The 115,343-nt window shown below is 40.5% G+C and carries 103 protein-coding genes and 1 other RNA gene (2 of these 104 cut by a window edge); 50 read left to right on the forward strand and 54 right to left on the reverse strand.

Annotated elements, in window-relative coordinates; translation table 11 throughout:
* From OU683_RS10875 to OU683_RS10910, 8 genes are all read left to right on the forward strand, one after another.
* Positions 1-21: the end of a SatD family protein gene (locus OU683_RS10875; RefSeq protein ID WP_268138140.1), read on the forward strand. 579 nt of this gene lie to the left of the window's left edge; 21 of the gene's 600 nt are visible here — the last part of the coding sequence; its start codon lies off the left edge, out of view; the stop codon is at positions 19-21.
* Entirely contained in the window at positions 18-734 is a 717-nt protein-coding gene (locus OU683_RS10880) for a DUF3307 domain-containing protein (RefSeq protein WP_268138142.1), read from the forward strand. Before OU683_RS10875 ends, OU683_RS10880 begins: the two co-directional genes overlap by 4 nt.
* Before the next feature lie 24 nt (positions 735-758).
* Positions 759-911, forward strand: coding sequence for a hypothetical protein (locus tag OU683_RS10885; protein WP_268138144.1), 153 nt, complete (start codon positions 759-761; stop codon positions 909-911).
* 169 nt (positions 912-1,080) lie between these two features.
* Entirely contained in the window at positions 1,081-2,571 is a 1,491-nt protein-coding gene (locus OU683_RS10890; protein WP_268138146.1) for a GFO_1087 family putative carboxy terminal peptidase, read from the forward strand.
* Positions 2,572-3,255: 684 nt separating this feature from the next.
* Complete coding sequence (locus OU683_RS10895) at positions 3,256-3,420, forward strand: hypothetical protein (RefSeq protein WP_268138148.1); 165 nt, start codon at positions 3,256-3,258, stop codon at positions 3,418-3,420.
* A gap of 97 nt (positions 3,421-3,517) precedes the next feature.
* Positions 3,518-3,865, forward strand: coding sequence for a carboxypeptidase-like regulatory domain-containing protein (locus tag OU683_RS10900; protein ID WP_268138150.1), 348 nt, complete (start codon positions 3,518-3,520; stop codon positions 3,863-3,865).
* Positions 3,866-4,238: 373 nt separating this feature from the next.
* The gene (locus OU683_RS10905) at positions 4,239-5,639 is read left to right on the forward strand and encodes an APC family permease (RefSeq protein ID WP_268138152.1); all 1,401 of its coding nucleotides are present in this window, start codon (positions 4,239-4,241) and stop codon (positions 5,637-5,639) included.
* A gap of 16 nt (positions 5,640-5,655) precedes the next feature.
* Positions 5,656-6,171 (forward strand): SAM-dependent methyltransferase, encoded by a 516-nt coding sequence (locus tag OU683_RS10910; RefSeq protein WP_268138154.1) that lies wholly within the window; start codon positions 5,656-5,658, stop codon positions 6,169-6,171.
* 87 nt (positions 6,172-6,258) lie between these two features.
* On the opposite strand, the gene OU683_RS10915 is transcribed toward OU683_RS10910, so the two are convergent.
* From OU683_RS10915 to OU683_RS10935, 5 genes are all read right to left on the reverse strand, one after another.
* On the reverse strand, positions 6,259-6,678 hold the full coding sequence (locus tag OU683_RS10915) for an SRPBCC family protein (RefSeq protein WP_268138156.1): 420 nt from the start codon (positions 6,676-6,678) through the stop codon (positions 6,259-6,261).
* 226 nt (positions 6,679-6,904) lie between these two features.
* Complete coding sequence (locus tag OU683_RS10920) at positions 6,905-7,999, reverse strand: sensor histidine kinase (RefSeq protein ID WP_268138158.1); 1,095 nt, start codon at positions 7,997-7,999, stop codon at positions 6,905-6,907.
* 4 nt (positions 8,000-8,003) lie between these two features.
* Entirely contained in the window at positions 8,004-8,768 is a 765-nt protein-coding gene (locus tag OU683_RS10925) for a LytR/AlgR family response regulator transcription factor (protein ID WP_268138160.1), read from the reverse strand.
* A gap of 119 nt (positions 8,769-8,887) precedes the next feature.
* Complete coding sequence (locus OU683_RS10930; protein WP_268138162.1) at positions 8,888-9,436, reverse strand: hypothetical protein; 549 nt, start codon at positions 9,434-9,436, stop codon at positions 8,888-8,890.
* A 308-nt stretch (positions 9,437-9,744) separates the two neighbouring features.
* A complete protein-coding gene (locus OU683_RS10935; RefSeq protein ID WP_268138164.1) occupies positions 9,745-10,410 on the reverse strand; it encodes a response regulator in 666 nt (221 codons plus the stop codon).
* Between the two features lie 188 nt (positions 10,411-10,598).
* Here OU683_RS10935 and OU683_RS10940 point away from each other — a divergent pair, with 188 nt between their 5' ends.
* On the forward strand, positions 10,599-11,735 hold the full coding sequence (locus OU683_RS10940; protein ID WP_268138166.1) for an endonuclease/exonuclease/phosphatase family protein: 1,137 nt from the start codon (positions 10,599-10,601) through the stop codon (positions 11,733-11,735).
* A gap of 96 nt (positions 11,736-11,831) precedes the next feature.
* Here OU683_RS10940 and OU683_RS10945 read toward each other — a convergent pair whose 3' ends face one another.
* Positions 11,832-12,527 carry an arylesterase gene (locus OU683_RS10945; protein WP_268138168.1) on the reverse strand — a complete coding sequence of 232 codons (696 nt, stop codon included), beginning with the start codon at positions 12,525-12,527 and terminating at the stop codon, positions 11,832-11,834.
* A 61-nt stretch (positions 12,528-12,588) separates the two neighbouring features.
* Here OU683_RS10945 and OU683_RS10950 point away from each other — a divergent pair, with 61 nt between their 5' ends.
* The 4 genes from OU683_RS10950 to OU683_RS10965 all read left to right on the forward strand — a co-directional run bounded on the left by OU683_RS10950 (position 12,589) and on the right by OU683_RS10965 (position 17,808).
* Positions 12,589-13,272: an ABC transporter ATP-binding protein gene (locus OU683_RS10950; protein ID WP_268138170.1), complete on the forward strand. Its 684-nt coding sequence runs from the start codon at positions 12,589-12,591 to the stop codon at positions 13,270-13,272.
* Positions 13,259-15,805 (forward strand): ABC transporter permease, encoded by a 2,547-nt coding sequence (locus tag OU683_RS10955; protein WP_268138172.1) that lies wholly within the window; start codon positions 13,259-13,261, stop codon positions 15,803-15,805. Before OU683_RS10950 ends, OU683_RS10955 begins: the two co-directional genes overlap by 14 nt.
* A gap of 170 nt (positions 15,806-15,975) precedes the next feature.
* Positions 15,976-16,989 carry an LLM class flavin-dependent oxidoreductase gene (locus OU683_RS10960; protein WP_268138174.1) on the forward strand — a complete coding sequence of 338 codons (1,014 nt, stop codon included), beginning with the start codon at positions 15,976-15,978 and terminating at the stop codon, positions 16,987-16,989.
* 30 nt (positions 16,990-17,019) lie between these two features.
* Entirely contained in the window at positions 17,020-17,808 is a 789-nt protein-coding gene (locus OU683_RS10965; protein ID WP_268138176.1) for a PhzF family phenazine biosynthesis protein, read from the forward strand.
* Positions 17,809-17,891: 83 nt separating this feature from the next.
* Here OU683_RS10965 and OU683_RS10970 read toward each other — a convergent pair whose 3' ends face one another.
* The 3 genes from OU683_RS10970 to OU683_RS10980 all read right to left on the reverse strand — a co-directional run bounded on the left by OU683_RS10970 (position 17,892) and on the right by OU683_RS10980 (position 21,038).
* Entirely contained in the window at positions 17,892-18,683 is a 792-nt protein-coding gene (locus tag OU683_RS10970) for a hypothetical protein (RefSeq protein ID WP_268138178.1), read from the reverse strand.
* Between the two features lie 76 nt (positions 18,684-18,759).
* A complete protein-coding gene (locus OU683_RS10975; RefSeq protein WP_268138180.1) occupies positions 18,760-20,577 on the reverse strand; it encodes an adenylate/guanylate cyclase domain-containing protein in 1,818 nt (605 codons plus the stop codon).
* Positions 20,574-21,038 carry a hypothetical protein gene (locus tag OU683_RS10980; RefSeq protein ID WP_268138182.1) on the reverse strand — a complete coding sequence of 155 codons (465 nt, stop codon included), beginning with the start codon at positions 21,036-21,038 and terminating at the stop codon, positions 20,574-20,576. Before OU683_RS10980 ends, OU683_RS10975 begins: the two co-directional genes overlap by 4 nt.
* A 235-nt stretch (positions 21,039-21,273) precedes the next feature.
* Here OU683_RS10980 and OU683_RS10985 point away from each other — a divergent pair, with 235 nt between their 5' ends.
* Entirely contained in the window at positions 21,274-22,215 is a 942-nt protein-coding gene (locus OU683_RS10985) for a YitT family protein (RefSeq protein ID WP_268138184.1), read from the forward strand.
* Positions 22,169-22,747: an HD domain-containing protein gene (locus tag OU683_RS10990; protein WP_268138186.1), complete on the forward strand. Its 579-nt coding sequence runs from the start codon at positions 22,169-22,171 to the stop codon at positions 22,745-22,747. The genes OU683_RS10985 and OU683_RS10990 overlap by 47 nt, the downstream gene beginning before the upstream one ends.
* Here OU683_RS10990 and OU683_RS10995 read toward each other — a convergent pair.
* The 6 genes from OU683_RS10995 to OU683_RS11020 all read right to left on the reverse strand — a co-directional run bounded on the left by OU683_RS10995 (position 22,744) and on the right by OU683_RS11020 (position 32,104).
* Positions 22,744-25,239 carry a glycogen/starch/alpha-glucan phosphorylase gene (locus OU683_RS10995; protein ID WP_268138188.1) on the reverse strand — a complete coding sequence of 832 codons (2,496 nt, stop codon included), beginning with the start codon at positions 25,237-25,239 and terminating at the stop codon, positions 22,744-22,746. The two genes, OU683_RS10990 and OU683_RS10995, sit on opposite strands and share 4 nt — an antisense overlap.
* 196 nt (positions 25,240-25,435) lie before the next feature.
* Positions 25,436-26,878: a TonB-dependent receptor gene (locus OU683_RS11000; RefSeq protein WP_268138190.1), complete on the reverse strand. Its 1,443-nt coding sequence runs from the start codon at positions 26,876-26,878 to the stop codon at positions 25,436-25,438.
* Positions 26,879-27,111: 233 nt separating this feature from the next.
* Entirely contained in the window at positions 27,112-27,738 is a 627-nt protein-coding gene (locus tag OU683_RS11005; protein WP_268138192.1) for a class I SAM-dependent methyltransferase, read from the reverse strand.
* Between the two features lie 115 nt (positions 27,739-27,853).
* Positions 27,854-29,392 (reverse strand): SulP family inorganic anion transporter, encoded by a 1,539-nt coding sequence (locus OU683_RS11010; protein WP_268138194.1) that lies wholly within the window; start codon positions 29,390-29,392, stop codon positions 27,854-27,856.
* A 442-nt stretch (positions 29,393-29,834) separates the two neighbouring features.
* Entirely contained in the window at positions 29,835-31,394 is a 1,560-nt protein-coding gene (locus OU683_RS11015; RefSeq protein WP_268138195.1) for a glycogen synthase, read from the reverse strand.
* A 203-nt stretch (positions 31,395-31,597) separates the two neighbouring features.
* Entirely contained in the window at positions 31,598-32,104 is a 507-nt protein-coding gene (locus OU683_RS11020; protein ID WP_268138197.1) for a cupin domain-containing protein, read from the reverse strand.
* 215 nt (positions 32,105-32,319) lie between these two features.
* Between OU683_RS11020 and OU683_RS11025 the strand changes: the two genes are divergently transcribed.
* Positions 32,320-35,004: a phosphoenolpyruvate carboxylase gene (locus OU683_RS11025; protein WP_268138199.1), complete on the forward strand. Its 2,685-nt coding sequence runs from the start codon at positions 32,320-32,322 to the stop codon at positions 35,002-35,004.
* 209 nt (positions 35,005-35,213) lie between these two features.
* Here the strand turns inward: OU683_RS11025 and OU683_RS11030 are convergent, their stop codons facing one another.
* On the reverse strand, positions 35,214-35,444 hold the full coding sequence (locus tag OU683_RS11030; protein ID WP_268138201.1) for a ferredoxin: 231 nt from the start codon (positions 35,442-35,444) through the stop codon (positions 35,214-35,216).
* Complete coding sequence (locus OU683_RS11035) at positions 35,444-36,688, reverse strand: peptidase U32 family protein (RefSeq protein WP_268138355.1); 1,245 nt, start codon at positions 36,686-36,688, stop codon at positions 35,444-35,446. Before OU683_RS11035 ends, OU683_RS11030 begins: the two co-directional genes overlap by 1 nt.
* Positions 36,689-37,236: 548 nt before the next feature.
* Between OU683_RS11035 and OU683_RS11040 the strand changes: the two genes are divergently transcribed.
* The 4 genes from OU683_RS11040 (at position 37,237) to OU683_RS11055 (ending at position 39,872) form a co-directional block, all read left to right on the forward strand.
* Complete coding sequence (locus tag OU683_RS11040; protein ID WP_268138203.1) at positions 37,237-37,713, forward strand: glutathione peroxidase; 477 nt, start codon at positions 37,237-37,239, stop codon at positions 37,711-37,713.
* Positions 37,714-37,941: 228 nt separating this feature from the next.
* Positions 37,942-38,913 carry a DUF438 domain-containing protein gene (locus OU683_RS11045; protein ID WP_268138205.1) on the forward strand — a complete coding sequence of 324 codons (972 nt, stop codon included), beginning with the start codon at positions 37,942-37,944 and terminating at the stop codon, positions 38,911-38,913.
* Between the two features lie 85 nt (positions 38,914-38,998).
* Positions 38,999-39,157: a hypothetical protein gene (locus OU683_RS11050; RefSeq protein ID WP_268138207.1), complete on the forward strand. Its 159-nt coding sequence runs from the start codon at positions 38,999-39,001 to the stop codon at positions 39,155-39,157.
* Positions 39,158-39,284: 127 nt separating this feature from the next.
* Complete coding sequence (locus OU683_RS11055) at positions 39,285-39,872, forward strand: hypothetical protein (protein ID WP_268138209.1); 588 nt, start codon at positions 39,285-39,287, stop codon at positions 39,870-39,872.
* An 81-nt stretch (positions 39,873-39,953) separates the two neighbouring features.
* On the opposite strand, the gene OU683_RS11060 is transcribed toward OU683_RS11055, so the two are convergent.
* A complete protein-coding gene (locus OU683_RS11060; protein WP_268138211.1) occupies positions 39,954-41,987 on the reverse strand; it encodes a M1 family metallopeptidase in 2,034 nt (677 codons plus the stop codon).
* A 75-nt stretch (positions 41,988-42,062) separates the two neighbouring features.
* On the opposite strand from OU683_RS11060, the gene recG reads away from it, so the two are divergent.
* Both recG and pheT read left to right on the forward strand, forming a co-directional pair.
* The gene (gene recG, locus OU683_RS11065) at positions 42,063-44,168 is read left to right on the forward strand and encodes an ATP-dependent DNA helicase RecG (RefSeq protein ID WP_268138213.1); all 2,106 of its coding nucleotides are present in this window, start codon (positions 42,063-42,065) and stop codon (positions 44,166-44,168) included.
* Between the two features lie 253 nt (positions 44,169-44,421).
* Positions 44,422-46,848 carry a phenylalanine--tRNA ligase subunit beta gene (gene pheT, locus OU683_RS11070; protein ID WP_268138215.1) on the forward strand — a complete coding sequence of 809 codons (2,427 nt, stop codon included), beginning with the start codon at positions 44,422-44,424 and terminating at the stop codon, positions 46,846-46,848.
* 85 nt (positions 46,849-46,933) lie between these two features.
* On the opposite strand, the gene OU683_RS11075 is transcribed toward pheT, so the two are convergent.
* Positions 46,934-47,485, reverse strand: coding sequence for a DUF4136 domain-containing protein (locus OU683_RS11075; RefSeq protein WP_268138217.1), 552 nt, complete (start codon positions 47,483-47,485; stop codon positions 46,934-46,936).
* Positions 47,486-47,719: 234 nt separating this feature from the next.
* On the opposite strand from OU683_RS11075, the gene OU683_RS11080 reads away from it, so the two are divergent.
* From OU683_RS11080 to OU683_RS11090, 3 genes are all read left to right on the forward strand, one after another.
* The gene (locus tag OU683_RS11080) at positions 47,720-48,445 is read left to right on the forward strand and encodes a hypothetical protein (protein ID WP_268138219.1); all 726 of its coding nucleotides are present in this window, start codon (positions 47,720-47,722) and stop codon (positions 48,443-48,445) included.
* A gap of 77 nt (positions 48,446-48,522) precedes the next feature.
* The gene (locus OU683_RS11085; protein WP_268138221.1) at positions 48,523-48,759 is read left to right on the forward strand and encodes a putative signal transducing protein; all 237 of its coding nucleotides are present in this window, start codon (positions 48,523-48,525) and stop codon (positions 48,757-48,759) included.
* Positions 48,760-48,798: 39 nt separating this feature from the next.
* Positions 48,799-48,951, forward strand: a complete 153-nt coding sequence (locus tag OU683_RS11090) for a hypothetical protein (protein WP_268138223.1) — start codon at positions 48,799-48,801, stop codon at positions 48,949-48,951.
* A gap of 62 nt (positions 48,952-49,013) precedes the next feature.
* Here OU683_RS11090 and OU683_RS11095 read toward each other — a convergent pair whose 3' ends face one another.
* Complete coding sequence (locus OU683_RS11095; RefSeq protein WP_268138225.1) at positions 49,014-50,639, reverse strand: ABC-F family ATP-binding cassette domain-containing protein; 1,626 nt, start codon at positions 50,637-50,639, stop codon at positions 49,014-49,016.
* Positions 50,640-50,789: 150 nt separating this feature from the next.
* Here OU683_RS11095 and OU683_RS11100 point away from each other — a divergent pair, with 150 nt between their 5' ends.
* The gene (locus tag OU683_RS11100; RefSeq protein WP_268138227.1) at positions 50,790-52,235 is read left to right on the forward strand and encodes a TlpA family protein disulfide reductase; all 1,446 of its coding nucleotides are present in this window, start codon (positions 50,790-50,792) and stop codon (positions 52,233-52,235) included.
* A 52-nt stretch (positions 52,236-52,287) separates the two neighbouring features.
* Here OU683_RS11100 and fsa read toward each other — a convergent pair whose 3' ends face one another.
* The 3 genes from fsa to ffs all read right to left on the reverse strand — a co-directional run bounded on the left by fsa (position 52,288) and on the right by ffs (position 53,952).
* Positions 52,288-52,941 (reverse strand): fructose-6-phosphate aldolase, encoded by a 654-nt coding sequence (fsa, locus tag OU683_RS11105; RefSeq protein WP_228916484.1) that lies wholly within the window; start codon positions 52,939-52,941, stop codon positions 52,288-52,290.
* A gap of 61 nt (positions 52,942-53,002) precedes the next feature.
* Positions 53,003-53,815 (reverse strand): SDR family oxidoreductase, encoded by an 813-nt coding sequence (locus OU683_RS11110; RefSeq protein WP_268138231.1) that lies wholly within the window; start codon positions 53,813-53,815, stop codon positions 53,003-53,005.
* 38 nt (positions 53,816-53,853) lie between these two features.
* Positions 53,854-53,952: signal recognition particle sRNA small type (ffs, locus tag OU683_RS11115), an RNA gene on the reverse strand.
* Positions 53,953-54,039: 87 nt separating this feature from the next.
* Between ffs and OU683_RS11120 the strand changes: the two genes are divergently transcribed.
* From OU683_RS11120 to OU683_RS11130, 3 genes are read left to right on the forward strand one after another with little or no spacing between them, the layout of a single operon-like run.
* On the forward strand, positions 54,040-55,101 hold the full coding sequence (locus tag OU683_RS11120; protein ID WP_268138233.1) for a glutaminyl-peptide cyclotransferase: 1,062 nt from the start codon (positions 54,040-54,042) through the stop codon (positions 55,099-55,101).
* Positions 55,102-55,509, forward strand: a complete 408-nt coding sequence (locus tag OU683_RS11125; RefSeq protein WP_268138235.1) for an acyl-CoA thioesterase — start codon at positions 55,102-55,104, stop codon at positions 55,507-55,509.
* Positions 55,506-57,014: a choice-of-anchor Q domain-containing protein gene (locus tag OU683_RS11130; protein WP_268138237.1), complete on the forward strand. Its 1,509-nt coding sequence runs from the start codon at positions 55,506-55,508 to the stop codon at positions 57,012-57,014. Before OU683_RS11125 ends, OU683_RS11130 begins: the two co-directional genes overlap by 4 nt.
* A 94-nt stretch (positions 57,015-57,108) precedes the next feature.
* Here the strand turns inward: OU683_RS11130 and glyA are convergent, their stop codons facing one another.
* Entirely contained in the window at positions 57,109-58,383 is a 1,275-nt protein-coding gene (gene glyA / locus OU683_RS11135; RefSeq protein ID WP_268138239.1) for a serine hydroxymethyltransferase, read from the reverse strand.
* 110 nt (positions 58,384-58,493) lie between these two features.
* Between glyA and fahA the strand changes: the two genes are divergently transcribed.
* Positions 58,494-59,780, forward strand: coding sequence for a fumarylacetoacetase (gene fahA / locus OU683_RS11140; protein ID WP_228916490.1), 1,287 nt, complete (start codon positions 58,494-58,496; stop codon positions 59,778-59,780).
* Positions 59,781-59,844: 64 nt separating this feature from the next.
* Here the strand turns inward: fahA and OU683_RS11145 are convergent, their stop codons facing one another.
* Together OU683_RS11145 and ytxJ are read right to left on the reverse strand one after the other, a co-directional pair.
* Positions 59,845-60,045, reverse strand: coding sequence for a hypothetical protein (locus OU683_RS11145; protein ID WP_268138241.1), 201 nt, complete (start codon positions 60,043-60,045; stop codon positions 59,845-59,847).
* A 124-nt stretch (positions 60,046-60,169) separates the two neighbouring features.
* Positions 60,170-60,568, reverse strand: a complete 399-nt coding sequence (gene ytxJ / locus OU683_RS11150) for a bacillithiol system redox-active protein YtxJ (protein WP_268138243.1) — start codon at positions 60,566-60,568, stop codon at positions 60,170-60,172.
* Positions 60,569-60,771: 203 nt separating this feature from the next.
* Between ytxJ and clpB the strand changes: the two genes are divergently transcribed.
* A complete protein-coding gene (clpB, locus tag OU683_RS11155) occupies positions 60,772-63,372 on the forward strand; it encodes an ATP-dependent chaperone ClpB (protein WP_228916493.1) in 2,601 nt (866 codons plus the stop codon).
* 142 nt (positions 63,373-63,514) lie between these two features.
* Here clpB and OU683_RS11160 read toward each other — a convergent pair whose 3' ends face one another.
* Positions 63,515-63,700 (reverse strand): CsbD family protein, encoded by a 186-nt coding sequence (locus tag OU683_RS11160; protein ID WP_268138246.1) that lies wholly within the window; start codon positions 63,698-63,700, stop codon positions 63,515-63,517.
* A 102-nt stretch (positions 63,701-63,802) separates the two neighbouring features.
* Between OU683_RS11160 and OU683_RS11165 the strand changes: the two genes are divergently transcribed.
* Both OU683_RS11165 and OU683_RS11170 read left to right on the forward strand, forming a co-directional pair.
* The gene (locus OU683_RS11165) at positions 63,803-64,903 is read left to right on the forward strand and encodes an esterase-like activity of phytase family protein (protein WP_268138248.1); all 1,101 of its coding nucleotides are present in this window, start codon (positions 63,803-63,805) and stop codon (positions 64,901-64,903) included.
* Positions 64,904-64,907: 4 nt separating this feature from the next.
* The gene (locus tag OU683_RS11170) at positions 64,908-65,429 is read left to right on the forward strand and encodes a phosphoglycerate mutase family protein (protein WP_268138250.1); all 522 of its coding nucleotides are present in this window, start codon (positions 64,908-64,910) and stop codon (positions 65,427-65,429) included.
* Here the strand turns inward: OU683_RS11170 and OU683_RS11175 are convergent.
* On the reverse strand, positions 65,426-66,172 hold the full coding sequence (locus OU683_RS11175; protein WP_268138252.1) for a DUF6503 family protein: 747 nt from the start codon (positions 66,170-66,172) through the stop codon (positions 65,426-65,428). The two genes, OU683_RS11170 and OU683_RS11175, sit on opposite strands and share 4 nt — an antisense overlap.
* Positions 66,173-66,293: 121 nt before the next feature.
* On the opposite strand from OU683_RS11175, the gene smpB reads away from it, so the two are divergent.
* Together smpB and OU683_RS11185 are read left to right on the forward strand one after the other, a co-directional pair.
* Entirely contained in the window at positions 66,294-66,749 is a 456-nt protein-coding gene (smpB, locus tag OU683_RS11180) for an SsrA-binding protein SmpB (RefSeq protein ID WP_228916498.1), read from the forward strand.
* Between the two features lie 15 nt (positions 66,750-66,764).
* Positions 66,765-69,248 (forward strand): DUF5686 and carboxypeptidase regulatory-like domain-containing protein, encoded by a 2,484-nt coding sequence (locus OU683_RS11185; RefSeq protein WP_268138253.1) that lies wholly within the window; start codon positions 66,765-66,767, stop codon positions 69,246-69,248.
* Between the two features lie 110 nt (positions 69,249-69,358).
* Here the strand turns inward: OU683_RS11185 and OU683_RS11190 are convergent, their stop codons facing one another.
* Positions 69,359-70,003, reverse strand: a complete 645-nt coding sequence (locus OU683_RS11190) for a protein-L-isoaspartate(D-aspartate) O-methyltransferase (protein WP_268138255.1) — start codon at positions 70,001-70,003, stop codon at positions 69,359-69,361.
* 139 nt (positions 70,004-70,142) lie between these two features.
* Between OU683_RS11190 and OU683_RS11195 the strand changes: the two genes are divergently transcribed.
* The 7 genes from OU683_RS11195 (at position 70,143) to miaA (ending at position 77,128) form a co-directional block, all read left to right on the forward strand.
* Entirely contained in the window at positions 70,143-71,105 is a 963-nt protein-coding gene (locus OU683_RS11195; protein WP_268138257.1) for a Gfo/Idh/MocA family protein, read from the forward strand.
* 8 nt (positions 71,106-71,113) lie between these two features.
* The gene (locus OU683_RS11200) at positions 71,114-72,004 is read left to right on the forward strand and encodes a 3-hydroxyacyl-CoA dehydrogenase family protein (protein WP_268138259.1); all 891 of its coding nucleotides are present in this window, start codon (positions 71,114-71,116) and stop codon (positions 72,002-72,004) included.
* Positions 72,005-72,041: 37 nt separating this feature from the next.
* Positions 72,042-73,277, forward strand: coding sequence for a DUF1015 domain-containing protein (locus OU683_RS11205; protein WP_268138261.1), 1,236 nt, complete (start codon positions 72,042-72,044; stop codon positions 73,275-73,277).
* 6 nt (positions 73,278-73,283) lie between these two features.
* Complete coding sequence (locus OU683_RS11210) at positions 73,284-73,943, forward strand: YggS family pyridoxal phosphate-dependent enzyme (protein WP_268138263.1); 660 nt, start codon at positions 73,284-73,286, stop codon at positions 73,941-73,943.
* A gap of 16 nt (positions 73,944-73,959) precedes the next feature.
* A complete protein-coding gene (locus OU683_RS11215) occupies positions 73,960-75,333 on the forward strand; it encodes an exonuclease domain-containing protein (RefSeq protein ID WP_268138265.1) in 1,374 nt (457 codons plus the stop codon).
* A 66-nt stretch (positions 75,334-75,399) separates the two neighbouring features.
* Positions 75,400-76,227, forward strand: coding sequence for an ion transporter (locus OU683_RS11220; RefSeq protein ID WP_268138267.1), 828 nt, complete (start codon positions 75,400-75,402; stop codon positions 76,225-76,227).
* Complete coding sequence (gene miaA, locus OU683_RS11225) at positions 76,220-77,128, forward strand: tRNA (adenosine(37)-N6)-dimethylallyltransferase MiaA (protein WP_268138269.1); 909 nt, start codon at positions 76,220-76,222, stop codon at positions 77,126-77,128. Before OU683_RS11220 ends, miaA begins: the two co-directional genes overlap by 8 nt.
* On the opposite strand, the gene OU683_RS11230 is transcribed toward miaA, so the two are convergent.
* The 16 genes from OU683_RS11230 to OU683_RS11305 all read right to left on the reverse strand — a co-directional run bounded on the left by OU683_RS11230 (position 77,121) and on the right by OU683_RS11305 (position 96,803).
* The gene (locus OU683_RS11230; RefSeq protein WP_268138271.1) at positions 77,121-82,454 is read right to left on the reverse strand and encodes an HYR domain-containing protein; all 5,334 of its coding nucleotides are present in this window, start codon (positions 82,452-82,454) and stop codon (positions 77,121-77,123) included. The two genes, miaA and OU683_RS11230, sit on opposite strands and share 8 nt — an antisense overlap.
* Positions 82,455-82,584: 130 nt before the next feature.
* Complete coding sequence (locus OU683_RS11235; protein ID WP_228916513.1) at positions 82,585-83,307, reverse strand: response regulator transcription factor; 723 nt, start codon at positions 83,305-83,307, stop codon at positions 82,585-82,587.
* A gap of 3 nt (positions 83,308-83,310) precedes the next feature.
* Positions 83,311-84,882: a sensor histidine kinase gene (locus OU683_RS11240; protein ID WP_268138273.1), complete on the reverse strand. Its 1,572-nt coding sequence runs from the start codon at positions 84,880-84,882 to the stop codon at positions 83,311-83,313.
* A 73-nt stretch (positions 84,883-84,955) separates the two neighbouring features.
* Complete coding sequence (gene coaE, locus OU683_RS11245) at positions 84,956-85,540, reverse strand: dephospho-CoA kinase (RefSeq protein ID WP_268138275.1); 585 nt, start codon at positions 85,538-85,540, stop codon at positions 84,956-84,958.
* Positions 85,537-86,496: a YbbR-like domain-containing protein gene (locus OU683_RS11250; protein WP_268138277.1), complete on the reverse strand. Its 960-nt coding sequence runs from the start codon at positions 86,494-86,496 to the stop codon at positions 85,537-85,539. Before OU683_RS11250 ends, coaE begins: the two co-directional genes overlap by 4 nt.
* Positions 86,489-87,496, reverse strand: a complete 1,008-nt coding sequence (locus tag OU683_RS11255; protein ID WP_268138279.1) for a glycosyltransferase family 2 protein — start codon at positions 87,494-87,496, stop codon at positions 86,489-86,491. The genes OU683_RS11250 and OU683_RS11255 overlap by 8 nt, the downstream gene beginning before the upstream one ends.
* A gap of 98 nt (positions 87,497-87,594) precedes the next feature.
* A complete protein-coding gene (locus OU683_RS11260; protein WP_268138283.1) occupies positions 87,595-88,419 on the reverse strand; it encodes an enoyl-ACP reductase FabI in 825 nt (274 codons plus the stop codon).
* A gap of 49 nt (positions 88,420-88,468) precedes the next feature.
* Complete coding sequence (gene recN / locus OU683_RS11265) at positions 88,469-90,121, reverse strand: DNA repair protein RecN (RefSeq protein ID WP_268138286.1); 1,653 nt, start codon at positions 90,119-90,121, stop codon at positions 88,469-88,471.
* Between the two features lie 383 nt (positions 90,122-90,504).
* Complete coding sequence (gene porD, locus OU683_RS11270; RefSeq protein ID WP_268138289.1) at positions 90,505-91,395, reverse strand: type IX secretion system protein PorD; 891 nt, start codon at positions 91,393-91,395, stop codon at positions 90,505-90,507.
* Positions 91,388-92,599, reverse strand: a complete 1,212-nt coding sequence (coaBC, locus tag OU683_RS11275; protein WP_268138291.1) for a bifunctional phosphopantothenoylcysteine decarboxylase/phosphopantothenate--cysteine ligase CoaBC — start codon at positions 92,597-92,599, stop codon at positions 91,388-91,390. The genes porD and coaBC overlap by 8 nt, the downstream gene beginning before the upstream one ends.
* A gap of 5 nt (positions 92,600-92,604) precedes the next feature.
* Complete coding sequence (locus OU683_RS11280) at positions 92,605-92,931, reverse strand: DNA-directed RNA polymerase subunit omega (protein ID WP_442800851.1); 327 nt, start codon at positions 92,929-92,931, stop codon at positions 92,605-92,607.
* Complete coding sequence (locus tag OU683_RS11285; protein ID WP_268138293.1) at positions 92,928-93,761, reverse strand: outer membrane protein assembly factor BamD; 834 nt, start codon at positions 93,759-93,761, stop codon at positions 92,928-92,930. Before OU683_RS11285 ends, OU683_RS11280 begins: the two co-directional genes overlap by 4 nt.
* Positions 93,762-93,867: 106 nt before the next feature.
* Positions 93,868-94,740 carry a 4-hydroxy-tetrahydrodipicolinate synthase gene (dapA, locus tag OU683_RS11290; protein WP_268138295.1) on the reverse strand — a complete coding sequence of 291 codons (873 nt, stop codon included), beginning with the start codon at positions 94,738-94,740 and terminating at the stop codon, positions 93,868-93,870.
* Positions 94,740-95,252, reverse strand: a complete 513-nt coding sequence (locus OU683_RS11295; protein ID WP_268138297.1) for a DUF6913 domain-containing protein — start codon at positions 95,250-95,252, stop codon at positions 94,740-94,742. The genes dapA and OU683_RS11295 overlap by 1 nt, the downstream gene beginning before the upstream one ends.
* Before the next feature lie 57 nt (positions 95,253-95,309).
* Positions 95,310-96,008, reverse strand: a complete 699-nt coding sequence (locus tag OU683_RS11300; RefSeq protein WP_268138299.1) for a hypothetical protein — start codon at positions 96,006-96,008, stop codon at positions 95,310-95,312.
* 108 nt (positions 96,009-96,116) lie between these two features.
* Positions 96,117-96,803 (reverse strand): hypothetical protein, encoded by a 687-nt coding sequence (locus tag OU683_RS11305; RefSeq protein WP_268138301.1) that lies wholly within the window; start codon positions 96,801-96,803, stop codon positions 96,117-96,119.
* A gap of 177 nt (positions 96,804-96,980) precedes the next feature.
* Between OU683_RS11305 and OU683_RS11310 the strand changes: the two genes are divergently transcribed.
* Both OU683_RS11310 and OU683_RS11315 read left to right on the forward strand, forming a co-directional pair.
* The gene (locus OU683_RS11310) at positions 96,981-97,733 is read left to right on the forward strand and encodes a 5'-nucleotidase C-terminal domain-containing protein (RefSeq protein ID WP_268138303.1); all 753 of its coding nucleotides are present in this window, start codon (positions 96,981-96,983) and stop codon (positions 97,731-97,733) included.
* On the forward strand, positions 97,733-98,644 hold the full coding sequence (locus OU683_RS11315) for a bifunctional metallophosphatase/5'-nucleotidase (protein ID WP_268138305.1): 912 nt from the start codon (positions 97,733-97,735) through the stop codon (positions 98,642-98,644). The genes OU683_RS11310 and OU683_RS11315 overlap by 1 nt, the downstream gene beginning before the upstream one ends.
* A 307-nt stretch (positions 98,645-98,951) precedes the next feature.
* Here the strand turns inward: OU683_RS11315 and OU683_RS11320 are convergent, their stop codons facing one another.
* The 8 genes from OU683_RS11320 to OU683_RS11355 all read right to left on the reverse strand — a co-directional run bounded on the left by OU683_RS11320 (position 98,952) and on the right by OU683_RS11355 (position 110,122).
* Positions 98,952-99,383 carry a response regulator gene (locus tag OU683_RS11320; protein WP_268138307.1) on the reverse strand — a complete coding sequence of 144 codons (432 nt, stop codon included), beginning with the start codon at positions 99,381-99,383 and terminating at the stop codon, positions 98,952-98,954.
* Positions 99,352-103,563 (reverse strand): PAS domain S-box protein, encoded by a 4,212-nt coding sequence (locus OU683_RS11325; RefSeq protein WP_268138309.1) that lies wholly within the window; start codon positions 103,561-103,563, stop codon positions 99,352-99,354. The genes OU683_RS11320 and OU683_RS11325 overlap by 32 nt, the downstream gene beginning before the upstream one ends.
* Before the next feature lie 47 nt (positions 103,564-103,610).
* On the reverse strand, positions 103,611-104,054 hold the full coding sequence (locus OU683_RS11330; protein WP_268138311.1) for a response regulator: 444 nt from the start codon (positions 104,052-104,054) through the stop codon (positions 103,611-103,613).
* 15 nt (positions 104,055-104,069) lie between these two features.
* Entirely contained in the window at positions 104,070-105,002 is a 933-nt protein-coding gene (locus OU683_RS11335) for a sensor histidine kinase (protein WP_268138313.1), read from the reverse strand.
* A gap of 1,012 nt (positions 105,003-106,014) precedes the next feature.
* Entirely contained in the window at positions 106,015-108,006 is a 1,992-nt protein-coding gene (gene ligA / locus OU683_RS11340; protein ID WP_268138315.1) for an NAD-dependent DNA ligase LigA, read from the reverse strand.
* Positions 108,003-108,668: a VOC family protein gene (locus OU683_RS11345; RefSeq protein ID WP_268138318.1), complete on the reverse strand. Its 666-nt coding sequence runs from the start codon at positions 108,666-108,668 to the stop codon at positions 108,003-108,005. Before OU683_RS11345 ends, ligA begins: the two co-directional genes overlap by 4 nt.
* Positions 108,665-109,510 (reverse strand): peptide chain release factor N(5)-glutamine methyltransferase, encoded by an 846-nt coding sequence (gene prmC, locus OU683_RS11350; RefSeq protein ID WP_268138320.1) that lies wholly within the window; start codon positions 109,508-109,510, stop codon positions 108,665-108,667. The genes OU683_RS11345 and prmC overlap by 4 nt, the downstream gene beginning before the upstream one ends.
* A 126-nt stretch (positions 109,511-109,636) precedes the next feature.
* A complete protein-coding gene (locus OU683_RS11355) occupies positions 109,637-110,122 on the reverse strand; it encodes a GNAT family N-acetyltransferase (RefSeq protein WP_268138322.1) in 486 nt (161 codons plus the stop codon).
* A 29-nt stretch (positions 110,123-110,151) separates the two neighbouring features.
* Between OU683_RS11355 and ribD the strand changes: the two genes are divergently transcribed.
* From ribD to OU683_RS11375, 4 genes are read left to right on the forward strand one after another with little or no spacing between them, the layout of a single operon-like run.
* Positions 110,152-111,201: a bifunctional diaminohydroxyphosphoribosylaminopyrimidine deaminase/5-amino-6-(5-phosphoribosylamino)uracil reductase RibD gene (ribD, locus tag OU683_RS11360; RefSeq protein WP_268138360.1), complete on the forward strand. Its 1,050-nt coding sequence runs from the start codon at positions 110,152-110,154 to the stop codon at positions 111,199-111,201.
* The gene (locus OU683_RS11365; protein ID WP_268138324.1) at positions 111,194-111,802 is read left to right on the forward strand and encodes an HAD family hydrolase; all 609 of its coding nucleotides are present in this window, start codon (positions 111,194-111,196) and stop codon (positions 111,800-111,802) included. The genes ribD and OU683_RS11365 overlap by 8 nt, the downstream gene beginning before the upstream one ends.
* On the forward strand, positions 111,799-112,677 hold the full coding sequence (locus OU683_RS11370) for an EamA family transporter (RefSeq protein WP_268138326.1): 879 nt from the start codon (positions 111,799-111,801) through the stop codon (positions 112,675-112,677). The genes OU683_RS11365 and OU683_RS11370 overlap by 4 nt, the downstream gene beginning before the upstream one ends.
* A complete protein-coding gene (locus tag OU683_RS11375; RefSeq protein WP_268138328.1) occupies positions 112,668-113,285 on the forward strand; it encodes an IMPACT family protein in 618 nt (205 codons plus the stop codon). Before OU683_RS11370 ends, OU683_RS11375 begins: the two co-directional genes overlap by 10 nt.
* Here the strand turns inward: OU683_RS11375 and OU683_RS11380 are convergent.
* Positions 113,279-113,677, reverse strand: a complete 399-nt coding sequence (locus tag OU683_RS11380; protein WP_268138330.1) for an acyl-CoA thioesterase — start codon at positions 113,675-113,677, stop codon at positions 113,279-113,281. The two genes, OU683_RS11375 and OU683_RS11380, sit on opposite strands and share 7 nt — an antisense overlap.
* A 212-nt stretch (positions 113,678-113,889) precedes the next feature.
* Between OU683_RS11380 and dnaA the strand changes: the two genes are divergently transcribed.
* Both dnaA and OU683_RS11390 read left to right on the forward strand, forming a co-directional pair.
* On the forward strand, positions 113,890-115,317 hold the full coding sequence (gene dnaA / locus OU683_RS11385; RefSeq protein ID WP_228916564.1) for a chromosomal replication initiator protein DnaA: 1,428 nt from the start codon (positions 113,890-113,892) through the stop codon (positions 115,315-115,317).
* 2 nt (positions 115,318-115,319) lie between these two features.
* On the forward strand, positions 115,320-115,343 hold the 5' portion of the coding sequence (locus OU683_RS11390) for a low molecular weight protein-tyrosine-phosphatase (protein ID WP_268138332.1). Its footprint extends 432 nt past the window's final position; the window shows 24 of its 456 coding nt (coding positions 1-24); it begins with the start codon at positions 115,320-115,322; the stop codon falls past the right edge of the window.

Here is a 115,343-nt window from a genome sequence, read left to right on the forward strand (position 1 = left end):
AACCAAATTCATAACTTATGACAGCACTTGCCCTAAAATTATTGCTGGCCCACATGTTAGGAGATTTCCTGTTGCAACCAGATGGCTGGGTGGCCCAGAAAAGGCATAAAAAATATAGATCTCCCCTGCTCTACCTGCATATCTTTGTTCATGCTGCTGCAATGTTATTGTTGCTAAATTTTGATCTAAACTTCTGGATAGGAATAGTGGTTATATTAGTAACACATTATTTAATAGACCTTCTAAAGTTAACTCTGGAAACAAATGCTAACAGAGGTAAATTATTTGTTCTTGATCAATTGGCACATCTACTGGTCATTATGGGAGTTGTCTACAGTTACTATCCTTTTCAAATTCAATGGACAGGATTTTTTGTCTCTGCTATTGTACTTTTCCTCATTTGCCTTGTGTTTTTAGGACCGGTCTCGGCGATTATTATGAGATTATTAATGAACCGCTGGGAATTACCCGAAGACAGCGAAGAAGATTCCTTGCCCCAGGCAGGAAAATACATTGGGATGCTCGAGCGCTTTTTGGTGTTTGGTTTCATAGTTCTTCAGCAATGGCAAGCCATAGGATGGCTCATAGCCGCGAAATCAATTCTGCGGTTTAGTGATCTCTCCCGGGCGAAGGACAGGAAACTCACCGAATACGTCCTTATAGGAACCCTCCTTAGCTTTCTTATGGCGATTATCACCGGAATGTTATATCTCTACATCAATCAGAAAATTTGATTAAAAATCCCTATTTTAGAAGGGATGGAATTTTTCATGTCAAATACTGCCCTGGGCTACGCACTAATAATGGGTGCCGTCCTCATAGCCGTGATTATATACACGGTTATTAAGCTTAGAAAACAGGCAGGAGAAGCTGAAAAGAAGGAAAAAGAGAAGAAAGACCATCATCATTAGCAATTAACACAATTAGCTAAAAACCACTTATAATCTCCAGATAACATTCCATATTAAAATTCCCAATTAACTAATAACCTGCTGATTCTGGCACAGTTGCTGCGGATATATCTGAAAAAATTACGGAAAACATTTAGACACTTCCTTTCCGGTTTAAAAAAATCTGCTTATGAAAATGAAGAACTTCCCCCTGTTGTTAGTTTTATTTGCTTTTATTTTTACTTCCTGTTCTAAAGACGATGAGGCTCTGGAAGAAAATAATAGCACTACTAATCCGGAGGAAACTACCCAGGAAAGTGAGCTTGAGATTGAGGAGTTTATTTATGCAGGTATGAACGAAATTTACCTGTATAAAGCCAATGTTCCTGTTCTTGCCGATACATATTTTGATACAGAGGAGGATAAACTGGATTATTTGGCAGGTTTTAGTTCACCTGAATCTCTTTTCAAAAACCTTAAATTGTCCAGCGATCGCTTCAGTTTTATGACAGATGATTACGAAGCCCTGGAAGAAAGTTTTAACGGCGTGAGCAGCAGTACCGCAGGAATGAATTTTGGCCTTGGCCAAATTAGCGGTACAAATAATTTATTTGGTTTCCTCCAATACGTTATTCCCAATACACCTGCAGCCGATGCCGGCCTTACCCGCGGAACTGTTTTTACTGAAATTAATGGGCAAAAGATCACCCTAAATAACCTCGAGTCTCTACTGGATACCGATTCCTTTACAATTAATATCGGAAAAGTTGAAGGTGGCACTATTGTGCTTACAGATGAGACTGTTACTCTAAATTACGCGACCTATACTGCAAATCCTGTTCATTTGGTAAAAACCTTTGATGTAGATGGAACCAAAGTGGGTTACCTCATGTATAACAGCTTTATAGGAAACTTTGATGATGAACTGAATATGGCTTTTGGAGAACTTAAGTCTGAAGGAGTTGAGGAACTCGTTCTTGACCTTAGATATAATGGAGGTGGCGATGTAGATTCGGCCGTAGATCTAGCGAGCATGATCACGGGGCAGTTTGAAGGAGAAGTTTTTATGCAGGAAATTTGGAATGAAACTTACCAAACCTATTTTGAAGAAAATGCCCCCGAACGTTTATTAAATCTATTTGACAGTAAAATTAGAACAGGAGAGAGTATCAACAGCCTTAAACTTTCCAAAGTTTATGTATTGTCCACTGCAAGTACAGCTTCGGCCAGTGAACTTATAATTAATGGACTTGAACCATATATTAATGTAATACAGATAGGGGAAACTACCACAGGTAAATTCCAGGCTTCAGTAACATTATACGATAGCGAAGATTTTTTAAAAGATTCCGATATTAATAAAAACCATACCTATGCCTTACAACCTCTTGTACTGAAGTCGGCTAATGCCAACGGAAAAACCGACTATTTCAACGGACTGGATCCTGATGTTGAACTGGTAGAAAACATCAACAACTTAGGTGTTTTAGGAGATCTCAATGAGCCTTTTTTACAGGCAGCCGTAAATCATATCAAAGGAATTTCTCAAATTGGAGCCGATGCAGCTCAGCAAAAAAGACCTGAAAGCAACCTGAAGATCATAGGAGACGGGGAAATGTTTGAACCAACTTATCAACGAATGTATCTAAACAGGGTTCCCGAAATTTTTAGAAGAAAATAATAATGGTTAAACGATTTTGAAAAAACCTCCCAATCCGGGAGGTTTTCTTGTTAAATTAAAATTCATTTTTCAAGAAATTTTCTCATCTGGAAATTCAATTTCCCCACTTTTATGTGGAAAGATTCATCAACTTCCTGTTAACCTAAAAAGGGAATAAAAGAATTTTCCGATTAAAAAATTGCCAAAATTATAAGCAAATTTCAATGCAAGAAATTACCTACAAACCCCAAAACTTCAGGAAATACGCAGCATCATCAAAATAATTTTATTTCCATTTATAATTCTGAATTTGGTTTCCATCAGGGAGTTCTAATCGCACTTTTAAAAATTGGAACTGCAATTGCTTCTATAACTATAACTAAAAACCACACTTATGAAAGGAAGAGAAAAGCGTGTAGACAAAAAGTTGCTTTTAGAAACATATCTTTCCCAAATAAACTGGGACTGGCTTTTCCTTAAAGGGCAATTGATCTTTACGGCAATTATTTGCCTTGGAACACTCGGATTTATTATATGGTTTTTGAGATGAGGTCACGATTTCTACGTTGTGGGTTCAGATATCTTTTTCTGAGTTTAATTCCCCTGTAAAACAATTGTTAAATTTTATATTTAACTGAAACAAAGCCCTTTAGTTTTCGTCAATTAAATACAAGCTGCCCCAGTCTGGATTTTAATCGACAGGTCATGAAAACGAAGGGAACTTTTTGGGAACGAGATGAGTTTCATACTTATCGCAAATTTATCAACCGGGACTCCTGGTTTTTAAAATTACAGCTAATCTTTAGCTTACTTGTGCTTCTGGGCGTGGTCCTTTATTCAGTTTTTGTTCATCAACCTGTTTGGCTTTAGACCTCAAAACACACCTCATCCACATAATATTACAGTTCAGCAATATATAATTCTGTAACAGCTGTACGCTGCTCATCTTTATTAAAATTTTAAAAAGATGAAGCAGATATTCTTTCTCCTGATTTTCTGGAGCCTCTCCTCTCTCCATGCCCAGCATCAAATTTCCGGAAAAGTAACCGACAAAAACGGGCAGCCCATTGTGGGTGCGAATGTTTATCTGGAAGAAAGTTATGACGGGGCCACCACCAATTCAATAGGGGAATTCACTTTTCATACGTCGCTTGAGGGGGAGCAGACCCTTATTATTTTTATAGCCATGAGTGCTATCTCAGATATTCTAACCTATTCAAATATGCGACTGGAAGTAAAACTCAATGGTTATACCGGGGAACAAATTATTGTGAGCAGGGAGCGGGTAAAAGATTTTAAAGAGTGGCTGGGTTAACATAAGACAAATAGAGGCCTGCCCCTCTACACCTGATTTCTTTTTAACCTTCCACAGATATAAAGGCACAATGGAAACAGGCAAATAGCCGTCTTTAAACAATAAAGTTCCTTACCGGTTTCAGTGCTTCCCCTGTTCTATGGAAAGCCTGAAGAAATCATCCACCAGCCGCCGACAAACAAAGTATAAGAAATGATCATGAATTAACCTTCTCCAGGTTTTAATCATTATCTATTAGCCTCCCCCTTTTTGATTGCAGGAAAAGCATCCTAAACTTTTCCCAATCCGCTTTATACTAAAACTTAATTAGCTTAGCTTAAATAAGTTAAGCTATAATGCGCCCCCCGATAATAACAATCCCAAAAAGGAAGTAATGTCAATAACTAAAAAAGAATTTGGATCCTCTGCCCAAAAGCCAGATATGAATAAGGCCGTGATCCCAAGACCTGTTCTTAGTACATTGGATGCTTTTGCCCTTATTGTTGGAATTGTAATTGGAGCGGGAATCTTTCGTACTCCGTCCCTAGTCGCAAACAATGTTGCATCTGGCGAAATGATGTTATTAGTTTGGCTTTTGGGAGGCGCAGTATCTATAATCGGAGCCCTCTGTTATGCCGAACTTACCACCACCTTCCCCAATACCGGTGGTGATTACCATTTCTTAAAAGAAGCATTTGGTAAACGCACAGCTTTCCTTTTTGCATGGGCAAGGATGAGCGTGATTCAAACCGGCTCAATAGCCCTACTGGCTTTTATCTTTGGGGATTACGCCTCACAGATCTATAAGTTAGGCGAACACTCTGCGGTAATCTACGCAGCTGTACTTGTTATTGGCCTCACAATGATAAATATTGCAGGTATAAAAATGGGCGCAGGAACTCAAAAGGTCCTCACCACATTTGAATTGCTGGGTATCTTAATGATCGTTGTGGTAGGATTATTTTTGGTTCCTGAAGCTTCAGCAACTTCCTATACTTTTAATCCGGATTCCGGTAATAATAATTCGTTTGGACTGGCCATGGTTTTTGTACTGCTTACTTTCGGAGGATGGAATGAGGCCGCATATATTTCTGCTGAATTAGGTAAAGGAAAAAGAAGAATCGCCATTGCATTAATTGCCGGTATCCTGGTCATCACTTTAATTTATTTCCTTGTAAATATATCATTTTTGAGAGGTCTGGGACTGGAAGGTATGGCCGACTCCAACGCAGTAGCGGGAGATCTTTTAGGAGTGGCATTTGGACAAATGGGAATAGTTATAATTTCCCTGCTAGTGGCTATTGCTGCCCTTACTTCGGCAAATGCCACAATCTTCACCGGAGCACGATCAAATTATGCCCTGGGCAGGGACTTTAGGGTTTTTTCTTTCCTCGGAAAGTGGAAGAGCCGGTTGGCAGGTCCTGTTAATGCATTTTTACTCCAGGGTGCCATCGCTCTTGCACTCGTGAGTTTTGGCCTCTTCTCCCGAAGCGGGTTTGAAACCATGATAGAATATACTGCCTCTGTTTTCTGGTTTTTCCTGTTGCTCACAGGAATTTCTTTATTCATACTTCGTAAAAAAAGACCTCTCAAAAAAAGACCTTTTAAAGTACCTCTCTACCCCGTCCTGCCCATTATCTTTTGTATTAGCAGCGCCTATCTCCTCTACTCCAGTGTTGTATACACCGGTTGGGGAGCACTGGCAGGAATTGGAGTTTTAATCGCAGGAGCCATCATCTTGCTACTCAAGCCAACTGTTGCCGAAAAGAAAAATCGTGATAAGAAGAAGATCTAACCTAAAACGTCATCCTATGAAAAATTTAATAACAATCATAGTATTTCTAATCCTTCCCTTTGGAACTATAGCTCAGGATGTGATTTATGTGCCCACACGCGATACTGTTGTCAACGCAATGCTGAAGCTCGCAAAAGTAGAACCTGATGATGTGGTATATGACCTGGGAAGCGGTGACGGCCGAATCGTAATTGCAGCAGCGAAGAATTTTGGCGCCCGCGGAATTGGAATAGACATTGATCCACAAAGAATTTCGGAATCCAAGGTGAATGCAAAAAATGCTGAAGTGACAGGCAAAGTAGAGTTTATTGAAGCCGATCTATTTGAATCAGATTTTAGAGAAGCTACTGTGGTGACCCTTTACCTGCTTAGTCATTTAAATGAGAGACTTAAACCTATTTTGCTCGAACAATTAAAGCCCGGCACCCGCATTGTTTCTCATGCCTTTGATATGGGCGACTGGAAACCTGACCGGGTTGAGTTTGTTGACGGCACTACCATTTACTTATGGACCATCCCTAAAAAGAAATAAGTACAGGAAAGAAGCTTTGTGAAAAACAATGCGAATCCTTCCCGATAATCTATGCAATAGAGCTAAGGATGAGTATTCTGATTTTACTTAATCATTTGATTCGGCATATTTCCTGAAGTTTTCAAGGATTGCCTGCCACCCGTCCCGCTGCTGTTGTATGCTGTTTTCCTGTTCGGGATCAAAAGTTTCCTCTATGAAAGTAGCATTTTCAACAGGCTTGAAGTGAATGCTCACCTCCCGGCCGTCATCCATCCTGTATCTTATTAATCTGTGAGGCTCCACCTCCTGGTATTCTCCCGAAAAATCAAAGCCCTGGCTTCCATCTTTGGCTTCCATTCTATAATTGAACTTTCCGCTTTCTTTTAAATCATTCTCTGCAGAAGGGGTATGCCATTCGGGCGTGGCAAAATTCCACTTTTTGATATGCTCCGTTCCGGTCCACAGCTGCCAGACTTTTTCCACCGGCAGCGGCACCAGGGTTTCTACTGTGATTTTTTTGGTTTTCATAGTTCTGGTAAATTTATATAATACTGATAATAAGCACCTTAAATTTACAATAATTAGTTTTTGTCAACTGGGAATTCCCTCCTTTTTTTCGAAGAATTCAAAACTATTCAAAAGCCCCTCTTAAGAGCTTTTCTGATCTGGAAACATCATTTTTGAAGCCTTAAATCTCTCCTTGTTCAAAAAGGTTCTTCCGTTTCATGACAAATTCAGGTGAAGGTCAATACCTTCAGGTGAGCGGGAGCTTTATTGTAGTTTCCACTCCGGTGCCTGTACTTCGATTTTTAATTTCGAAGCTGTAGTTATTTCCGTAGAGATTTGAAAGCCGGGCATCAATATTGTCCAGGCCTTTGCCCTTCTTCAAAAGCTCTTCTTTGCCTGCACTAAGACCGGCACCATCATTAATAACCTTAATGATGAGTTCATTTGCTTCCGCATAAATCCTGATGATTACTTCAAGATGAGTATGTTCATAGGAATAGCCGTGTTTTATTGAATTCTCCAGAATAGGCTGCAACAGCAATGCAGGAACCTTTTTTGACATTAGGCTCTGGTCCACTTCTTTGGTGATAGTGAGATGATCTGAAAATCTTACATTTAAAATATTCTGGTAATATTCTAAAGTGCGTAATTCCTTTTCCAGCGGAATAACATTTTCGTCGCCGCTGTAAAGGATCTCCCTTAGAAAGTCACTGAGATCTGCAATAGTATCCTTGGCTTTTTCCTTATCAAGATCGGCCAGAACGGCAATACTATTAAGGGTATTGAACAGGAAGTGCGGCTGTAATTGAGAAGAAAGCATCTTCATTCGTGTATTTACCAGCTGAGTCTCCAGTTGAGCCCGGTGATGCTCCGCCTCCTTTACCTGTTTCACATAGTAATAGGTGTAAATAATGAAGGTCATGGCAAAGTAGATGAGAAAATTGAGATCCACCACTATCATGAACCGGGTAAAACTTTCTTTAACCTGATATTCTTCAATGGTAAATAATCCCGTTAAAATGCTATAGAGATCAAAAATAAGTCTGATTATAAAACCTATGAGAATAGAGCAAACTATATGGATGGAAATGATCTTCACCCAGGAAAAATTCCTGTGGAGGAAACGTTTAGTGCTAATTGCAATAATGGTCATGTAGAATACCACGACCAACCAGTCAATAAGGATATTATTCACAAGGAAATCGTACCAGGGCTCATGCCTCATTTCGGGGAAAGTCACCCGCAGGTAAGCCGATTTAGTGATATAAATAATATTAAACAGGCCGTAAAACCCGGCCAGTAATAGGATCAATTTGAAATCGATATATTTCTTGAGTTTCATATTCTTAGATTCCCAGTCTTTCTAGAAATTCCTTTTTATTTGATTTGCTTATATGAAGAAGCTTGCCATCATTCATGCGGGCATCCACTTCAGAATATTCTGAATGTACGATCTCCTTTACCTGGTCAATATTGACAATGGTAGAACGGTGAATTCTAAAGAAGCTTTCCTTCTCCAGTTGCTCTTCAAGATTACTTAGAGATTCCCGCAGCACATACTTTCCTGAAGTTGTATATATCTCTGCGTAATATCCAGATGCTATAATGTAAAGTACATTCGCGGGGTCGATAAGGACAGTTTTGTTGCCTTGCTTAACCGGGATCTTACTGGCAATTTTTTCTGTTTTGCCTTCTAAGGAAAAGATCCTGAACATCTCCCTTATCCTTTTTTCAAAAAGCTCATCGGCTTCTTTTCCACCGGTTTTCAATACTCTTTCTATGGTTTTAAAGAATCGTTGGTCTTTAAAAGGTTTTAGAAGAAAATCAAAGGCTTCCACATCAAATGCACGGGTAGCATAATTATCATATGCAGTAACGAAAACTACAATGGGTTTTGGCTTAATTTCCACTTTTTGCAGCACTTCAAAGCCATTCATATCTTTCATGCTGATGTCGAGAAAAATAAGATCCGGATGTTCACTATTGATCCTTTTTATTGCAGTTTGCCCGTTAGAACACTCCCCAATAATTTCAATATCGGGAACATCCTCCAGAAGATTAAGAATCCTTCTGCGGGCCAATTCCTCATCATCTATAACGAGTGCTCTCATAACTGCGGAATTTATTATTCCAATTTAATACATATTTGTTTTGATTTCTTCTACTTACATGTAAAAACCATCAGGCCAAAAAGGGCGCCTGATGGTATGGTGTCATATCCTCACCTTTTTTAATTGCTCGCAATATCTGTTACGCTCAATGGTGCTTGTAAAACTATCCTTTTGCGGTCTTTGCCGTTTTCAAGGTTGACCTTGTAGTAATCTTTGGTCACTTCGCCTTTTTCACCCCGGGTAATACGAATATTCTTGGTCATTGCCCAGCCTTTATGGTCGCGATATAGATCTTTTCTTAAATTATAAGGTAAAAGTGTATTCTTAAACCTGGAGTTGGTTTGAAGCAAAGTTCCATCTTTATCAAAATCGGCTATTAATTGACCTTTTTGACTAACAAAACTTACTTCATATCTATCGTACTGTTCGGGCTTTAATTCTGCAATAAAATCATCAATACTAAAGTAGTTCTCCATAAAAGCCAATGGATCTTTTTCAAATTCCCCGACTACAGCTTCTTTAACATTAAATGAAAAACTATTGCCGTTGCGTTCCACACTTGAAGCCATTGGGGCAAATCCCACTTTTGCTTCCTTGAGTTCAGTAAATTCCTGTGCATGGCTTGTTCCTAATGCCAGCAGTACCAAATAAAAAATTACAGTTTTCATAGCTTTAAGTTTTAGAGTTATTATACCCCCGAAATTAAGACGCTAATCCCTTATAAATCAGTAAAAAGATGTGAATAACTAAAGAGAAGTAATTATGAAGGCGATATATGATAACACACTAACAATTAACCTGTTGTACATAAATAATGCTATTCACATCAGGTAAACAGGTGTTAATATGGCATTTTTGGAGATTCACCGCAAAAAGAATAGAAAAAGAAGAAGCCGCCTCTTCTACAAACAACCCGGTTACCCTACATTCCCGAGTATATTTAAGAAAAAAGCGGCCTTTCTAAACTGCTAACTAACTATATTAATTTAAGATCTTTTAAAATTCCAACTAAATGTGGGGTTGTATTAGCCCCAAAATCTTCCCGAAGTTCCTTTAGCCTTTTCTCTATTGAACTCCTGCTATTGGGTGCTATCCTGCGACCTTTAAAATCTTCCTGGATTTCTTCCTGTGTATGACCTGTAGCAATGGCTTTAAGAAGTTCCATTTCCCAGTCTCCAAGGATCAACAAATTGTTTTCCTTTAGGAGGTTTTCAATGCGCACAGAATTATATTTCCCACTATTTCTTACAGTTTCGATGGCTTCCTTAAGATCCCTCATTCCATGTCTGTCCTTAGATACAAAACCATCTATATTTCCCGAATCCCAAAGATTACGCACAATTTGTGGGTGATCTTCAATGGTATTTACCAAAACTTTCAAACTAGGATCTTCTTTTTTAAGTGCAGATATTAATTCTCTGCCTGAAGATAACTTTTCTGTGCGGTGATCATTCTTAAAGGAAAGGTCACAGATGAGAAGATCAAAAGGTTCCCCCATTGTAAGAGCCTTTTTGGCAAGGAGCCAGGCTTCATCACAATACTGCGCATGTTCCACCTTTGGCACACCAAGATCCCTGAGCAATCCCGCGACGGCGAGATTAATGCTGTCCATATCTTCTGCTACCAGAACTTTTTGAAACATCGCTATTTTTCGGGGTATTCCCACCTTATCAATTTCTTTGAATCAAAAATAAAACAAAGAATCCGGGTTAAATTACGGTTTTCCGTAATTTGCTAAAATAAATGTAAATCCTCCAAAAATTTCGGCTCAAGAAAAAGCTAATTCTTATCTTGTAAGCTGGCGTAGGAAAAAAATCTGCAAGAAAGCATGTGCAGGTTTTAAAAGGTTATCCTCAAAAATGTATCTTTGAACAGCCTATTTTAACCAACTATATGAATATTGCCGAAATAGCTGCTTACCTCCTGAGTATTTTAATCCTGGTTCCTACTGCAGCATCGATAAGCAGATTTGATCAATGGTGGATCAGAGATTTTGATTTTCCCCGATTACAGATTAGCATCCTCATTCTTGCTGTTCTTATATATAGTGCCGTGGCTTTTGATTTTAGTTCCATATGGGAGATCATAATGATTGTTCTGCTGGCACTGAGTTTCCTTTACCAATCGGTAAAAATTTATCCCTATACATTTTTTTCTTCCAAACAGGTGAAAATGTACCATGGTCAAGACGTGGAAAGACAGATTTCTATCCTGGTGAGCAATGTGCTTACTACCAACACCCGTTACGACAAACTTATCCAGATAATAATTCGTGAAAATCCCGATTTGGTGCTTACCCTGGAAAGTGACAAGACCTGGGAAAAGGAGCTACAAGCCATTGAAGAGGAATATCCCTATACGGTTAAAATTCCTCTCAAAAATCTCTACGGAATGCACCTCTACTCAAAACTTGAACTTGAGGATATCGACATCAAATACCTTATTTCAAAAGAGATCCCTTCCATTCATGGGAAGGTGAAGCTGCGTACAGGAGAGAAGATCAATATCCATTGCTTACATCCTAAACCTCCTAGTCCATCTGAAGATGATACTTCTACCAACAGGGATGCAGAACTTTTGCTGGTTGGAAAATCAATAGACGGGGACAATTCCACTCTTGTCTTTGGAGATCTTAACGATGTGGCCTGGTCAAGAACTACGAAGCTCTTTTTACAATTGAGTGGCTTACTGGACCCGCGTATTGGACGTGGCTTCTATAATACCTTCCACGCAGAATATCCAATATTTCGCTGGCCCCTGGACCATGTCTTTCACAGCAGCGATTTTATGCTTCTGAAGTTAAAAAGGCTGGAGAAGATGGGATCTGACCATTTTCCTATGTTCATAAAGCTGGTTTACCAACCGGAAAATGAAAATGCCAACAAAGAATTCGAAGAACCTGAAGCCGAAGAAGAAGAGTGGGTAGAAGAAAAAATTGAAAAAGGCAAAAATTCTGAAGCACATTGAAAAATGCCATTTTAGGCAACTCTGTCCAATCTGGTTATTCAGTTTAACAGAGAACCTTGAAATACTCCCCCTCTAAAAGGTCATTTTTGACGCCTCTTATTTTGTGGTAATTACAGGTTCCAGCACCTCCCAAACATTTTGGGCTACAATGTCATAACCCTCTGCGGTTGGATGAATCCCGTCCTGTTGATTTAAGTTGGGATCTCCGGCTACGCCCTCTAATAAAAACGGGATAAGGTAGATATCATTTTCTTCTGCCAGTTGAGGGAAAATCTCACGAAAATCTGTAGTGTATTCCGGTCCCATATTGGGTGGGATCTGCATTCCGGCAAGGACGATCTCCACATCGGGGTTTTTCTCTCGTACTGCATCAATTATTGCCTGCAGGTTTTTGCGGGTCTCCTCCACCGGAATTCCGCGTAGCCCATCATTAGCTCCAAGGGCCAGAACAAACACGTCTACATCCTGGTTAAGCACCCAATCGATCCTATTTTTACCGGCAGCAGTAGTCTCTCCACTAAGTCCAGCATTCACCACTTCATATTTGAGCCCCAGGGAATCTATTATCTTCTCAATTTCGGCCGGGTAACCTTCAGCTGGATCCAAACCCATGGCAGCGGTTAAACTGTCCCCAAAGAATAAAATCGTGTTGCTGTCTTCTTTAGAATTTTCAGCTTCATTTTCAATTTCCGAAGTAATTTCGGCTTCAGCCTCTTTTTCCTCTTTGGCAGTTTCTCCACAGGAAGTTAAAAACAGGAGTGTCAAAAATGGCAAATACAACAGGTTTCTCATAGCTACTGGCTTGAAGTGGAAATCATTTCTTATTTTGCTTTTTTTGAAAGCAGATTTAAAGATGACAAAAATATTAAACGTGCGCAACCTGGAAAAAAGTTATACCAGCGGTTCCAAACAGCTCACTGTACTCCATGATATAAGTTTTAATGTTGAAGAAAAGGAAACTTTTGCCATTGTAGGTCCTTCGGGCAGTGGAAAAACGACTCTTTTGGGCCTTTGCGCAGGTCTTGATCGTCCAGATACCGGCAGCATTGAGCTCTGTGGCACCGAACTAAGTTCCCTTTCTGAAGATGAACGGGCAGTGCTGCGTAATCAAAAGGTAGGTTTTGTATTTCAGGATTTTCAACTGCTTCCAACTTTGACTGCATTGGAAAATGTTGCTGTTCCCTTAGAATTGCAGGGCGCTAAAAATGCTTCGGATGTTGCAAAAGGTTTGCTTGAAAAAGTAGGTCTTGGCGGCAGATTTGAACATTATCCTTCCCAACTTTCGGGCGGGGAACAACAGCGGGTGGCTGTAGCAAGGGCCTTTTCAAACCGGCCTTCCATTCTCTTTGCCGATGAGCCCACAGGAAACCTGGATGCCGAAACGGGAGAGAAGGTAATTGAATTGCTCTTCGACCTCAACAGGGAAGCAGGAACCACTCTTGTCATAGTAACACACGACCTTGATCTTGCAAAAATGACACAGCAAATCCTGCGTCTCAAAGGCGGAAAAATAATAGAGACCCATGAGCAGCACTAAAACAAATACCTCCTTCATGTGGTTATTGAAAATGGCGTGGCGCGACGGCAAAGCAAGTGGGCGTAAGCTTATCCTGTTCATGGCTTCGATCGTATTGGGAATAGCTGCCGTGGTTTCAATTCAATCTTTTGGAGAAAACCTGAAGGATAATATCGCCCTGCAGTCAAAAGCCATGATGGGAGCCGATTATAAGATCGACCTGGACAAGGCCCCCACAGAAGAAGTTCTCTCTATTATAGATTCCCTGGGTGGCGCCCGGGCAAGGGAAATAGGCTTCACTTCAATGGCTGCCTTTCCAGGAAATGACGGCACCAGGCTGGTGCAGGTACGGGGAATCGAGGGCGAATTTCCCTTTTATGGGGAACTGGAGACTGTGCCCCGGGAGGCAGCACAAACCTATCAACAGGAAGGGAAAGCTTTGGTCGATGCCACATTAATGCGGCAGCTGGGACTTAACCCGGGTGACAGCATCAAAATTGGAGAAGTTACCTTACCTATTGCCGGGGCCTTGCGTTCCATTCCCGGCAGTAATTCGTTTTTTAGCTCTGTTGCGCCACCTACGGTCCTACCCTACAGTTTTATTGAAGAAACAGGGCTCATACAAACGGGAAGCCGCATTTCCTATGATTATTACTTCACTACACAACCGGGAACAGACCTGGAGCAACTGGACGAGGTTCTTGATCCCCGGCTGGATAATCTTGAAGCCGATCTTGACACACACACCTCCACCAGTGAACGGTTGGGGCGGCGTTATGATAACTTCGGAAAGTTTCTGAACCTGGTAGCTTTTGTCGCATTGCTACTGGGTTGTGTGGGAATTGCAAGTGCAATAAATATCTACATCAAAGGCAAACTAAAGGCTGTTGCTGTTCTTAAATGCCTTGGGGCGACCAGGAAACAAACTTTTATGATCTATCTCCTCCAAATTGCCGGCATGGGATTACTTGGTGGAATTATAGGTACCATTGCAGGCTTATTTTTACAGCAACTCTTCCCATTACTACTCGGGGATCTGTTACCTGTAGATATTGAAATGACCTTTAAAATCCAGATCATTTTATTAGGAATTTTACTTGGGGTTTTCATGGCGGTGTTATTTGCCCTTGTACCACTTATAGGGACTTTATACGTCTCCCCTTTACAGGCTCTAAGGGTGCAAACGGGAATCAATAAGAAAAAAGGGAAAGCAGAATTAGCAGTTCTTGGCGGCATTTTTCTATTCATCCTTCTCTTCTCCTATTGGCTTCTGCAGGACTGGAGATACTCTTTGGCCTTTGTACTGGGAATTGTAGTAACCTTTGCTATACTTGCAGGGATCGCCAGATTGTTCATGAAAGTGATTCGGGAAAATTTTCCAACCGGCTGGGGATTTCCCGCAAGGCAAAGTCTGCAGAATTTATTTCGTCCACAAAATCAAACGCTCACTTTGGTGCTGGCCATTGGAGTAGGTACTTTTCTAATTAGCACCCTCTACTTTACAAAAGATGTTTTACTGGCCGAAGCCTCCATTGACGCACAAACCGATAGTCCAAATATGATCCTTCTTGATGTGCAGGCCGGGCAGGAAAAAGAGGTGGAACAAGTAATTAAGAACAGTGGAAATCCTGTTCTGGATGACATTCCAATTGTTACCATGCGGGTTCAGAATATAAACGGAAGAACCGTAAACCAGATGAGAGAGGATTCAACATCGGGGATTAATCGCTGGGTTCTCAATCATGAATTCAGGGTGACTTATCGTGATTCGCTTACAAATTCTGAAGTACTTTCCTCGGGGGATTGGATATCTCAAGTGGATAACACAAACCTCATCCCTATCTCTGTAAGTGACAATTTTGCTGAAGATGCGTTGGTGAGCGTGGGAGATCGCATCTCTTTTAATGTTCAGGGGGTGGTAATGAATACCGAAGTCCGCAGTATAAGAACTGTTGACTGGAGCCAGATGCAGCCAAATTTTTCCATTGTTTTTCCAAAAGGTGTTTTGGAGAATGCTCCCCAGTTTAGGGTGATCACTACAAAAGTTCCCGGGGAGGCTGCAAGTGCCGCCCTCCAACAGGAATTGGTAAGGCTTTTCCCCAATGTTTCGATTCTTGACCTGCGGCAAATAATTACTGTTATTGAAGACCTTCTTAATAAAATTGCCTGGCTTATTAACTTTATGGCCTTCTTTAGCATACTCACAGGAATAATTGTTCTTCTCGGTGCTGTTCGCACCAGTAAGTTTCAGCGGATCAAGGAGAGTGTTTTACTGCGAACTATAGGCGCTCGCAGCAACCAAATTTTAAAAATCCTTGCACTGGAATATTTTTACCTGGGTGCACTTGGAACCTTATCGGGAATCCTGCTTTCTTTACTAAGCAGCCAATTACTCGCATGGCTTTTGTTTGATACTGCTTTTGTACCTTCTATTTTTCCATTCCTGGTAATCTTTCCTGCTATTACTATACTGGTAATGTTTATTGGCCTTACTAACAGCATAAGCGTAATTAAAAGTCCGCCGTTGGAGGTTTTAAGGAAGGAGAGCTATTAAGCCTGCTACCAAAGGTGTGGAAAATGGCAAAATTTTGCTTCCTTTCCCCACCTTTGGTAAAATCAATATAAGAAAGTCTGGATCATATAATCCCGTTATTACCAAAAGCTATCTCTTTTCTTATTTTCCTTCTTTTGAAATCCCGAACTTTGAAAAAACCTGAAATTTCTATGTCTCAGAACAAAAAAAATACTTCTTATTCAATATTAGAACTCGCCAGTGTTGGCTTGGACTCCTCTATTCACCAAACCTTTAAGAACAGCCTGGATCTCGCGCAGAAAGCTGAAGAAATGGGATATCACCGGTTTTGGCTGGCAGAGCATCATAATATGGTTAGCATAGCCAGTTCAGCTACTTCAGTTTTAATAAGCTATATAGCCGGAGGCACTAAAAAAATAAGAGTGGGTTCCGGAGGAATCATGCTACCTAATCATTCCCCGCTCATAGTTTCAGAACAATTTGGAACTCTGGGTTCACTTTATCCCAACAGAATAGATCTTGGACTTGGCAGGGCCCCCGGAACAGATCAGGTCACTGCACATGCTATAAGAAGTGACCGTATGCAGGCAGTGTATAAATTTCCGGAGGAAATAAGCCAGATCCAGCAATATTTTTCTGCAGAAAACAAAAGATCCAAGGTGCGGGCTACTGTAGCTGAAGGCGTTGATGTCCCAATTTATATTCTTGGTTCCAGTACCGACAGCGCACATGTGGCTGCCGAAAAAGGTTTGCCTTATGCGTTTGCAAGTCATTTTGCACCAGCCCAACTTTTTGAGGCGCTAAACATCTATTACAACAAATTCCAGCCTTCAAAATACCTTGATAAGCCTTATACCATTGGGTGTATAAATGTAATTGCTGCCGATACCGATGAGGAAGCTGAAGATATTTCGACCACCCTCATAAGAATGATGTATGGGGTAATGACAAATAACATGGATTATATGCAGCCTCCAATTAAAATGACTGAAGAGTTACGGGAGCTGGCAGCAAATCCTGCTTTTCAAAGAATGCTTAAATATGCATTTATTGGCAGCAAGGAAACTGTAAGGGAGCAAACTTCAAAATTCCTGAAAGAAACCGGGGTGAATGAAGTTATGGTAGCTTCTCATATTTATAATCATAAGGACAGGTTAAAATCGTACAGGATCTTTTCAGAAATAATGAAAGATCATAATATGTAGTAGGTCTCTTTTTACTTTAAAGTGTCAAATATGCAATTACACCTTTACCAGATAAACGCCTTTACAGATCACCTCTTTAGTGGTAATCCTGCCTGTGTGGTACCGCTTTCAGAATGGCTTCCCGATGATCTACTTCTAAAAATTGCCAGGGAAAATGCTGTTGCCGAAACCGCATTTTTTGTCGATAAAGATCATAGTTTTCACTTAAGATGGTTCACTCCGGAGATGGAGATGGACCTGTGTGGACATGCTACTCTGGCAGCTGCTCATGCACTTAGGGATATTAGAAAACATCAGGGCAAAAACATCATTTTTGACACCCTAAGCGGCGAGTTAGTGGTAACTGCCGAAAATGGGAGCTACACTTTAAACCTGCCTGCAAGAAATCCTGGTCCAACCGTACTTCCGGAACTATTAAAAAAATCCCTGAACATTCAGCCACGGGAAGTACTTAAAGCACGAGATTATGTGTTGGTTTATGAAGATGAACAGGAAGTGAGAAATATTGAAATCAACCGCACTTACTTTGATCAACTTGAACTTGGAACCGGAGGAGTAATAGTCACTGCCAAAGGTAAAGATTGTGATTTTGTATCCCGTTTTTTCACCCCCAAAGCTTCAGTTTTTGAGGATCCGGTAACTGGTTCTGCTCATTGTTCCCTCACTCCCTACTGGAGTGAAAAGTTAAATAAACAGGAGCTGCAGGCAAGGCAATTATCTCAACGCGGCGGGCGCCTTTTTTGCAAAAACCTGGAAGACAGGATTGAAGTGAGAGGGAGTGCCCGCACCTACGCTATCGGTAAACTGTGGACGGAGTAAATCTTTATAATGTTTCGTCCCTCTCCTGCAAGAAAAAGGAGCCGGGAACAATAATTCAGAAAACTGAATAGCTGATAAAAGATCTAAAGATCCTGGTCTGCAATATCCTCCTGTAGCAATAGTGCCGCACAAAGTGCAGAGAGCAATAACCTTTCTGAAGGGTCTTTGGTATGTAGAAACACCTCTCCGTTATCCACTAAAGAAACTGCCGCGACCGATTCCCCTTTCTTATTGAAGATCTCATATCCTATGGCTCCCAAAAGACTCTTTTTCACTCCTTGTTTAGTCTTCAAATGCGTAATAGGCTCCAGGGCATAAAATTCATTTTCTGATAGGGCAAAGAAACCGGAATAATCCTCAGGAGTAAACTTTGCTGCCTGATTATCGAGTAGCAACTGCCAGGGCTTAACCTCATCATTCAAAAAAATCTGCAGGTAAAAAAGATTTTCGGAAAAACCAGAACCTCCAAAAAGGTCTTCCAGAATATTGATTACAGAATTTGGGTTATCCCCTATTTGCAGGTCTTCAGCATGAAATTCGGAAACAGCGTAAACATCGGCAACATTTCCGGAGAAATCTGAGATCGAAAAATAAAAAGACTGGTCACTGTTTGCATAATCCATGGCGACAAGGTTAGGGTAATCTGGATCAGTGATTTGTCCGCTTATAAGGTCTACTCTCGTATTACCGCTACGGGTCCAGGAGCGCTTAATTTTTGAAGTTTTGTAGTCACCAAAGCTCAATTTTTGATTTATAAGTAGTCCCTGCCGGCCTTTAACAGGAAAAGCAGTAGTTTCGGAAACCGACAGTGCGGGTTTCATCGGGGTGCATGCGTACACCAGGAAGGCCAACAACAGAAGGATATTTTTTTTCATAAGATCTAAAATATTATCTAACACGAAGCAGCAGGAAAAATGTTACATTTAATCAACTCTTTTGACTACCTTAAAACTAAGCCACACTACTTTTCTTTTCCTGATCTGCTTTTGCTCCCTTTACAAAATACATTTTCATCATTCCTTTATTCTTCACCATAATCTCTCCCCTGTAGTCACATTCAAATTCATCCTCAATGAGATGATAAGTATTCTCGGATATATTGATCCTCCCCGTTTCTGAACAGGATTCCATCCTGGCTGCAATATTCACCGCATCTCCCCATATATCATAAGCCCATTTTTTATTGCCTACCACTCCGGCCACCACAGGGCCCGAGTTTATCCCAATCCTTACCTCAAAACGAATCTCTTTTCCTGGCTCTTCCTTACCTACAAATTCTATCATTTCACAAGCCGCAGCGACCACGCGGCGGGCATGATCTTTAACAGCAAAAGGAACTCCGGCTGCACACATATAAGCATCCCCCACAGTTTTTATTTTCTCAAGGCCATGATGCTCGATTATTTCATCAAACTTGGAAAAATAAAAATCTACCCTTTTCACAAGTTCCTCTGGCGGAAGATTTTCGGCATAATGGGTGAAATCCTTGAAGTCTGTAAATAATATGGTCACTGCTTCAAAACGTTTTGCACGTACCTTTCCGTTTTCCTTTAATTCCATAGCCGTTTCCTGAGGAAGAATATTGAGTAGTAAACGATCTGATCGTTGTTTTTCCCGTTCAATGATTTTTTTGGTCCTTCCTATGTACCTATTTCGACGATAGAGCCCCAGAGCCAGGAGCATAATAAGGAACAAGGCGATAGCGGTAGCAATAACAATGTTGCGCTGATTACTTTTTTGTTCGTTAAGTAAGTCAACTTCGGTTTGTTTTTTGGCTATTTCATAATTCGTTCTAAGGTTTGCCACTTCCTTTACAGAAGCAATATTCTCAATACTGTCTTTATATACCACGTACATTTTGTAGTGGTCGTAAGATTGCGGAATATTACCTGCTTCTTCGTGTAAAAATGCAAGTTTTTGATGTGCCCCCTGCAGGTCTTCTTTTAAACCATTGGCCTTTGCTGCTTCCAGGCTCTTATCTGCAAACGCTATTGCTGCTTCCAAATCTCCCTGTCTCTGGTTGATTTCAGAAAGTGCAGCATAGAAATCTGTTAGAGCATTATAATCCTTCACTGGAAGAAGAATGGCTACCGCATCATTAAGTTGTGTTTCTGCTAAATCATATTGTTCCATAGCGGCATTGATCCTGCCAAGATTCCCAAGACTATAGGCTTCATAAATTTCACGGCCCACCTTTTGAAAAATGTCTCTTGCCTTTGAAGTATATACAAGTGAAGAGTCTATAGCCCCTTTATCAAAAAAGGTATCCCCCATGTTATGATAGGTTGCCCCTACCATTAAAGTGTCTTTAACTGCTTTGAAAAGATCTATTCCCCGGTTAAAATAAGTAGAGGAAAGGTTAAGATCACCACTTTCGGCATAGGCATTCCCTATCTCCACATAAGAACTTCCAAGCTTATTTTTGTTTTCAAGTTCTTCAGCTAATTCTGCACTTTTATAAAGGTGCTTAAAAGCATTGCTATAATCTCCTTTATAACGCCAGGCAATCCCCTGGTGAAAATGTGCAAATTGAAGCTTCTCCTTATTTTCAACCGGCTGTGCCTTTTTAATAAGAAGATTTGTGTATTTAATCGTGCTATCTGGCTGTGTTGCCGAAGAAATTATATCCTTAAGCAAATCCAAATTGTATCTTTCTTCTGAAGAACGATACAATTTGGTTAAACTGTCAAATTCAGATTTCTCCTGCCCCACTATGGTATAACCAATGGAGAATAAAAACAGGAAAGAAATAAGAATCTTTTTGATCATCTTGAATCCGAATTACTTTTGAGCTCCATCTGTATCTTTGGGTCCACTTCAAATTCGCTTTTTCGTCCTTCAATTCGGAACCGGACAGAATATGGTTCCTGGCCATCAATGTGTTCCCCTTTGACCTTTCCAACCTTCACTCCCTTGTTTCCCTGTTCCGGCCCCACACTGTCAAGAAGCTTCCATTTGTCTTTCCCGTCCTTAGCAGTGACCCCGGTAATTTCTATAACATCGCCGGATTCCTCATCTTTGGGTTGCCCTTTCCAGTAGACCTTCATCCCCGGACTTATGGTAGAAACATAATCCATAGGTTTTCCAGGTTTCTGGGGAGGATCATCCCTGTCATCTGAAAAAACAACCTTCTCATCAATATTTCTTTCATTAATGTTTTTTGTGTCCACCGTTAAATAGATCCAGGTATTTTTAGGTGACTTACCTTTTTTTGCTTCATTCTTTTCCATTATTTCCAATAATTAGTTAATTAACTGAATATTAAGGTACTAAAGAAAGCTTGACTTTTAAATAAAATTCGTTGAAGTGCCGTAAATCATGCGAGAAATATCTTCTCCTGAAATAAATTCGTACATTCTGAAGTAAAAAGAAGATAATAATTTACTGATTACTAAGTGTCAAAGAATTTTATTTCAAAAAAAATGTTAAGTTAGAGGATCCTCCCTACAAAAACATTTTGAACATATGGTATCTAAAAACCCCATTAACTGGCGATCCCTGTTTTCACTTCACTCGGTGGTGTATTCCCTGTTGGGAATATTTGCTGCGATGATCGCGCTCGAGGGATTCATGCTTCCAAATCACTTTTTAGACGGGGGTGTTACGGGAATCTCCATCGTAGTAGAAGAGATGCTGGGTATACCTTTTACTTATTTACTTGTTGCCTTTAACTTACCCTTCTTATACCTTGGATATCGTAAAATTGGAAAAACCTTTGCCCTTAGGGCCCTGCTTTCAATACTTCTACTTACCGTCCTCATGCATTTTATTGAAATTCCAGCTGTTACCGAAGATAAAGTCCTTATTGCCGTTTTTGGAGGGTTCCTTATAGGATTAGGACTGGGATTAGTAATCAAAGGAGGTGGTGTACTGGACGGCGTGGAAATTATGGCTGTCTACACCACGCGAAATTCAGCATTTTCCACTTCTGAAATCATCCTTGTTTTTAACGGTCTCATTTTTTTGGGTGCCGCTTTTGTATTTGACCTCGAAGCAGCCATGTATTCTTTTTTAGTATATTTTACTGCCTCTAAAACTACAAGTTACATTATCGATGGTTTTGAAGAATTTACGGCCTTGACCATAATTTCGAAGGATTGCGAAGATGTAAAATCCCTTATAGTTAATGGCTATGGTAAGGCAATAACAGTGTATAAAGGGGAAAGAGGTTATTTACCCGGAGCCTATGAGGTTAAACACGATTGTGATATCATTATGACCATTGTGACCCGGCTCGAGATACACAGAATTAAGGAAGCTACCCTAAAAATAGATCCTAATGCCTTTTTCTTTGTTCAAAGGATCAAAGAAGTTAAAGGCGGAATAGGAAAACAAACCGCAAAAGACCCTTTTGAAGACCATGTTCGAAAAAATCTACAAAAAAGTGATGTCCAACCTGGAGAGTAATCTTCCTTCCTGGTTGTACTATCACTCACCTGCCCATACAAAGTATGTGCTGGAAAAATCTATTTTCCTCGCCCAACAGGAAGGAGTAACAGGCCGTGAACTTTTCCTTATAAAGGTTGCAGCACTTTATCATGACCTTGGATTTGTGAAAGGCAGGGATAATCACGAAAAAAGGAGTTGCGAAATGGCTTCCGAAGAATTACCGGAATTAGGTATTACTTCAGAAGAAGTTCAGAAGATCTGTAATATGATCATGGCCACACAAATTCCTCAAAAACCAAAAAACCTTTCAGAAAAAATTCTCGCCGATGCCGATCTTGAATATCTTGGCACTAACAACTTTTATGAGATAAGTGAAAAACTATATAAAGAATTGCGACACAACAGACCAGAACTTACCAGGCAACAGTGGAATGAGATCCAGGTGAACTTTCTTTCTGGTCATACCTACCACACCAAATATTGCAAAGTGCACTGTGAACCAATAAAGGCTGAGCACCTTGCAGAATTACAGGCGCAGATAGAAAGTTAATCCTTAAGCCTTACCGGTTCTACCATCCATATTTTTTCAGCGTAATCTCTTATAGAACGATCTGATGAAAATTTACCCATCCTCGCAACATTTAAAATAGATTTTCTTGTCCATTCTTTTTGATCCTTCCACAGGCTAAAGACCTCTTCTTTTTTTGTACAGTAAGAATCGAAATCTTTAAGTAGTTGATAAGGATCCTGCTGGAGTAAATTTTGATAAAGGGGTTTAAATAATTCTGTGTCCCCATCGGCCATTTCACCCGAAATAAGAAAATCCAGTACTCTTTTCAGGTTTTTATTTTCATTGTAGAATTCATAAGGCCTGTAACCATCACGTCGTGTTTTCTGCACTTCCTCTGTAGTTTGTCCAAACAGGAAGAAATTTTCCTTTCCAACTTCTTCAAGGATCTCCACATTGGCACCGTCAAGGGTTCCAATGGTAAGGGCCCCGTTAAGGGCAAACTTCATGTTTCCTGTACCCGAAGCTTCCTTACCAGCCATAGAGATCTGCTCAGAAAGATCGGCAGCAGGATAAATTCTCTGGGCCTGTTTGACATTGAAATTTGGCAAAAAGACCACTTTCAGGTATTTATTTACCTCTTCATCGTCATTAACAAGTTCGGCAACTGCTGTAATAAGTCTTATGATAAGTTTAGCCATAAAATAACCCGGAGCAGCCTTGCCTGCGAAGATAAAAGTGGATGGCGCTATATTTTCTGTTCTTCCATCTTTGATCCTTAAATAAAGATCAATGATGTGAAGCACTTTAAGATGCTGCCTTTTGTATTCGTGGATTCGTTTAACCTGCACGTCAAATAACATAGTAGGATCTACTTTCACTCCTGTGCGTTCCTCCAGTAATCCCGCGAGAATCTTTTTATTCCAGAGTTTCACATCTCTCCACTCTTGCTGGAAATCCTCATCTTCTGCAAAGTTTTCCAGTTCCCTGAAGCTTGTGAGATCTGTTAGCCACTCCTGCCCAATCTTTTCAGAAATTATATCTGCTAAACCGGGATTACTCACTGCCAGAAAACGACGATGGGCGACCCCATTGGTAACGTTGGTAAATTTTTCGGGCCATAGATCGGCAAAATCATGGAGCACCTGTGATTTTAAAAGCCGTGAATGTAATTCTGAAACTCCATTTACTTTGTAGCTTCCAATAGTTGCCAGGTGGGCCATTCTTACAGAAGGTTCCCCGTGCTCATCGATAAGAGACATTCTCGAAATTTGATCTCCACTATAGCCTTTATGCCTTAGTTCATCAAGGAAACGACTATTGATCTCATAGATGATCTCCAGGTGTCGTGGAAGTATTCTTCCCAACAGCGTTATAGCCCATTTCTCCAGAGCTTCGGGCAGCAGGGTATGATTGGTATAGGCAAAAGTTTGCCGGGTGATATCCCATGCCTCCTCCCAATCAATTTCGTGTTCGTCAACCAAAAGCCGCATAAGTTCGGCAACGGCGATGGAAGGATGAGTATCGTTGAGCTGGATCACAAATTTTTCATGAAAATTTTCCAGTTTACGCCCCTGCATTATATGAAGGCTTATCATGTCCTGCAGCGAACAGGAAACAAAGAAATATTGTTGTTTGAGCCTCAACTCTTTTCCCGAAATATTTTCGTCATTAGGGTACAATACTTTTGTAATATTTTCGGAACGCAGTTTCTTCTCCACGGCACGATAATAATCCCCAACATTATATACCGAAAAATCAAAGGATTCTATAGCTTCAGCTTTCCAGAGACGCATAATGATCCCGTTACTTTGATATCCAAGAATGGGGGTGTCATAGGCAGTACCCTTAATTTCAGATTCCGGCAACCATTCTACCTCGTACCTGTTCTTTCCATTGGTACCATGCTCTGTTCTTCCGCCAAATTTGACCACATAAGAAATTTCGGGACGCATAACCTCCCAGGGATTGCCATTATGCAACCACTTATCTGTAGTCTCTACCTGCCATCCATCCTTTATTTCCTGTTTAAAGATCCCGAATTCATAGCGAATCCCATAACCAATAGAGGGTATGCCTAAAGTAGCCATGGAATTCAAATAACAGGAAGCAAGCCGGCCTAAACCTCCATTCCCCAATCCAGGTTCTCCTTCCTGCTCCAGAAGCTGGTCAAGATCTAAATCCAAATCTGCCAAAGCTTCCCTCGTCTCATCTACTGCCTCCAGGTTAAGGAGGTTGGTTCCCAAATGGGGACCCGGGAGATATTCAGCCGAAAAATAAGCCACTCCACGTGCATCCTTTTGTGCAAATTCTTCGGTGGATCTCACAAATTGCCTTAGGGCTCTGTCCCTTATTGTAAGAGCCAGTGCAGTGTAAAGGTCATTATCTGTAGTTACGGCAGGCACCCTCCCCAGGTGGTAAAAAAGCTTCCGCAGAAAATCTTTTTTAATATCTTCTTTGGTTAATCCAACCTCACTGGCCTTTGTTCCTAATGAAGCAAAATAACTTTCTATTGATCTATTGTGGTCTCTCATAGTTGCTTTTTTTAAAAAAATAAGAAAAAAATAAAAATCAATAACACAGATCATTACTTTATAAGATAATTTTATGACTTATAAATGTTCCTCACCTTCATAAAATGTCATTTCGGGAAGTAATTTTTTTATTTAAATTTCACGAAAGCAGCCGCCAAAAGCAAGGTCTCAAAAATGCCATTTTCAAGGGCACCTGTCAGGTATTCTCTTTAGGAGTCATGAAGAGCTTTTTCTCCTTGATCATCTGGGTAGTTTTAGGAGGTAACATTTCTTCCCATCCGGGTCGCCCTTCAGCAATCATTTGATGCACTTCCCGTGAATATATTTCAAGAATTTCGGGGTCATAATCGGTGATATCCACTACCCTGCCGTTATCTTTAAAGAACTTGTAAAGCTCTTTCATTCGAGGATGCACCTTAAGATTTTTACTTGTGATGATATTTCCGGTTTCAGGATCTTTTAAAGGATGCAGATAGACTTTTAGATCCCTGAAAAAGAGTTTTCCAAAGGCTTCCAAAATACCTCCACTCAGGTGCCGGTAATATTTTTCGTCAAAAAGGTCTAAAAACGTGTTGACCCCCATGGTAAGCCCCATTCTCTCGGCCGTGTATTGGGAAAAATACTCTACAACCTTATAATATTCCTGAAAGTTAGAGATCATTACCATTTGCCCCAATGAGACTAGTAGATCTGCCCTATCCAGGAAATCCTTTTCGTCAATATACCCTTCAGTCCGGAGATTGGACAGAGTTATCTCAAAAATGACTTTAGTTTTATCCTTATTTACCTTCTTTTCGTTCAGGAACAGTTTAAGGGACTGCTCGAACATGTTCATATTCACCTTGGTAACCGGCCTAAAACTTCCGCGAAGGGTAAGAATGTTCTTTTTGTAAAGCTCATTTGCGGGCAGGACATTATTCCCGGAAGGTTCAAACATCACCGCCTGTGTCATCCCATTCTTTACCAGTTGCAGACTCATAAGGCGGTTATCGACATCTTTAAAAACCGGACCTGTAAAGTTGATCATATCGATCTCTACCTGGTCATTGTTAAGATGATCGTACAAGTGCTTTAGAAGTTCCTTTGGATTATCATACTGGTAAAAGGCGCCATAAATAAGATTGGTGCCCATTGTTCCAAGAGTTATTTGCTGTAAACCTGCATTGTTTTCATGAAATTGCAAGTGGATAATGATCTCACTGAATTCTTCTTTAGGGTGAGTTTGAAATCTAATTCCCATCCATCCATGACCTTTATATTTCTTGGCAAAATCAATGGTCGCTACTGTGTTGGCATAACTAAAAAAGAGCTTCTCTGGATGTTTTTCCCTTAAGATCCTTTGCTCTAAAAGGTCTGTTTCGTACCTCAACATGCTCTTTAGCCTTGCCTCTGTTACGTACCTTGCATCTTTTTCTATTCCATAAATGGCATCACTAAAATCCTTATCATAAGCACTCATGGTCTTGGCTATAGTGCCTGATGCGCTACCTGCCCTGAAGAAATTGCGCACAGTTTCCTGCCCGGCGCCAATCTCTGCAAAAGTTCCATAAATGCTCTCATTGAGATTGATGCGCAGAGCTTTGTTTTTAACAGAAGGAACCGGATCAAATTCTAACTCATCTTTATCTCTAAATTTCATGTTCCAATTTTTCTTGTGATTTGAATTTAAGAATTAAATGCGGGTTGAACGTATATTTATAAATACATCTTCTAATAATCATGTGGTTGTTCCCTAAATGATCTTGATCAATCCAGAAGCATTACGTGCCCTATATTTTCTTACACAGCGAATAGGAGAAATCTTGAACATTTTTAAAAAATATTGACTATTTTTCATTTCGGTGATACCGATTTCCCTTTTGCTTTCCATAATTATCCAGATAAAGTTATCAAACGATCTCTGATATTCAAGTCACGGAATTTAAATTTTTCCCTGACAAATAGAAAAGTTTCTTCCTGAAATATAAAAATATGGGTGGGGTCTTTTTTATAATACCAGTTCCCAAACGGGATTTCGGGATAAATATGAGTCATACATAACAGTTGCCCTCCCGGCCGAAGCATTGATTTCAACAGCTCAAATTCCTCCGCAGGGTTTTGAAAGTGCTCGATTACTTCACAGCAGGCTATAAAGTCATAAGTTCCCTGCAGAAGTTTGGGAAATGGGAAGAAAAAGGGATCATAAGCGAATATCTTATATTGAAGATCTGAAAGTAATTTTGTAATGACCGGCCCGGTCCCGGCTCCAAAATCCAGTCCTATGTGTTCCAGCGGATCAAAATTTTTAATGACCGACTTTATAATAGGTGATACAAAACTCCGGTAACGGGGATCATCGACATCATTGTTATGTGTCAAATACCTTTCTCTTTCGGAAACTGGATCGAGGTAATATTCCTTAGCAACAAAAATACCCTTACAGTTAGTGCATTCCAGATACTCTCTTTCCGGCTGGGAATGAAAAAGATGAGCGGTGGAAAAACATAAAGGACATTTCATTGAAAAGAATTATGTTGCGCCTTCGTCGCAAGGTAAATTCTCTGTCATGGAAGCATAAGCAGGCTATTCGCAGTCTCACTTAATCTTCTTTTTGTTCAAAAAGAAGGATTCTTACCTACCTGTCGATAGCCACTTTATAAGTAGGATCTTCCAGAATATTTACCTCTATGATCTCATCTGCATTTTCCAGTAACTGGCGACAGTCACGACTTAGGTATCTAAGATGCAATTTTTTTCCCTGTTTCAGGTATCTCTCTGTCAGTTTATTGAGGGCCTCAATACCCGACATATCAACAACACGGCTTTCAGAAAAATCAATAATAACCTCATCCGGATCTCCCAAAATATCGAATTTCTCATTAAATGCAGCCACACTTCCGAAGAAAAGTGGACCATAGATCTCGTAATGTTTTACTCCTTTATCGTCAACGTATTTACGGGCACGTATCCTCTTTGCATTATCCCATGCGAATACAAGGGCAGAGATAATAACACCAACCAGAACCGCCAGGGCCAGGTTATGAAGTACTACTGTAACAAAAGTTACGAGCACCATCACCAGTACATCACTTTTTGGCATTCTGCGGAAGGTTCTCAAACTGGCCCATTCGAAGGTACCAATAGAAACCATGATCATTACACCCGTAAGGGCTGCCATAGGCAGAAGTTCAATAATATCTGCTGCAAACATTACAAACACAAGGAGCATTACTGCCGCTACTATACCAGACAGTCGGGCTCTGGCGCCAGATGAAACATTGATCAAACTTTGACCGATCATTGCACAACCTCCCATTCCCGAAAAGAATCCCGATAAGATATTGGCTGTTCCCTGCGCCACACATTCCTTATTCCCACGGCCACGGGTCTCAGTGATTTCATCAACAATATTAAGGGTAAGTAAACTTTCTATTAATCCTACTCCTGCCATTATTGCAGCATATGGAAAGATGAGGGTTATAGCTTCCCAGGTGAATGGCACCATAGGAATGTGAAACGGCGGAAAGCCCCCTTTGATGGATGCAATATCTCCTACTGTTTTTGTATCGATCCCTAATAAGGCTACTAAACCAAAAACAACCAGAATTGCGGCAAGCGAGGAAGGAAAAACTTTTGTGAGCTTAGGCAGTCCCCAAATGATCAACATGGTCACCAGGACCAGTCCGAGAAGGATGTAAAGGTTTTCCCCGGTCATCCACACAAGCTCGCCCGCCTCATTGACAGTCTTAAACTGGTCCAGCTGTGACATAAAAATAATGATCGCCAGACCGTTCACAAAACCAAAGATCACAGAATGCGGCACCATCCTTATAAGTTTTCCAAGCCTTAGTACACCTGCGAGGATTTGCAGTATCCCCGCTAAGATTACTGTGGCGAAAACATATTCAACTCCATGAGATATTGCCAGGGCGGCAATCACTACGGCCACGGCCCCTGTTGCTCCCGAAATCATACCGGGTCTTCCCCCAAAAAGAGAAGTAATTAAACCCATTACAAAGGCCGCATATAAACCCGTTAAAGGAGAAAGGCCGGCGATCATTGCAAAGGCAACAGCTTCGGGGATTAGGGCAAGGGCTACAGTAAGTCCTGCAAGGACCTCAATTTTATAATCTACTTTTTGTGAAAAATCAAAAAGATTAAAGAACTTTTTCATCTTAGGATATCGAAAAATTAGTAATTGAAAAGGAGCTCCCGTTTAGAAAAGGGAGAAAATGAGAAGGGAATCTTATCTCAGGGCGGAGTAATTGGCGAAATGGATATTTTTTTATTGCTCGTCATAAGAGCCGGCAAAAGTAGCTTTTTTTATTCTTTAACAAAACCGCACTCTCCTTTTTTGTTATAAAAGTTAACCGAAAAGGATTTCGGTTAATAAAGTTTAAATATCCTGAGAGTCAGAATGGAAAACAGAAAATGAAATTATTAAATGGTAAGATGAGAGCAAGAAATATTTCAACCCATTAATTATTATCCAGATTAGGTAATCGCATCTGGATGTGCAAAATGCAGGTTTTATTTAGTTAATAAACATAGAAAAGGGATTAAAATCCTTTTCCGGACAAAAATCCCTTTTTTAAATCTAAAATCCCTGTCCAGGATCAAGCCACTTTCATATCGGCCGGATGTAAAGTATAAAGCAGTTTATAATAGTCATCAACAGACTTCTTCCAGGTGAATCTCATTTTACGGGCGTTGAGACCAATTTGCTTCCAAATGGTCTTCTCATTTTCAAAGAAGTAAAGTGCTTCCTTAAAACTTTCAACCATATTATAGATTTTCTCGTCATAGGTTTTACCATCAAAAGCAAAACCGGTATGAACATGCTGAACGGTATCTTTTAATCCGCCGGTGTGGTGCACCAGGCAGGGTTGTCCATTTCGCATCGCAAGCATCTGGCTTATCCCGCAGGGCTCAAAGAGGCTGGGCATAAAGTAAAGATCGGAATCCCTGTAGATGGAATTCACCACTTGTTCGCACTGGGTATTTACAAAGATAAAATTCTTCCTTTTATAGCTAATCTCTCTAAGTAATTGTTCGTAATCTCCCGCGCCTGTACCCAGAAGGACGTAAATTCCATTGACTTCTTCCAGCCTATCAAGGATTTCAAGAAGAGCTTCGGGAGACCGCTTAAAAAAATAGAATTTCTGTTCGGTCAATCGTGCGACACTGGCACAAATAAAATTAGGTTTCTTTTTTAGGAATGGAACTACCTTTTCACCGGTATGAGCCAGGAATGCAGCTTTTTCCCAATCGAGTTCCTTTTGAAGTTGTTTAAATATAGCCGTGGCAATATTTGGGAACAAACGGTTCTTTTTCACAAGGGTTTCTGGACGATAGTCGGAGCCATTAAGGATCCCGTGAAAACGACCTTCCTTATCTGCCTGCCTCAAATCATTCTCCAGGCCTTCTCCTCCAATAAACTCGGGGGCATCGCTGGGAAGCAGGACATCCTGTTTATAAGAAGGGGAAACGGTATGAACGGCATCAGAGAACCTTATACCAATTGCCATTAAATTAAAACAATCATCATAACGTGGATCTCTTAAAGCTTCACGATCGAAATCCAGATTTGGGAACCATGTATTTAAAGAAGAGTAGTTATTGTCAAATGGGCGAATTCCCTGAAGAGCAAGATTATGAATACAGTAAACAAACCTGTTCTTTTTAAGGCAGGAATACTGGGGATGATAATTCTTTAAAAATAGTAAAATACTTGAATGCCAGTCGTGCAGGTGCACAATGTCCAGCTTCCCAAAATGTTTTTGTTTTATGGCTTCGGCAACGGCTGTACAAAATATGGTATATTTTATAACGTCACTATAAAATGGCTCCAGGGGATCGTGATGGTAAATACCACCGAGGTTACCGATTTCAATTTCGGGATGGTGGATGACGTAGTGAGTTATATTTTCATCTTCCTCTTTTGCAGGAACTTCGTAAAGATGTGCGGTATAGGAAATCCCCCTCAATTCAAGATGAAGTGCGGCTTTCAAAGTTCCATTTTCATGCAACCTTGAATAGGAAGGAACTACAACATGGACACGATCCCCACGCTCGGAGATCTGCCTTGGCACATCACGAATTACATCACCTACCCCACCAACTTTACAATTGGCAATGGCGTCATTTTCTGAAGCTACAAAAAGGAAATTATTCATAGTATAAAACCCTTAAAAAATTATTTAATAAACTTAGACGAAAGTACCTTTTAAAGACATAACTAGCAGCATATCAAAAGGTTAAATTAGTATTAAAAAAAGGTTACTTCAAACGTTTTAGTCGCTAACACTTGACCTCACCTCTCAAAAATGCCTCTTGATGAATTTATTTTTCTTCAGAAAGGGTAGGAAAATTCCAAAACCTATTTTATTCGATTCCAAAATTCAATTAATCCTCCCTCTTTCCCTTCTACAGGATCATATTCGGGAATAGGAACAGCAGCAATATTCTTATCGGTTTGGGGCCTCTCAGATTCTTCCCCGGTATTCATATCATGGGACCTGCCTTGGGGATAAGCACCTACAACTGCAAAATCTTCACTCCCCAGGTTTTTATGTGCTACTCCGGCAGGAATTACAATAACATCCCCAGAAGAGACCTCCAGTTTTTCCCCTTTTTCGCCTCCAAGTTGTAATAAAGCAGTTCCCCGATACACTCCCAATACTTCATGAGTATTGCTATGATAATGGTGATAATCGAACACACCGTTTCTCCAGGAATTTTTCCAATTATTTTTGGAGAAATGTTCCTCCAGCCATTTTGCTCCGGGCTCTCCTTCTTTTGAAAAACAACCTCTGTAGATCAATACGGGGAATTTGCTGTTAGGGATGTTTCCATCGTCCTTAAAATATAATAACTGTGGTTTCATGGAAGCTTTTTAGGTTTATGCAAAAAGGTAGAAAATTCTCATGTATTCATGATAACGTTTGAGAAATTTTTTGTTGCGAAAATTTTTCAACATATAACGTTTGAGTCCAATAAATACAAGTGAAGGAACGAGTTTTAAAAGTTTGTCACAGCTTAAAATCACCTATTATTCGTAAATTTAATGAGACTAATTCTTCAGGGCTAAATATTATTAAAATGATAGAAACAAATAGCAATAAAGCATTTAACAAAATAGAAAAAGACATGCAGTTTCTTACCGACTGCTTCCAACAGGTTTTAAATAATCTGGGGGAGCATGAACTTGCAGGTCTCCTCACAAAACATGAAGACCTAAAAGATTCTTTTTCTACAAATCCAGCCCTGGAAGAAAAACAAATCCAGGTCCTAAGTATTTACCTGCAGCTCATGAACCTTGTGGAAGAAAATGCCGCAGTTCAATACCGCCGAAGGTTGGTTGACAGAACGGGAATGCAATCTGTAAGGGGCTCCTGGAGTGAAACTTTTCAACGATGGAAGGAACAGGGGCTAAAGGAAAATCAAATGCAGGAGATCATTTCAAAAGTAAAACTGATTCCCGTACTCACCGCCCACCCTACAGAAACAAAACGCATTTCCATTTTGGAACTGCACAGGGAAATCTACCTCAACCTTATAAAGCTTGAGAACACCTCCTTTTCTTTTACCGAGAGACAGGTTATTGCCGAAGACATCAAAACTCTGCTGGAGAGATGGTGGCGCACCGGAGAGGTCTATCTAAAAAAACCTACCGTGGAAATGGAACGAAGTAATGTAATCCATTATTTCAGTAAAGTTTTCCCGCAGGCATTGAGAAAAAGTGACATTCAGCTAAAACAAAGCTGGATCAACATGGGCTTTGATTCGCAAAACCTTAAATTTCCCAGGTTACAATTTGGAACCTGGGTAGGTGGCGATAGGGATGGACATCCATATGTTACCGCATCTGTAACAAAATCTACTCTCGAAGAACATAGAAAAACTGCGCTTCACCTCGTACAAGAGCGGTTGGAACACCTGGCTGCCGATATGAGCTTCTCGGGCATAAGCAATAAGGCTTCAGAACAGTTGCAGGAGGCAATTGAAAAAATGTCGGAAGCGTTGGGAGAAGAAGGAAGTAAAGCATTGGGACGCAATCCATACGAGCCCTGGAGACAGTTTGTGAGCCTTATTTTATTAAAATTGGATCATACCACCACAGGAAACGAACAGGAAAACACATTTTATAACAGGCCGGATGACCTTCTTGAGGATCTTAACATTTTAAGGAAAAGTCTTTTTGAAATAGGTGCAAATCGCATTGTTGAGGATCTCTTATTCCCGGTGGAAAGAATAGTAGAGTGTTTCGGGTTTCATCTCGCCCGGCTGGATATAAGACAAAACAGTGAATTTCATGACAAAGCCCTGGAACAGATTCTGAAAGTAACATTTCCCGATAAGCCCGAATTTAAAACCTGGAGCGAAGAAGAGCGGGTTAAATTTATTTCGGAAGAATTAAAGAGCGACCGCCCCTTTGCTACTGCAGGAAGATCTTTTGGGCCCGAAGCAGATAAGGTGCTGGATAGTTACAAAGTAGTTAAAGAACATACAGATAAGTTTGGTCCTCAGGGAGTAGGAAGCTTTATAGTTAGCATGACCCGCCAGCTTAGCGATCTACTAATTGTCTACCTCTTCTTTAGGGAGGTGGGAATCGACAGGAGAACATTCCAGGTAGTCCCACTGTTTGAAACCATTGATGACCTTATTGCCTCGGGCGATATTTTAGAAAGCTTTCTCACACATCCTGCATATTACAGGGAAAAAGGAAGGCCACAGGAGGTAATGCTGGGCTACAGCGACAGCAATAAGGACGGCGGAATTATTGCCAGCCGATGGAATATTTACCGGGCTGAAAAAAACCTGACGGAAATGGCCGACAAACATGATACAGAACTAAGATTCTTCCATGGTATTGGAGGCACCATAAGCAGGGGTGGCGGGAAATATCACCGCTTCCTGGAAAGTATGCCTTCGGGAAGCATGAGCGGGGAGATCAAACTCACAGTACAGGGAGAGACCATAGCTCAACAATTTGCCAATATGCTCACAGCTACTTATAACCTGGAAATGTTATTTTCGGGAACTGCTCTGCAAACCGGCAATCGTCTTCATCCTAAAACTAAAAAAGGATATCCCATTGATGCTCTACGACAGGTAGCAGAATATTCCAAAGAAAAATATCAGGAATTGATCGCACATCCCTCCTTTCTGGATTTTTACGGTGAAGCCACTCCAATTGATGTACTGGAACTAAGTAAGATTGGATCCAGACCTGCCAGGCGTACCGGAACAAGAAGCCTCTCAGATCTAAGAGCAATTCCATGGGTTTTTAGCTGGAATCAATCCAGATTTAATATTACGGGCTGGTTTGGAATTGGATATGCCCTGCGAAGGTTAAAAGCCGATAATCCGCAGCAATATGAGCAACTCCGGGAAGTTGCCCAGGAATGGCCTTTTTTGAGATACGTTTTGATCCAGGTAGAAACCAACATTATGAATGCCGAACCTGCTGTAATGGAAGCCTATGCCTTTCTTGTAAAGGATGAAAAAGTAAGAACGGAGATTACAGAAATTATAAAAAATGAACATCAAAAAGGACTTGAAGAAATTGGTGCCATGTTTGAAAAAGATCGGGAAGAACGAAGACAGAGCCTGCTCGACAATTTAAACAGGCGCAATGATGCTTTGATCTCCCTCCACCGTTTGCAGATTAAAAACCTAGAAGCATGGAGAAGAACTAAAGGCAGTACCAAAGATGAAGAACTGGTAACACATCTATTGCAAATAACCACCGCACTCGCGAGCGGATTAAAAAATACAGGTTGATCATTAAAGGTTCAACCGGTAAAAAATTATAGTGAGATGGTTTGTTTTTTTTACAGAACGAACCATCTCATTATTAATTAAAAACTGTCTGGAACGAAAGAAGCAATTGTTATTATCTCTAGCTGGAACTGCGACAGAATACATTTTTAAAATTTGCAGACCTTACAACCATTTTTGGGTAAGGCTAAAAACTATTAAGGCAAATAAAGTTATGTCTCCTTCACCGAAATGATCTTAACCGGGCAGGCTTTTGCTGCTGCTTCGCAGTTTTCTAATATTGAATGATCTGCAGACTTGAGTGTATGGAAACCTTTGCGATCAACAGATTTTAGCAACACACTCTTGCCGTCCTTTTTAGACATTTGAAATTGCCCGGGAGCCAGCTCCACGCAGTAATTGCAACCAATACATTTGTTCCGCTGCAGGGTCACAACTACCATTATGCCTCCACCATTTTATACAGTTTGTCTGAAAGTCTTACTCTAAAAGGAACTTTGATCGTACAGCTATCCCCTTTCCCGGCTTTTTCTGAAAGCATATCATTCACGAACATTTCCTCCAATTCAAATTCCTGCGCCCCGGTGCTGGGTCCCGTAACCAGGATCTTATCTCCCTTTTTAATATCATACGCCTCGATCTTAAATTCTGCTATTCCAGCTTTTGGATAATAGTGCACACCCTTTCCAACATAAACTTTCTTTTGACTAGCCTGAGAACCTGAAGTTTTACTCCACTCTCCCAGTTTCTGTCCAAGATAGTACCCGCTCCAGAATCCGCGGTTATAGACGGTGCTTAGGCGCTCCATCCAATCGGACACTTTTTCTTCGGAATATGTTCCTTCATACCAGGAATCGATAGCCTCACGATAAGCTCTGGTCACTTTTGCTACATATTCCGGAGCACGGCCACGACCTTCTATCTTCAAAACCTGTACTCCTGCTTCCATAACCTCATCCAGGAAATTAATGGTGCAAAGGTCTTTTGGAGACATCATATATTCATTATCGATCTCGATCTCAAACCCCGATTCCTGGTCGATAACCGTATATTTTTTGCGGCAATTCTGTTTACAGGCACCACGATTTGCTGAAGAATTGTGAGAATGCAGGCTCAGGTAACACTTTCCTGAAACTGCCATACAAAGTGCCCCGTGGCCAAAAATCTCAAGCTTGACCAGCTCTCCCGAAGGACCTTTTATTTGCTCTTTTTGGATCTGTTCAGAAATATTTTTTACCTGTCTAAGACTTAGCTCCCGTGACAATACCATTGTTTCGGCAAAGAGACTGTAAAATTTTACAGTTTCAATATTGGTTATGTTGAGCTGCGTAGAAATATGAACGTCAATTCCCATCCCGCGAGCAGAAGCGATCACAGCTTGATCACTAGCGATAACAGCAGTAATCCCTGCTTGCTTAGCTGCCGAAAGCAGATTTTTAATAAGTGAAAGGTCGTGATCGTAAACTATGGTATTCAAAGTAAGGTAACTTCTAACCCCTTTCGTCTCACACCTTTTAACTATTTCCGAAAGATCATCCATTGTAAAATTAATAGATGCCCTTGCCCGCATATTCAATTGTTCCACTCCAAAGTAGACAGAATCTGCTCCATTTTCCAAAGCTGCCTGCAGAGATTCAAAATTTCCTGCGGGAGCCATTAATTCCATTTTTCCTGGATCTTTTTTCATAAGCTGCTGCCAATAACATGGTGCCGGCGCAGTAATTCTACCCGGCAATTCTTTAGGCGGCAAAGAAAATGGCATTTTTGGAAGGAAAATATGACCTGGGTCATTTTTTATATATAATGAGAACTACGATCTTTTTTGAAGTAAAAATACTTACAGAATGCCAGGACCCGGAATTGATTTGACCAAAAATAACCGGTAAAACTACTTTCCGACCCGGTATAGTTCTTTAAGGTAAAAAGAATGCCGATTACGGTAATCCTGTAGTAATTTACTTACTAATTTTGAAATAGTTAGTAGAAACCCTTAGTCTGTGGAAGAGTACCCCCCTATTCTTCTTTCTAAGGGTTTTCTTTTCCCAGTATGGATGGTCATTACTACCTGGTTTATTATTTGGATAAGAAAGGCTTCATTTTGTCAATATTCTTTTTGTTTTAAAGCTTTGGATATAACTCCTGCTTCTTCTATAATTCCCGAAAAGCCAATGTAATTTTTGGCAACAGCCATTTCCTTGGGAAAAATCCTGACTATCTTTACAAAAAAGAAAATTAATGGGTGAATTTTATAATTTTTCAGCAAAGGACCTTCAAGGACAGGATTTGGAAATGAATGACTTTAAAGGAAAGGTGGTGCTTGTGGTCAATACAGCTTCAGAATGTGGTTTTACTCCCCAGCTGGAAGGCCTGGAAACATTATATAAAAAGTACAAAGATGAAGGATTGGTAATTCTGGGGTTCCCTTGCAACCAATTTGGGAAACAGGAACCCGGAGACGAAAAATCCATTGCCGAAGGTTGTGTAGTGAATTACGGAGTGACCTTTCCCATGTTCTCAAAAGTAGATGTTAATGGAAAGGAAGCTCATCCCCTGTTCAAATATCTTAAAACCGAACTGGGAGGAATATTAGGCAGCAAGATCAAATGGAATTTCACAAAATTCCTCATTGATCGCACGGGCAAGCCAGTAGAAAGATTTGCCCCAATTACAAAGCCTGAAAGTCTGGAGAAAGACATTAAGAAACTTCTGTAATCCTTAACCCTTTCAGGGTTTGGAACCCTGAAAGGGTTAAAGTGGGTAATCCAGAATAACAGGTGTCAAAAATAGCATTTTTGGCACCTCTTTTTATTACCGAAAGTTTCAGGAATACAAATGGGAACCCAGAAGGATCCAAGAGAAAAAGTCCTCTTTCATCCTGATGTGACCTTAGTCATAATCCAGGACAAAACTATCCGCTTTATTTGCTGAAATTATTTAATCATGACCCAGACCATAGATACTTCAGCATTACCAAAGGGACATCCCGTCAATATATATTCCGAAGAAAAAGAGTTGATCCAGGGGTTGGGAAAAGAATTTCTGGAAACCAACCCTGAAAAAGAAAATCAGAAATTCTACAACATCTTCAATCAGCTACAACAGATTGAGCGAAGGTTCGAGCGGAAGGAAAATCAATTATTTCCGGTACTGGAACAAAAAGGCTGGACAGAACCATCCAAGAACATGTGGTCCTTTCATGATACCATTCGGGAGCAATTCAGGATCCTTAGAAAAAAGTTGGAAAACCGCAATTTTTCAGAAGCTACACAAGATGCACAGTATCTGGTGAGCAGCATCTTTAGATTACTGCTGGTAGAGGATAGCGTTCTTTTTCCTAATGCCCTGGAGTTACTTACCCAAGAGGACTGGAAGCAAGTTCGAGAAGGTGAGGAAGAAATTGGGTGGATGTTGCAAACAGAACCTGCCTTGTTCCCCGAAAATAAGGAGGAATATGTTCACCCTTCCCAGGATCACACTAAACGCGAATTAACTTTTAACACCTCAAATGCAGCACATTATGACGAGGGTTATATGACTGTAGATCAAGTCAACCTGCTCCTAAGAACTATGCCTCTGGACATCACTTATGTTGATGAAAATGACAAGGTAATTTTTTATAATCGCGGAGAAGAAAGGGTATTCCCCAGGAGTGCCGGAATCATTGGAAGAGAAGTAAAATTTTGTCATCCTCCCAAAAGTGTGGGAACAGTATTAAAGATCCTGGAAGAATTTAGAAAAGGGACAAAAAATGAAGCTTCTTTCTGGATCAACTTTAAAGAAAGGCTTATCTATATAAGGTATTTTGCGGTGCGGGATGATCAAAAAAACTACCGCGGGGTCATTGAAATGTCTCAGGACATCACCGAGATTAAAAAGATCGAGGGGGAACAGAGACTGCTGGACTGGAATTAAATTACCTGAAAAAAGCACTGTTTTACGGTTTTCCTCAAAGAAGGTCTTTCTTTTTGATTTAGCTTTACCCTGTTAAATTAAAAAGATGGAATATTTTCTCACCGGTATTGCAGGAATTGCCTCTCTACTCCTTATCATTCTTTTGGTAAATAACAGAAGGCAGAACCGTAGGATTAAAAGAAATATTCAGGAAATTAAAGATTTTAAAACAGGTTCGGGAGATTCCATGAAGTTTTTTGAATAATTGGGTTTGACTCAATTATCTGAAAAAATTCCTTCAGAGAAAATTTATTTGTTTTCTCCAGGGGATTAAAATATTGGCATAAAAGCATTTTTCATATCTTTAGACTTAAGCTATTAAACTATTTTATATGAAAACTTTCCAGGTACTTCTTTTGCTCCTCTTTCCAACTCTTATTAATGCCCAAACCAAAGTCCTGCCTGTTGAGGTCCAGATCAAAACTGCCACGCTTGCCGCACCCGAGGAACTTAGGTCTGGTGTCATGGTTTATGGATATAATGATAAGGGAGAAATGGTCGTTTTACGTGAGGGCACAAATCACCTGGTATGCCTGGCAGATGATCCCGGGAAAGAAGGCATTAATGTCTCCTGTTATTCAAAAAAGCTGGAACCTTTTATGGCCCGCGGCCGCGAACTTTCTGCTGAAGGTAAAGGTGAAATGGAAAAACGTGTTACCCGAAAAAATGAAGCTGAAGCCGGCACTCTTACCCTAACCGATACTCCCGGAATGACCACAATTTTAACCGGAAGTGAAGAAAACTATAATTCTGAAACGGGAGAACTTACCGATGGACATTTTCGATACGTAATCTACATTCCTTACGCCACTGCAGAGTCTACCGGTCTTCCCGAAAAACCTTTCGCACCTGGAATGCCCTGGATCATGGATCCCGGTACACACCGTGCCCATATAATGATCACACCGCCAAAGAATTAATTAAAATTCAAAAAGACATCTGTGTCCAAAAATGGGCTGGGAACTACTTGCTTCTGGAACGGGAAGTGGCGAGCGGGGAACCTAATTACTTCCCCTCACCTCTGTCTCCTGTAAAGTTTTGAGCAGCTGCTTTGCAAATTCCCTGAAGCGGTAATTGGGATGTTTTGCTGCATCATTTAGGTTATCCAAACTTTCTTCATCAAAGGCATTTAACTGGTACAGGTATTCAAATGCCTTTTGCCGCAACTGGAACCGTTTGTGTGGCGCTGTATAACCTCTGAGTTCTTTAATATATTCCCCTTTTGATTCCATCTCAAATCCGGCGGTTGCAAGATTTAAAGCAAGCCAAAGTGTGCGAAGGTTTTTATCAAGAAACCCCTCTGTTCCTTCCATTTTTCTAAGGTAACGCTCCCTGTCAACCGGGAAAGACATCCACAAATTATAAAGCGCCATCTCCTGCGTGAGGTAAGAATCGTCATTTAATAGTGATTCATATTCAGTTTTTAACTGCTGTGGCACCTCTTGCAATGAAAAAGCAATGGCCTGGCGGGTGAAAAGGTTTCCGCTTGAAAATGCCTTTTTGTAGAGATCAGCAACTTCAACGGGATCTTCCAGCCCAAGTTGCAGTACGGCTTCCTGCCCCAGATAATCATTCACCGGAAAGCTAAGGGCTGTGCGAAGCAGTTGTCTTTTTTCTGAAATGGCAAGAGGTTTTGCCGCTGCCACTTCCAAATATTTCTGAATAAAAGGAGACCTTTTGAGAGATTCCAATGCCTCAGTTCCCTGAAAAGCCGATTGTTGCAACCAGTCTTTCACAAAACCTGAAAGATCCTGCCCGCTGGCAGCCTCCATCTCGGTTATAAAATCGCCTGTTGTGGCGGTCGAATATTTATATTTTTCCAAATAATTCTTCACTCCTCTGTCAAAAGCAGCCTTGCCAATCTTCTCGTTTAAAATATGCAAAGCCCAGGCTCCTTTTTGATAATAAGTAAGGGAACTGGCATATTTAGAAACTACCGCCTCTCCTTTTCCCTGGTCACTTAACTGTTTAAGCTCTTCGGCTGTTTTGAAAAGCTTTCGGTAGTAATAATCCTCTCCAAAAATCTCTTTTTCGGCAAGTAAAGCATAATAAGTAGCAAAACCTTCCTGCAGCCAATGATCTTCAGGGGTCCCGGCCGTCACATAGTTTCCAAACCACTGGTGAGCCAACTCATGAGCGTTAACATTAACGTAATTTTGGTCGATGTAGCCAATAGAATCCACCAGGAAAATATCTGAAAAAATCGTGGTACCGGTATTTTCCATTCCCGAATATAAAAAGTCCCTAACAGGAACCTGTTTATAATTTTGCCAGGGATATGGAACTCCGGTTTCTTTTTCAAAAAAGTCCATCATAAATTCACTGTGGCGATAAGTGGGCTCCACAAGGTTTTCCATACCTTGTGGATAGTAAAAATGCAGCGGAATTCCATTTTCTGATTCAGTAAGAACGTCATAATCCCCTGCTGCCACGGCAACCAGATAGCTACTCATGGGATGCACCATATCATATTCCCAGCGGGTGAGAGAATCGTTTAGCTTTTGAGTTTTCAGTAATTCTCCATTGGAGATCAGTATTTTTTCTGAAGGGTAAATAAAGGATAGATCGAACTCAAGCTTTTCGGTAGGGTCATCAAAGCTGGGTAACCAGTGGGAAGTGTATTTCCCCTGCCCCTGGGTCCACATTTGGTAATCCTGCTGCCCTGCTCCTTCCGGCTTCTTCGGAATAAAATACATGGTTTGAGCGGGTTTAGCCGAATATTTCAGTTGAAGTTGTTGATCCTGTGCCGGTGAGAAGCTTCCGGTGATCCAGAATTTGTTTTGATCACTTCCGAAGGGAACAGGTTTGCCATTCAGAAGAACTTCAGAAAAATCCATTTTTTGGGCATCAATAAAGATGGAATCTACCTGCTCAAAAATGTCGAATTCATATATAATTGTTCCCGAAACCACCTTTTTTGAAGGGTTAATGGCAACTTCGGCCTCAAGTCGTGTAAAATCAACAGCGGGAGTCTGCTGGGCATAGGTTTCAGCACTTAAAAGGGCAGCCAGGATCAGGAAGATGGAACTTTTCATTACTCAAATATACGCTACCTGCTCAAATTGGGAAAAACTTACCTTCCTAAAAGGCTTTTTTTTATCTTCGTTTCCATGAATCCAAGCCTGCTGCAAACTCCTATTGATTACCTAAAAGGTATTGGTCCCAACCGGGCAGAGATCCTGCGGAAGGAGATTGGGGTTCACACTTATGGCGATCTTCTAAACTTTTTTCCCAACCGGTATCTCGATAAAACCCGCTTTTACAAGATCGCACAGCTGGAAAAGAATACATCTGAAGTGCAAATCGTAGGGAAAATTGTTCACCTTCGAACGGTTGAGCAAAAAAAGGGAAAACGACTTGTTGCCGATTTTGTGGATGATACCGGGAAGATGGAACTCGTATGGTTCCGGGGACAAAAATGGATCCGTGAGAACCTGAAGCTCAATACCCCTTATGTTATCTTTGGAAAAACCTCCTGGTTTAATGGCCTTTTTAGTATGCCACACCCCGAAATGGAGCTGGTGGAAGAATATAAAAAAAATCTGCGCACTGCCATGCAACCTGTATACCCTTCTACAGAAAGGCTCGGAAAAGCTGGAGTTACCAATAGGGTAATTAGCCGGTGCGTGCAGCAACTTTTCCTGGAAAGTGGCAATAAATTCGTTGATCCTCTTCCAGAAAATTTATTGGAAGAACTACACCTGCTTCCAAAAGCCGAGGCGCTTTTTAATGCGCATTTCCCCAGGAGCCAGGAGTTGTTGGCAAAAGCCCAGTTTCGTCTTAAGTTCGAGGAACTCTTTTATATCCAGTTACAGCTGTTGATCAAGAATATGATCAGGAAGCAAAAGATCAGAGGTTTTCCATTTGAAGAGGTGGGCTCCCACTTTACGGAATTTTATGAAAACCATCTTCCTTTCGAATTAACCAATGCCCAAAAAAGGGTAATTAAAGAAATACGCCAGGACCTTGGGAGCGGGGCTCAAATGAACCGGTTGCTGCAGGGAGATGTTGGATCGGGAAAAACTATTGTGGCCTTGATGAGCATTTTGCTTGCCCTGGATAACGGATTCCAGGCTTGTTTAATGGCTCCAACAGAAATTCTTTCGATCCAGCATTTCAATGGGATCTTAGATCTTGTTACCGATCTTGGGATCAAGGTACGGTTGCTCACGGGCTCTACAAAGACTTCAGAAAGAAGGGAAATTCATGAAGCTCTTGAAAACGGCGAATTACACTTACTAATAGGCACCCACGCCCTGCTTGAAGAAAAGGTGAAATTTCACAATCTTGGGCTTGCGATCATTGATGAGCAGCACAGGTTTGGAGTGGCCCAGAGAGCACGGTTGTGGAAGAAAAATCACTTGCCACCTCATGTGCTGGTAATGACTGCAACACCAATCCCCCGAACGCTCGCGATGAGTCTATATGGAGACCTGGATATATCTGTTATTGATGAATTACCGCCTGGCAGGAAAGAAATTAAAACCGTGCACAGGTATGACAGTAACAGGTTAAAAGTTTTTGCTTTTATTCGGGATGAAATAAGAAAAGGCCGGCAGATCTATATAGTATATCCACTTATTCAGGAATCGGAAACCATGGATTATAAGGATCTTATGGATGGTTACGAAAGTATTGCCCGGGAATTTTCCATGCCCGAGTTCCAGATCTCGATCCTGCACGGACAAATGAAACCGGCCGATAAAGATTATGAGATGGACCGGTTTGTAAAGGGGGAAACCCAGATCATGGTGGCCACTACAGTAATTGAAGTGGGTGTAAATGTTCCCAACGCCAGTGTGATGATCATTGAAAGTGCAGAGCGGTTTGGGCTATCACAACTTCACCAGTTGCGGGGCCGCGTTGGTCGTGGTGCCGAACAAAGTTTCTGTATTCTTATGACCGGGCATAAATTATCCAATGACAGTAAGACCCGCCTGGAAACCATGGTTCGTACTGCCGATGGTTTTGAAATAGCAGAAGTAGACCTGAAACTCCGTGGCCCCGGAGATCTTATGGGGACCCAACAAAGCGGTGTGCTCAATTTAAAGATCGCAGATATTGTTAAGGACAACGATATATTGAAATCTGCGCGCCACTATGCTTTACAACTTCTTAAAGAAGACCCTAAGCTCGAACTTGAGAAAAACAAAGTAGTAAAATATACTTACTCCCAGCTCGTGAAGGAGAAGAATATATGGAACTACATAAGTTAATGTTGAGACAAGATCCCGAGATGATTTGCTTACAGAAGTAAAACAGATTTCAACAATGTGTCCTTCAGGACAATCTAAGTGGATAATCCTGGAGCAACAACCATGACTCCTGATAAAAGATTAGGAAATGAACATTACTGAAGAAAAATGGTTTGAGCATAAAGTTTAAAGGAAGGGGGGAACAAATACCCCTTCCTTTTTTTATGCCAAAATCATTCGTAATGTTATCTTTGCAGCTGGAAAAATTTATTCAATGAAGATTTCATATAACTGGCTCAGGCAATTTCTAAAAGTTAATCGCACCCCCGAAGAAACCGGGGAATTACTCACAGATTTGGGTCTTGAAGTAGAAGGTATTCATGAATTTCAAAGTGTAAAGGGCAGCCTCCGCGGGATAGTGGTAGGTGAAGTTCTTACCTGCGAACAACATCCCAACGCCGATCGACTAAAGATTACCACGGTTAACCTGGGTAACGGTGAACCGGTTCAGATTGTTTGTGGTGCTCCCAATGTAGCTGCAGGCCAAAAAGTGCCGGTTGCCACCGTTGGAACTACTTTATATGATGAAAAAGGCACTCCCTGGGAGATCAAAAAGAGTAAGATTAGGGGCGAGAGCAGTCACGGGATGATCTGTGCAGAAGATGAGCTTGGCCTGGGGCAAAGCCATGAAGGCATTATGGTCATGGATCCGGCCCTGGAACCGGGGACTCCTGCGGCCAGTCTTTTTGAAATAGAGGACGATCATGTATTTGAAATAGGTTTAACTCCTAACAGGGCCGATGCTATGAGCCATTGGGGAGTAGCGCGTGATCTTAAGGCAGGTTTAATTCAACAGGGAGAACAACAGGAATTGATCACCCCATCGGTAAGTAGTTTTCATGTTGACAGCCGCAGCCGAAAAGTCCCGGTAAAGATCACCAAACCTGAACTTGCTCCCCGTTATTGCGGAGTAACAGTAACCGGAGTGGAAATTTCGGAATCACCCGGTTGGCTTCAAAATCGCCTGAAGGCTATAGGCATCACTCCAAAAAACAATGTTGTTGATGTCACCAATTATGTAATGCATGAGTTAGGGCAACCCTTGCACGCGTTTGATGCGGACAGGATAAGCGGAAATGAGATTATAGTTCAAACCCTTCCGGCAGGAACAAAGTTTACAACCCTTGATGAGGTAGAAAGAGAACTGCATGAAGAGGATCTTATGATCTGTGATGCAGAAAAACCTTTGGCTATCGCCGGGGTTTTCGGGGGAATTGGTAGCGGAGTAACTTCGGGAACTACAAACCTCTTTATTGAAAGCGCATATTTTAATCCTGTTACTGTTCGAAAGACAGCAAAACGTCACGGACTTAATACAGACGCCTCTTTTAGATATGAAAGAGGAATTGATCCAAACATAACAGAATATGCTCTTAAACGGGCAGTATTATTAATCCAGGAATTGGCAGGAGGAAGTGTTTCGAGTGACATAGATGATTACTATCCCAAAAAAGTAGAAGATTTTCCTGTATTCCTCACTTTTGAGAAGATCAATTCCCTCGTGGGCCAAAACCTGTCTAAGGAAACCATTAAATCTATTTTGGCCTCCCTCGAAATTAGAGTCAACAATGTTACTGAAACCGGAATGGGCCTTACCATTCCATCTTATAGAGTAGACGTAAAACGGGAAGCAGATGTTATTGAAGAGATCCTTAGGGTGTATGGATACAACAACATAGAGTTTGGGGATAAAATAAATGCATCTGTCGCCAATTCCACAAGATTTGAAGATTACAAACTTCAGAATCTAATCGCAGGGCAACTGGTTGGCCAGGGATTTTTTGAAACCATGGCTAATTCCCTTACAAGTCCGGCGTATTTGGGATTAAGTGAACTTTTAAAGGAAGAGCACGCTGTAAAAATGCTCAACCCTCTTAGCCAGGATCTTTCTGTGCTAAGGCAATCGCTATTGTTTTCAGGATTGGAAGCAGTGAGCTACAATCTCAACCGAAAAAGGGCCGACCTTAAGTTCTTTGAATTCGGGAAAACCTATCATAACTTCGGCAATGGCCGGGAAGAGCAAAAACACCTTTCGGTTTTTCTCTCCGGAAACCGAAAACGCGAAACCTGGACCCATGCTGTCCAAAGAAGTGAATTTTTCTACCTCAAAGGAGTGATCAATTCAATTCTGGAAAGACTGGGCATTAGAGACCTAAAAACATCTCCTGTCAAAAATGACATATTTTCGGAAGGTATTTCTTTTAGTTTTAATAATGCGAAGCTGGTAGAGTTCGGAGTAATTAAGAAAAAGATCCTAAAGAATTTCGATATAGGTCAGGAAGTTCTTTTTGCCGATTTTAACTGGGATCAGGTGGTGGAGACTTCAAAAAATCAGCTGAATAAATTTAAAGAGATTTCTAAATTTCAGGCAGTAAGAAGAGACTTTGCTCTTCTCCTGGATAATTCAGTACAGTTTGAGGAAATTTATGATATCGCATTTAAGACTGAAAAGGTCTTACTTAAAGATGTAAATCTTTTTGACGTGTATGAAGGCGCTAACCTTCCGGAAGGAAAGAAGAGTTACGCTGTAAGTTTTATTCTGCTTGACGAAAAGAAAACGCTGACCGATAAGCAGATCGATAAGATCATGAACAAACTTCAGCAAAACCTGGAAAAGCAACTTGGAGCAGAGCTTAGATAAGAAGCAAAAAAATCTAATAAAAAAGAGAGGCTGTTCAATTGAACAGCCTCTCTTTTTTTACATAGCAATCTTTAAATGTTTTTTATTATTTAGGTAACTTTTCAAAAATGGCATTTACATAAGATCTTACCTCTTCATCGAGATTACCCGGGGCAACCACATCTTCTGCCCTACCTCTCCAAACGATCTCATTAGACTTTCGATCAATTAAATCGATCACAATAGTCCCTTCTTTGTACGGCACTTGCTCAATACCGTTTCCTGCAATTCTCGGTACGGTAAAATAATTACTGTAGGCGTAATTTCTATAATAAGGACCTACATAAAATCCGGGACGGTAATAGCTGTAATTTGTATAAACAGGATTCGCATTCACTGCCACTTCCTCATCAAACATTAAATGGTAATAAACCAATAGATCTGGCTGGTTCTTATCCAAACGATAATTTAGATCCTGCATGTTCTGGCGTATTTCGTCGATCACAATTTCATTCACCTGGGCATTGTCATATTTTGAAGTCTGGATGGTATCCTGGTTGGGCAAAAAAGCATAACTGTCATAACTATTTAAACTTTTTGCAGTTCTTTTATTTGCATCTACTTTAGGACCACAGCTTGTAAAAAGTATTCCTGCCATTAAGCTCAGGCTTAAAAAATGTTTTAAAAATTTCATTTATTTAGGGATTTAGAGTTAGTGTTTTCCAAGATATGACATCTCAACCTTTCCTCAGGAACCTTATTGCAGGTTTAAAAGGAATTTAACCCTAGAGTCTTAAAATTAACAGTAGAATTCCTTAATAAACAGCCAAAAATCAATGTTTTGCATGTTTTACGGTTATTCCCTATTTTTAGCTGCTAAACGAGAAAGATTATGCTGCTAGAGAGAGTAAACCTTCAAAGGGAAATGGAAGCGCTTCGCCGGAAGGAGATGAAGGAACAGGAAATCCTGGAGGAAGTAAAGAGGGTCTTAAAAAAAGATAGGGAGACAGAAGAAGAGATCCTTCAGCGAATTTCTGAAGGGGATGCTGAAAGAGATGAAACCAACAACTTTAATTTTGACCTGCTCGAAAGCGGAAGGATCTTTCACCTTTCCCAAATAAAGAAGATTTGTGTGGATTACCGCTTGCGTTTCCTCAATACACGATTTTATAAAGGAGATCTACCCCAGGAAGCTATTTTTGCGGTGAAGGAACTGGAAGCAAAACATGAGGTAAAACTCCAGGGCTTTAAAATGGTTGCTCCTGCAAAATATTTTAGGCTGGAAAATGCCGACGATCCAATGCTTTTTGTACCCCTTGGAAATAATTACTACTACCTTATTCATAAATGGGGTACAGATATGCACCCTATGAGAAAACTTCTAATGTGGCCATTAAGGAACCTTGAAAACCTGTTGATCTTTAGTTTCTTTTTTAGCTTTTTATTCACCTTTGGAATAAGAGAGGTTTTTTTCTCGAAATTTCGTGAGACTTCAGAGTTCCTCATCTTGTTCCTATATTCCTTCAAATCTGTAATCGCCCTTACATTTTTCTACGGAATTAGTCTTGGAAAGAATTTTAGTTCGGGTAACTGGAACAGTAAATTCTACAATGCCTAAGCTCAAATGTTAAACTGAAATTAAATACGCCTGAAGTAAGTATCCTATTCTTAAATTTATAAGGAAATATATTTTTTATGAGCGAAGAAGAAGAATACAAAAGAGTTTATACCGGTAGTGAAGTGAATGTACAACACCTTAAAAATCTACTGGAAGATGAAGGCATTCCAACCCGTGTAAGAAATGACTTTGACTCGGGTTTAAGAGCCGGTTTTGGCGGCGGATTACCGGGACAGGTATTACTATTTGCCAAATCTGAAGATTACGAGAAAGCACTTCGTATCACTCAAGAAACATTTCCCGATAGTGATTAGTTGATGACTGCTGCTCCCCGAAAAAATTATTTTAATCTTTTGCTGGGCATTGCCTTTCTGGGCTATGGTGGTTACCGCATGTTTACTTTTCTCACAGGCGCAGAATATACCACCTTTAGAATCATTATTGCCATTGGCTTTGTCATCCTTGGAGGCTTCGACCTTTACAAGTTTTTCAAAAAAGACAAATAAGAACAAAAAAAAAGGATCCAAAAATGACATTTTTGGATCCTTTTTTTTTGTTTCAACTCCAATTACCGGGTATACATTTTTTCCCTTTGTTCCTTTATTTTAGGATCGCTCATGTACTCATCAAAAGTCAGGTAGCGATCAATAGCTCCATTCGGGGTTAATTCAATGACCCTGTTTGCCACAGTTTGTGCAAATTCATGATCATGAGTGGTAAACAGTACCGTTCCTTTAAAATTCTTTAGGGAATTGTTGAAAGCCGTAATTGATTCCAGGTCCAGGTGGTTGGTTGGTTCATCCAGCATTAGAACGTTTGCCCTCATCATCATCATTCGGCTTAACATACAACGTACTTTTTCTCCTCCAGAAAGCACCCTCGATGTCTTTAAAGCTTCTTCCCCGCTAAAGATCATTTTTCCAAGGAAGCCACGAATATAAACCTCTTCTCTTTCCTCTTCTGTCTTGGCCCATTGGCGCAACCAGTCAACTAAGGTAAGGTCGTTGTCAAAATATTCTGAATTGTCCAGCGGTAAATAAGACTGATTCGTTGTGATCCCCCAGTTATACTTACCTGCTACGGGCTTTTGCTTACCATTCAAAATTTCGTAAAAAGCACTTGTAGCACGTGAATCTTTAGAATACACTACTACTTTATCTCCTTTAGCAAGATTAATATTCACATCTTTGAAAAGAGTTTCTCCTTCAATAGACGCCTCAAGACCTTCTACGTTGAGGATTTGATCCCCCGCTTCTCTTTCTCTCTCAAAAATAATAGCAGGATACCTGCGACTTGATGGTTTAATGTCATCAATATTCAGCTTGGCAATCATCTTTTTACGGGAGGTTGCCTGCTTGGATTTTGCCACATTAGCACTAAAACGACGAATAAATTCCTCAAGTTCCTTTTTCTTTTCCTCGGCTTTTTTATTCTGTTGAGACCTTTGACGTGCTGCTAATTGAGAAGATTCGTACCAAAAAGTATAGTTACCACTGTAATGGTTGATCTTTCCAAAGTCAATATCCGAAACATGTGTACATACAGAATCCAGGAAGTGACGGTCGTGGGAAACTACAATAACAGTGTTTTCATAATTTGCCAGGAAATTCTCAAGCCAGCTAATCGTTTCGTAATCCAGGTCGTTGGTAGGCTCATCCATGATCAAAACATCGGGATTTCCAAACAAGGCCTGGGCAAGAAGAACTCTTACCTTTAATTTGTTATCCAGGTCACCCATTAAGGTGTAGTGGTTTTCTTCCTTTATTCCGAGGTTTGAAAGCAAAGCTGCAGCTTCACTGTCGGCATTCCAGCCATTCATTTCTTCAAATTCCACCTGCAGTACTCCTACTCTTTCCCCATCTGCATCATTGAAATCTTCTTTAGCGTAGATTTCGTCCATCTCCTTCTTGATCCTATAGAGAGGCTTATTCCCCATTATAACTGTTTCCAGTACGGGGTATTCATCGTATAGATTGTGGTTCTGCTCAAGCACAGACATCCTTTTTCCCGGTTCCAGGTGAACATGGCCCGAGGTAGGCTCAGATCTCCCGCTAAGGATGTTTAAGAAAGTAGATTTTCCGGCACCATTTGCGCCTATAATTCCGTAACAGTTGCCTTGGGTAAAAGTTGTATTAACTTCATCAAACAGTATTCTTTTCCCAAACTGCACAGATAAATTTGAAACTGATAGCATAGAGTCTTTTCTAAATTTTTGCAAAAGTAGCTATTTAAGCTTATTCAATAAAAGATTAACTTTTATAATTCTCTATTTAACGCGGAGTTAACATTGAGGTGACTCCTCTGCGTCTACATTTGTGCACCCTATTTTTGCCCCCCGGAAACCTTGAAAAGTAGAAGAACAAATATTTCTCGATATGTCCTGCCAGCTCTGCTTTTGCTGTGTTTAAACCTTTTTTTTACTGGCTGTAAAAATTCCAAAGATGACATTCCTCCTCATACTTATATTGGTGGTAAAATTATAAATCCCACTACAGAGTATATTGTGATCAAGAATAACGGGAGTATTCTGGATTCAATACGTTTAGATAACCAGAACCGGTTTAGCTACAAAATAGAAAATGCGAAAAGAGGTCTTTACCTACTGGAACACAAACCAGAAACGCAAAATATTTACCTTTCACCCGGCGACAGCCTGCTTTTTAGAGTAAACACGCTTGCTTTTGATGAGTCGCTGCACTTTAGCGGAAGAGGTAATGAAAAAAATAATTTCCTTACTGAAATGTTCCTGAAAGACGAGCACAATTCCCAGCTCCTGCTCTCTTTCCATAAATACCCACCCGAAGTATTTCTTAAAAAAGTCGATTCTATTAAACACGAACGTTTCAACACTTTAAACAGGGAGTCAAAAAAAAGGAATTTCTCTGAGGATTTTGTCGGGGTCGCCAGTAATATTATCACTTATGAGAACAATGACCTAAAGGAAAAATATACTTACCTGGTTAACAAATACTACAAAGAGTATTCAAAAGAATTTCCCAAGGGCTTTCACGACTATAGGAAAGACATAGATTTTAATTGTGGAGCTTTACAATCCAGCCCGGCTTATAAAAGGTTTCTGGAGAATTATTTAATCAATTATTCCCTTTCCTGGTGCGCAACCAGCGGTCTGGATAAAGATGACTGCTATAGTCTTACCAATGTTGATAACGTAAAAGCGCGCCTGCAAAAAGCCGGGGAACTAATAGGTGCCCCAACGCTAAGAAAAGAGATCCTGGAAAAAATTGCAGTAAGGGGGATCGTAATGGCAAAAAGCAGGGAAGACATTATCTCTATCCTTAGGGAGCTCCAGGAACAAAACTTGTCTGAGGAGGATATTCAGGAAATGAAACAACTAGGTACTATTCAATTAGCATATTTGCCGGGAACCACCCTGGAAGGTGTTCCATTGCTTAACATGGCTGGGGAACTCATAAAAATGGGAGAGATCATTGATAAACCTACTGTGATCTTTTTATGGTCTGCCTACTCTAAGGGGCATCAGGAGGAACACAGGCGAATCAACCAATACAGGGAAAAATATCCCGAAATTAATTTTATAGGTATTAATCTTGACCTCGAGGAAGAGCCAGCATGGCGAGTGGCAGTTCGACAAAACGGATACAATCCCGAAACCGAATTCCAGTTAGGAACCACCAGCATCGAAAAAGAGTATTTCAGCTATTTCCTTGATAAAATCCTCTTCCTAAATTCTTCCGGAGAAGTTGTAGTTGGAGACATATACCTCTCCTCTCCCGATTTTGAATCCCGACTTCTGGAATTCCTCAATTAAAAAAGCCTTTCTTCCGAAGAAAAAAGGCTTGTAAAATGTCATTTTTGGAACCTTAGTTCCCTTTCTTATGATCTGCAAGGAATTTCTCCAAACCAATATCTGTCAAAGGGTGATTTAGTAAACCTGTGATGGCCGAAAGTGGTCCTGTCATTACATCTGCACCAATCTTTGCACAATCAATGACGTGCATGGTGTGTCTTACAGAGGCCGCAAGGATTTGAGTGTCAAAACCATAGTTATCATAGATCTGGCGAATTTCCATGATAAGGTTCAACCCATCTGTAGAAATATCATCCAGCCTTCCAATAAAAGGGGAGACATAAGTCGCACCGGCTTTGGCAGCTAAAAGCGCCTGTCCTGCAGAAAATACCAAAGTACAGTTTGTCTTGATCCCTTTGTCACTAAAATATTTGATCGCCTTTATTCCTTCCTTGATCATAGGTACCTTAACAATGATCTGGTCGTGAAGGGCAGCAAGCTCCTCTCCTTCTTTAACAATATTGTCAAAGTCGGTTGCAATTACTTCGGCACTAACATCTCCGGTTGTGATCTCGCAAATTTTCTTGTAATGAGCAATGATGTTCTCTTTTCCGGTGATACCTTCTTTAGCCATAAGAGAAGGGTTTGTGGTCACCCCGTCAAGAACCCCCAGGTCCTGGGCTTCCTTTATCTGGTCAAGATTGGCAGTGTCAATAAAAAATTTCATAGTGTGTTGTTATAATGATTAAAGAGTGCCGAAAAATGCAATTTTTCGAACTTCTGCAAAACTACAATTTATAATGCTTTAGGAGTAATTTCTCGTAAATTTTATCGGGCAGCACCCGCTTGAGGACAATTGAAAATTTTTGCAACGGCTCCCCCACCTTATAATGTATCTTAGGATCTTTTTCCTGAATGATACTATAGATCGCGCGGGCCATTAAGAGAGGATCTTTGCCTTCATCCACATGTTGATTCATAATTTTTAGCGTATTGCCGTAAGGCTCTTCATAAGGAGAACCCTTAATCACCGGGGCATGATACCTTCCGGCAGCAATATTGGTTGCGAAATCCCCGGGCGCAATATTCGTCATCTTTATATTAAAATCCTTAAGTTCCATTCGGAAAGCTTCGGTAGTTATCTCTAAAGCCCCTTTTGAAGCTGAATATATTCCGCGGTAAGGAAGTCCCATGTATCCGGCGATAGAGGTCACATTGATAATGAGTCCGCTGTTGTTTTTCCGCATTTCGGGAAGCACGGCCTTAATTACATTGACGGGACCAAAATAATTCGTGTCAAATGCCTTTTTGATCTCCTCATCGGGGGTTTCCTCGATAGGACCGGTAATTCCAATGCCCGCATTATTAATAAGGATATCAATTTTTCCTGCGGAAGATATGACTTCAGCAACTGCCGAGGTTATAGTTTCGGGTTTGGTAACATCAAGAGCAACTAGCGGAAATGAAGATTTCTGCCTGCCGGGATTGCGACTGGTTCCAAAAACTGTAAAATTCTTTGATTGAAGGAATTCGGCTATAGCTTTACCAATTCCTGAAGATGCTCCTGTAATAAGCACCACTTTTGAAGGTGTTTCTGTCATGCTGCAAAGATGCAATAAATCTGACTTATGGAAACAAAAAATGGCAAGCTACCCACATCACACCGCTACGACCACTTACCCTTGCTGCGTTCCCGCCCTGGGGGATTCAGCAGGAGCTGGTTGTGTGGGACTTGCCGGGGCAAATATACAACCTTTCATACTTTTTGCAAGTATTTTCTAAACCGAATTCTTTAATTTAGCTCACAGAAAAATTACCAGTTAACATGAAGCTATATAACTCTCTCTTTTTGATTATTTTAAGCGCTCATCTTTTTTCCTGCGGAAGTGATCCGGAAGATTCGGAAAGCAGCTACTCCCTCGAAATTGCCGAAAATAAGACGGAATTTAAGCTCGGGGAAAGCATACAGGCACAGGTAAAAGGTGAAAAAGATTCTGTGATCTACTTTTTGGGAGAACAACGACTGGCAAAAACAGTTGGTGAGGAATCCCTTAACCATACTTTCAAAGAGGAGAAACTGGGCAAATGGAATCTTACCGCCAATATTTATAAAAATGGAGAATCCTTTGAAAAGCCAATGGAAATCACTCTTTTTAATGACACTGCCCCTGTAACTTATACCTACGAGATCATAAATAAATATCCCCATGCTACAGATGCTTACACGCAGGGCCTTGAATTTTATAATGACGAATTATACGAAAGTACAGGCCACTACGGCAGCTCTTCTTTAAGAAAAGTAGACTTAGAGACAGGAGAAGTACTTCAAAAAATCAATATTTCTCCCGAATTTTTCGCTGAAGGAATTACCATTTTAAATGATAAGATCTATCAGCTTACCTGGAAAGAAGGAAAAGGCTTTATCTATGACGTGGAGACTTTCGAGAAAACAGGGGAATTTGAATATAATGAGAGTGAACAGGGCTGGGGACTGGCCAATGATGGGGCTACGATCTATAAAAGTGACGGAACAGAAAAGATCTGGTTTCTCGATCCCTCCTCCCCTTTAGTATCCGAAGAAGATTTTATACAAACGGTCACTCACCGTACTGTAGCCACTCAGCTAAACGAACTGGAATGGGTGAACGGAAAGATCTACGCCAATACTTACCAAAAGGACGGAGTTGCTATAATAAATCCTGAAAATGGAGCCATTGAAGGACTTATCAACTTTTCCGGGCTTAGAGATCAATTGGGAAATACCCAGGATCTTGATCCGGTAAACGATGTGCTTAATGGAATCGCCTATGATCCTAAAAATGAAAAACTCTATGTTACCGGAAAAGACTGGGACACCCTTTTTGAAGTAAAAATAATAAAGAATTAAATGGTAGTACCTGCAGAAACCTATACGCATCAAAGAACGGTAGTAGAGGAAGATCTTGATGATCTCCACCACGTTAATAACGTACGATATGTACAATGGATACAGGATATTGCCAAAGAGCACTGGGAAGTAAGAGCCACAGAGCAACTCAAAAATGATTTTATATGGGTAGTGATTCGGCATGAGATCGATTATAAGAAACAGGCTTTTTTAGGAGATGAAATTCTTATAGAAACCTATGTTGGGGAAACAACTTTTGTAACATCTGAAAGGTTTGTGAACATCAAAAATGCTAAAACAGGAGAAATACTAGTTGCCACGAAATCAATGTGGTGCCTGTTGAACGCAGATTCAAAGAAACCCACCAAGATCACCGAAGAACTTCGAAGAGTCTTCCATAAAACATGAAAAAGCTAACCGGCTTCATTATATTTTTGATGCTGGTGCTGTGGAGCTCCTGCCGTAGCGATTTTGAATCTACCGAAACCACCGGGAACTTAGATTTTTCAAGAGACACTGTGTTCCTCGATACAGTATTTAGCAACCTCAGTACGGCAACCTACTCATTAAAGGTATACAACCGCAGCGGTGACGACATTTATATTCCAGAGATCTCTCTAGAGAACAGAACAGACTCCTATTACAGGCTAAATGTTGATGGATTACCGGGCACCAACTTTGAAAATGTCGAGATCCTCGCCCGTGACAGCATCTATATTTTTATAGAAACAACTGTTCCTTCTAAGAGCCTTGAGGAAACCGAATTCCTGTATACAGACAAATTACAGTTCAAATCGCGCTTACATCTCCAGGAAGTACCGCTGGTGACATTGGTAAAGGATGCGATTTTGTTATATCCGAAGAAAGATGAAGGGGGAATTCCGGAGAAAATCCCGATCGATACTAATAGAGATGGAGAACCAGAATTTATTTCAGGGTTTTATCTGGAAGAGGAACATCTCCAGCTTACCCGAACAAAACCTTATGTGATCTATGGTTATGCTGTAGTACCTGAAGGGAAGATCCTAAGCATCAATGCCGGTGCCCGAATCCATTTCCATGCCGACAGCGGGATCCTGGTTTCTGAAAATGCTTCCATCCGGGTCAAAGGCGAACCAAGTACAGATCCCAACATAATGGAAAATCAGGTGATCTTCAAGGGGGACAGGTTACAGAGCCTTTACAGGAATATCCCTGGACAGTGGGGAGCCATATGGCTTCAAAAGGGCAGTAAAAATCACCTTTTTGAACATGTAACATTTCGCAATGCCAGCCTGGGAATATTGGCTGAAGAAACTCTCGACTCCCCTCCCATTCAATTAAAGAATGTTGAGATCTATAACTCTGCTGTTTCCGGAATAAGAACTGAAGGAGCCGACATATTAGCTGAAAACCTGGTGATCAACAACAGCGGACAAGCTTCCCTCTACCTCAACGGCGGAAATCATCATTTTAAGCATGTAAGTATCGTTAATTACTGGAGCCAAAGTTTCACGGTGGCTCCGGCCGTTTTTATATCCAATATTTCTAAAGAAGGTACTGTTCCACTTGAAGTGAAATTCTATAATTCTATCATTTTCGGCAATGAAAACAGGGAATTAGGTTTTGAAATAGATGAGAATGGTCCTGCAGAAATATTTTTCTCTCACAGCCTTATTAAATTCAGTCAGGAAGAGGTTTCAGGTGAATGGTATGACTTCAGCAATAGCGAGATCTACAATAATATCTGGTTAGATGAAGATCCTTTTTTTAGTGCGCCAAAAGAGAATGATTTGCGGCTGCTGGAAAATTCCGCAGCAATTGACAAAGGTGATCCCAATGTAGCGCAACTGGTCCCACAGGATATTTTGGGCAACGACCGCACTCAAAATCCCGATTTGGGAGCGTACGAATTTGTTGAAATTCAGGAATAAAAAAAGCTGCCAAAAATCCCATTTTAGAGACCTTAGGCAGCAGTTTTTATAGAGACTAGATCGCTAGCGCTTCTAGAATCAAGAACCAAGATTTTTACATTTTGAAAAGAGGTTTTCCCTGCATCATGTTAAACACATCTTCTTTTATGGCTTCCAGTTTTTCGTCATTTTGATAATTAGTAATCACGCGATCCACAAGATCCACAATGGCATCCATATCATCTTCCTTAAGTCCACGGGTAGTAACCGCCGGTGTCCCAATTCTAATTCCGGAAGTCACGAAAGGAGATTTATCATCAAAAGGAACCATATTTTTATTGACGGTAATATCGGCCTTTCCAAGAGCTTCTTCAGCTTCTTTACCCGAAATATTCTTGTTACGAAGATCGATAAGCATCATGTGGTTATCTGTCCCGCCCGAGATCACGTGGTAATCTTTTTTCACAAAAGCTTCGGCCATTCTTTTGGCATTCTTTTTCACCTGTACAGTATAATGAAGGAACTCATCTGTAAGCGCCTCACCAAAAGCCACTGCCTTGGCGGCGATAATGTGCTCAAGGGGTCCTCCCTGGTTACCCGGGAAAACTCCACTGTTAAGCAAAGCAGACATTTTTTTTAGATTTCCGTTTTTTAGTTTTTCTCCGAAAGGATTATCAAAATCCTTTCCCATCATGATAATACCTCCTCTTGGACCTCTTAGGGTCTTATGAGTAGTAGATGACACCACATGGCAATGAGGAATGGGATCACTTAGCAGACCTTTTGCAATCAAACCTGCAGGATGAGCGATATCGGCAAAAAGAATAGCACCAACACTATCGGCAATTTCACGGAACCTCTTATAATCGATCTCCCTGGAATATGCCGAGGCACCGGCAATGATCATTTTAGGCTTCTCTTTTTTGGCAATTTCGGCTACCTTATCATAATCGATAAGGCCAGTTTCTTTGTCTACCCCATAAAATACCGGCTCGTAAAGTTTTCCGGAGAAATTTACAGGAGAGCCATGAGTTAAATGCCCACCATGAGAAAGATCAAAACCAAGAAATTTATCACCCGGTTTCATACAGGCGTGAAAAACTGCAGTATTTGCCTGGGAACCGGAATGTGGCTGCACGTTGGCATATTCGGCATTGAATAATTCTTTTAACCTATCAATGGCAAGGTTCTCAACTTCGTCCACTACCTCACAACCTCCGTAATATCTTTTGCCGGGATAACCTTCGGCATATTTATTCGTAAGCACAGAACCCGCTGCTTCCAGCACTTGATCACTCACGAAATTCTCACTTGCAATTAACTCTAAACCATTAAGTTGCCTTTCCTTTTCTGCTTGTATTAAATCAAATAATTCGTTATCCCTTTGCATATGCATTTTTTACGTTAAATAATACTCAAAAATAACAAATACATTCGGTTCTTAGTAAGAAAATAATATATTTGGTTCGAATTGATTTTAACAAAATACCAACATTTATTATGTCCATTACAGCTAACGACCCTACACGAAAAACCTGGCTGGAAGTACCCGAAAATTCTGATTTTCCTATTCAAAATATTCCCTTCGGAGTTTTCCTGACAAGGGACGATATCATCACTATTGGAACCCGAATTGGTGATACCGCCATTGACCTTGGAGCCCTACACCAGCTGGGCTACTTTGAAGGTATCCCGCTAACCGATGATATTTTTCTTCAGGATACTTTAAACGATTTTATATCTGACGGAAAAAAAACCTGGAGATTGGTAAGAAACCGCATTGCCGAAATCTTTGATGCCAGCAACGATAAGCTTCGCGACCATGAAGAACACCGAAAAGTGGTTTTATTCGGTCTCGATGAGATCGAAATGCAAATGCCCGTACAGGTAGGTGATTATACCGACTTCTATTCCAGCAAAGAGCATGCTACCAACGTGGGAACCATGTTCCGGGATCCCGAAAATGCTTTGTTGCCAAACTGGCTCCATATTCCTGTGGGATACCACGGAAGAAGTTCTTCGATCGTTCCCAGCGGAATTCCAATTCACCGTCCACAGGGCCAAACAAAGCCCAAAGATGCTGATGAACCTGTTTTTGGACCTTCAAAAAGAATAGATTTCGAACTGGAAATGGCTTTTATAACTACAGATGCCAATCACCTGGGAGAACCTATTCCCATAGATGAAGCCGAAGATTATATTTTTGGACTTGTCCTGTTCAATGACTGGAGCGCTAGAGATATTCAAACCTGGGAATATGTTCCACTGGGGCCATTCCTGGCAAAGAACTTTGCCTCATCAGTTTCTCCATGGATCGTGACCCTAGATGCTCTTGATCCTTTTAGAGTGGAAAGTCCAAAACCTGAAAAGAAATTGTTGCCTTACCTGCAAACCAGCGGGAAAAAGAGTTTTGATATTGACCTGGAAGTTTTCATTCAGCCAGAAAATGGTGAAGAAACCAGAGTCTCAAAGTCCAACTTTAAATACATGTACTGGAATATGAGTCAACAACTGGCTCACCATACGGTTAACGGATGCCCGGTACTTTCGGGAGATATGATGGGATCGGGTACAATTTCGGGCCCAACCCCAGATTCTTACGGTTCAATGCTTGAACTTTCCTGGAAGGGTGAAAAACCTGTCAAGCTTAAAGATGGCAGTACCCGTACTTTTATTGATGATAATGATACAGTAATTATGCGCGGTCATTGCCAAAAAGAAAATTACCGGATTGGTTTTGGCGAAGTGAGCACTAAACTGCTTCCTGTTTTTGAGAAGAAAAAATAAGCACTATAAGTCATAAAAAAAGAGCCGCATATTTGCGGCTCTTTTTGTTTCAATTAAAAAGGCTTTATCTGTTTTCATCTCTCCTACTGCGATCTTCCTTTTTGCGATCGCGGTCAATTTCCCTGCCTCTTTCGGCATCTTCTTTTTTCTGCTTATCGTAATCCCCCGCAGCATGTTTAGCTGGATTCTTTCCGGGTTCCTCGTGCTTTTGTTGCCTTTGAGATTGAGTACGATCTTTGTTACGGTCTTCTCTTCTCTCTTCCATAATACAGGTTTTTGAATTATTAATGATTCAGTTCTAAATATACTTCGTTACCGGCCATTTAAAAACCTGATTATAATACATTTAACCTAATTTTAGAAGATTAACTTAACGTCCAAAAATTGTACTAAATATGTTCCTTCACGCTTTCCAGCTCGATGGAATGATGCGAGGCATGATGAACTACTTTTCTATCCTTTAGAATGATCATTTGCGGGCTTTCATGTCTCACTCCAAATCGATTTGCCACTTCGTTTGATATATTACGGTTAGCTAAAAGATCTAAAAAGTACAGCTTCACTTCCTGATCTTTTGGAAGATCATATCCCCTTTCGAAATTCTTCAAAACCATCCTGCTTATTCCACAGCTGGTGGAATGTTTAAAGATGACCACGGGCTGCTTTTCAGACTCTTTCTCGATCTCATCCAACTGTTTGCTCTCGGTAAGGGCATGCCATGGCACCTCCTCTATTTCTTTCTTTGCTATATCACGTTCGCTTTTAAAAACCTTATCGAATAATCCCATTTTTGAATGTTTTAGTTACACTTTTCTTGAACTGTGTAAAATAGTAAATTAAGGTGATTTTTAGGGTAAAAAAGCCAAAGTTTAGTATCTTTATAAGAGACAAAAAGTCATTATTTTCTTCCCCTTATCAGCCATTATGTCTGCTCCCCGCTGCTGGTACATGCTTTGCTTTGCTTGAGTAAAAAAGAACAAACACGACTACTATGAACTTGAACAATTTTACAATTAAAAGTCAGGAGGCCATACAGAAGGCTCAACAGCTGGCCCAGGAATTGGGACATCAACAGATAGAGAACGAACATATATTTAAAGCCATTACCCTGGTAGATGAAAATGTAGCTCCTTTTCTTCTGAAGAAATTAAATATTAATGTGGGGCTTTTTCAGCAGATACTGGATAAAACCCTGCAAAGTTTTCCCAAGGTAAGCGGGGGAGACATTATGCTCTCCCGGGAATCTTCCAGAACTTTAAATGATGCTTCTTCCATCGCCAAGAAAATGGGGGATGAATACGTATCTGTAGAACACCTCATTTTAGCCATTTTTGGATCCTCCAGCAAAGTATCTCAGGTCCTAAAAGACCAGGGCGCAACAGAAAAAGGACTTAAGGCTGCGATACAGGAATTACGCAAAGGAGAAAATGTAACCTCTCAAAGCGCCGAGGAAACGTATAATTCCCTAAACAAATACGCGAATAATCTAAACAAGCTTGCCGAGGAAGGAAAACTTGATCCCGTAATAGGAAGGGATGAAGAAATTCGAAGGGTACTTCAAATCCTTTCCCGAAGAACCAAAAACAACCCTATGCTGGTTGGAGAGCCTGGGGTTGGTAAAACAGCTATAGCCGAAGGTCTTGCCCACCGAATTATTTCAGGAGATATTCCCGATAACCTTAAAGACAAGCACATCTATTCCCTGGATATGGGAGCCTTGATCGCAGGCGCGAAGTACAAAGGGGAATTTGAGGAAAGACTCAAAGCTGTAATTAAGGAAGTTACTTCCAGTGAGGGGAATATCGTGCTGTTCATTGATGAGATCCATACCCTTGTAGGTGCCGGTGGCGGACAGGGAGCAATGGACGCGGCCAACATTCTAAAGCCCGCTCTTGCCCGTGGGGAATTGCGCGCTATTGGTGCAACAACACTGGACGAGTATCAAAAATACTTTGAAAAAGATAAGGCACTGGAGCGTCGTTTTCAAAAAATTATAGTGGACGAACCCGATACCGAAAGCGCCATTTCCATCCTGCGCGGGATTAAAGAAAAGTACGAAACCCACCATAAGGTGCGTATAAAAGATGAGGCGATCATTGCGGCAGTAGAACTGTCCCAGCGATATATCACGAATCGTTTTCTTCCCGATAAAGCTATTGACCTTATGGACGAAGCTGCTTCCAGATTGCGCATGGAGATCAACTCCAAGCCCGAAGAACTGGATGTTCTAGATCGTAAGATCATGCAACTGGAAATCGAGTTGGAGGCCATTAAAAGGGAAAATGATGAAAATAAATTAAAATCCCTTAGAGCAGATCTTGCCAATTACAAAGATGAGCGCAATGAACTAAATGCTCAATGGAAAAACGAAAAAGATGTTGTTGACAATATTCAGACTGCGAAATCTAAAGTAGAGGAATACAAACTTGAAGCCGAGCGTGCCGAGAGAGAAGGTAACTATGGCAAGGTAGCCGAACTGCGTTATGGAAAGATAAAAGAAGAACAGGAAAGGCTGGCAGAACTTCAAAAGCAACTGGAGGAAAACCAGAAGGGAAAAACCCTTATCAAGGAAGAAGTGACAAATGAAGATATCGCTGAAGTAGTAGCTAAATGGACGGGAATACCGGTAACCAAGATGCTGCAAACCGATCGGGAGAAACTTCTAAAACTTGAAGAGGAACTTCACCGCAGGGTTGTAGGGCAGGACGAAGCCATACAGGCGGTAAGTGATGCGGTGCGCCGAAGCCGTGCGGGACTCCAGGATCAAAAAAAACCAATTGGTTCCTTCCTTTTCCTTGGTACAACCGGTGTAGGTAAAACCGAACTCGCAAAAGCCCTCGCCGATTATCTCTTTAATGACGAGAGTGCTATGACGCGAATTGATATGAGTGAATACCAGGAGCGCCATGCGGTAAGCAGGCTCGTGGGAGCACCTCCGGGATATGTGGGTTATGATGAAGGTGGACAACTAACAGAAGCCGTGAGAAGAAAACCTTATTCGGTCATTTTGCTTGATGAGATCGAAAAAGCTCATCCCGACACTTTCAACATTCTGTTACAGGTACTTGATGAAGGAAGGCTTACAGATAATAAAGGAAGGCTCGCCGACTTTAAAAATACGATCATCATCATGACGTCCAATATGGGTTCTCACATTATTCAGGAGAAATTTGACACCGAAAAGAATGTCGATTTGGCAATGGAAAGTGCAAAAGTGGAAGTGCTGGCTCTTTTAAAACAGAGCGTAAGACCCGAATTTATCAACAGGATTGATGACATAGTAATGTTCACTCCTCTTACCAGGAAGGATATTCAGGAAATTGTAGGTCTTCAGTTAAAAGGCGTAAGAAAGATGCTTGCGAAGCAGGGAATCACCCTCGACGCTACGCTTGAAGCTATCTCCGACCTTGCTGAAAAAGGATTTGATCCACAGTATGGAGCAAGACCTGTGAAGAGAACTATTCAAAAAGAGGTTCTTAACAAGCTCTCAAAAGAGATCTTAAGCGGAAAAATTCATACAGATAGCATAATCCTGCTGGATTCCTTTAATAATGAACTGGTCTTTAGAAACCAGGAAGAAATAGCACAGTAAAAAGAGAAGCTGTTTAAAAGAAAAACCTGTCATTCTGAATGTATATCAGAATGACGGGTTTTTTTTATACCTGATTTAATTCAGAAGTAATTTGAACCTGAAAAAAACCAGTGTTACGTGGATGGAACTCTAAACAGCTTTTTTACCACCTGTCTATTTCCTTTTTCAATTCTTCCTTAGAGCGACCGGTTTTTTCCTGCAGCCGTCCAATCATTTCATCGAATTTTCCTTCACGGTAAGTGGTATCATCGTCAGTAAGATCGCCATACTTTTGTTTGAACTCACCCCTTATCTGTTTCCATTTTCCTTCTAATTGATCATCATTCATAATTTTAGTTTTTATGGTTTAAAATAAAAGTACAGAGAAATAAACCTGAACAACTCTAAAAATCTCATATTTTGCTCTTAAGATTTTGTTATTTTTAGACCCATGAAAAAGATATTCTTCCTTACAATTTTTGCCTCTCTCCTCATTAGCTGTAAGAGTACCAGAGTGGGCAGCACTTCAAATGTTCAGGTTAGGTTTCTGGATGATTTCAATATTGAAGATGGTCTCAAAGTCCGGGACACTGAAGTTGGCGGACTTTCGGGAATTGATTATCACGATGGCATTTTTTATATGGTGAGCGACCATCCTTCCAACCCACGTATATATGTTGCAGAGATGGAATTTTCCGAAGAAAAGATCGATACTGTGGCGATAACAGATGTTATTCCTCTCGATAAGCAAGATGAAAACCTGAAGGACCAGCATCTGGATCTTGAAAGTATTCTTTTTGAACCTGAAAATAAAAATTTCCTGTTAAGCAGCGAAGGGAACATTAACAGCAATAAAGATCCAATGCTTTTAAAGGTGTCAAAAAAGGGAAATTTCGTTTCTTCTTTTGCCTTACCTGAAAACCTGTTAGCCGAAAGCGTTAAAAAACCGCGAAACAACGGAACTCTGGAAGGTCTTGCAGCCTCTTTCGATGGAAAAGGAGTTTGGGCAGCTATGGAATTACCACTGGTAACCGATGGTCCCAAGCCAAAACTGTATCCTACAAAATCTCCTGTGAGGATTACCTATTTTGACAAGAAAACCCAGACTGCAACAAAACAATTTCCATATAGGCTGGAACGTATTGCAAAAATCCCCTGGCTGTATTTTGCGGTCAATGGGGTAACCGACCTTTTGGAATACGCACCCAATAAATTTCTCATTCTTGAAAGAGGATTTGCCGCAGGACATGGTCAAAAAGGAAATACAGTGAGGATCTTTGATGTGGATGCCACTCTGGCTACCAACACTTTAGATATAAACAATCTGAGAGTTTCTTTTAATAATCCTGCGAAGAAAACTTTGCTTTATGACTTCAAGTGGGCAAAAGATTTCCTAAGCCAGGAGATCATTGACAACATTGAAGGCATTACTTTTGGTCCAACTCTCCCAAACGGCAACCAAAGTCTTATCCTAATTTCTGATAATAATTTTAACTCCATGGGTCAACAATTAAACCAGGTGATCCTTCTGGAGTACATCCCAAAAATTTAACTTTATGAATGGATTTTTCATCTTTTTAATTTCGTTCTTATCTTTAGGAGAAAATTCTTTAGATCCTATTGAACTGCCTGTACAGGAAACCATGACTCAATATTATTTTATTCGTCACGCCGAGAAAGATGAGAGCAATCCACGGGATCGCGACCCTCAACTTTCCAAAGCAGGTATGGAGCGGGCTGCAAAGTGGGCAGAAATATTTAAGGATGTAGAATTTGATCTAATCTTCTCCAGCAATTACAAGCGAACTAATAGTACTGCTAAGACAATAGCCGATTCACAGGAAAAGACAGTCGAAATATATGACCCAAAGAAATTAAATGACCCAGATTTTCAGGAAAAGACAAAAGGGAAAACTGTACTTGTAGTAGGCCACAGCAACACTAATCCCGCCTTTGTTAATCTTGTCCTGGAGGAAAAGAAACATGAGGATCTGGACGAAAAGGAATATGGCAGCCTCTTCATAGTTACCGTAACTCCCGGTGGAGAAAGGACCTCACAGGTCCTCTATATTAATTAATCCTGAATCTCAACATTGAGAATCTCATTCTCAATTTGTGATACTTTCGTAAGCTGTCCCTTCTGGAAAAGGTCATCCAGATTTTCAAGTGGAGTTGATAGCTCATCAGTTTTATAATTCTCGTAATCTACAAAGCGAATTCCTCCAACTTCTCTTGGATTAACGGCTTTTCTAAACCTTATTCCGCCGTCATTAACAAAAAACCGGTACGCCAGGTAATCTATGGTTAAATCATCTTTTTCGACCCAGTACATATAAACATCTTCATGGTCGACCCCGCCACCTTCCTGTTCAAAAGTCACTTTGATCTCGTGATATACCTTATTATCAATGGTATCCTGCCCCACAAGTTCTTTGATCACCGCATCATCATTCAGCCCAAAAGGTAGCTGCACGAAATAATGCACCGCATTTACGCTTTCAGAATAAACCCCTTTTAAAGAGTCAGAGAGTTTTACTTCTTTGTCTTTGTGATATCGGGTAAAGCCATCATTATTCAGCACATCATAATAGGTAGTGCCCGTAGAATCGGTGATGGTTCGGGTGTATTCGTACTCTCCGTTATTTCTTGTACTGGTGTATTTGTTATTTCTGAAGGTGAACTCAATTTCAGCTTTCTTATACTTCTCACCTCCTGCTTTTTCAATTACTGCGGAAATTATTTTGTCGGCTTCAGAAGCTGAAGGTTCATTGTTACAGGCAATCAGTGAGATCAGGAAAAGGAACAAAAAATATTTTTTCATATCGGGGAATTGTATGAGAGCAAAAATACCTATTCCCTTCCTGAAACTGAAATTAAACACCGGCTTTTAAGAATTCCCTAAAATCGCATGTATTTCGCGAAAGCTTGTTACTTTTGTTAATATGAAGAACGACATCAATATTAAAAACCGGAAAGCGAAGTTTGAATACGAGATCCTTGACAAATATATTGCGGGGATAAAGTTAGCCGGTACCGAGATTAAAGCTATTAGGGAAGGAAAAGCTTCCATAGCCGAAAGTTTCTGTGAGTTCTCCAATAGCGAATTGTTCGTGATCAATATGACGGTACAGGAATATTCGCATGCCACCTACTTTAATCACGATCCAAAACATGCCCGTAAACTTCTCCTTAACCGTAAAGAGTTGAGAAAACTGGAAAAGGAAGTGAAGAATTCAGGTCTCACCATTGTTCCTTTGCGCCTCTTTATCAATGACCGCGGACTCGCTAAACTGCAGATAGCGCTTGCAAAGGGTAAAAAACTCTACGACAAAAGAGAGGTGATCAAAGAACGGGAAAGCAAAAGGCGCCTGGATAGAATTCAAAAAGATTACAGGTAAATCAAAGAAAGACTCTTGAACAAACTTTACTTCCCCCTGTTGCTGTTTTTATGTTGCTTTACGGGTTATGCTCAAATTACCGGAAAAGTCACTAACCAGGAAGGAACACCCTTAGCTTACGTCAATATTTACCTTGACGGCACCTTCTCTGGCACTACTTCAAACGAAAATGGCATCTATAATTTAGAGCTTTCTGAAACAGGAAATTATACTGTGGTTTTCCAGTTCCTGGGTTATAAAACAGAGAAAAAAACAATTTCTGTTACCGCTCTTCCTTATACTCTTAATGCCAAACTCACCGAAGAATCAACCACTTTGGATGAAGTAATTGTAAATTCGGGAGATAACCCGGCAAACAAGATCATGAGAAATGCCATTGAAAAAAGGGATTTCCATAGATCAAAAATACGGGAGTATACTGCCGATTTCTATTCACGCGGACTCTGGCGGATAAAAAATGCTCCGGAAAAGATCTTAGGTCAGGAAGTGGGAGATCTCGGCGGCGGCCTGGATTCTACCCGAAGCGGAGTGGTTTATTTAAGTGAAACTATTTCAGAAATAACTTATAAGGCTCCCAATGATTTTAAAGAGAAGATCATTGCTTCCAAAGTGAGCGGCAATGATAACGGGTTTAGCTTAAACAGTGCACAGGAAGCAAATATTTCCTTTTACGATAATACTATTAGCCTCAATACAAAATTGATCTCTCCATTGGCCAATTATGCTTTTAATTATTACAATTTTAAACTGGAAGGAGTCTTTTATAATGACCGCGGAGACCTTGTAAATAAGATCCAGGTTACTCCAAAACGACCAAAAGACAAAGTTTTTAGTGGCTTCATATACATTATAGAAGATAGCTGGCAACTTTATGGAGTGGAACTTAAAACCACAGGAGAAGCTATACAGGTGCCGCCCATAGAAGAACTGGTTTTTAGACAGAACTTTAATTTTTCTAAAAAAGAACAACTTTGGGTGCCTATTTCCCAGACTATTGATTTTGCTTTTAATATGTTTGGGATCAAGGGAGATGGAAGGTTTACAGCCGCTTATACCAATTATGACTTTTCTCCCAGCTTGGAAAAGAAGACCTTCACGAATGAAATCGTGTCTTTTGCTCCGGAAGCGAACAAGAAAGATTCCATCTTCTGGAGTAGTGTTCGTCCTGTCCCGCTTACCGAAGAGGAACAGAATGATTACATAAGGAAAGACAGCCTACAGGAATTAAGAGAATCAAAGCCTTACCTGGATTCCCTGGACAATGTTCGGAATAAATTTGGTTTAGGTAATCTTATTACCGGTTATACCTATAGTAATTCTTACGAAAAATGGTCTCTCAACATAGGCTCTCCTATTTTCAATACTAATATCAATACCGTACAGGGGTATAATTCTACCCTCGAAGCTTCTTTCAGGAAAAATACAGGAGAATCATTCGGCCAGTACTGGCGTATATTCAGCGAAGCAAGTTATGGTTTTAGCGAAGAGAAATTTCGGATTTCGGGAGGTTTCCAGCAAAAATTCAACAACATTTCCAATCCTGTCTTGACCGTTTCAGGAGGAAGTGAGGTGGCACAGATCAATAGCAGGGAACCAATTTCGAAAACCTTAAACAGCATTACGACCAGCTTTTTCGAAAGAAATTACATGAAGCTTTATGAGCTGGATTTTGCAAAAGTATCTTATCAACAGGAATTGTTCAATGGGTTTTCTGCCTTTTCAGCAATAAGCTATGAGAATCGAAGTCCGCTCTATAACCATCGTGACAAAGCTTTTCTCATCGATTGGGATGAGCGGGAATTTACATCCAATAATCCGCTGCAACCGAATAATGAAAACTCCGCCCCTTTTGTGGAACATGAGATTTTTAAGATCTCGCTGGCAGCAAAGATTGAATTTGCGCAAAAATATTTGAGTTACCCAAACGCCAAATTCAATATCAAAAATGAGGATTATCCCAGTCTTACCATAAGGTATGACAAAGGTCTAGGGGCTAATATTCGGGAATATAATTTTGATCATTTGAGGATGAATTTGCTACAGGAGTTCACGGTAGCCAACAAAGGGGAATTGGGCTACAGCATTACGGGAGGAACTTTTTTTGGTAATGAAGAACTTTCATTTTTAGATTACTGGCATTTTGACGGAAACCAAACGCGGATTGGCACTTCTTCCAATTACCTGGGGAAATTTAATTTACTGCCTTACTACGCTCTAAGCACTAATAAAAATTATGTGGAAGGCCATGTGGAGCATAATTTCCAGGGTTATATCCTGGGAAGAGTGCCGTTGATCAACCGTCTTAATTATAATTTGGTAGTTGGTGCTCATGCTTTATCCACGGAAGGAACTGCACCTTACTTTGAATATTCGATAGGGCTGGACAATCTGGGCTATGGAAAATTCCGGTTTTTAAGGCTGGACTACGTGGTTTCCCAACACAACGGAAACCATAAAGGAGCTTTTATTTTCGGGTTAAAATTTCTGGAGATCTTTTAACCTTCCTTAGGTTGTCCGGTAGAAACTATAATTAAAAGTAGAATTACTTCCCGCCCTTGAACCTCTTTAGCCATACTGCTCACTGAACACTGAACACTGAACACTGACCATTAATTCCTGTCTTCCAGCAAAGGCACAAACCTGAAATTCCCGAATTCAGTTTTTTCAAATTCGGTTTCAGATTTTCTTTCGAAAAGGGTCATTACCTGCGTGTCCTTTCCAACCGGGATCACCATCCTCCCTCCTACTTTTAACTGGCTAAGTAATGGCTTCGGAACAAAAGGAGCTCCCGCAGTAACAATTATCCTGTCAAAAGGGGCATAATCGGGCAGGCCTTTATAACCGTCCCCAAAAGCCAGATACCTTGGACGATATCCTATTTTAGAGAGGAAAAGCTTTGTTCTCTTAAAAAGTTCCTGCTGTCTTTCAATGCTGTAAACCTTTGCGCCAAGTTCGCAGAGTACAGCGGTTTGATATCCACTGCCGGTTCCTATTTCCAGCACCATATCTCCTTTGTTTACCTGCAGCACTTCAGTTTGGAAAGCTACCGTATAGGGTTGGGAGATAGTCTGGTCCGCAGCGATGGGAAAAGCTTTGTCCTGGTAGGCATGATCTTCAAAACTACTGTCCATGAACAGGTGCCGTGGGATTTTTTTAATGGTATCCAGCACCTTTTCATCCTTAACGCCTTTGTTTTCAACAACCTTTGCCAGCTGCATTCTTTTCCCCTGATGTTTAAGCGTATCTTTTCGCACCCTTTTTTGCTTTTGAAGGTCAAAATTACATAAAGAATACCTCAGGTTAAAGAAAAAACAGGAATGTCCTCTTTTATTCACCTGTAATTGGATTGGCTTTAGTGCAAGAAATGTTATTTTTGTTGAAAACCTTTTAATTATGCTAAAAGCCGGCGTCCTGGGTGCAGGACACTTAGGAAAAATTCATCTGCGTTTGCTGAAAGAATCTGAAAAATACATTCTTGTTGGTTTTTACGATATCGATGAAGAAAGTGGCCGCAAGGTAGAAGAAGAATTTGGATACAAATATTTCAACAATCTCGATGAGCTCATAGCTGCGGTCGATGTAGTTGATGTGGTTACACCTACTCTTTCTCACTTTGAAGTGGGACAAAAAACCATCAAAGCAGGAAAGCACCTGTTCATAGAAAAACCCATTACCAACACCGTAAAGGAAGCCGAACAACTGGTAAAATTAGCTAAGGAGTACAAGGTCAAAGGCCAGGTAGGACACGTGGAAAGATTTAATCCGGCTTTTAAAGCCGTTGCAGATAAGATTGAAAACCCCATGTTTATCGAGGCGCATCGCCTGGCTGAATTTAATCCACGGGGAACCGACGTTCCCGTCGTACTGGACCTTATGATCCATGACATAGACGCCATTCTTAGCGTGGTAAAATCTGAAGTTAAGGAGATCAAAGCCAACGGGGTTTCGGTCATTAGTGATACTCCCGATATTGCCAACGCTCGTATAGAATTTGAGAATGGTTGTGTGGCCAACCTCACTGCAAGCAGGATCTCCCTTAAAAATATGCGGAAGGCAAGATTCTTTCAGCGGGACGCTTATATTTCTGTAGACTTTCTGGAAAAGAAATGTGAAGTGGTGAAGATGAAAGATGCCCCCGAAGAACCTGGAGATTTTGATATGATCCTCCAGAATGCCGAAGGTTTGAAAAAGCAGATCTATTTTGACAATCCGCAGGTGAACCCTAATAATGCCATTTTAGACGAGCTAAATTCTTTTGCCGATGCTATTGAGAATGACACTACTCCAATAGTGAATCTCGAGCAGGGAACGCAGGCTTTGCGTGTGGCAAAACAAATTATAAATTCATTTAACTAATACTTTCTATGAAAAATATTGCAGTCATTGGTGCAGGAACTATGGGTAATGGAATAGCCCACACTTTCGCCCAATTCGGTTACAAAACTAATCTTATTGATATTTCAGAAAAAAGCCTTGAGAAAGGTATGAACACTATCTCCGGCAACCTCGACCGCATGGTTTCAAAGGAGAAGATTTCTGAAGAAGACAAAAAAAATACACTAAACAACATCACCACTTTTACCAAGATTTCTGAAGGAGTAAAAAATGTGGATCTGGTTGTGGAAGCAGCTACAGAAAACGTGGACCTTAAATTATCCATTTTTAAGCAGCTGGACGAGCTTTGTGATGCCGAAACTGTGTTGGCCTCCAATACCTCTTCGATCTCGATCACTAAGATCGCTGCTGCAGTGTCTAATCCGGAAAGGGTTATTGGGATGCACTTTATGAATCCTGTGCCGGTCATGAAGCTGGTAGAGATCATTAGGGGGTACAGCACGAGCGACGAGGTGACTTCCAATATCATGGAGCTTTCAAAAAAGCTAAAAAAAGAACCTGTTGAAGTAAATGATTATCCCGGGTTTGTTGCCAACCGCATTCTTATGCCTATGATCAACGAATCTATAGAAACTTTATACAATGGTGTTGCGGGTGTTCAGGAAATTGACACGGTAATGAAATTGGGAATGGCACATCCTATGGGACCGCTACAACTTGCAGATTTTATTGGGCTGGATGTTTGTCTTTCTATCCTGGAGGTGATGTACAGCGGATTTAAAAATCCAAAGTACGCTCCCTGTCCACTTCTTGTGAATATGGTACAGGCAGGAAAACTGGGAGTGAAATCGGGAGAAGGATTTTATGACTATTCCGAAAGCAGGAAAGCCGAAAAAGTTTCCCCACAATTTACCTCTTAAAAAGGTGTTTTTTGAACCTATTTAATCTGAGCAGCATTTGGCAAAAATAATTCCTTTTAAGGCAGTCAGGCCTTCGCGGGACAAGGTGGGCCTTGTGGCTTCGCGCCCCTACCAGGAATATTCGGTGGAAGAAGTGAGATTTCAGCTGGAACACAATCCCTTTTCTTTTCTTCATATCATCAATCCCGGTTATAAATTTCAGAAGGAAATATCGGGAAGTGAGCGATTTCAGCTTGTTAAGAACCGCTACCTCGAGTTTAAGGAGGAAGAGGTTTTTATTCAGGATCAAAAGCCGGCTTATTACCTTTATAAGACAATTTCCCGGGAGCAGGTCTACTGCGGAATTATTGCTGCCACAAGTGCCGAAGATTACGAAAATAATGTAATTAGAAAGCACGAGGATACTATTTCTCACCGGGAACAACTTTTTAAGGATTACCTTAAAACAGTAGGTTTTAATACCGAACCGGTGCTTCTCACTTATCCGGACAGCCCTGTGATCAATGATATTACTACACAAGTAATGCAGGAAAGACCGGAATATGAATTCTCTTCCCTCAACCGTGATATTCATTATATGTGGATAGTGGATGATCCCGAAAGAACGGCGAAAATAAGGCAGGAGTTTGAGCGTATGAAATCTGTTTATATCGCCGATGGGCATCATAGAAGCGCTTCTTCCTGGCTCCTGGCGAAAGAGTCACGGGAAAAGAACCCAAATCACACCGGAGAGGAACCTTATAATTTTTTCCTTAGCTATATGATTGCCGAAAGTAACCTAAGACTTTATGAGTTCAACAGGTTGATACGGGATCTCAATGGGCTGGGGAAAGAGGAATTTTTAATTAAGCTGGACGAATGGTTTCGAATCGAGAACCGCGGGACACAGTATTATAAACCCTCTAAAAAACATCATTTTTCGATGTATCTGGATGGCGAATATTACTCACTTTACCTGCGCAAGACAAACTATGAATTCACAGACTCGTTGAGCGCACTGGATCCTTACATCCTGTTCATCAAGATCCTCAAACCTATTTTAGGCATCGAAGATCTTAAAAATGACAACAGAATATCTTACCTTCCCGGGAGGAACGAGAGTTTTGACGTAAAGAAAGCGGTAGATGAAGGAGAATTTGCCGTTGGCTTCGGAATGTTGCCCCTCACTATTGAAGAGATCAAAGAAATCGCCGATGCAGGTCTCACTATGCCACCCAAAAGCACTTGTATTGAGCCAAAACTGAGAAGCGGTCTCACCGTTTACGAATTTTAGAGATTTATGAGCATTTCAGAAAACATAAATAGAATAAAAGCGGAAATACCCGAAGAGGTTACTCTTGTCGCTATTTCCAAAACCAAACCCGAAAGTGACATTTTGGAAGCCTATAATACCGGGCACAGGATCTTTGGAGAAAACAAGATCCAGGAAATGACAGAGAAGTGGGAACAACTTCCAAAGGATATTAAATGGCACATGGTTGGCCACGTGCAGCGCAATAAGGTGAAATACATGGCCGAATTTGTTGACCTCATCCACTCTGTTGATTCCCTGAAGCTGCTTAAGGAAATCGAAAAACAAGCCGAAAAGTATAACCGCACTATCCCCTGTCTTTTACAGATCAAAATAGCCGAAGAAGACACTAAATATGGAATAGATGTTGATGAAGCAAAAAGTATACTTCAGTCAGACGCTTACCGCAAGATGTCTCATGTTAAGATAGTTGGCTTGATGGGGATGGCGACCCTTACCGAGAAAGAAGAAAAAATTAGAAAGGAATTCAGCTTTTTAAAGACTACTTTTGAAGAATTGAAATCCAGGTATGATTCCTTTACCACATTATCAATGGGAATGAGTGGCGACTACAAGATCGCCATTGAATGCGGCAGTACAATGATAAGAGTGGGAAGTTCAATATTTGGAGAAAGAAGTTATAATTAACAGGGAGATTTAGCATTTGTACGCAATTTTAGACATAGAAACTACCGGCGGGAAATATAATGAAGAGGGAATTACAGAGATTGCTGTCTATAAATTTGACGGTCACAAAGTCGTAGATCAATTTATTAGCCTGGTAAATCCCGAAATCCCAATTCAGCCATTTGTTGTTGGACTTACAGGTATAAACAATGATATGCTACGCCAGGCACCAAAATTCTATGAGGTAGCAAAGCGAATCGTAGAAATAACAAATGGAGCCATCCTGGTAGCCCACAACGCAAAATTTGACTATCGCATCCTGCGCACAGAATTCGGTCGCCTGGGTTTTGATTATGAAAGACAAAGCTTATGTACCGTAGAGCTTTCCAAAAAACTTATTCCCGGGTTGCCTTCGTACAGTTTGGGAAAACTCGTTAGATCCCTGGGTATTCCTCTTAGTGACAGACACCGTGCAAACGGAGACGCCCAGGCTACGGTGAAGCTGTTTAAGATGCTGCTGGCAAAAGATTCAGAAAAAGAGATCCTCAAAAGCTCGGTTCGCAATGCACCAAAACTTCAGATGGATACGAAGCTAATCCGGTTACTTGAAGAACTTCCCTCGATCACCGGTGTTTATTACCTGCATAATTCCGAAGGAGATATCATTTACATTGGGAAAAGCAAGAATATCAAAAAACGGGTGAATCAACACTTTACCAATGAGAACAGGAAGTCTATAGAGATTCAAAAAGAGGTTGCATCCATAAGTTATGAGGCTACAGGAAATGAATTGAACGCGCTGCTAAAAGAAAATGAAGAGATAAAAAGAAATAAGCCGAAGTTTAATAAATCCCTTTCCAGAAATATTTTTTCTTATGCCCTGTACCAGTCAAAAGACGACGACGGGTATATCAATCTCAAAATTGGTAAAGCCGATCGAAGGAAGAAAAGCGTGACAACTTTTACAAACCTGCAACAGGCAAAGGCTTTGGTTTCAAACCTTGTGGAAGAGTATAACCTGTGCCAAAAGTACACGGGAATCCATACCGGAAACGGAGCCTGTTTCAACTACAGCATTAAAAAATGCAATGGGGCGTGCGTGAAAGAAGAATCTCCTTTAGAACACAATGAGCGCGTAAAACAGGCACTTCATAAGTATAGTTATGAAAAGCAAAATATGCTGGTAATTGATCGTGGCAGGGAGCTGGACGAAAAGAGCGCATTGCTAGTGGAGGAAGGACAGTTTAAAGGAATTGGATACTTCAACCTCAACTATCAACTCAATAATATGGAAATCATAAAATCCATAATTACCCCCATGAAGAATGATCGTGATGCCCAGCACATCATTCAAAATTACCTGAGAAAAAATAATCGCCTTAAGGTTATTATGTTGGACCCGGCCGAATAGAATTAATGCAGCCCGTAGAGCAGATTCTGCCGAAAAATCCTATTTTTAAGCTGTAATTCTTTTTTTGTGGTAAAACCATCTGATTCTTCCTGGAAAAAAAAACTTCATGAGATCATCTATGAAGCCGATACCCCTGCGGGAAAAGCTTTTGATATAGGTCTTCTCCTGGTAATTATTTTGAGTATTGTTTTGGTAATGCTCGAGAGTATTCCCGGAATGAGTGAAAAATATTATTCGGAATTCTATACTGCAGAATGGATCATTACAGCCGTTTTCACCGTGGAATATATTCTTCGTATTGTGGTGATCAATCGTCCCGCCCGCTATATTTTCAGCTTTTATGGCATAGTGGACCTGCTTTCAACACTGCCCTCCTATTTAGCCATTTTAGGCGGGGGCCACAATCTTTTGTTTGCAGTTAGGGCTCTAAGACTTCTAAGGATATTTAGGGTTTTAAAGATCACCCGATATATTGGTGAGTCAGATAAACTCCTCCGGGCTTTAAAAAACAGTCGCGCTAAAATTCTTGTCTTTCTTTATGCCGTTATTATCATGTGCGTGATCATGGGAACAGTAATGTACCTCGTGGAAGGACCGGAAAATGGATATACAAGTATTCCAACCGGGATATACTGGTGTATTGTTACCCTTACTACAGTAGGTTTTGGAGATATTCACCCGGTGACGCCCCTGGGACAATTCATCGCTTCTGTAATTATGATCACTGGTTACGGGATCATTGCAGTTCCTACGGGAATAGTTACTTCAGAATTTAGTCGTGCTTCGGCCAGTGAAGTATCTGTAAACACCCAAGTCTGCCCCCATTGTAATGAATCTAAGCACCTGGACAAAGCAGAATATTGCCATAACTGCGGAAATTCTCTAAATGCATAAAAAATATCTCATTGTGGTTGTCGGTCCCACAGCTATTGGAAAAACCTCCCTCGGAATTGAGCTGGCACGTCATTTTAATACTGAAATCATCTCTGCCGATTCCCGGCAGTTCTTTAAAGAGATGACCATTGGAACTGCAGTTCCAACTGAAGGTGAATTACACGCCGCCAAGCATCATTTCATTCAGCATATTTCGGTCGAAGAAGATTATTCTGTAGGAGATTTTGAGCGGGATGCCCTGCAAAAACTTAAGAAGCTTTTTTTGAAGCACGATGTTGTAGTGATGGTTGGCGGGAGCGGACTTTACGTAGATGCTGTGGTAAAAGGACTGGATGAGTTTCCGGAAATAGAGCCCCATATCAAGGGAGATTTGAAAAAGGAACTGGAGGAAAAAGGTCTTAAAAAGCTTCAGGAAGAACTTAAAATAAAGGATCCCGAATATTATTCCGAAGTAGATCTTCAAAATCCGCACAGGGTGATAAGGGCTCTTGAAATTTGCAGAGGAACCGGAAAGCCATATTCCGCTTTTAGAAAAAGAACTACCAAAAATCGCTTTTTTGACACCTTATATGTGGGACTTACATCAGAAAGAGAGATTGTTTACGACCGCATCAACCGCAGGGTGGATATCATGATGCAGCAAGGTCTTTTAGAGGAGGCTGATGCACTTTTCCCCCAACGGAAACTAAATGCGCTCAACACTGTTGGGTACAAAGAACTTTTTAAATATCTCAATAAAGAATGGGACCTCGAAACGGCCATTGGAGAAATTAAAAAGAACACGAGGAGATTTGCTAAGCGGCAGTACACCTGGTTCAGAAAAAACGAGCAGATCAACTGGTTTGATATTTCCACTCCTCCTGCTAAAATTCTGACCTTTGTAGAAGAAGAAATTACCTGATTATCGCCCTTTTTAAATATTCCCTCCCGTTGGTTTGAATGAGCAATTGATATACTCCCGCCTGGTATTCACTCAGGTTGATCGAATATTCTAAAATTGGTACGCTGTTATCATACCTGTGCTCCAGGAGAAAACGCCCTCTAATATCAAAAACCTCGATCTGATGAATTTGCAGACCTTCAGAAACCTCAAATTTAAACAGCCCATCGCCGGGGTTGGGATAAAGTATTAAGGTATCTCTCTCTACAGGTCCGGGTGCTTCACAGATCTCCAAAGGATCCTCAACCACAACTTTCACCACACAGGAACCATTTCCATTGAGTGTGGTATAAGAAAGGGTTACCTCATTCTCTCCCAGGTCATCACAGGTGAAGTTTGTTTGGCTAAGGGTGTAAGTACCACTTGGACCACTGGAAAATGCCTCCTGAGGATTCAATTGGGCTCTCCCGCTTACATCCAAATCCAGGGTAATGAGATCTCTACAAACTACTCCGGAAGGATTTTCCTCGTTGGGCAGGATCATAATAGTGGTTTCACAGGTATCGGTATTTCCAGATGCATCTCTAACAGTCAAAGTTACTTTTTGCTCCCCAAGATCGGCTGCGGTGAAGGAAGTGCGGTCAAGGCTCATAGCAGCAATTTCACAATTGTCTGTAGATCCACTATCAACATCCTCTGGTGCCAAAGTTGCCGTTCCATTAATGTCCAGGGTTAATTCCATATCTGCTTTACAAGAAGCGACGGGGGCAATATTATCCACGATCTCTACCTCGATCTCGCAACTTTGGGAAGGATCATCTTTCTTTGTCAGCGTGATTGTATGAACTCCGATATCTTCACAGGTGTAGGTCACATCCCCAAAAAATTGGGCAGTACCAGGGTCTCCTTCGTAAAGATCCTGTGCGGTTAAAACGGCCTCGCCACCGGCATCCAGCTCGAGGGTTAAATTTTCCACACAATCCAGTTCCCCGGTAGTAGCCATATAAGGTTTTACATTTACCGTGACTTCACAAAAATCTGAATTTCCCGAGGCGTCGGTTACGGTAAAGCGCACAGTTTGAGTACCAACATCGCTGCTTGTGAAATTGCTTTTGCTCAAAGACATATCTTCAATGGCGCAGTTATCGGTGGAATTTTGATCTACATCATTTACAGATATTTCTCCTGTTCCGTTTTCATCCAGAACCAGATCAATTTCGGAAATACAGTTCACCAGAGGTGGCAAATCATCCACAACAAGGATCTCAATTTCACAACTTCCTGTGTGCTCGCCCTGATAGGAGGCGGTGATCATTTGCGGCGGACCAATATCATCACAGGTAAAATCTTTTTTATTTAGCTCAAGTTCAATATTGTCCTCTTCCCCGGTATAGAAAAGGCGGAGTTCAGCATACCCGTTTTCGTCCAGGAAAAGCGTCTTGGACTCCACACAATCAACACTTCTCATAGGATCATATGGCACAACATTAATGGTAGTCTCACAGGTTTCAAAATTACCGTTGACATCCACTACCGTCACCACAACGTCTTGTTCTCCCGCATCTGCAGTCTCAAAACGATCCTGGTCTAAAGTGACACTTTGTATCCCGCAATTATCTGAAAACGATTCCAGTAACATTTCTGGCGGAATGATTCCGTAGCCATCTTCATTGAGGTAAAGGTTAAAATCCTCCCGACAACTTATCACAGGTTTTAATTGATCTATTACTTCGATCTTAGTGGTGCAACTTCCAGAAGAACCATCAACAAAATGAACAATTAATTCTACTTCCTGCTCTCCAATATTCTCACAGGTAAATACGTCTTTACTCAAATCAAAAAAGGCAACTGCAGGATTGGTTGGGTCGGCATCATATAAGGTAGCAGGATCCAGAGTAGCGGTTCCGTTAGGGCCCAATGCCACTTGAGTGGAAACACAATTTATTTCCACAGCAGGAGTATTGTAAACAATAGGAAAGGAACATGTCGTGGAAATATTTCCAGCTTCGTCCTCTACTGTTAAGGTGACTGTGGTGTTATTTGTAATTACGTCCTGAGGTGCGGGAACCTGAATGACATTAAGTTGGGTTGAGCAGTTATCTGAATAAGTGATTCGATCCTTATAATCTGGAACTACAAAGTTCTCACCGGGAAGAAGATCTACTTCGACAGGAGAATTATTACAGGAATTTATTTCAGGTGAAATGTTATCTTCTAAAGTCACCACTAAATTGCACTCCCCAACAAAAGGAGCATTTGCATCAGTTCCATGATATACCTTAAGATTTACTTGCAGCTCTTCTCCCAGTCTTTCCTCAGTTTGTTCAATAAATATCCCATCATCAAAATTTTGCCTGTTGTTCACATATGACCTAAAATCCTGCACAATATAATTGCAGTCCTCATCAAGCTCCAAAGATAAACCGGCAGTCGATCCACAATCAAAAGAAGGCTGATCTTCCTGAACTAATACAAGCTCTATGGAACATACATCAGATTCGTTATCCTGTCCATCAAAAGCCCGAATGTTTACAGTAACATCCTGGGTAATTTCCTCATTTGCAACCGGAGTTTGTTCATATCTTACGGGATTGCCACAATTATCAACTGCTTCCACTTCCTCAAGAAGGTCCGGAACGAAATACTTACCGTTTACTGCTCCAACAAATTGCGTGGAATTCTGCGGACATATAGTAAACTGCGGTGGCTCTTCATCCTTTACGGTAATTTTTAATGTACAGGTAGCAGTATTATCTGATGAATCGCGGGCTTCAAAAATGACTTCATAAGAACCAGGAGCTAAGAAATCACCAGAATCTGGACCGCTTAGTTTTGTAACAGTTGCCGAACCGGAATTATCGGTAGGCGTAGGAGTTTCAAAGGTGACAATTGCTCCACATGCTCGGGGATCGGTTAATATTTCAATATTTGGCGGGCAACTTATCACAGGATCTTCCTCATCTTCGGCTTCATTTATGGTCACCGTGAAGCTACAGGTGGCGGTATTACCCACGGCATCTGTTACTACAAACGTATTGGTAGTGGTTTCTCCTACCGGGAAAACACTTCCCGAAGGTAATCCGGCTGTTTGATTGACTGTTGCACCAGAGCAGTTATCCCCATATGGCGCACTATAGTTTATTACTTTACCCGTTTCTCCAATAGCAACATTTTCGACAATATTTGAGGGACAGGTGATTGTGGGAAATATTTCATCTTTGACTGTTATTGTAGCAGGACAGGAGTCACTTAATCCTGTGGTTGGATCTGTTACCGTTAAAATAACGGTATTGTCCCCTAGTTTGGAGCAGTCGAATGAAGTAGTATCAATTTCCAGGTCCAAATTACCATCATTCCCACCGTACACCTGTTCGGCAGTAATCTGAGCCATTCCATTTTCATCCAAAGAAACTATGAAACTATTGCAAATTGCCTCTGGAGGGTCTGGACTCACAGAATCTTCTACAGTGACCTTAACCGTACATTGAGCGGTTAATCCCGCTTCATCTGTAACGGTGAGGGTTACAGGAACTTCGCCAATATCTGCTGTAGTAAAATTATATTGTGAAAGAACTTTATTTGTAATTGTACAATTGTCTACAGAGCCATTATCAACCTCATCCACAGTTATAGAAGCATTTCCACCTTGATTTAAAGTTACTGAAAATGGCGCAACACAGGAAACAACGGGAGGTGAATTGTCAATTACCTTAATGGTGGCGGGACAGAAGTCACTTAATCCTGTAGTTGGATCTGTTACCGTTAAAATAACAGTATTCTCCCCCAGTTTGGAGCAGTCGAATGAAGAAATATTAACTTCCAGGTCCAGCCCAACCTCATTCCCACCGTACACCTGTTCGGCAGTAATCTGAGCCACTCCATTTTCATCCAAAGAAATCGGGAAACTATTGCAAGTTGCCTCTGGAGGAACTGGACTCGCAGAAGGATTCACTGTAATTGTAAACGTACAGGTAGCTTGATTTCCAAATCCATCTGTGGCTGTGTATTCAATGGTATGTTTTCCAACAGAAAATTCACTCCCAGAAGGATCTCCAATGGTTTGTACAACTGTAGCAGAACAATTATCTGTCGCTGTCGCACCTTCAAATTCTACTTCGGCAAAATTGTCTCCAGGTTCTGCTGTGACCACTATATCTGCCGGACAAGTTAATTCAGGACCTTCAAAGCTGTCAAATGTTGGAGTTCTTTTATAGATTTCCAAATCCATTTCTAGTGCACTTGGTAAAAATTCGTGTCCTATCCAGTTATCATAATGATATAACTCTATTATATCTAAATTTAGAAGATACATCTTATCACAACTACTAAAAGCGATGTCAACAGGAAAATCAATCTTCTGTTTGTAAGAATATTCATAGGATTGACTGGGATCAAATACTTTAATACCAAAAGCATTTTCTTCGATCCCATCAAAAACCCGATGTGTGAAATCAATAGCTTCATCTATACCAATCTCCGAGAAATTAAGTAATTGGCCGAAATTTAATCTACCCGCATATTCAATGACGTGTAAATAATCAAATTTGTCTACTAATAAACTGCCGGGAGATTGAACATTAGAAAGTCTCCCTTTAAAACTCAAATTTTGATCAAAAATTAAAACAGCCGGATCATCATTCCCGGCTTCGCTGACATACAAAATTCCTTTGGAATTTACAGCAATCCGATATGGAACCTCTACATCAATTTCGTTTTTTAATATCCGTATGTCTGTTTCTTTGTCATAGACAGATATCCTGCTAAATTGACTTCCCTGTTCAGGTCCTTGATTTCCATCATAGTATTCAGCCAAATAAATGTTTTTTTGATTCACATCTATTCCCATTGGTCGATAAAAACCTAAAGGTATAATGCGATTCAAATTTCCGTCAGAATCAAAAACTTTAATTTTTCCGTGCCTTGCAAAATTTCCTTCGGCTAGATAGTCTGTTATATAAATAAAACCTTCATCGTCAACGGCAAGATCTAATGGTCCATCTAGTTGTGCAGAAGGAATAAAATCCTCGACTACAATTTCACCTTTAACATTTCTTAAATCCACCCCACTACCAAATGAAAGAGTGTACACTTTATTTTCAGGACCAGTTGCGACAGCAATGGTTAGATTATCTGGATTGAGATTAGTTAGAGAAATGCCATTCAAGCTTGTTACTCCTTCATGGTTATAAGAAGGAACTTCGTCAGCAGGATTTTGTCCTAATAAAGGAAAGGAAGTAATTAATAGAATTAAACTGAGGATTACAAAGAACCTTCCCCGACAACCAAAAAAATGCCGCAAGAGTACGGCAGTAGAATTACATTTTTGGAAGGTTTGGAGTCTCCTCATAGAGTGCAGCTTACTAACAAATATAAGTAAGTAAAACGAAGACCCCGATAAAGTATTGTTAACAAATATCAAGACATTGCTGCAGTTTCACTGCAGCGATGCCCGATACCCGGAACTGAAAATTTTATGCTTATTTCTGAGCTTCTTCTTTATTTCTAATCACCAATCTAAATCCTTCCCCGTGAATGTTAAGGATCTCTACGTTCTCATCCTTTTTAAGGTACTTACGCAGCTTGGCTATATAAACATCCATACTACGGGATGTAAAGTAATTGTCGTCTCTCCATATCTTGGTTAGAGCTAACTCCCGTGGCATAAGATCGTTCTCATGTAAAGCTAAAAGGCGCAACAATTCGTTCTCTTTTGGAGACAGTTTTGATGGTTCCTCATCTCTAAAGGTAAGGAAGCGAAGTTTTGAATTCAGGTGGAAATCACCAATCTGGAATTCGAACTGCTTGCTATCGGCCACGCTATCTGTAGCTTTACGCTGCATAATAGCTTTGATCTTCATAAGCAAAACTTCACTGTCAAAAGGCTTATTCAGGTAATCATCTGCCCCTACTTTATAACCTTTTAAAACATCTTCTTTCATTGCCTTTGCAGTCAGGAAGATGATAGGAATTTCTTCATTCTTCTCCCTAATCTCTTTGGCTAGTGTAAAACCATCTTTATATGGCATCATCACATCCAGGATACAAAGATCAAAATCATCTTTTTTGAATTTCTCAAATCCTTCCATCCCGTTCTTGGCATGTGTGACCTCATAATCGTTCATGGCCAGGTAATCTTTTAATACCGTTCCAAAGTTTGGATCATCTTCAACTAGTAAAATCTTCTTATTTTCAGTTTCCATAAATTAAGATATTAGTGGTAATTTAATTATAAATGTACTTCCTTTTCCTTTTTCACTTTCCACGCTTATTTGTCCGTGGTGGTCATCAAGGATACGCTTGGCATAAGCAAGTCCAAGGCCGTGGCCTTTTACGTTGTGGATATCTCCCGTATGCTCGCGATAAAATTTTTCAAATATTTTTTTCTGAACAGGTTTTGTCATTCCGCTTCCCTGGTCACGTATTTTCATGACAATATAATTCTTTACATTTTCTGTGTAGATATCAATTTTAGGCGCATCTGTAGAGTATTTCACTGCATTATCAAGCAGGTTTACAACAACATTGGTAAAATGGGTCTGGTTTGCCAGTATTGATGCTTTCAAGGCCCCAAAATGTGTTTGTATATATCCCTGTTTATCTTCCACAATTAGATCTATATGCGTAATGGCTTCTTCAATTAATTCATGTAAATCAAGTCTCTCCTTTTTAAGATCGAGTTCATTCTTTTCCAACCTGGAAATTCGCAAAACGTTCTCAACCTGTGCATGCATCCGCTTATTTTCATCCCTTATCATACGGTGATAATGAGCGACTTTTTCGGGATCGTTCATGATCTTTGGGTTCTTGATCGCATCCAGTGCAAGATTAATAGTTGCAATAGGTGTCTTGAACTCGTGGGTCATATTATTTATAAAATCTGTTTTAATTTCAGATATCTGCCTTTGCTTTATCAATTGGGATAGTGCACTTGAATATGCTACCACAATGATAAGGGTGAAAATGATCGATAAAGCCGCCATTAAAGTAATGGAAGACAATACAACCTGTTTCTTTTCTGTAAAGTTCACGAACAAATTATAATCATTAATACTGCTGCCCGCAGCAAAAAGCGGCACCCTGTACGTGGTTCGTGCATCCAGTTTAAAATTCTCTGACTGCACCTTGGTTGCCAGACCATTGTCGTAAACAGCATATTCAAAGGAGGTATGCATCCCCCTGTTCTCAAGTTCATTCTGGATCAAACCTTCCAGGTATGACTTTGAAACCCGTTCATGCAAAGGTTTCCTGCTCGTATATTCGTTCACAGTGGAACGGATAAATTCTTTCTCCACATCTTTCATTCTAAAGATGCGGTTGATCCTGCTGGAGGTGGCAAGCAAATCCTTATTTAGGCTATCATTCTTCACCAGCTTGGAAACCCTGCGGTTAATAAGCTTTTTAAATTGAATGGTATCTATAGATGCATCCAGAAAAGCTGTAGAAAGCATGTAATCTTCTTCCAGTCTTTCCTGTGAAGAGAGATAATCATCCTCGGAGAATCCATTGTGCTCTTCTTCAAATATTTCATTGATCATTGCACTATCTGCCTTTGCTCCCAAACTGTCAACCAACTCCTGCATCGCGAAATAATAGTTCTCCAGTTCGTTATTCTCAACTTCTGTAGCTACCCTTCGCAGTATCTGTTTTGCATTGAAAGAGAACTGCTCTTCCTTGCTCTCAACCGTGTTTTTTATCCAAAACCCCTGAACAAATATAATTCCTATTAAAGAGAGGCTCATTAGAACCACCAAAAGAAAAAAAATCTTTTTGTTCATATTTTCAAAAGTATGATTTTAACATTTAGCCAAAGACGCCTTTAACCAAATGTTAACAAAAGAAAGTCAGTATTTACGCGCGCTCAAGAAGGGTTTCGTGCAAGTCACGCACTGCTTCGCGGGTTTTGGAGAGCTCCTTGTTTTCAATAATAAAATCTGCTAGTTCTGCCTTTTTTCCATCACTCCACTGGTGGCTCATCCTGGCTTCGATTTCTTCCAGTGTAGAACTATCCCGCTCCTGCAACCTCGCCACCCTTTGTTCAAAAGGAGCGGTAATGAGTAGATTGAAGTCGCATTTGCGATAGCCTCCTTTTTCAAAGAGAATGGCTGCTTCATAAATTACATAAGGAGCATCTTGATCTTGTTTCCAGGTCTTGAAATGTTTGGCCACAGCCGGGTGGATTATTCCATTAAGTTGTTCCAGCTTTTTGTTGTCGCCAAAGACTTTTGAAGCAATGAATTTTCTATCGGGAATTCCCTCTTTATAGGCTTCCTCTCCAAAAAGCTGAATTATCGCAGCCTTTATTTTTTCATCTTCCAGCATTAACTTCTTTGCCTCCACATCGGCAATAAAAACAGGAATACCCAGCTCTTTAAAGAACCCGGCCACGGTTGTTTTTCCGCTTCCAATGCCTCCTGTAAGCCCAAGAACTTTCATTTTTTGATAATAAACTGAATTCGCTTCTCATTAAGCCGAATATTGGAGGTGAATTCCGGCTTCTGAATAACTTCAGGAATAAGAAAATCCTGCTGCCCCCTTATATCATCGAAATCCACAACCACCCTAAAATCTGAAGCTGTCACTTTGCTGAAGTCTTTCAGGTTCACCTGGTAAAACAGCACTACCTCCTTGGGAAAGATCACGACATTAAGCCCTGGAGGCACATTCATGACTTCAATAGGAACCTGCACCTTCCCCTCGGTAACTTTTTCAACATCTACAGCATATTTTACTTTATTGCGATAAAAAGTAACATTGGGAAGAGCTGTAGTATCAAGATATACTGTCCCCTGTTGATCTTCTTTTACTTTCGTAAGGCTAAGCTGCTGGGTAAAAATTTTTGAAAGTGTATCCAGAATATTGTCGGGACCACTAACCTTGATAGAATCCGGCTCATATTTCAACGCCTCCACAGCCGAGTATCCCACGGCATATTCAATTTTCAAGCGGAAAACAACCGGTAATTTTTTCTCCTGTTTTTGTTCATATTTCACAACAAGGGCATCCTTCAAAAATTCGTGATCATCCAGATCAATTTCCAGCTGGGATTGAAGGTCTGAATGGTTTTCATCAATAACATACACCAAAGCATCATTCTCAATACTCGCTTTAGAAAGATCGATCTTAACAGTGGGCGGAAAAAGAGAGAACCAGGCAACTGTAAATCCATTTTCCTGCATCCTTAATTCCAGGCTCTGTGGAATTTTCCCTACCAGCAGTTTATCCTGCGGCACATTGACATATTCCAATGGAATCTCCAGCACCTCACTGTATTGCTTGGAAAACTGAACAAAGATCCAGATCACAATAGCAAAAAAGAGAAAAAATAAAAATGAATTAAAGTCGGTTTTTCTAAACCGGGCTTTAGTAAGCGTTTTAAATCTTTTAAGCATGTTTAAAGAATAGCTTTGGAAACCTCTTTTCCGGATCCATGTTGAATATCCTAAGATAGCAGGTTGACTTGCAGAAACCAAACCCATAGCCCAAAAATTGTACGAGAGTAGCTACAATAGAATAAGCTGCGATCTTAATACTGCCGGTTAGGAAAAGGGAGTGGAAAAACAACATCAGAAAGTACCCGGCAGAGAGCCACAACGGCAAATACCATTCAAAAATGGCAAAAATCACTGCTGATATTAACCCAAAACTGAACAATGTTGGAAACCAGTAAGTGATCTTGGCCGAATTGGGGTGCCACTTGTTCAAAATAGGCCTCACCATTCCAAATTTCTTCACCTGCTGATAGAATTTCTTCCAGTCTATGCGTCGCTTGTGATACACAAAGGCTTCCGGAAATAATCTTGTCTCAAAATGCCCTTTTTGAAGCCGCAGTGCCAAATCGGGATCTTCACCGGGATGGATTCTCCCAAAGCCACCACTTGCGTCAAAGGCTTCTTTTGAAAGTCCCATGTTAAAGCTGCGGGGTTCAAATTTTCCCAGCATTTTCTTTCCTCCCCTAATTCCGCCGGTAGTCAAAAAAGAGGTCATGGTATAATTTATGGCTTTCTGTAGGTCACTAAAATCTTCATGGGCGGCATCTGGACCTCCAAAACAGTGAACGAAATCCTTCTGCAGCTCTTTTTCAACTTCAGTTAAATAATGCGGCGGCAAAATAACATCACTATCAAGGATCAAAAAGTAGTTCCCGGCAGCTCTTCTCATTCCGTAGTTGCGGGAGTCCCCCGGCCCTGAATTCGGCTTCCTGAAGTAGCCGATATTCAAACTTCCGGCATGTTCCTGCACCACTGCTTCACAAGAAATTGTCGAACCATCTTCCACGATCACAACCTCAAATGGCTTTTGATATTCCAGGGCCTGTATACTTTGCAGCAGCTCCTTAATCTCGGCGGGGCGGTTATAAACAGGAATGATAAATGAAAAAGAAAGCTCCATGACACAAATGTATTAAAGAATGTGGGACAGGGCCCAAAAAATAAGAGGCCTCAAAAATGACATTTTCGAGACCTCTTACTATCGATATTTGAACTAGCTTACTCTTCTTTCCCTTTTATAAAAGCTTCCATAACCTGCTGGCTCACTCCCATATTGGAGAAACCACCGTCGTTGAAAAGATTTTGAAGGGTAACTCTTTTTGTAAGATCCGAGAACATTGTGATAATGTAATTGGCACAATCCATTCCCGTTGCATTCCCAAGAGGCGACATCTCATCTGCATAAGCGATGAAACCATCGAAACCTTTAACTCCTGTACCTGCAGTGGTAGGAGTTGGAGACTGGGAAATGGTGTTTACTCTTACTTTTTTCTCTTTCCCGAAGAAATACCCAAAACTACGGGCAATTGATTCGAGATATGCTTTATTATCGGCCATGTCGTTATAGTCTGGAAATACCTTTTGAGCAGCGATATAAGAAAGTGCCATAATACTCCCCCACTCGTTCATTGCATCCTTCTTATAAAGACTCTGCATAGTTTTGTGAAAGGAAACTGCCGATACGTCCCAGCCTTTGGTGGTGTAATCATAATTCATATCGGTATAGTGATTCCCTTTTCGCACATTGACAGACATTCCTATAGAGTGTAGCACGAAATCAAGCTTTCCGCCAAGAATTTCCATGGCTTTCTCTACAAGATTATCAAGGTCTTCTACCTTGGTGGCATCTGCCGGAATAATTTCGGAATTCGTCTTTTCAGCAAGATCTTTGATATTCCCCATTCGCATAGCAATAGGTGCATTGGTAAGAACGAATTGTCCCCCCTCTTCATGGACGCGCATCGCCGTTTTCCAGGCGATAGAATTTTCGTCTAAGGCCCCAAAGATGATCCCTTTTTTTCCTTTTAGTAGATTATATGACATGGTATGGTTTTATAGTGTTTGTTAAGCGGGTAAATATAATAAACATCTTTTAATTCAAAAGGGCTTTCGCATGCGCCACGGCAGAATCACTAATGTTTTTGCCGCCCAGCATCATTGCAAGCTCTTCTATCCTGTCTTCCCCTTTCAATTCCTTGATATTGGTGATGGTGCTGTGAACTGCATCTTCTTTATAGATCTTGAAGTGCCTGTCCCCTTTTCCAGCAATCTGCGGGAGGTGGGTAATCGCAATAACCTGCATGTTTTTACCCATATTTTGAAGGATACCCGCCATTTTCTGGGCAATATCACCCGAAACTCCGGTATCTATTTCATCAAAAATTATGGTGGGCAGTTTGCTGTAGGTTGCAAGAATACTTTTCACAGCCAGCATGATCCTGGAGAGTTCCCCGCCAGATGCCGCCTTTTTAATGTCGTTATAGCTCCCGCCCTTATTCGCCGCCAGTAACCAGTTAAGCTTATCCTGCCCATTGGTGTAAAACTCTTTTTGTTGCTCCAGCTCGATTTTAAGGGTCGCATTTGGCATTCCCAGGTCGGCAAGAATATTTTCGACTTCCTTAATAAACTTTGGAATAACACCTTTTCGGGAGGTATGTATTTCTGAAGCTATTTTATGCAGCTCTTCTTTCTTTTCTGAAATGGCTTTTTCTGAACGTGCAATTTCCTCATCGGCATTTTCTGAAACTGCAACCTTCTTCGCCAGCTCTTCCTGAATTTCCTTCAGTTCTTCTACTGTACCTGCCGCATGCTTCTTTTGAAGATTATACAACACCTGAAGCTTTGTGTTCACCTGCTCCAATTCGGAAGGATTTGCCTCCACCTTATCCAAAGCCGATTCCAGTTCGGTGGCGATATCATCCAGTTCTATATTCACACTTTGCAGCCGTTCAAAAAGCTGCTGATATTGACTTGAAATACCTGATATCTTTTGCAAATTATTTTTTGCCTCCCGAAGTGAGGCCGCAGCACCTACTTCTTCCTGCTGAATATTATTGATCGCACTTCCCAATTGCTCGGTGAGTTCCTCTACATTACTAAGCTCTTCATACCGCTCCTCAAGCTCTTCCTGCATGCCCGTTTCCAGCTTAGCTTGCTGAAGTTCGGTAAGCAAAAACAGGTTGTAATCGTATTCTTTGGTTGCCTGCGCCTGCTCTTCTTTCAACTCCTGTAACTGCTTTTGAAGTTTCTTAAGCTGTTGCAATCCTGCCTGGTATTTCTTAATTGTGGCGGTGTTTTTGGCCAGGGAGTCTATTACCAGGAACTGGTATTCATTATCACCAAGACTTAAAGTTTCGTGCTGACTATGGATATCAAGCAGCTTCTCGCCCAAAGTCTGCAAGGAGGAAAGGTTCGCCGGAGTATCATTAATAAATGCCCTGCTTTTTCCTGAAGGTAAAATCTCCCTGCGTATAATGGTCTGGGATTCGTAGTCAAGATCCTCTTCAGCAAAAAGTGATTTTAGCTCATAGGAGGAAATATTGAAGCTTCCTTCAATAACACACTTCTTTTCCTGATTGCGAATTGCACTAAAGTCGGCACGCTTACCAAGCAAGAGGGAAAGAGCTCCCAGCATTATGGATTTTCCAGCACCGGTTTCTCCTGTTATTATCGTAAAACCGCTTTGAAGATCCATTTGGATGTCTTCAATTAGGGCGTAATTTTTTATAGAAAGGCTTGTGAGCAAGAGAATGTAAGTTTGGGTTAAAGATAATATTTTTTACAGTTGACAGGGAGCGATTATCAATTAGCAATGAACAATTAGCAGTGAATAATTAGCGGTTAGCCAAATTAATTTAATAAGGTTTTAAGCACCAAAAAATAAACTCAAAATTTCAAAAAGGATTCAGGGCTCAAAATTAAAGATTAATTTTTTTTCCAAGCAACTGACTTTTGAGCACTGCAAACTAAATTATAGAGGTCCCGGCTCCGCTCGACCTCACAGTAGACGTCCCGGTTGTAGATTCAAATCTTTACCCAGCCTGCGCATTGAGCCCTGATTTTACTTTAGAAAAATTCTTGATTCTTGTCTCTTTTTCAGACTGATCACTAATTACCGACAACTGATCACTAGTACCTAATATTTCCCCACTTTTCCGAAAAAGTAGGAGCCATGTTATTTAAAGCGTCTACCACTTCACGAATATTGACTTGTGGACCACCGCTAAAGATCTGCTCCACCTCATCGGCTTTGGCGTCGAAGAAAGTTCTCAACAGGAGAGAATTTGGTCGCCGGCTGTTCATACGTTCCAGATCGATAAGAGCTGCGGCAATCGCTTCCTTTCCTTCTTCCGGCGACATGTGCATTACATCCAGCCCATTCCGGTGGTAGTTATACATCGCATTTCTATATCCCGAATAGGTATTCGAGAGCAGGTTGGCATTGAGTTGATACCTGGAACGATTGCCGTCTGTGCCTTTCCAGCCGCTGTAGGAACTTTGTTGTGCCGTTCCCACAATCTGGTTCGCAGTTTCAAAATAAGGTGTCCCTCCCTGTTCACTAAAGGTATCGGCGTCAAGACCTAAAATAGTATAGACGTAAAAACCAATTATCGAAACAAGATTAGAATCGAATTGACTGGGACTAAATTCCAGCGGCTCATATTCGGTATACTCAAACGCAAAATCATCGTCGTTAAAGTTAAATACAGGACTAACCATGGTGGAACCAAAAACCGGTCTTGAGGATTGCACCTGTATGCTCCCAGAAAAACTGTTCCCGTCATAACTGTTGATGTTGATGAACATACTACAATTGATGCGCTCCTGCGGAAGAAACTCCCTGTCGGTCCAGCGGGTTTGATTGATGAATTCGCTAATAGTGTTTTGAAGGGTTTTGAAAACGGAAGCATTTGCCTGTCCTGTTTTTTCTGAATTGACCACAACCTGGCAGTTTAGCTCCTGCGCTCCGGAAGCTACGCTAAGACCAAACATAAACAGTAAAACAAATACTTTATTCATTGCTTAGCAGGATTATTTCATTCAGGATATCGCGGGCTACTTCGGTTTTCGACTTTAACTGAAAGCTCTTGGTCTTCCCGTCCTTAAAAAGGATCTTGATCTTATTGGTTTCCGACTTAAATCCTGCACCGGAGTCGTTCAGAGAATTAAGCACGATAAAATCCAGGTTCTTTCTCTGCAACTTTCCGGCGGCATTCTCTTCTTCGTTTTCAGTTTCCAGCGCAAAACCCACAAGGATTTGATGCTTTTTCGTTTCTCCCAGGTTTGCCAGGATATCAGGATTTTTTACCAGCTCCAACATCATGGTTTCCGCCGATTTCTTGATCTTTTGGGTAGCCGAAAGCTTCGGCCTGTAATCTGAAACCGCAGCCGATGCAATTGCGATATCAACTTCAGGAAAGAATTTTGTAGCGGCTTCAAACATATCAACAGCACTCTGCACCCTTATCAATTTAATTTCCTCATTGGGATTCTGCAAATGTGTGGGACCGGAAATCAAAATTACTTCTGCTCCCAAAGCCCGGGCAGCAGCAGCCAGTTCAAAACCCATTTTCCCACTGGAATGATTTCCTATAAAACGTACCGGGTCAATGGCTTCGTATGTAGGACCGGCGGTAATGAGGACTTTTTTATTCCGAAGTGGAAGACTTTTGGCAAGATGATCTTCAATAAACTTGAGGATATCGTCGGGCTCTGCCATTCGGCCTTCCCCAGAAAGTCCGCTTGCCAGTTCTCCCGAGGTAGCTGGAATCATAATATTCCCAAAGGAAGTAAGTGTGTCAAAATTTTCCCTTGTAGAAGGATGCCTGTGCATATCAAGATCCATAGCCGGGGCAAAATATACCGGGCATTTGGAAGACAAATACGTTGCAAGTAAGAAATTATCGCTGTGTCCTTTTGCCATTTTTGAGAGCGTATTGGCGGTAGCAGGTGCGATAAGCATAAGATCGGCCCAAAGGCCTAATTCCACGTGGTTATTCCATTGATTACTATGATCTTCCTCTTTAGTAAAAGAAGAAATAACCTCATTTTTGGAAAGTGTGGATAAAGTAAGGGGTGTAACAAATTCTTTGGCTGCAGGAGTCATTACGACCTTCACCTGCGCCCCGGCTTTAATGAACAGCCGGACCAAAAATGCTGTTTTATAAGCGGCTATACCCGCGGTAACGCCGAGAAGTATCTTTTTGCCGCTTATTACAGACATAATTCTTATTCTTCGCTTTTGGTATTGCGATAGTAGATCTTTCCATTAAGCCACTCCTGAACTGCTAAAGCATGCGGTTTTGGCAACTTTTCGTAGAACTTCGAAACTTCGATTTGCTCTTTGTTTTCAAAGATCTCATCAAGACTATCATTGTAAGTGGCAAATTCATCCAGTTTTTCAAGAAGTTCTTTCTTGATCTCTGAATTTATCTGGGTAGCTCTTTTCGAGATTATTGAGATCGCCTCATAAATGTTGTTCGTAGTAGCATCGATCTTGTTCTTGTCAAGAGTCGTAGTATTAAGTGGAGCCTCTGTTCTCTTTAGATCTATCATATTCTCGTCTCAGATTTTAATTGTTGTTCTTTTGTTTCAATATCTTTTAAGGCAGTATTAGCCATATCAATAAACTCCCCTTCGGAATAGTAACGCTGGTAATCCTCGTAATATCCTCTTGCTTTCGCCAATCTCTCGGGCATGGCATATTCATAACTGTTGATGGCGTAAAGATAAGCCGATTCAAACCTGTAATACATAGCTTTTTCCCTGAAAGGAGAACCGGGATATTGAGAAATAAAATTATCAAAAGCCGTCATTGCAGCGATATAACTTTCGGTGTGATGATATTGTTTTGCAATTTCATAAGCCTTTTGCTCAAGTTTCACCCTGAGTTCTGTAACCAGTTCATTGGCCTCATCCATTTTTTCACTTTCGGGAAAACGGTTAATAAAATCCTGGAGCTTACTTATTCCTTTTACAGTTTCAGTTTGATCAAGGTAATATGGAGGAGAGAGATAGTAATAACTCTTAGCTCCTTTAAAAGCAGCCTCTTCAAGTTTTTCACTCTCAGGATAAGTTTCTACAAACCGCTCAAATTGATAACCGGCAAGGAAATAATCTCCCAGCTCATAATAGGTATCTGCAAACAGGTACATCAACTTTTGCCCCTGTGGTTTACCCCTGAATTCTGGCACCAGCTGCTCAAAAAGCCTTAATGCCTTCTTATATTTACTCCTGCTATTGCCTTCACCTGCTTTAGCCTCGTTATAAAGGTTTTCTGCAGTTGAATACTTTAAACCTGTGTCTTTACTCTTCAACACCTTCTGGTATTCCCCACAGGAGGTAAAAAGAATAGCTAAACTTAAAAATAGGATGATTTTCTTCATTCTGAATTTTAACATCTGGCAAAAATACTCTTTTCTGCCTTATTATAAAAACTTTAGTTTCAGTGCAAATTACGCCAAAAACGTAGGTATGCCCGAAGTAAGGGAATTAAAAATTATCAATAAAAGCGTCGATCTTAGTAGTAAGATTTTCAGTCGAAGAAACCAGCGGCAATCGCAGGTTGTTCTTTACTATTCCTTTCTTTTTAAGAAGTGCCTTTATTCCAACAGGATTGCCTTCAGCAAAAATAAGATCAATAGAGGGAGCTACCTTATAGTGAAGTTTATAGGCTTCATCCACCTTTCTTTCGAGCCCCAGCTTTACCATTTTAGAGAACTCGGCAGGAAGTCCCTGCCCAATAACAGAGATCACTCCATGTCCCCCGGCGAGAACCATGGGCAAGGTGATCATATCGTCACCCGAGATCACAAGAAAACCTTCGGGCACCCCGTCAATAAGTTTCATTGCCTGCACGATATCTCCCGCAGCCTCTTTAATCCCAATAATATTATCCACCTGCGCCAGTCTTTTCACTGTCTCGGGAAGCATGTTAGAACCTGTTCTTCCCGGGACATTATACATAATGACAGGCTTTGGTGAAGCAGCCGCCACAGCCTTGTAATGTTGAAATATACCTTCCTGCGATGGCTTGTTATAGTAAGGAGAAACCGAAAGTACGGCATCAAAAGCCGAAAGATTTGTACTCTTCACCTCTTCAGAAACCTTTGCTGTGTTATTACCGCCAATTCCAAGTACTAGTGGGATACGACCATTATTCTCTGAAACAATGGTGTCAATAACCAGTTGCTTTTCTTTAGAAGTAAGGGTCGCACTCTCGCCGGTAGTTCCAAGAACCACCATATAATCAATTCCGTTCTCGATTTGAAAGTTCACTAAATCCTTTAATGCTTCCACATCTACAGTAAGATCGTCTTTAAAAGGAGTGATCAAAGCAACTCCTGTTCCAACAAATTTGTTCATTATATTGTTGTGTTTAATATTTTTAAATATTTTTTTATTTCTTCGGTGAAAATTCCTGCTTCTGAAAGTTCTGCGGAAATATTCAGGTCAAAAATGCTCTTTTCGGAAGTCTTTTCTCTTCCCACCTTTAACCTCGCCCGGGTAACCGAAACAAGAAAACTGGCCATTTTATTTTCTGAAGCTGTAAAAGATACCAGAACATCAAATTGAGCATCTATGAACGCTGAAGCTTTTTCAGAAACCCTGCCCTTCCAGCCAAAATCTTCCCGTGAAATTTCAGGCCATTCAAAAGTGTCATTTTTGACACTTTTTTTTCCACAAAACACAATTTTCACTTCCTGTTGCTTGAGGTTCAGGTCTTCCTTCAGCTTTAAAAATTGTTTTACGGATTCATCACTCCCGTCCTCCAGAATAATTCCCAGTTTACACACCTTACCTTCAGCAACCGAACTTTCAGCAGAAATCCGCAGATTTTTTTGAGCTACCGCAAGCTTAAGATCTTTAATTTTCACAGGGCAAAATTAGGAATAATTGTATTACCAAAAACAAGGGAAATAAGGGATTTTCCACTATACCAGGTGCAAAAGCCTGAGTTTTTTTTCGGGGGTGATAAAAAAAAGAAAAACGAGTTTTATCGCCGCAAATTTTATAAGGGTTCCAACGATTTCAATACTTAGATCTCTAAAGTAGAAAACCTCCATATCCCTCAGAACATCCGAAAAAATGAAGGAAAGGGCCAGGCAAATAAAAAAAACCGATTTTTTGGAAAACGAATTAAGATAGTACACCAGGGCAGTAATGGCAATAAACAGGAGATTGAGGTAGTAAATGGCATAAAGCCAAAAGGCGAGTTCATTCCCCAAATTTCTTTCAATTTCAGAAATTTGACCCCACAGTAAATAGACATAAATACCCACAATGATCAAAAAGTAAAGCGTAGTGAATTTACTGCCTTTTTCATACTCGGTATGTCTAATAGCCTCCCTGGCCAAAAAGAAGTAACCTGTCAACCATAAACCGAGTTTTATCTGTTCAAAATACCAAAAGCTGCCTCCAAAGGAAATCAAGGTCGCTGCCATGGCCATCCCGAAAGACATGAGGAAATTGCAGTTTTTGAAGGGGAATTTTTTGTTATAATAAAAGATCAGGGGGAGGAAAAACAGGATTTCACCCAATTTTCTAACCAAAAAGTTGTCACCTACAATACCGGCAACGTTCACACACATAGCAACGATAGCCAGGAGAGAAAGAAGAACCTTTTGTTTCATTAATGGGAGAAAATTCCTGCAATATAGAAATTTTGAGAAGAATAAACTTTAATGTGAAAAATATTATTAAAATGGAATACAAAAATTAATTCTAAAAAGAATACTGCATTAAAACCCTGGAAGAAGGGAACTTTTTCTTCTATGACTTGCATGTTCCACCAATCCAAAAAATGCGATAACATGAAATAAAGGATAGAAGATGATGACACTAATATCTGGTATTATAAAAAGCCTGTAGAACAGGGAAAGCTCGGACAACAATAAGGAAGCGGAAGCCAGCATGAGCCATAGGGAAGCGTAGTGAGATTTGAGGAGGTACTGCGTAAAGGTCACTGCAAGTAAGCAAATGAGCAACAGCATATAAATATATGCAGTCTCCTGGTGGGATGGAATTACCTGCGGCACAAGATCGGCCATGGTATAGAATAAAAATCCAAGAAAAGTGTACATAATCATCAGGGAAATGAACTCTACCAAGTGTATCCTGGCCCATTTAAAGCCGGTGAATGCAAAAACATATAGAATTAAGACAGCACCACCAAAGCTCCAAAGAATAGGTCTGGGGTTACTAAAAAAACCTTCCAGCATAAGCAAATCCCGCACGTAGAATAAAAGTAGCACAATCACCATTGGGACAAACCAATTTTTCGTCTTATATCTATAATAAAGGATAAGAACAGGGATTAAAAGGACTGTTGAGGCAACAGTAAGTACATTTAAATTGAAAATAGAACTTATTATAAAAAGTACTCCAATGACCAGGAACAACAACAGAATTTTTTTATTCGTCTTCACATTTTCCAGTTAGAAATAATCAGCAAATCGCGGCAAATTTTACCGAAAAATAGAACAATTTTCCTTTAGGAAAACAATAAGTTTATAAAAAGTAGAAAAAAGCGCATTAACTTAAAATTAAAAATCTTTTACGGGTTCCTTTTAAAAACCCATACTTTTGTTTTTTACACCATAGAAATGAAGCGATATCTCTTCCTCCTGTTGATCATAGCCGGTTCTTGTAAATTCAGCGACAACTACACTCCCACCCGCATTGAAGGAACTCAGCTGGAAATAACCCCTGCTATTAAGGCCAATGATTCCATAGAGATGTTCATTCAACCTTATAAGTTGAATATTGACAGGGAGATGGAACAGGTATTGGCATACCTTCCTTACAATCTAACTAAAGCCGATGGGGAGCTTAATACGGCTATAGGCAATCTAATGGCCGATGCTTTAATGGAGCTTTCAAATCCTATTTTTGAAAATCGCACGGGAGATAAAATAGATATCGTATTGCTGAACTTTGGGGGAATAAGATCCTCAATACCTAAAGGAGATATCACAACAAGAACTGCTTTCCAGGTTATGCCCTTTGAAAATGAAGTGGTGGTCGCGACCCTAAAAGGAGAAGCTGTACGGGAGATGATCCACTACCTTATTGATTCGGGAAATGCCCATCCTGTTGCGGGAATAGAGTTACAACTGGAAAAAGACAATAGCATAAGAAAAGTTTTAATTCAGGGGGAACCCTTACAGGACAACAGGACCTATAACATCGCAACAAATGACTACCTGCTGCAGGGAGGAGATAATATGGTTTTCTTTTCCAGGGCTCAAAAAGTCATTAACCTGGATTACAAAATCAGGAACCTCCTAATCGATTATTTTAAACAGGAAGACACCCTTACTCCAGTAAGAGATCAACGTTTCATAAGAGTGAATTAATGGAAAGACGTACTTTTATTAAAAGAACAGCGGCAGCCGGTGCCTTTGCCGGTCTGGGCAGCCTTGGTCTGGTGTCTTTTGCACCAGAAAGAGCCCTTAAACACATCACGATCCTACATACCAATGATGTTCATAGCCATATAGAGCCTTTTGAACCCGATCATGCACAATACCCGGGCATGGGAGGAGTTGCAAGAAGATATACCCTTGTGCAACAAATAAGACAGGAAAATCCTCACACCTTATTGCTCGATGCAGGGGATATATTCCAGGGAACCCCCTACTTCAATTTCTACGGTGGGGAATTAGAATTCAAGCTCATGAGTAAAATGGGCTATGATGCAGCAACTATTGGAAATCACGATTTCGATAACGGGATTGATGGTCTACTGGCCCAAATGCCTCATGCTGAATTTCCCTTTATTAATGCCAATTATAATTTTGAAAACACAGTGCTCGACGGACAAATCAAACCTTACCAGATATTCGTAAGGGATGGGATTAGAATAGGTGTTTTTGGATTAGGAATTGAACTGGAGGGCCTGGTAGGAAAAAAGCTGTACAAAGAGACCAAATATCTCGACCCTATCGATATTACCCAAGAAATTGTAAAACAGCTTAAGGAAGAGGAAAAATGCCATTTGGTAATTTGTCTTTCTCACCTGGGCTACGAATACAAAAGTGATAAAATAAGTGATGTTAGGCTTGCCGGGGCCACGAAAGATATCGATTTGATCATTGGGGGTCATACCCATACCTTTCTTCCTGAACCCTCTGTAGTACTTAACAGCATTGGAAAAGAAGTATTGGTCAACCAGGTAGGTTGGGCTGGAGTGAATCTGGGAAGAATAGATTTTTACTTAGATACCTCCGGTAAAAAGGATTCCAGGGGCGCTACTATCATCGTTTAGCGCCCGGAATCTGGTTTTTCCCTTTTATTTTAAAGGTGAAATTGCGTTCCCCCGGCATTGCAGGAAAATTTGGATCTAAATGATTTTTAACTCCTCGCAGCTCCAGAATTTTTTTGGTTATATCCTTTTAATAGATCCTCTTCTAAATCTAAAGATGATGGAAATTTCATCCTATTCTTGCTGAAGAAATAATCACCAAAGCCTCTAAGTTACCCCTGTACAACCAAATTAGGAGGAATAAATAGCCGAATACACCTGTAGGACTGGCAAATATAAGTTATCCCGAACAAGACCCCTACTTCACTCCCTAATATAACGGGCTTTTAGTTGTGCTTACCTCTGCCAAAGCTTCTACCAGCCCCTTAAGTTTATCTTTTTTCAAAGGTTTGGATAAAAAACCAGAAACAAAAGGATATAACTTTGCTTCGTTACTAAAATCTTCAATTGAAGAAGTAAGAATAAAAATCTGAAACTGATTTTTTATGTGCTCCTCAAATTTCTGAAAAACATCAAGGAATTCCCATCCAGACATGCCTGGCATGTTAACATCTAAAAAAAGTATGGTGGGAAAATCAACTGCTCCCCCTGAGTAATCTTCCTTTATAAACATTAAAGCTTCTTCCGGCTCTAAAAATAACATAATTACAGCCTGTGGATTGAAACTTTTAATGGTGAACTCACAGATTAAGTTATTCGTTTTATCGTCATCAACTACTATGTAATACTTCGGTCTTTTCATCTTTGATAATCATGTTAACTTCATTAAATTTTAGGGTGAAAATCGTTCCCTTATCCACCTCACTTTCAACTAATATCTTCCCACCAAGAAGTTCTACCTGAGTTTTAACCATGAAAAGGCCCATTCCCTTTCCTTCAACATGTTGGTGGAATCGCTTATATAATCCAAATACCTGCCCCCCTTTTTTAGCCATATCTATTCCCAAACCGTTGTCTTCGAAAATTATAAGAACCTTACCGTCTTTCATTCTTGATGTGATCTTTAATTCTGGAGCAACTTCAGGTTTTCTGTATTTTATGCTATTGGTTATAAGATTATAAAAAATACTATAGAGGTAGCTCTGAACCGTACTAAACACAGGTGCCTCCGAAAAGTCGGTAATAATTAAGGCCTGCTCTTTTTCTAATATCCTGTTGATACTGGATCCAATTGAATTTACAAGTTGTGAGAGGTCCACTTCTTCCCTCTTGGCCGTAAGGTCTACTTTCACCTGAAGGATCTCGTTGAGATCAATAATCACATTATCCAGCCTTTTTACATTTTCCAGTAATTCCTTTAGGAATTGATCTTTAGTTTCTGAAGGATAATCCTCCTCCAGCAAATCTGCCAGACCAATAATATTGGCTACCGGTGATCGCAAATTATGAGAGACAATAAAAGAAAATTGTTCAAGTCCTTTATTCGCGGTAACCAGTTCCTGTGTATAATTTCGCAGATTTTTGTTCAGTTCCCTCAATTTGATGTCCGCTTTTTTACGTTCTGTGTTATCTGAAGAAACAGCTACATAGCCTTTAAAATTCTGTTCATCATCGTATACAGGGGAACCTGTGATCAAAGCGGGAAATTCAGTCGCGTCTTTTCGCGTCACCCATAATTCCCCAGACCAGGTTTCACTCTTTTTTAAAGCTTCTTTTAATTCCAGAGCTAAAGTATTAGATGCGCCGGAAGGAACGTGATCCATGATGTTCTTGCCTTTTATCTCCTCTGGTAACCATCCATAAATGGTTGTTGCTGCTTTGTTCCAATAATTAATTACTCCCTTATTATCTGTCGCTATCACTGCCTGTCCAATTTTATCCAGCAGGTTAGCCTGGAATTTCATTTCTTTTTGGGCAAGTACCCTCGCGGTAATATCTATACCTACGCATTGTATTTCTCCAGGTTCATCTTGAGAAGCCTTTAAATAAATAAAATCCCACAGCGTACTTTTTATTGTCCCATTTTTTCCAGGCTTATCAATTTCCACCTGAAATACCCTATCGGGATTCTGAATACATTTTTCTGAGATTTCAGCCACTTTCTGGTGGTGGTATTCTTCAATTGAAATCATGCAGTTCTTCCCCACAATTTTTTTGTCTGGATAAATCCATCCAAAATCCTCCTGGAATTTGTTATTGCAGTAAGTATATTCCCCTGCCATGTCCACTCTGATAAAATAGTTAGTCTGGGACTGGATAAGACCTCTATGCCGGGCTTCACTTTTCATAAGTTTCTGCATGGCCATTTTCCTCTCAGTAATATCCTGTACGGCTCCCACCATTCGAACTGCCTTACCTTCTTTATTTCTCAAAATGGTACCTTTTTCAACCACAAAAGCATACTGTCCATCTGCTTTTTTATAGCGGTATTCTGCTCCCCAGGAATCTGAATCCCCTTTTACTACGGAAAATAAATCTCCAGCAATAGAATTATCTTCGGGATGTATATTGGCGCACCAGGAATCAATGTCTTGTGTGAAGGAACTCAAGGAATACCCAAAAAGTTTATAATACCCTTCACTCCATAAAATATTCCCACTTTGAATATCCCAGTCGTAGATTGCATCTGAAGTGGCTTTTGATACCAATTGATAGCGTTGATTGCTTTCTTTTAAAGCCTTCTCTGCCTTAACTCTTTCAGTAATATCAATTCCCACGCACTGTACCTCAAGAGGTTCACCCTTTGCATCTGTAAGACATATGAAATCCCATAAGGTTGATTTTGCAGTTCCGTCTTTTTGTAATTTATCCAGTTCAACCTGTTGTATAGTATTGGGGTGAGCTATACAGTGGTAAAAAATTTCTTCAGCTTTTCCTCTATGGTATTCCTGGAGCGTAACTTCTGCATATTCTCCAACAACCTTCCCTGCCGGAAATATCCATGCAAAATCTTCCAAAAACTTGTCATTACAATAGGTATAATACCCTTCCAGGTTAATACGCGTAAGATAGTTTGTTTGAGACTTCAGGATCCCCCGCTGCCTCGCCTCGCTCTGCATTAGTTTTTCAAGAAAGTTTTTGCGTTCTGTGATATCCTGAACAGATCCTTCCACACGAAGCGGCTGCCCCTCTTCATCTCTTATGAGTTTTCCTTTTTCATGAACCCATTTTACCTCACCATTAGGCAGAATAATACGGTGTTCAATGTCCAAATCCTGTATGCTGCTCAAAGTCTCTAACTTGTCCTTCCTGAATACATCAAGATCTTCAGGATGAATTGTCTTTTCAAAAGTTTCCAGATCTACGTTAAATTCCTCTTTCTTTCTCCCCCATATAGAATAAACTTCATCACTCCAGAAAAAGTAATTATCCTGGAGTCCCATTTCCCAATAACCAAGCTTAGCTAATTTTTCAGCATAAATAAGTTTCTCGGTCTTTTCTTGTAGTTTTTCCATTACAGCTGTCTTATCTGTAATGTCTATACAAACTATTAATCTACATCTTCGATTTTTATACTGCAGATTGTAGCCGTACACTTCTACTTTTATTTTTTCCCCATTCCTTTTTAAATTTACTATTCTATTATGGCTCAATTGTGCGCCATCTGTAATAACCTGGAAAATATTGTTTTTCAACCATTCTTTGTCTTCCTCAAGAAGAAAATCAAGCACTGTTAACTGTAGAAATTCCGCACGAGAGAAACCATAATGATCTATTGCTCCCTTGTTCACATCCAATATTTCAAAGGTATCCACGTCGTATATGAGGTTTGGAAGCGGGCTCATTTGAAATAGCTGCTTATATTTTTCTTCTGAAGCCCTTAAGTTTTCCTCTGCCCGGTTAGCTTCCGTATTATCTCTAATGATCATAGAAGTACGGGGTTCACCGTGGGCATTCTGAAAAACAGAGGAAGAAAGTGCAGCCGGGAAAATACTGCCATCCTTACGCACCATGTTGATCTCACACAGCACTTTCCCTTTGCTTTGCCTATCTTTAATTGCCTGTAACACTCGAGGATCTTTAGGGTCCACAAGTCCAAACCTCCCCGCCTCACATAATTCACGTTCGGTTCTTTGAAACATTTTACAGGCCGCAGCATTTGCGGCAAGAATTCTTCCATCGGTAACAGTGAGCAGGATTCCATCCTGGCTATTTTCAAAAAATGCCCGATATTTTTCTTCACTTTCTGATAAAGCTTTTTCTGCAAGTTTTCGCTCCGTCACATCGCGAAAGTCCACAACAATACCTTCAATATCGGGATCATCGATCAAATTGGTTACCGTGGTTTCCAACCAACGCCAGGCTCCATTTTTATGCCTTACCCTCACTTCATCATCATAAAATGGCCTTTCTGGATACTCTATACAATTCTCCAGTTTTTTTGAAAAGCAGTCGTGATGATCAGGGTGGATGATCTCTAAAATATTTAATTGATGAATTTCCTCATCCGAATAACCCAAAACATTTTTTACAGAATTTGAAACATAAGTCGGAACTCCACCAGGGGAGAGAATAGCCACTGCACCAGCCGAATTTTCAATAAGACGTCTAAACTTTCGTTCACTTCTCTCGAGTTGTAGTAAAAACTCCTGTCGTTCTATTTCAAGACGGTGAATTTTGAGAACATTTTCAATAGCTGAAGGCAATCTTTCCAACCTGTCTTTAAGCACATAATCCTTTGCTCCTTTTTTGATAATATCTACTGCAAACTCATCTGTCATCGTCGCCGTAACCAGAATCACCGGGATTGGCTTTTCCAACTCTTGAAGTAACTCCAATGCTTCAAAAGAATTAAAGGAAGGTAGGGAATGATCGGCCAGAATGATATCGGGTTCAAAATTTTTTAACGCCAGTATAAATTTCTCTCTGGAATCTGCCACCACACACTCATTCTCCACACATCTCTTTTTTAAGGAACGAGAAATAAGCAGGACATCACTTGGCTCATCTTCAAGGTGGAGGATCTTCAGTTTTTTCGGCATATGTAGGGCTTAGGGGATTGGTATTGCAAGTAAGAACTAAGGTTGATTTAATTGTAAGGAGTTTGGTTACCTATTAGCCAATAAAAACCTAACTCGGTAACCGTTTTGGTGAAATTCTCAAAGCCCACAGGTTTAACTATATAACTGTTCACTCCTAGTTTATGACTTTCAACAATATCTTTTTCTTCTTTCGAAGAAGTCATCATAACAACAGGAATAAGTTTTGTGCGTTCATCGGCCTTGATCACCCTAAGCACTTCCAGCCCATCTACTTTTGGCATTTTGAGATCCAAAAAAATAACTTTTGGCTTATCTCCTATATGCCGTCCCTCATACTCTCCTTCTCCAAAAAGGAAATCAAGAGCCTTAGCCCCATCATGTAGGTGCACCAGATTATTTGCCAGATTAAGTTTTTTTAATGCTCGAATAGTGAGCATAGCATCAGATTTATTATCTTCTACTAACAAGATCTGCACTTCATTATTTGACATAGTTTTATTTTTTAATTAGTTAGCAGGCAGAGAAACATAGAAACAAGCGCCTTCTCCAACTTTACCCTCTGCCCAAATTTCCCCATCATGCTTTGATACTATTTTTTGCACGATAGCCAATCCTACTCCCGTACCTTCAAATTCGTTGCTGCTATGCAATCTTTGAAAGACTCCGAATAACTTGTTATAATACCGGGGATCAAATCCGGCACCATTATCTTTTACGTAAAAAACCTGCTGCTCACCTTTGGGATAGCTTCCAATCTCAATTACGGAGTCTATCCTTCTGGAAGAATATTTAAAAGCGTTAGAAATAAGATTAAAAAACAATTGTTTCAGCATATTCTTATCTCCCTTTATTGAAGGTAAATTCTTTACATAAACAGTTGTTTTTCTTTCCGGCTCCAGTTCCTTTTGCTCATCTACTAGCTTGTGAATTATACCTAGAATGTTTACAGGCACCCGAAAAAAATCCTGCTTGGAAAGGCGGGAGAACTCCAGTAAATTATCGATTAGATCCCCCATTTTTTTGACATTTCTGAGGATCTCAGAAAAGTAAAGTCGTGCTTCTTCATCTAAACGCTCAGAGTAATCCTCGATTAAAACTTCAGAAAATCCAGAAATTGCTCTTAAGGGAGTTCGCAAATCATGAGAAACCGAATAGGAAAATGATTCCAGCTCCTTGTTCACCTCTTCCAGTTCAAGGGTCTTTTTTTCCTTTTCCTGGATCTGGAAAGCCAATTGCTTATTAACTTCAGCCAACTCGGCTGCACGTCTTTCCCTCTCTTCTATTTGAATAGAAAGATCTTTTACAGTCTCTGCCAATTGCAAAGTAATTTCCTTTTTTTCCTTATCCTTAGCTAACAGAGCTTCTTCAGATAATTTGAGGGCTAACGCTAATTTTTCATTTCTAGCCCAAACAGAAGTTGTTTTATTATTTTTTTTCATTAAATATCTTGCTAAGTCAGTGATGAAAACAGGGACGCCCCTTACCAGAATTAGTAAAATCTATCTTTAATCTCACCTAAATTCTACCTCTATGATATCTTGATTCTTCTTTAATTTAAGAGCCTTTTATCGATAAAAGGAGGCTAATTATCTAGAAATGTAAGGTGCAAAGTTATGATTTTTTAAGTAATTTTTAACAGGATGAAATGTTGAAGTTCAAGGTAGTCAGCAAAATATTCTTAGGACACATGCCTTACATATGGTAGATTCAACTACTCCCAGAGGAACAAAAAGTTTCAGAAACCAAAAAGTGAACAAAAAGAATATAAAATACTTTTTATATGTAATATTTTTCCTACATAAAGCTGACATTTATTTAAATCGTGATTTCTTATTAGGAAAAAGTTTGGAAATTGCACAAAAAAGAACTGAAGGCTAATCATTTTTTGAACGTTCAGATCAAACTCTTTCCCCTACAAATAAAAAAGGGCGTTGTAGAAGATTTTTACTTTGAAAGCACCAGAAAAAGGAAATATAAGTTGCTACAATAATTAAGGAGCAGCCAATTCTTACCTTTTAAAAATCCCCCGCAATTTTACTTCTTGGTAATACCAAAATGAACAAAGAATTTTTAAGAATTCCTTATAGAATAAAGGTGATCAAGGTCATAAATAAATAGCTACAACTGCAGTACTTTTGCACCCGAATTTAACAGGAGACTTCTGATTATGAGTGGAATGAATATCAGCAAGCCAAAATGTCAAAATTTATGTAATAAAGTAAATCCTCAAACTTGGGTTAAAATCACATTGAGCAGCAACAGCAATGCAATAAATAATCTAAATTTGACCAGCTTTTAATAAAAGATGATTGTTAATCAAAACAGTTGACCATGATCAAAAGAATATTTTTAAAAAGCAATAGAACAATGTGCTTTCAACAGAGATCGATGCTTGCCATCATCTTAATCCTTTCAGTTATTCTGGTTGCTATTATCTCTACAGGCGCTTAATTACTCTATCATCCTGAGAAATTTTTTCTCATCGATGATTGGGATCTGCAATCTTTCTGCTTTGGCAAGTTTGCTTGGGCCCATATTTTCTCCCGCCACAACGTAGCTCGTTTTAGAAGAAATTGAGCTGGAAATTTTTCCGCCGTTATCTTCGATCAGCTTTTTGAGATCATCACGAGACATTTCAAATACTCCTGAAACTACAAAGGTCTGCCCCTCCAGCTTATTGGTTTGGTTCGCGAGCTTTTCTGCCGAAATTTCCAGTTGCAGTCCATAGCCTTTCAATCGCTCCACAGTTTTTACATTTTCTTGATTTGCAAAGAATTCTACCACACTTTCTGCAATTCGATCTCCTATTTCATCAACGCTTTCCAGTTCTTCTTTTTCAGCCTTTCTTAAAGCTTCAATATTTTTGAAATGTTTTGCCAGCTTCTTAGCTACGGTTTCTCCAACGTAGCGAATTCCCAAAGCGAATAGCACCCGTTCGAAAGGGATCTTCTTCGAGTTTTTAATTCCGGTAATAAGATTTTCTGCCGATTTTTCTGCCATACGTTCCAGCGGCAGGATCTGTTCTTTCTTCAATTCATAAAGATCGGCGTAATTACTTATTAGACCTTCATTAACCAACAGAGCCACTGTTTCCCCTCCAAGGCCTTCTATGTCCATGGCCTTCCTTGAAATAAAGTGCTGAATTCTTCCAATGATCTGTGGTGGACATCCATTAAAGTTGGGACAGTAATGCTGCGCCTCCCCCTCATTTCTCACCAGCTCTGTATTACATTCGGGGCAGTGGGTAATGTATTTTGTAGGACTGGAATCGGGATCTCGTTTTGTGAAATCAACTCCCACTATCTTGGGAATGATCTCCCCTCCTTTTTCCACATAAACCTCGTCCCCTTCCCGAACATCCAGTTTTTCAATTTGATCGGCATTGTGCAGGGAAGCTCTTTTGACCGTTGTACCTCCAAGTTGCACCGGTTCCAGGTTGGCTACCGGAGTAATGGCTCCGGTTCTTCCTACCTGGTAGGATATCCTGTTCAGTTTAGTCGAAACCTGCTCGGCTTTAAATTTGTAGGCCATTGCCCAACGGGGGGCTTTAGCCGTATAGCCTAATTCCTCCTGCTGGTGCAGGCTGTTCACCTTTACCACTACCCCATCGGTTTCATACGGTAAATCATGCCTGTGTACATCCCAGTAATTGACGAAATTCATAACCTCTTTCAGGTTTTTGGCAAGTTTTGCTTCCTCTGGCACCTTAAATCCCCACTTTCTCGCTTTTTGAAGACTTTCATATTGGGTTTCTATTCCTGGAAGATTTCCGCCTAAACTGTATAAAAGACAATCGAGTGGTCTCCTGGCTACTTCTGCGCTGTCCTGCAACTTAAGGCTCCCCGATGCTGTGTTCCGTGGGTTTGCATAAGGTTCTTCTCCTGCTTCAACCCGGGCAGCATTGAGGTGAGCAAAACCTTCATAAGGAAGGACAATCTCCCCTCTTATTTCAAATTTTTGCGGGTAATCCCCCTTTAATCTCAGAGGCACAGATCGTATCGTGCGTACATTATTCGTCACATCATCGCCTTGTATACCATCTCCCCTGGTAACCGCCTGCTTAAATTCCCCTTTTTCATAAGTAAGGCTTATAGAAGCACCATCATATTTCAACTCACAGGTGAAATTCACCTCCCCATCTACCTGTTTTTCAATCCTTTTCTCCCAGTTTTCCAGGTCTTCCTTGGAGTAGGAATTATCCAGCGAATACATTCTGTGCTCATGCACAACAGTTGCAAAATTTTTAGTTACCGCACCCCCAACTCTAAGGGTTGGAGAGTTGTCATCATGAAATTCAGGATGCTTTTCTTCCAATTCCTGCAACTCTTTTAGCTTCCGGTCAAAATCATAGTCGGAGATTTCGGGCTTGTCCAGTACGTAATACAGGTAATTATGGCGGTGTAGCTCCTCCCGCAGCTTAGTGATTTTTTCTTCAGGTTTCATAAAAGAGTAAGTCTTTCGTGCTTGTATGAGGCTCCAAAAATGGCATTTTGGACAGATATTTTTATTTCGAAAGGAGATGCATATGCTTTATCTCCGGTGGGAATCCAGTCTTTTTGTTCTTTGTTAATAATGATGAACAAGCCTTCATCATCCCCGGTGGCGCAAAAATGTTTGTAATCCCCGGTAAATTTGGTGAGCCCGAAATTGTCATTCAAGAAGTTGAATTTCTCTTCCACATTGGAAGTAGCAAGACCAACTTCGCTTATCCCAACAATACTTGCTGCGGAAAATTCTTCGGAAGAAGGATCGTACATATGGCTTCGGGAAATGAACTCCAGAATATTCCTGTCTTCATCATAAAAGTAAATAGATTTAGCCTGCCAGGCTGGAAAATCGATGATTTCATTGCCGTCATCCTGAAGTATTTCCACTTTCTTCCGAAGCCATTTTAGCGCTTTTTCTTCCTGCAGCGCCGGGATGTGAAAAGCAACGTGATAAGGTTTGGCGTTTAAATCCTCCTCAAACTCAAGAGTTGAAGAACCAATTTCCACCCTAAATCTTCCTTTTGAGATCCCATCCACCGGAAGCTCAAGAACTTCACCATAAAAATGATGCTGTGCCTTAAGGTTTGAAGTGTAGAGTTTGAGAAATTCGATCTTCATAATTTAATGCCTCTTAACATGCGGTCCACCCCGAAAATATCCTTTTTCAGGCGGGTTTGGAAATTTTTTTCAGTTAAAAGTGCTTCAGTTTCTTTTCCCAGGTACTGGTTGATCTCGAAATACAGTTTTCCGCCCGGTTTAAAATTGTTTACCGCCAGGTCTGTTATTTTTTGATAAAAGATCAAAGGATCGCTGTCCTTTACATAAAGTGCAGTTTCGGGTTCATGCTCCAGTACATTGCGCTGCATTTCGTTCTTCTCCAGCTCCCGCACGTAAGGCGGATTGGAAATGATCACATCAAATTGCTTTGGAAGTTTATCTATGGTCAAAATGTCCTTTTGAAGAAATTTGACTGATACATTGTTCATCTCTGCATTCCTTCCCGCCACTTTTAATGCCTCCTCTGAAATATCCAAAGCTAAAATCCTTGCCTGCGGCAGGTGCTTTGCAAGAGAGACCGCAATACAACCACTGCCGGTACCAATATCGAGAATATTTAGCTGCTCTTGATTTTCACAATCCTCCAGGATCCACTCCACCAATTCTTCGGTTTCGGGCCTTGGGATAAGCACCTCGTTGTTAACTAAGAAGGTTAAACCATAAAACTCTGTTTTGCCGGTTATATATTGAATGGGTTCATGTTGTCTAAGCCTTTGCAATGCCGAATTGAATTTCTCTCCTTCCTCCAATGAAAGTTCACGCTGCAGATCAAGGGCAACATCTAATCTTGTAAGTCCGGTAAATTCCTGAAGCAGGATATGAAAGAATGACCCTGTCTCCTCCTTGGGATACTCCCCTTCTAAGGTGTCAAAAAAGTGATTTTTGAAGGCTGTTATTTTCATTCATTCGAATTTTTTCACGCAAAAGCCGCAAGCATTCCTGAAGGGAACTAAAAATGATTTCATTTTTAAACCTTTTAATTCTCAAATAACTTTGGAAATTGGTACCTGGAAAATTGGGATATGAATCTAAAGATCTCTAATCATCCAAACACTACAGTTGTAATGGCCGGTATTTCCCAACGGACTATCCAATTGCTTAAATCCTGAACGCAGGTAAAGCTTCCTGGCCTGGTTCATATAAGGCATGGTTTCTATGTAGCATTTTTCAAAACCCTGCTCCTTGGCATAATCCAGACATTTTTTCATCATTTCTGCGCCAACACCTTTTCCCCTTACTTCAGGTAAAAAGTACATTTTTTGCAGTTCACAAATTGATCCTTCAAAATTGGCCAGGGGGGCAATTCCCGCCCCACCAATTATTTTTCCGTTATCATCTACAACAAAATAAGCCTTTCCCGGCTCGCTGTATTCGGCATGCATATTATTCAGAGAAGCGTCTTCGTAAGCTGTTCCTACTTTGGGAACACCCATTTCCACCAGCACACTCTGCACTACCTTTTTAACCTGCTCATTATCTTCGGGTTTGATTTCCCGTATTACGTAACTGCTCATTATCTCTATTAAATGCTATTTTTGTGGTGGTGAAGATACATGAAAAATACATAAACCGCTGTATTCAGCTGGCCCAAAACGGGCTGGGAAGAACCTATCCAAATCCTGTGGTAGGCAGTGTAATTGTATATAATGACACCATTATTGGCGAGGGCTGGCATCACAAAGCAGGAGAACCTCACGCCGAGGTAAATGCAGTAAATTCTATCAAAGATAAAAGCCTTCTCGCGAAGAGTACCATCTATGTGAGCCTGGAGCCTTGCAGTCATTACGGAAAGACGCCTCCCTGCAGCAATCTGATTATTGACAGCGGAATTAAAAAGGTAGTTATTGGCACTGTTGATCCATTTTCTAAAGTCGCGGGCAAAGGCATTAAAAAGCTATTGGATGCCGGCTGTGAAGTTCGGGTGGGAATATTAGAGCAGCAATGCCGGGAGCTAAACAAAAGATTCTTTACTTTTCACACAAAACAGCGTCCTTACATTATTCTTAAATGGGCGCAAAGCAGCGATGGCTTTTTAGCCCCTTTACCGCTTAAAAATGCTGAAAGAAAGCCTGTTTGGATCACAGGGAAATACTCCCAGCAGCTCGTCCACAAATGGAGGTCTCAAGAGCAGGCGATCATGGTGGGTACCAATACTGCAGTTACAGATAATCCAAAACTCAACACCCGCATGTGGCAGGGCAATGACCCGGTTAGGCTGGTACTGGACAGGAATTTGAGAATTCCTCAAGAATCTCACCTTTTTGACGCCTCAGTAAAAACCATTATCCTTACAGGAAAATCTTCGGAAGAAATAAGCTCCAAAAATGTCATTTTTGAGACCGTTAATTTCGAAGCAGACCTGGCACAGCAGGTTTGTGATACACTTTTCCGTCACGAGATCCAGTCGGTTATTATTGAGGGAGGACGGGAGACACTGCAAACCTTCATTGCTGCCAATTTATGGGACGAAGCCCGAATTTTCATTGGAAAACCTCATTTTAAAGAGGGAGTCAAAGCTCCTGAAGTGGCAGGAACTCTAACTTCTGAAACAAAGGTTGACGAGGACCAGTTAAAGATATATTTGAATGATTAAAACTATAATATTTGATTTTGGAGATGTTTTTCTCAATCTCGACAAACCGGCTACGGCGCGAGAATTAAAGAAGCTTGAGATTTCACATTTTTCAGAAGAAATGCTGCACAAAAATCAGCTCTATGAAAAAGGCTTGATCACTTCGGAAGAATTCATATCCGGCTATTGCGAGTCTTTTCCGAAGTTAACTTCCGGTAATTTTAAGGATTCCTGGAATGCCATCCTCGTTGATTTTCCCGAACATCGCCTGAAGTTTCTTAAAAAACTAAAAGAGGAAAAATCCTACAAGCTTATTCTTCTTAGCAATACTAATCATATTCATATTGACTGGGTAAAAAAGAATGTTTCATTTTTCGAGGAATTTAAAAATTCTTTTGATGCTTTTTACCTTTCCCAGGAAATCAACCTGCGCAAACCCGACCCTGAGATTTTCGAATATGTCCTGGAAAAACACGATCTAAAACCCGGGGAAACTCTTTTTATTGATGACACCCCCGAAAATACTGAAGCCGCCTCAAAGCTGGGAATTCATACCTGGAATATTGATCCCGCACAAGAGGATGTCTCTGATCTTTTCACTATTAAAAGCGAATTATTTTGATCTACCTGTTGTTAAGTGTACTCTCATCAAGCGTGATCTTTGTGATCTTTAAACTTTTTGAGCGCTTTAAGATCAATACGCTACAGGCCATTATTTTCAATTATTTTTTCGCATTTTCGGCAGGGATGCTGGTAGACAGACAGGAGCTGGACCCTTTAAATGTACTTTCGAAAGATTGGTTTTTAGGAACCTTTATTCTCGGGTTCATGTTTATCGCTGTCTTTTACCTGGCCGCCATTACAACTCAAAAAAGCGGATTATCTGTGGTATCTGTCGCTACGAAAATGTCAGTCGCTATTCCGGTTTTCTTTGGCATAATTCTTTACAATGAAAGCACAGGCTGGATAAAGATCATGGGGATTCTCCTCGCTCTGGTGGCCGTCTATTTAACTTCCATTAAAAAGAAAGAAGGCATCACGATTAGAAAAAGAAACTTGATCTTTCCGCTCCTGGTTTTCTTTGGTAGCGGCATTATTGATACAACACTCAAATTCCTGGAAACTTCTTATGTCGCCGAAGCCGATGTCGCCCTTTTTTCCTCCACTATTTTCGCCATAGCCGGAATTATTGGAGTTTTGATCCTTCTTATTCAGGCCATAAGAGGCACTCTTAAGTTGAGTTTCAAAAATGTAATTGGAGGCGTGGCTTTGGGTATTCCGAATTTTGGTTCTATTTACTTTTTGGTCATGGCTTTGCGAACCGAAGGGCTGGAGAGTTCCACAATTTTCCCAATTAACAATGTGGCGATTGTTATGATCTCCACTTTCCTCGGGATTCTTTTGTTTAAGGAAAAGATGTTGTCCAAGAATTGGATAGGAATTCTACTTGCGATAACCAGTATCATTTTAATTGCAACTTCTGAAGAATGGATGTAAAAGACACCTATAAAACAATCACAAAACCTTCTGAAGAAGTATTGTTCAAAGACAAGAACAGTAAATTCTTTGGTTACGCTTTTCCAATAACCACAGAAGAAGAGGCCAAGGAACATCTTGAAGACCTAAAGAAAAAACATCATGCTGCCCGGCATTGGTGCTATGCCTGGCAATTGGGGAAAAGCGATTTTCACTACAGGGCCAATGATGACGGGGAACCATCAAATTCGGCAGGAATGCCTATTTACGGGCAAATACAATCTTTTGAAGTAACTAACATTCTAATAGTTGTGGTAAGATACTTTGGGGGAGTAAAATTGGGAGTTGGCGGCTTGATCAATGCTTACAAAACTGCTGCGCAAATGGCCCTGGAAGCTTCAAGGATCGTCACCAGGACAATTGATGTAAAGTTTGAGATCTCTTTTGATTACCCCGAAATGAACAAAGTGATGCGGGTGATCAAAGAGAATAATCTAAATGTCGTGGACCAAATCCTGGAATTGGATTGTAAGGTCATAATCCTGGTTAGAAAAAATGAAGCCGAAAGAATTCACGATAAATTTGATGCTACCTATAAAGTATCTATTAAAGAACTGGAAGATCAATAGCCGAGTTTCTCGAGAACATATTGTGGACATTTAATAGGTTTACTCTTTTCCACATCCATAAATATTAAAGTGGTTTCGGCTGTGGTGAGCAGTTCTCCATTCTGGTTGAAGATCTCGTATTCAAATGCTATGCGCACCCCGGGCTTCTGTTTTAACCGGGTCACGATTTTTAACTCATCATCAAATTTTGCCGACTTTTTAAATTTTAAATTGAGCTCGTAAACAGGCAGCATCACCCCCTCTTCTTCCATTTTTCGGTAGGAAATTCCCAGGGCATCCAGCCAGTCGATACGGGCTATCTCGAGATATTGAGCATAATTACCGTGATAGACGACTCCCATTTGATCTGTCTCTGCATATCTAACTTTAACATAGGTGAAGTGGCTTTTCATGATTTTTTTAAGTGTTTATTTGAATCGGTTTTGTACTTTCACAGTGAACGAAGTATGCTAAAATTTTTGTTAAAATTCAAGTAGTTAAACGTTTTTTTTTCAGATAATTTGTTCACATATTTGTTGCTCTTAAAAACCCAAGGGGAAAGATATTTTCTCTTTTTCTTATGGAAGTCACAACTAACAAACGTATTATAAATTTAGAATCCGGAATGTCAGAAACTGCGCAATCAGTTTGGAATAACTGCCTAGCTTTCATAAAAGATAATATTACTCCACAGGCATACAAAACGTGGTTTGAACCTATACAGGCTGTTAAACTTTCAGATAGGGCTTTGAGCATTCAGGTACCTTCAAAATTCTTTTACGAGTGGCTTGAAGAGCACTATGTTAAACTTCTTAAAGTTTCGTTAAACAGAGTGCTTGGTGACCAGGCCAAACTGGTGTATGTTATAAGAATGGAAAATACCTACGGCAACAAACAACCTTTTACCGAAAAGATTCCCAGTACAAATCGTTCTAACGTCGCTTCCCAGGAAGTTGATGTGCCTATAAAGAATAAAAATCCGGAGTTGAAGAACCCTTTTATTATTCCCGGAATCAGGAATGTAAAAATCGAATCCCAACTCAATCCCAGTTATAATTTTGATAACTTTTTAGAAGGAGATTCCAACAGGCTTGCTAGATCTGCAGGACTGGCCGTGGCTAACAAGCCGGGAGAAACTTCTTTTAACCCTTTACTTATTTTTGGAGGTGTAGGTCTTGGAAAGACTCACCTGGCTCATTCTATTGGGATCGAAATCAAGGACAAGTATCCGGAAAAAACGGTTTTATATATTTCTGCAGAAAAATTTACACAACAGTATATTGAATCTGTAAAAAAGAATAATAGAAACGATTTCATTCATTTCTACCAGATCATTGATGTGCTAATTGTGGATGATATCCAGTTGCTTTCGGGGAAAGCCGGAACACAGGATGTATTCTTCCATATTTTCAACCACCTGCACCAAAACCGAAAGCAGGTGATCCTAACAAGCGACAAGGCTCCGGTGGATATGCAGGATATCGAGCAACGCCTGCTTTCCCGATTCAAATGGGGACTTTCTGCCGAATTACAACATCCCGACAATGAAACACGGGTCTCTATCATAAAAAGCAAACTTTACCGCGACGGGGTAGAGATGCCCGAGGAAATTGTTGAATTCCTGGCCAATAATATAAAGACTAATATTCGTGAACTGGAAGGAGCTATAATTTCGTTGATCGCTCACTCCTCTTTTAACAAAAAAGATATTACTCTTGAACTGGCAAAAAAGATTGTGGACAATTACGTTAAGAACACCAAACGTGAGGTTTCCATAGATTACATTCAAAAAATAGTGAGTGAATATTTCCAGATGGATGTGGAAACATTACAATCCAAAACCAGAAAAAGACATATTGTACAGGCCCGCCAGTTAGCGATGTTTTTTGCCAAAAAGTTTACAAAAGCCTCTTTGGCGAGTATTGGATCTCAAATTGGAAAGAGAGATCACGCGACTGTACTCCACGCCTGCAAAACTGTAGACAATTTAGCTTCTACCGACAAACAATTCCAGAAGTTTGTTGAGGATATCAATAAGAAATTAACTCTTTAGGTATGAAGACCCGGATCCTGATGGTG

Source organism: Salinimicrobium sp. TH3 (assembly GCF_026676115.1).
Classification (GTDB): domain Bacteria; phylum Bacteroidota; class Bacteroidia; order Flavobacteriales; family Flavobacteriaceae; genus Salinimicrobium.

What these genes read in the sequence shown, in the direction of transcription:
- OU683_RS10880 (WP_268138142.1), top strand. Translation starts at nt 18, where the DNA reads ATGACAGCACTTGCCCTAAAATTATTGCTGGCCCACATGTTAGGAGAT.
- OU683_RS10885 (WP_268138144.1), top strand. Translation starts at nt 759, where the DNA reads ATGGAATTTTTCATGTCAAATACTGCCCTGGGCTACGCACTAATAATG.
- OU683_RS10890 (WP_268138146.1), top strand. Translation starts at nt 1,081, where the DNA reads ATGAAAATGAAGAACTTCCCCCTGTTGTTAGTTTTATTTGCTTTTATT.
- OU683_RS10895 (WP_268138148.1), top strand. Translation starts at nt 3,256, where the DNA reads ATGAAAACGAAGGGAACTTTTTGGGAACGAGATGAGTTTCATACTTAT.
- OU683_RS10900 (WP_268138150.1), top strand. Translation starts at nt 3,518, where the DNA reads ATGAAGCAGATATTCTTTCTCCTGATTTTCTGGAGCCTCTCCTCTCTC.
- OU683_RS10905 (WP_268138152.1), top strand. Translation starts at nt 4,239, where the DNA reads ATGTCAATAACTAAAAAAGAATTTGGATCCTCTGCCCAAAAGCCAGAT.
- OU683_RS10910 (WP_268138154.1), top strand. Translation starts at nt 5,656, where the DNA reads ATGAAAAATTTAATAACAATCATAGTATTTCTAATCCTTCCCTTTGGA.
- OU683_RS10915 (WP_268138156.1), bottom strand. Translation starts at nt 6,678, where the DNA reads ATGAAAACCAAAAAAATCACAGTAGAAACCCTGGTGCCGCTGCCGGTG.
- OU683_RS10920 (WP_268138158.1), bottom strand. Translation starts at nt 7,999, where the DNA reads ATGAAACTCAAGAAATATATCGATTTCAAATTGATCCTATTACTGGCC.
- OU683_RS10925 (WP_268138160.1), bottom strand. Translation starts at nt 8,768, where the DNA reads ATGAGAGCACTCGTTATAGATGATGAGGAATTGGCCCGCAGAAGGATT.
- OU683_RS10930 (WP_268138162.1), bottom strand. Translation starts at nt 9,436, where the DNA reads ATGAAAACTGTAATTTTTTATTTGGTACTGCTGGCATTAGGAACAAGC.
- OU683_RS10935 (WP_268138164.1), bottom strand. Translation starts at nt 10,410, where the DNA reads ATGTTTCAAAAAGTTCTGGTAGCAGAAGATATGGACAGCATTAATCTC.
- OU683_RS10945 (WP_268138168.1), bottom strand. Translation starts at nt 12,527, where the DNA reads ATGAGAAACCTGTTGTATTTGCCATTTTTGACACTCCTGTTTTTAACT.
- OU683_RS10950 (WP_268138170.1), top strand. Translation starts at nt 12,589, where the DNA reads ATGACAAAAATATTAAACGTGCGCAACCTGGAAAAAAGTTATACCAGC.
- OU683_RS10955 (WP_268138172.1), top strand. Translation starts at nt 13,259, where the DNA reads ATGAGCAGCACTAAAACAAATACCTCCTTCATGTGGTTATTGAAAATG.
- OU683_RS10960 (WP_268138174.1), top strand. Translation starts at nt 15,976, where the DNA reads ATGTCTCAGAACAAAAAAAATACTTCTTATTCAATATTAGAACTCGCC.
- OU683_RS10965 (WP_268138176.1), top strand. Translation starts at nt 17,020, where the DNA reads ATGCAATTACACCTTTACCAGATAAACGCCTTTACAGATCACCTCTTT.
- OU683_RS10970 (WP_268138178.1), bottom strand. Translation starts at nt 18,683, where the DNA reads ATGAAAAAAAATATCCTTCTGTTGTTGGCCTTCCTGGTGTACGCATGC.
- OU683_RS10975 (WP_268138180.1), bottom strand. Translation starts at nt 20,577, where the DNA reads ATGATCAAAAAGATTCTTATTTCTTTCCTGTTTTTATTCTCCATTGGT.
- OU683_RS10980 (WP_268138182.1), bottom strand. Translation starts at nt 21,038, where the DNA reads ATGGAAAAGAATGAAGCAAAAAAAGGTAAGTCACCTAAAAATACCTGG.
- OU683_RS10985 (WP_268138184.1), top strand. Translation starts at nt 21,274, where the DNA reads ATGGTATCTAAAAACCCCATTAACTGGCGATCCCTGTTTTCACTTCAC.
- OU683_RS10990 (WP_268138186.1), top strand. Translation starts at nt 22,169, where the DNA reads ATGTTCGAAAAAATCTACAAAAAAGTGATGTCCAACCTGGAGAGTAAT.
- OU683_RS10995 (WP_268138188.1), bottom strand. Translation starts at nt 25,239, where the DNA reads ATGAGAGACCACAATAGATCAATAGAAAGTTATTTTGCTTCATTAGGA.
- OU683_RS11000 (WP_268138190.1), bottom strand. Translation starts at nt 26,878, where the DNA reads ATGAAATTTAGAGATAAAGATGAGTTAGAATTTGATCCGGTTCCTTCT.
- OU683_RS11005 (WP_268138192.1), bottom strand. Translation starts at nt 27,738, where the DNA reads ATGAAATGTCCTTTATGTTTTTCCACCGCTCATCTTTTTCATTCCCAG.
- OU683_RS11010 (WP_268138194.1), bottom strand. Translation starts at nt 29,392, where the DNA reads ATGAAAAAGTTCTTTAATCTTTTTGATTTTTCACAAAAAGTAGATTAT.
- OU683_RS11015 (WP_268138195.1), bottom strand. Translation starts at nt 31,394, where the DNA reads ATGAATAATTTCCTTTTTGTAGCTTCAGAAAATGACGCCATTGCCAAT.
- OU683_RS11020 (WP_268138197.1), bottom strand. Translation starts at nt 32,104, where the DNA reads ATGAAACCACAGTTATTATATTTTAAGGACGATGGAAACATCCCTAAC.
- OU683_RS11025 (WP_268138199.1), top strand. Translation starts at nt 32,320, where the DNA reads ATGATAGAAACAAATAGCAATAAAGCATTTAACAAAATAGAAAAAGAC.
- OU683_RS11030 (WP_268138201.1), bottom strand. Translation starts at nt 35,444, where the DNA reads ATGGTAGTTGTGACCCTGCAGCGGAACAAATGTATTGGTTGCAATTAC.
- OU683_RS11035 (WP_268138355.1), bottom strand. Translation starts at nt 36,688, where the DNA reads ATGAAAAAAGATCCAGGAAAAATGGAATTAATGGCTCCCGCAGGAAAT.
- OU683_RS11040 (WP_268138203.1), top strand. Translation starts at nt 37,237, where the DNA reads ATGGGTGAATTTTATAATTTTTCAGCAAAGGACCTTCAAGGACAGGAT.
- OU683_RS11045 (WP_268138205.1), top strand. Translation starts at nt 37,942, where the DNA reads ATGACCCAGACCATAGATACTTCAGCATTACCAAAGGGACATCCCGTC.
- OU683_RS11050 (WP_268138207.1), top strand. Translation starts at nt 38,999, where the DNA reads ATGGAATATTTTCTCACCGGTATTGCAGGAATTGCCTCTCTACTCCTT.
- OU683_RS11055 (WP_268138209.1), top strand. Translation starts at nt 39,285, where the DNA reads ATGAAAACTTTCCAGGTACTTCTTTTGCTCCTCTTTCCAACTCTTATT.
- OU683_RS11060 (WP_268138211.1), bottom strand. Translation starts at nt 41,987, where the DNA reads ATGAAAAGTTCCATCTTCCTGATCCTGGCTGCCCTTTTAAGTGCTGAA.
- recG (WP_268138213.1), top strand. Translation starts at nt 42,063, where the DNA reads ATGAATCCAAGCCTGCTGCAAACTCCTATTGATTACCTAAAAGGTATT.
- pheT (WP_268138215.1), top strand. Translation starts at nt 44,422, where the DNA reads ATGAAGATTTCATATAACTGGCTCAGGCAATTTCTAAAAGTTAATCGC.
- OU683_RS11075 (WP_268138217.1), bottom strand. Translation starts at nt 47,485, where the DNA reads ATGGCAGGAATACTTTTTACAAGCTGTGGTCCTAAAGTAGATGCAAAT.
- OU683_RS11080 (WP_268138219.1), top strand. Translation starts at nt 47,720, where the DNA reads ATGCTGCTAGAGAGAGTAAACCTTCAAAGGGAAATGGAAGCGCTTCGC.
- OU683_RS11085 (WP_268138221.1), top strand. Translation starts at nt 48,523, where the DNA reads ATGAGCGAAGAAGAAGAATACAAAAGAGTTTATACCGGTAGTGAAGTG.
- OU683_RS11095 (WP_268138225.1), bottom strand. Translation starts at nt 50,639, where the DNA reads ATGCTATCAGTTTCAAATTTATCTGTGCAGTTTGGGAAAAGAATACTG.
- fsa (WP_228916484.1), bottom strand. Translation starts at nt 52,941, where the DNA reads ATGAAATTTTTTATTGACACTGCCAATCTTGACCAGATAAAGGAAGCC.
- OU683_RS11110 (WP_268138231.1), bottom strand. Translation starts at nt 53,815, where the DNA reads ATGACAGAAACACCTTCAAAAGTGGTGCTTATTACAGGAGCATCTTCA.
- OU683_RS11120 (WP_268138233.1), top strand. Translation starts at nt 54,040, where the DNA reads ATGAAGCTATATAACTCTCTCTTTTTGATTATTTTAAGCGCTCATCTT.
- OU683_RS11125 (WP_268138235.1), top strand. Translation starts at nt 55,102, where the DNA reads ATGGTAGTACCTGCAGAAACCTATACGCATCAAAGAACGGTAGTAGAG.
- OU683_RS11130 (WP_268138237.1), top strand. Translation starts at nt 55,506, where the DNA reads ATGAAAAAGCTAACCGGCTTCATTATATTTTTGATGCTGGTGCTGTGG.
- glyA (WP_268138239.1), bottom strand. Translation starts at nt 58,383, where the DNA reads ATGCAAAGGGATAACGAATTATTTGATTTAATACAAGCAGAAAAGGAA.
- fahA (WP_228916490.1), top strand. Translation starts at nt 58,494, where the DNA reads ATGTCCATTACAGCTAACGACCCTACACGAAAAACCTGGCTGGAAGTA.
- OU683_RS11145 (WP_268138241.1), bottom strand. Translation starts at nt 60,045, where the DNA reads ATGGAAGAGAGAAGAGAAGACCGTAACAAAGATCGTACTCAATCTCAA.
- ytxJ (WP_268138243.1), bottom strand. Translation starts at nt 60,568, where the DNA reads ATGGGATTATTCGATAAGGTTTTTAAAAGCGAACGTGATATAGCAAAG.
- clpB (WP_228916493.1), top strand. Translation starts at nt 60,772, where the DNA reads ATGAACTTGAACAATTTTACAATTAAAAGTCAGGAGGCCATACAGAAG.
- OU683_RS11160 (WP_268138246.1), bottom strand. Translation starts at nt 63,700, where the DNA reads ATGAATGATGATCAATTAGAAGGAAAATGGAAACAGATAAGGGGTGAG.
- OU683_RS11165 (WP_268138248.1), top strand. Translation starts at nt 63,803, where the DNA reads ATGAAAAAGATATTCTTCCTTACAATTTTTGCCTCTCTCCTCATTAGC.
- OU683_RS11170 (WP_268138250.1), top strand. Translation starts at nt 64,908, where the DNA reads ATGAATGGATTTTTCATCTTTTTAATTTCGTTCTTATCTTTAGGAGAA.
- OU683_RS11175 (WP_268138252.1), bottom strand. Translation starts at nt 66,172, where the DNA reads ATGAAAAAATATTTTTTGTTCCTTTTCCTGATCTCACTGATTGCCTGT.
- smpB (WP_228916498.1), top strand. Translation starts at nt 66,294, where the DNA reads ATGAAGAACGACATCAATATTAAAAACCGGAAAGCGAAGTTTGAATAC.
- OU683_RS11195 (WP_268138257.1), top strand. Translation starts at nt 70,143, where the DNA reads ATGCTAAAAGCCGGCGTCCTGGGTGCAGGACACTTAGGAAAAATTCAT.
- OU683_RS11200 (WP_268138259.1), top strand. Translation starts at nt 71,114, where the DNA reads ATGAAAAATATTGCAGTCATTGGTGCAGGAACTATGGGTAATGGAATA.
- OU683_RS11210 (WP_268138263.1), top strand. Translation starts at nt 73,284, where the DNA reads ATGAGCATTTCAGAAAACATAAATAGAATAAAAGCGGAAATACCCGAA.
- miaA (WP_268138269.1), top strand. Translation starts at nt 76,220, where the DNA reads ATGCATAAAAAATATCTCATTGTGGTTGTCGGTCCCACAGCTATTGGA.
- OU683_RS11230 (WP_268138271.1), bottom strand. Translation starts at nt 82,454, where the DNA reads ATGAGGAGACTCCAAACCTTCCAAAAATGTAATTCTACTGCCGTACTC.
- OU683_RS11235 (WP_228916513.1), bottom strand. Translation starts at nt 83,307, where the DNA reads ATGGAAACTGAAAATAAGAAGATTTTACTAGTTGAAGATGATCCAAAC.
- OU683_RS11240 (WP_268138273.1), bottom strand. Translation starts at nt 84,882, where the DNA reads ATGAACAAAAAGATTTTTTTTCTTTTGGTGGTTCTAATGAGCCTCTCT.
- coaE (WP_268138275.1), bottom strand. Translation starts at nt 85,540, where the DNA reads ATGAAAGTTCTTGGGCTTACAGGAGGCATTGGAAGCGGAAAAACAACC.
- OU683_RS11250 (WP_268138277.1), bottom strand. Translation starts at nt 86,496, where the DNA reads ATGCTTAAAAGATTTAAAACGCTTACTAAAGCCCGGTTTAGAAAAACC.
- OU683_RS11255 (WP_268138279.1), bottom strand. Translation starts at nt 87,496, where the DNA reads ATGGAGCTTTCTTTTTCATTTATCATTCCTGTTTATAACCGCCCCGCC.
- OU683_RS11260 (WP_268138283.1), bottom strand. Translation starts at nt 88,419, where the DNA reads ATGTCATATAATCTACTAAAAGGAAAAAAAGGGATCATCTTTGGGGCC.
- porD (WP_268138289.1), bottom strand. Translation starts at nt 91,395, where the DNA reads ATGAATAAAGTATTTGTTTTACTGTTTATGTTTGGTCTTAGCGTAGCT.
- coaBC (WP_268138291.1), bottom strand. Translation starts at nt 92,599, where the DNA reads ATGTCTGTAATAAGCGGCAAAAAGATACTTCTCGGCGTTACCGCGGGT.
- OU683_RS11280 (WP_442800851.1), bottom strand. Translation starts at nt 92,931, where the DNA reads ATGATAGATCTAAAGAGAACAGAGGCTCCACTTAATACTACGACTCTT.
- OU683_RS11285 (WP_268138293.1), bottom strand. Translation starts at nt 93,761, where the DNA reads ATGAAGAAAATCATCCTATTTTTAAGTTTAGCTATTCTTTTTACCTCC.
- dapA (WP_268138295.1), bottom strand. Translation starts at nt 94,740, where the DNA reads ATGAACAAATTTGTTGGAACAGGAGTTGCTTTGATCACTCCTTTTAAA.
- OU683_RS11300 (WP_268138299.1), bottom strand. Translation starts at nt 96,008, where the DNA reads ATGAAACAAAAGGTTCTTCTTTCTCTCCTGGCTATCGTTGCTATGTGT.
- OU683_RS11310 (WP_268138303.1), top strand. Translation starts at nt 96,981, where the DNA reads ATGAAGCGATATCTCTTCCTCCTGTTGATCATAGCCGGTTCTTGTAAA.
- OU683_RS11315 (WP_268138305.1), top strand. Translation starts at nt 97,733, where the DNA reads ATGGAAAGACGTACTTTTATTAAAAGAACAGCGGCAGCCGGTGCCTTT.
- OU683_RS11320 (WP_268138307.1), bottom strand. Translation starts at nt 99,383, where the DNA reads ATGAAAAGACCGAAGTATTACATAGTAGTTGATGACGATAAAACGAAT.
- OU683_RS11325 (WP_268138309.1), bottom strand. Translation starts at nt 103,563, where the DNA reads ATGCCGAAAAAACTGAAGATCCTCCACCTTGAAGATGAGCCAAGTGAT.
- OU683_RS11330 (WP_268138311.1), bottom strand. Translation starts at nt 104,054, where the DNA reads ATGTCAAATAATGAAGTGCAGATCTTGTTAGTAGAAGATAATAAATCT.
- OU683_RS11335 (WP_268138313.1), bottom strand. Translation starts at nt 105,002, where the DNA reads ATGAAAAAAAATAATAAAACAACTTCTGTTTGGGCTAGAAATGAAAAA.
- ligA (WP_268138315.1), bottom strand. Translation starts at nt 108,006, where the DNA reads ATGAAACCTGAAGAAAAAATCACTAAGCTGCGGGAGGAGCTACACCGC.
- OU683_RS11345 (WP_268138318.1), bottom strand. Translation starts at nt 108,668, where the DNA reads ATGAAGATCGAATTTCTCAAACTCTACACTTCAAACCTTAAGGCACAG.
- prmC (WP_268138320.1), bottom strand. Translation starts at nt 109,510, where the DNA reads ATGAAAATAACAGCCTTCAAAAATCACTTTTTTGACACCTTAGAAGGG.
- OU683_RS11355 (WP_268138322.1), bottom strand. Translation starts at nt 110,122, where the DNA reads ATGAGCAGTTACGTAATACGGGAAATCAAACCCGAAGATAATGAGCAG.
- OU683_RS11365 (WP_268138324.1), top strand. Translation starts at nt 111,194, where the DNA reads ATGATTAAAACTATAATATTTGATTTTGGAGATGTTTTTCTCAATCTC.
- OU683_RS11375 (WP_268138328.1), top strand. Translation starts at nt 112,668, where the DNA reads ATGGATGTAAAAGACACCTATAAAACAATCACAAAACCTTCTGAAGAA.
- OU683_RS11380 (WP_268138330.1), bottom strand. Translation starts at nt 113,677, where the DNA reads ATGAAAAGCCACTTCACCTATGTTAAAGTTAGATATGCAGAGACAGAT.
- dnaA (WP_228916564.1), top strand. Translation starts at nt 113,890, where the DNA reads ATGTCAGAAACTGCGCAATCAGTTTGGAATAACTGCCTAGCTTTCATA.